Annotated in this window: 117 protein-coding genes and 1 riboswitch (1 of these 118 running past the window's edge); of the genes, 115 read left to right on the forward strand and 2 right to left on the reverse strand. The window is 48.3% G+C overall.

The window, feature by feature from the left end; all coding sequences use genetic code 11:
- Nucleotides 1-14 precede the first annotated feature (14 nt).
- The 22 genes from ileS (at nt 15) to MHB72_RS09355 (ending at nt 23,027) form a co-directional block, all read left to right on the forward strand.
- On the forward strand, nt 15-2,783 hold the full coding sequence (gene ileS, locus MHB72_RS09250) for an isoleucine--tRNA ligase (RefSeq protein WP_216920542.1): 2,769 nt from the start codon (nt 15-17) through the stop codon (nt 2,781-2,783).
- Between the two features lie 208 nt (nt 2,784-2,991).
- Nucleotides 2,992-3,357, forward strand: coding sequence for a TraR/DksA family transcriptional regulator (locus MHB72_RS09255; protein ID WP_023857244.1), 366 nt, complete (start codon nt 2,992-2,994; stop codon nt 3,355-3,357).
- A gap of 44 nt (nt 3,358-3,401) precedes the next feature.
- Nucleotides 3,402-3,941 carry a signal peptidase II gene (gene lspA / locus MHB72_RS09260; RefSeq protein ID WP_223254792.1) on the forward strand — a complete coding sequence of 180 codons (540 nt, stop codon included), beginning with the start codon at nt 3,402-3,404 and terminating at the stop codon, nt 3,939-3,941.
- A gap of 1 nt (nt 3,942) precedes the next feature.
- The gene (locus MHB72_RS09265; protein WP_023857242.1) at nt 3,943-4,857 is read left to right on the forward strand and encodes an RluA family pseudouridine synthase; all 915 of its coding nucleotides are present in this window, start codon (nt 3,943-3,945) and stop codon (nt 4,855-4,857) included.
- A 176-nt stretch (nt 4,858-5,033) separates the two neighbouring features.
- Entirely contained in the window at nt 5,034-5,582 is a 549-nt protein-coding gene (gene pyrR, locus MHB72_RS09270) for a bifunctional pyr operon transcriptional regulator/uracil phosphoribosyltransferase PyrR (protein ID WP_020451324.1), read from the forward strand.
- Between the two features lie 193 nt (nt 5,583-5,775).
- Complete coding sequence (gene pyrP / locus MHB72_RS09275; protein WP_216920544.1) at nt 5,776-7,080, forward strand: uracil permease PyrP; 1,305 nt, start codon at nt 5,776-5,778, stop codon at nt 7,078-7,080.
- Between the two features lie 144 nt (nt 7,081-7,224).
- The gene (locus tag MHB72_RS09280; RefSeq protein ID WP_023857239.1) at nt 7,225-8,145 is read left to right on the forward strand and encodes an aspartate carbamoyltransferase catalytic subunit; all 921 of its coding nucleotides are present in this window, start codon (nt 7,225-7,227) and stop codon (nt 8,143-8,145) included.
- Nucleotides 8,129-9,415, forward strand: coding sequence for a dihydroorotase (locus tag MHB72_RS09285; protein ID WP_020451327.1), 1,287 nt, complete (start codon nt 8,129-8,131; stop codon nt 9,413-9,415). The genes MHB72_RS09280 and MHB72_RS09285 overlap by 17 nt, the downstream gene beginning before the upstream one ends.
- Nucleotides 9,412-10,506 (forward strand): carbamoyl phosphate synthase small subunit, encoded by a 1,095-nt coding sequence (locus MHB72_RS09290; protein ID WP_023857237.1) that lies wholly within the window; start codon nt 9,412-9,414, stop codon nt 10,504-10,506. Before MHB72_RS09285 ends, MHB72_RS09290 begins: the two co-directional genes overlap by 4 nt.
- Nucleotides 10,491-13,703, forward strand: coding sequence for a carbamoyl-phosphate synthase (glutamine-hydrolyzing) large subunit (gene carB / locus MHB72_RS09295; protein ID WP_216920547.1), 3,213 nt, complete (start codon nt 10,491-10,493; stop codon nt 13,701-13,703). Before MHB72_RS09290 ends, carB begins: the two co-directional genes overlap by 16 nt.
- Nucleotides 13,700-14,470, forward strand: coding sequence for a dihydroorotate dehydrogenase electron transfer subunit (locus tag MHB72_RS09300; protein WP_023857236.1), 771 nt, complete (start codon nt 13,700-13,702; stop codon nt 14,468-14,470). The genes carB and MHB72_RS09300 overlap by 4 nt, the downstream gene beginning before the upstream one ends.
- Nucleotides 14,470-15,405, forward strand: a complete 936-nt coding sequence (locus tag MHB72_RS09305) for a dihydroorotate dehydrogenase (RefSeq protein ID WP_195536437.1) — start codon at nt 14,470-14,472, stop codon at nt 15,403-15,405. The genes MHB72_RS09300 and MHB72_RS09305 overlap by 1 nt, the downstream gene beginning before the upstream one ends.
- Nucleotides 15,374-16,093, forward strand: a complete 720-nt coding sequence (pyrF, locus tag MHB72_RS09310) for an orotidine-5'-phosphate decarboxylase (protein WP_216920549.1) — start codon at nt 15,374-15,376, stop codon at nt 16,091-16,093. Before MHB72_RS09305 ends, pyrF begins: the two co-directional genes overlap by 32 nt.
- On the forward strand, nt 16,090-16,719 hold the full coding sequence (gene pyrE / locus MHB72_RS09315) for an orotate phosphoribosyltransferase (protein ID WP_020451333.1): 630 nt from the start codon (nt 16,090-16,092) through the stop codon (nt 16,717-16,719). Before pyrF ends, pyrE begins: the two co-directional genes overlap by 4 nt.
- Before the next feature lie 163 nt (nt 16,720-16,882).
- Nucleotides 16,883-16,989: riboswitch (SAM riboswitch) on the forward strand.
- 102 nt (nt 16,990-17,091) lie between these two features.
- A complete protein-coding gene (locus MHB72_RS09320) occupies nt 17,092-17,208 on the forward strand; it encodes a YezD family protein (protein ID WP_369878884.1) in 117 nt (38 codons plus the stop codon).
- A gap of 85 nt (nt 17,209-17,293) precedes the next feature.
- The gene (locus MHB72_RS09325) at nt 17,294-17,995 is read left to right on the forward strand and encodes a phosphoadenylyl-sulfate reductase (RefSeq protein WP_023857233.1); all 702 of its coding nucleotides are present in this window, start codon (nt 17,294-17,296) and stop codon (nt 17,993-17,995) included.
- An 11-nt stretch (nt 17,996-18,006) separates the two neighbouring features.
- Nucleotides 18,007-19,071 (forward strand): inorganic phosphate transporter, encoded by a 1,065-nt coding sequence (locus tag MHB72_RS09330; protein WP_020451335.1) that lies wholly within the window; start codon nt 18,007-18,009, stop codon nt 19,069-19,071.
- Nucleotides 19,072-19,096: 25 nt separating this feature from the next.
- Nucleotides 19,097-20,233 carry a sulfate adenylyltransferase gene (gene sat, locus MHB72_RS09335; protein ID WP_020451336.1) on the forward strand — a complete coding sequence of 379 codons (1,137 nt, stop codon included), beginning with the start codon at nt 19,097-19,099 and terminating at the stop codon, nt 20,231-20,233.
- Nucleotides 20,234-20,246: 13 nt separating this feature from the next.
- Nucleotides 20,247-20,840, forward strand: a complete 594-nt coding sequence (cysC, locus tag MHB72_RS09340; RefSeq protein ID WP_020451337.1) for an adenylyl-sulfate kinase — start codon at nt 20,247-20,249, stop codon at nt 20,838-20,840.
- A gap of 151 nt (nt 20,841-20,991) precedes the next feature.
- On the forward strand, nt 20,992-21,765 hold the full coding sequence (gene cobA, locus MHB72_RS09345) for a uroporphyrinogen-III C-methyltransferase (RefSeq protein ID WP_020451338.1): 774 nt from the start codon (nt 20,992-20,994) through the stop codon (nt 21,763-21,765).
- A 1-nt stretch (nt 21,766) separates the two neighbouring features.
- A complete protein-coding gene (locus MHB72_RS09350; RefSeq protein ID WP_216920552.1) occupies nt 21,767-22,552 on the forward strand; it encodes a sirohydrochlorin chelatase in 786 nt (261 codons plus the stop codon).
- Nucleotides 22,533-23,027 (forward strand): precorrin-2 dehydrogenase/sirohydrochlorin ferrochelatase family protein, encoded by a 495-nt coding sequence (locus tag MHB72_RS09355; RefSeq protein ID WP_020451340.1) that lies wholly within the window; start codon nt 22,533-22,535, stop codon nt 23,025-23,027. The genes MHB72_RS09350 and MHB72_RS09355 overlap by 20 nt, the downstream gene beginning before the upstream one ends.
- Nucleotides 23,028-23,045: 18 nt before the next feature.
- Here the strand turns inward: MHB72_RS09355 and MHB72_RS09360 are convergent, their stop codons facing one another.
- Nucleotides 23,046-24,758: an Rqc2 family fibronectin-binding protein gene (locus MHB72_RS09360; protein WP_020451341.1), complete on the reverse strand. Its 1,713-nt coding sequence runs from the start codon at nt 24,756-24,758 to the stop codon at nt 23,046-23,048.
- 146 nt (nt 24,759-24,904) lie between these two features.
- Here MHB72_RS09360 and MHB72_RS09365 point away from each other — a divergent pair, with 146 nt between their 5' ends.
- From MHB72_RS09365 to spoVM, 17 genes are all read left to right on the forward strand, one after another.
- Nucleotides 24,905-27,577, forward strand: a complete 2,673-nt coding sequence (locus MHB72_RS09365) for a calcium-translocating P-type ATPase, SERCA-type (RefSeq protein ID WP_020451342.1) — start codon at nt 24,905-24,907, stop codon at nt 27,575-27,577.
- A gap of 109 nt (nt 27,578-27,686) precedes the next feature.
- Complete coding sequence (locus MHB72_RS09370) at nt 27,687-28,562, forward strand: YicC/YloC family endoribonuclease (RefSeq protein ID WP_216920554.1); 876 nt, start codon at nt 27,687-27,689, stop codon at nt 28,560-28,562.
- Between the two features lie 75 nt (nt 28,563-28,637).
- On the forward strand, nt 28,638-28,907 hold the full coding sequence (gene remA, locus MHB72_RS09375) for an extracellular matrix/biofilm regulator RemA (protein WP_003181657.1): 270 nt from the start codon (nt 28,638-28,640) through the stop codon (nt 28,905-28,907).
- A gap of 7 nt (nt 28,908-28,914) precedes the next feature.
- On the forward strand, nt 28,915-29,529 hold the full coding sequence (gene gmk / locus MHB72_RS09380; protein ID WP_216920556.1) for a guanylate kinase: 615 nt from the start codon (nt 28,915-28,917) through the stop codon (nt 29,527-29,529).
- Nucleotides 29,530-29,531: 2 nt separating this feature from the next.
- On the forward strand, nt 29,532-29,732 hold the full coding sequence (gene rpoZ, locus MHB72_RS09385; RefSeq protein WP_020451344.1) for a DNA-directed RNA polymerase subunit omega: 201 nt from the start codon (nt 29,532-29,534) through the stop codon (nt 29,730-29,732).
- A gap of 82 nt (nt 29,733-29,814) precedes the next feature.
- Entirely contained in the window at nt 29,815-31,032 is a 1,218-nt protein-coding gene (gene coaBC / locus MHB72_RS09390; protein WP_020451345.1) for a bifunctional phosphopantothenoylcysteine decarboxylase/phosphopantothenate--cysteine ligase CoaBC, read from the forward strand.
- Nucleotides 31,029-33,446, forward strand: coding sequence for a primosomal protein N' (priA, locus tag MHB72_RS09395; protein ID WP_103749015.1), 2,418 nt, complete (start codon nt 31,029-31,031; stop codon nt 33,444-33,446). The genes coaBC and priA overlap by 4 nt, the downstream gene beginning before the upstream one ends.
- Before the next feature lie 29 nt (nt 33,447-33,475).
- Nucleotides 33,476-33,958 carry a peptide deformylase gene (gene def / locus MHB72_RS09400; protein WP_020451347.1) on the forward strand — a complete coding sequence of 161 codons (483 nt, stop codon included), beginning with the start codon at nt 33,476-33,478 and terminating at the stop codon, nt 33,956-33,958.
- Between the two features lie 4 nt (nt 33,959-33,962).
- Nucleotides 33,963-34,913: a methionyl-tRNA formyltransferase gene (gene fmt / locus MHB72_RS09405; protein ID WP_020451348.1), complete on the forward strand. Its 951-nt coding sequence runs from the start codon at nt 33,963-33,965 to the stop codon at nt 34,911-34,913.
- Nucleotides 34,903-36,249, forward strand: a complete 1,347-nt coding sequence (rsmB, locus tag MHB72_RS09410; RefSeq protein ID WP_020451349.1) for a 16S rRNA (cytosine(967)-C(5))-methyltransferase RsmB — start codon at nt 34,903-34,905, stop codon at nt 36,247-36,249. Before fmt ends, rsmB begins: the two co-directional genes overlap by 11 nt.
- Nucleotides 36,249-37,334, forward strand: coding sequence for a 23S rRNA (adenine(2503)-C(2))-methyltransferase RlmN (gene rlmN, locus MHB72_RS09415; protein ID WP_020451350.1), 1,086 nt, complete (start codon nt 36,249-36,251; stop codon nt 37,332-37,334). Before rsmB ends, rlmN begins: the two co-directional genes overlap by 1 nt.
- A 7-nt stretch (nt 37,335-37,341) precedes the next feature.
- The gene (locus tag MHB72_RS09420) at nt 37,342-38,106 is read left to right on the forward strand and encodes a Stp1/IreP family PP2C-type Ser/Thr phosphatase (protein WP_026579742.1); all 765 of its coding nucleotides are present in this window, start codon (nt 37,342-37,344) and stop codon (nt 38,104-38,106) included.
- Nucleotides 38,100-40,073: a Stk1 family PASTA domain-containing Ser/Thr kinase gene (gene pknB / locus MHB72_RS09425; RefSeq protein WP_023857224.1), complete on the forward strand. Its 1,974-nt coding sequence runs from the start codon at nt 38,100-38,102 to the stop codon at nt 40,071-40,073. The genes MHB72_RS09420 and pknB overlap by 7 nt, the downstream gene beginning before the upstream one ends.
- Nucleotides 40,074-40,085: 12 nt before the next feature.
- A complete protein-coding gene (gene rsgA / locus MHB72_RS09430) occupies nt 40,086-40,970 on the forward strand; it encodes a ribosome small subunit-dependent GTPase A (protein ID WP_075213237.1) in 885 nt (294 codons plus the stop codon).
- A 3-nt stretch (nt 40,971-40,973) separates the two neighbouring features.
- Nucleotides 40,974-41,630, forward strand: coding sequence for a ribulose-phosphate 3-epimerase (rpe, locus tag MHB72_RS09435; RefSeq protein WP_039072720.1), 657 nt, complete (start codon nt 40,974-40,976; stop codon nt 41,628-41,630).
- 75 nt (nt 41,631-41,705) lie between these two features.
- The gene (locus MHB72_RS09440; protein ID WP_149169486.1) at nt 41,706-42,350 is read left to right on the forward strand and encodes a thiamine diphosphokinase; all 645 of its coding nucleotides are present in this window, start codon (nt 41,706-41,708) and stop codon (nt 42,348-42,350) included.
- Nucleotides 42,351-42,435: 85 nt separating this feature from the next.
- Nucleotides 42,436-42,516 carry a stage V sporulation protein SpoVM gene (spoVM, locus tag MHB72_RS09445; RefSeq protein WP_003221545.1) on the forward strand — a complete coding sequence of 27 codons (81 nt, stop codon included), beginning with the start codon at nt 42,436-42,438 and terminating at the stop codon, nt 42,514-42,516.
- Nucleotides 42,517-42,638: 122 nt separating this feature from the next.
- Here the strand turns inward: spoVM and rpmB are convergent, their stop codons facing one another.
- Nucleotides 42,639-42,827 (reverse strand): 50S ribosomal protein L28, encoded by a 189-nt coding sequence (rpmB, locus tag MHB72_RS09450; protein WP_003181685.1) that lies wholly within the window; start codon nt 42,825-42,827, stop codon nt 42,639-42,641.
- A 286-nt stretch (nt 42,828-43,113) separates the two neighbouring features.
- Between rpmB and MHB72_RS09455 the strand changes: the two genes are divergently transcribed.
- From MHB72_RS09455 to MHB72_RS09830, 76 genes are all read left to right on the forward strand, one after another.
- Entirely contained in the window at nt 43,114-43,476 is a 363-nt protein-coding gene (locus tag MHB72_RS09455) for an Asp23/Gls24 family envelope stress response protein (RefSeq protein WP_003181687.1), read from the forward strand.
- A gap of 17 nt (nt 43,477-43,493) precedes the next feature.
- Nucleotides 43,494-45,167, forward strand: a complete 1,674-nt coding sequence (locus MHB72_RS09460; protein WP_025811378.1) for a DAK2 domain-containing protein — start codon at nt 43,494-43,496, stop codon at nt 45,165-45,167.
- Nucleotides 45,168-45,346: 179 nt separating this feature from the next.
- Nucleotides 45,347-46,009 carry an L-serine ammonia-lyase, iron-sulfur-dependent subunit beta gene (gene sdaAB / locus MHB72_RS09465; RefSeq protein ID WP_020451357.1) on the forward strand — a complete coding sequence of 221 codons (663 nt, stop codon included), beginning with the start codon at nt 45,347-45,349 and terminating at the stop codon, nt 46,007-46,009.
- A 17-nt stretch (nt 46,010-46,026) separates the two neighbouring features.
- The gene (gene sdaAA, locus MHB72_RS09470) at nt 46,027-46,929 is read left to right on the forward strand and encodes an L-serine ammonia-lyase, iron-sulfur-dependent, subunit alpha (protein WP_020451358.1); all 903 of its coding nucleotides are present in this window, start codon (nt 46,027-46,029) and stop codon (nt 46,927-46,929) included.
- On the forward strand, nt 46,907-48,955 hold the full coding sequence (gene recG, locus MHB72_RS09475; protein WP_020451359.1) for an ATP-dependent DNA helicase RecG: 2,049 nt from the start codon (nt 46,907-46,909) through the stop codon (nt 48,953-48,955). Before sdaAA ends, recG begins: the two co-directional genes overlap by 23 nt.
- Nucleotides 48,956-49,072: 117 nt before the next feature.
- Nucleotides 49,073-49,639: a transcription factor FapR gene (fapR, locus tag MHB72_RS09480; RefSeq protein WP_020451360.1), complete on the forward strand. Its 567-nt coding sequence runs from the start codon at nt 49,073-49,075 to the stop codon at nt 49,637-49,639.
- Between the two features lie 17 nt (nt 49,640-49,656).
- On the forward strand, nt 49,657-50,649 hold the full coding sequence (gene plsX, locus MHB72_RS09485; protein WP_020451361.1) for a phosphate acyltransferase PlsX: 993 nt from the start codon (nt 49,657-49,659) through the stop codon (nt 50,647-50,649).
- Nucleotides 50,650-50,666: 17 nt separating this feature from the next.
- A complete protein-coding gene (fabD, locus tag MHB72_RS09490; protein ID WP_020451362.1) occupies nt 50,667-51,623 on the forward strand; it encodes an ACP S-malonyltransferase in 957 nt (318 codons plus the stop codon).
- Nucleotides 51,613-52,356, forward strand: a complete 744-nt coding sequence (gene fabG / locus MHB72_RS09495; protein ID WP_103749013.1) for a 3-oxoacyl-[acyl-carrier-protein] reductase — start codon at nt 51,613-51,615, stop codon at nt 52,354-52,356. The genes fabD and fabG overlap by 11 nt, the downstream gene beginning before the upstream one ends.
- A 76-nt stretch (nt 52,357-52,432) precedes the next feature.
- Nucleotides 52,433-52,666 (forward strand): acyl carrier protein, encoded by a 234-nt coding sequence (gene acpP, locus MHB72_RS09500; protein ID WP_003181706.1) that lies wholly within the window; start codon nt 52,433-52,435, stop codon nt 52,664-52,666.
- 144 nt (nt 52,667-52,810) lie between these two features.
- The gene (gene rnc, locus MHB72_RS09505) at nt 52,811-53,560 is read left to right on the forward strand and encodes a ribonuclease III (RefSeq protein WP_023857216.1); all 750 of its coding nucleotides are present in this window, start codon (nt 52,811-52,813) and stop codon (nt 53,558-53,560) included.
- 99 nt (nt 53,561-53,659) lie between these two features.
- Entirely contained in the window at nt 53,660-57,220 is a 3,561-nt protein-coding gene (gene smc, locus MHB72_RS09510; protein WP_023857215.1) for a chromosome segregation protein SMC, read from the forward strand.
- 16 nt (nt 57,221-57,236) lie between these two features.
- Nucleotides 57,237-58,223 (forward strand): signal recognition particle-docking protein FtsY, encoded by a 987-nt coding sequence (gene ftsY / locus MHB72_RS09515; protein ID WP_020451366.1) that lies wholly within the window; start codon nt 57,237-57,239, stop codon nt 58,221-58,223.
- 121 nt (nt 58,224-58,344) lie between these two features.
- Nucleotides 58,345-58,668 (forward strand): putative DNA-binding protein, encoded by a 324-nt coding sequence (locus MHB72_RS09520; RefSeq protein WP_020451367.1) that lies wholly within the window; start codon nt 58,345-58,347, stop codon nt 58,666-58,668.
- A gap of 15 nt (nt 58,669-58,683) precedes the next feature.
- Complete coding sequence (gene ffh, locus MHB72_RS09525) at nt 58,684-60,024, forward strand: signal recognition particle protein (protein ID WP_020451368.1); 1,341 nt, start codon at nt 58,684-58,686, stop codon at nt 60,022-60,024.
- A 107-nt stretch (nt 60,025-60,131) separates the two neighbouring features.
- Nucleotides 60,132-60,404 carry a 30S ribosomal protein S16 gene (gene rpsP, locus MHB72_RS09530; RefSeq protein ID WP_006638197.1) on the forward strand — a complete coding sequence of 91 codons (273 nt, stop codon included), beginning with the start codon at nt 60,132-60,134 and terminating at the stop codon, nt 60,402-60,404.
- A complete protein-coding gene (locus MHB72_RS09535) occupies nt 60,404-60,649 on the forward strand; it encodes a KH domain-containing protein (protein WP_023857213.1) in 246 nt (81 codons plus the stop codon). Before rpsP ends, MHB72_RS09535 begins: the two co-directional genes overlap by 1 nt.
- 137 nt (nt 60,650-60,786) lie before the next feature.
- Nucleotides 60,787-61,173, forward strand: coding sequence for a YlqD family protein (locus MHB72_RS09540; protein ID WP_020451370.1), 387 nt, complete (start codon nt 60,787-60,789; stop codon nt 61,171-61,173).
- Nucleotides 61,174-61,177: 4 nt separating this feature from the next.
- Nucleotides 61,178-61,702 carry a ribosome maturation factor RimM gene (gene rimM / locus MHB72_RS09545; RefSeq protein ID WP_020451371.1) on the forward strand — a complete coding sequence of 175 codons (525 nt, stop codon included), beginning with the start codon at nt 61,178-61,180 and terminating at the stop codon, nt 61,700-61,702.
- Nucleotides 61,699-62,430: a tRNA (guanosine(37)-N1)-methyltransferase TrmD gene (trmD, locus tag MHB72_RS09550; RefSeq protein ID WP_020451372.1), complete on the forward strand. Its 732-nt coding sequence runs from the start codon at nt 61,699-61,701 to the stop codon at nt 62,428-62,430. The genes rimM and trmD overlap by 4 nt, the downstream gene beginning before the upstream one ends.
- A gap of 138 nt (nt 62,431-62,568) precedes the next feature.
- Nucleotides 62,569-62,916 (forward strand): 50S ribosomal protein L19, encoded by a 348-nt coding sequence (gene rplS, locus MHB72_RS09555; protein WP_020451373.1) that lies wholly within the window; start codon nt 62,569-62,571, stop codon nt 62,914-62,916.
- Nucleotides 62,917-63,030: 114 nt separating this feature from the next.
- The gene (ylqF, locus tag MHB72_RS09560) at nt 63,031-63,882 is read left to right on the forward strand and encodes a ribosome biogenesis GTPase YlqF (protein ID WP_020451374.1); all 852 of its coding nucleotides are present in this window, start codon (nt 63,031-63,033) and stop codon (nt 63,880-63,882) included.
- A 77-nt stretch (nt 63,883-63,959) separates the two neighbouring features.
- Entirely contained in the window at nt 63,960-64,727 is a 768-nt protein-coding gene (locus MHB72_RS09565) for a ribonuclease HII (RefSeq protein ID WP_035338776.1), read from the forward strand.
- Between the two features lie 24 nt (nt 64,728-64,751).
- Nucleotides 64,752-66,449 (forward strand): hypothetical protein, encoded by a 1,698-nt coding sequence (locus tag MHB72_RS09570; protein ID WP_035338774.1) that lies wholly within the window; start codon nt 64,752-64,754, stop codon nt 66,447-66,449.
- A complete protein-coding gene (locus tag MHB72_RS09575; RefSeq protein WP_025811381.1) occupies nt 66,446-66,730 on the forward strand; it encodes a FlhB-like flagellar biosynthesis protein in 285 nt (94 codons plus the stop codon). Before MHB72_RS09570 ends, MHB72_RS09575 begins: the two co-directional genes overlap by 4 nt.
- Nucleotides 66,731-66,905: 175 nt before the next feature.
- Complete coding sequence (sucC, locus tag MHB72_RS09580) at nt 66,906-68,066, forward strand: ADP-forming succinate--CoA ligase subunit beta (RefSeq protein WP_020451378.1); 1,161 nt, start codon at nt 66,906-66,908, stop codon at nt 68,064-68,066.
- A gap of 18 nt (nt 68,067-68,084) precedes the next feature.
- Nucleotides 68,085-68,987, forward strand: a complete 903-nt coding sequence (gene sucD, locus MHB72_RS09585) for a succinate--CoA ligase subunit alpha (RefSeq protein WP_020451379.1) — start codon at nt 68,085-68,087, stop codon at nt 68,985-68,987.
- Nucleotides 68,988-69,099: 112 nt separating this feature from the next.
- Nucleotides 69,100-70,002 carry a DNA-processing protein DprA gene (dprA, locus tag MHB72_RS09590; RefSeq protein WP_057957852.1) on the forward strand — a complete coding sequence of 301 codons (903 nt, stop codon included), beginning with the start codon at nt 69,100-69,102 and terminating at the stop codon, nt 70,000-70,002.
- Nucleotides 70,003-70,206: 204 nt separating this feature from the next.
- On the forward strand, nt 70,207-72,282 hold the full coding sequence (gene topA / locus MHB72_RS09595) for a type I DNA topoisomerase (RefSeq protein WP_020451381.1): 2,076 nt from the start codon (nt 70,207-70,209) through the stop codon (nt 72,280-72,282).
- Nucleotides 72,283-72,357: 75 nt separating this feature from the next.
- Nucleotides 72,358-73,662, forward strand: a complete 1,305-nt coding sequence (gene trmFO / locus MHB72_RS09600; protein ID WP_048350336.1) for an FADH(2)-oxidizing methylenetetrahydrofolate--tRNA-(uracil(54)-C(5))-methyltransferase TrmFO — start codon at nt 72,358-72,360, stop codon at nt 73,660-73,662.
- Between the two features lie 66 nt (nt 73,663-73,728).
- Nucleotides 73,729-74,643 carry a tyrosine recombinase XerC gene (xerC, locus tag MHB72_RS09605; RefSeq protein WP_020451383.1) on the forward strand — a complete coding sequence of 305 codons (915 nt, stop codon included), beginning with the start codon at nt 73,729-73,731 and terminating at the stop codon, nt 74,641-74,643.
- 13 nt (nt 74,644-74,656) lie between these two features.
- Nucleotides 74,657-75,202 (forward strand): ATP-dependent protease subunit HslV, encoded by a 546-nt coding sequence (hslV, locus tag MHB72_RS09610; protein ID WP_020451384.1) that lies wholly within the window; start codon nt 74,657-74,659, stop codon nt 75,200-75,202.
- Nucleotides 75,203-75,218: 16 nt separating this feature from the next.
- Nucleotides 75,219-76,622, forward strand: a complete 1,404-nt coding sequence (hslU, locus tag MHB72_RS09615) for an HslU--HslV peptidase ATPase subunit (RefSeq protein ID WP_020451385.1) — start codon at nt 75,219-75,221, stop codon at nt 76,620-76,622.
- A 38-nt stretch (nt 76,623-76,660) separates the two neighbouring features.
- Nucleotides 76,661-77,440, forward strand: coding sequence for a GTP-sensing pleiotropic transcriptional regulator CodY (codY, locus tag MHB72_RS09620; protein ID WP_003181756.1), 780 nt, complete (start codon nt 76,661-76,663; stop codon nt 77,438-77,440).
- A gap of 351 nt (nt 77,441-77,791) precedes the next feature.
- Complete coding sequence (gene flgB, locus MHB72_RS09625) at nt 77,792-78,181, forward strand: flagellar basal body rod protein FlgB (protein ID WP_216920558.1); 390 nt, start codon at nt 77,792-77,794, stop codon at nt 78,179-78,181.
- On the forward strand, nt 78,181-78,633 hold the full coding sequence (gene flgC / locus MHB72_RS09630; protein WP_020451388.1) for a flagellar basal body rod protein FlgC: 453 nt from the start codon (nt 78,181-78,183) through the stop codon (nt 78,631-78,633). Before flgB ends, flgC begins: the two co-directional genes overlap by 1 nt.
- Before the next feature lie 13 nt (nt 78,634-78,646).
- Entirely contained in the window at nt 78,647-78,964 is a 318-nt protein-coding gene (gene fliE, locus MHB72_RS09635; RefSeq protein WP_020451389.1) for a flagellar hook-basal body complex protein FliE, read from the forward strand.
- A gap of 50 nt (nt 78,965-79,014) precedes the next feature.
- Nucleotides 79,015-80,616: a flagellar basal-body MS-ring/collar protein FliF gene (gene fliF, locus MHB72_RS09640; protein ID WP_020451390.1), complete on the forward strand. Its 1,602-nt coding sequence runs from the start codon at nt 79,015-79,017 to the stop codon at nt 80,614-80,616.
- A 13-nt stretch (nt 80,617-80,629) separates the two neighbouring features.
- Nucleotides 80,630-81,646: a flagellar motor switch protein FliG gene (fliG, locus tag MHB72_RS09645; protein WP_020451391.1), complete on the forward strand. Its 1,017-nt coding sequence runs from the start codon at nt 80,630-80,632 to the stop codon at nt 81,644-81,646.
- Entirely contained in the window at nt 81,630-82,397 is a 768-nt protein-coding gene (fliH, locus tag MHB72_RS09650) for a flagellar assembly protein FliH (RefSeq protein ID WP_216920560.1), read from the forward strand. The genes fliG and fliH overlap by 17 nt, the downstream gene beginning before the upstream one ends.
- Nucleotides 82,397-83,710 carry a flagellar protein export ATPase FliI gene (fliI, locus tag MHB72_RS09655; protein ID WP_065644130.1) on the forward strand — a complete coding sequence of 438 codons (1,314 nt, stop codon included), beginning with the start codon at nt 82,397-82,399 and terminating at the stop codon, nt 83,708-83,710. Before fliH ends, fliI begins: the two co-directional genes overlap by 1 nt.
- Nucleotides 83,711-83,712: 2 nt before the next feature.
- On the forward strand, nt 83,713-84,156 hold the full coding sequence (gene fliJ / locus MHB72_RS09660) for a flagellar export protein FliJ (protein ID WP_020451394.1): 444 nt from the start codon (nt 83,713-83,715) through the stop codon (nt 84,154-84,156).
- 13 nt (nt 84,157-84,169) lie between these two features.
- Entirely contained in the window at nt 84,170-84,784 is a 615-nt protein-coding gene (locus tag MHB72_RS09665; RefSeq protein WP_080131372.1) for a MotE family protein, read from the forward strand.
- 1 nt (nt 84,785) lies between these two features.
- Nucleotides 84,786-86,168 (forward strand): flagellar hook-length control protein FliK, encoded by a 1,383-nt coding sequence (locus MHB72_RS09670; protein ID WP_195536291.1) that lies wholly within the window; start codon nt 84,786-84,788, stop codon nt 86,166-86,168.
- Nucleotides 86,168-86,635: a flagellar hook assembly protein FlgD gene (flgD, locus tag MHB72_RS09675; RefSeq protein ID WP_144497632.1), complete on the forward strand. Its 468-nt coding sequence runs from the start codon at nt 86,168-86,170 to the stop codon at nt 86,633-86,635. The genes MHB72_RS09670 and flgD overlap by 1 nt, the downstream gene beginning before the upstream one ends.
- Before the next feature lie 27 nt (nt 86,636-86,662).
- Nucleotides 86,663-87,454 (forward strand): flagellar basal body rod protein FlgG, encoded by a 792-nt coding sequence (gene flgG / locus MHB72_RS09680; protein WP_340902501.1) that lies wholly within the window; start codon nt 86,663-86,665, stop codon nt 87,452-87,454.
- A gap of 42 nt (nt 87,455-87,496) precedes the next feature.
- On the forward strand, nt 87,497-87,712 hold the full coding sequence (locus tag MHB72_RS09685; protein ID WP_003181786.1) for a flagellar FlbD family protein: 216 nt from the start codon (nt 87,497-87,499) through the stop codon (nt 87,710-87,712).
- Complete coding sequence (fliL, locus tag MHB72_RS09690) at nt 87,709-88,140, forward strand: flagellar basal body-associated protein FliL (RefSeq protein ID WP_020451399.1); 432 nt, start codon at nt 87,709-87,711, stop codon at nt 88,138-88,140. Before MHB72_RS09685 ends, fliL begins: the two co-directional genes overlap by 4 nt.
- A 35-nt stretch (nt 88,141-88,175) precedes the next feature.
- On the forward strand, nt 88,176-89,174 hold the full coding sequence (fliM, locus tag MHB72_RS09695; RefSeq protein ID WP_020451400.1) for a flagellar motor switch protein FliM: 999 nt from the start codon (nt 88,176-88,178) through the stop codon (nt 89,172-89,174).
- Entirely contained in the window at nt 89,164-90,300 is a 1,137-nt protein-coding gene (fliY, locus tag MHB72_RS09700; RefSeq protein WP_020451401.1) for a flagellar motor switch phosphatase FliY, read from the forward strand. The genes fliM and fliY overlap by 11 nt, the downstream gene beginning before the upstream one ends.
- A gap of 26 nt (nt 90,301-90,326) precedes the next feature.
- On the forward strand, nt 90,327-90,689 hold the full coding sequence (locus MHB72_RS09705) for a response regulator (RefSeq protein WP_003181796.1): 363 nt from the start codon (nt 90,327-90,329) through the stop codon (nt 90,687-90,689).
- Nucleotides 90,690-90,701: 12 nt separating this feature from the next.
- Nucleotides 90,702-91,376, forward strand: a complete 675-nt coding sequence (fliZ, locus tag MHB72_RS09710) for a flagella biosynthesis regulatory protein FliZ (protein ID WP_216920562.1) — start codon at nt 90,702-90,704, stop codon at nt 91,374-91,376.
- Nucleotides 91,369-92,034, forward strand: coding sequence for a flagellar type III secretion system pore protein FliP (fliP, locus tag MHB72_RS09715; RefSeq protein WP_020451403.1), 666 nt, complete (start codon nt 91,369-91,371; stop codon nt 92,032-92,034). The genes fliZ and fliP overlap by 8 nt, the downstream gene beginning before the upstream one ends.
- Before the next feature lie 15 nt (nt 92,035-92,049).
- On the forward strand, nt 92,050-92,319 hold the full coding sequence (gene fliQ / locus MHB72_RS09720) for a flagellar biosynthesis protein FliQ (protein ID WP_020451404.1): 270 nt from the start codon (nt 92,050-92,052) through the stop codon (nt 92,317-92,319).
- Nucleotides 92,320-92,326: 7 nt separating this feature from the next.
- Nucleotides 92,327-93,103, forward strand: a complete 777-nt coding sequence (fliR, locus tag MHB72_RS09725; RefSeq protein ID WP_020451405.1) for a flagellar biosynthetic protein FliR — start codon at nt 92,327-92,329, stop codon at nt 93,101-93,103.
- The gene (gene flhB / locus MHB72_RS09730; RefSeq protein ID WP_023857204.1) at nt 93,103-94,182 is read left to right on the forward strand and encodes a flagellar biosynthesis protein FlhB; all 1,080 of its coding nucleotides are present in this window, start codon (nt 93,103-93,105) and stop codon (nt 94,180-94,182) included. The genes fliR and flhB overlap by 1 nt, the downstream gene beginning before the upstream one ends.
- A gap of 33 nt (nt 94,183-94,215) precedes the next feature.
- Nucleotides 94,216-96,252, forward strand: a complete 2,037-nt coding sequence (gene flhA, locus MHB72_RS09735; protein ID WP_020451407.1) for a flagellar biosynthesis protein FlhA — start codon at nt 94,216-94,218, stop codon at nt 96,250-96,252.
- Entirely contained in the window at nt 96,249-97,361 is a 1,113-nt protein-coding gene (flhF, locus tag MHB72_RS09740; protein ID WP_145929872.1) for a flagellar biosynthesis protein FlhF, read from the forward strand. Before flhA ends, flhF begins: the two co-directional genes overlap by 4 nt.
- A 2-nt stretch (nt 97,362-97,363) precedes the next feature.
- Nucleotides 97,364-98,251, forward strand: a complete 888-nt coding sequence (locus tag MHB72_RS09745) for a MinD/ParA family protein (RefSeq protein WP_020451409.1) — start codon at nt 97,364-97,366, stop codon at nt 98,249-98,251.
- On the forward strand, nt 98,248-99,321 hold the full coding sequence (locus tag MHB72_RS09750; protein ID WP_020451410.1) for a protein-glutamate methylesterase/protein-glutamine glutaminase: 1,074 nt from the start codon (nt 98,248-98,250) through the stop codon (nt 99,319-99,321). Before MHB72_RS09745 ends, MHB72_RS09750 begins: the two co-directional genes overlap by 4 nt.
- A gap of 5 nt (nt 99,322-99,326) precedes the next feature.
- Complete coding sequence (locus MHB72_RS09755; protein WP_216920565.1) at nt 99,327-101,348, forward strand: chemotaxis protein CheA; 2,022 nt, start codon at nt 99,327-99,329, stop codon at nt 101,346-101,348.
- A 23-nt stretch (nt 101,349-101,371) separates the two neighbouring features.
- The gene (locus tag MHB72_RS09760) at nt 101,372-101,848 is read left to right on the forward strand and encodes a chemotaxis protein CheW (protein ID WP_003181816.1); all 477 of its coding nucleotides are present in this window, start codon (nt 101,372-101,374) and stop codon (nt 101,846-101,848) included.
- Between the two features lie 10 nt (nt 101,849-101,858).
- On the forward strand, nt 101,859-102,488 hold the full coding sequence (locus MHB72_RS09765; RefSeq protein WP_003181818.1) for a chemotaxis protein CheC: 630 nt from the start codon (nt 101,859-101,861) through the stop codon (nt 102,486-102,488).
- On the forward strand, nt 102,485-102,991 hold the full coding sequence (locus tag MHB72_RS09770; RefSeq protein WP_003181820.1) for a chemotaxis protein CheD: 507 nt from the start codon (nt 102,485-102,487) through the stop codon (nt 102,989-102,991). Before MHB72_RS09765 ends, MHB72_RS09770 begins: the two co-directional genes overlap by 4 nt.
- Nucleotides 102,992-103,013: 22 nt before the next feature.
- Complete coding sequence (locus MHB72_RS09775) at nt 103,014-103,778, forward strand: FliA/WhiG family RNA polymerase sigma factor (protein ID WP_003181822.1); 765 nt, start codon at nt 103,014-103,016, stop codon at nt 103,776-103,778.
- Between the two features lie 95 nt (nt 103,779-103,873).
- Nucleotides 103,874-104,383: a DUF6115 domain-containing protein gene (locus tag MHB72_RS09780; RefSeq protein ID WP_023857198.1), complete on the forward strand. Its 510-nt coding sequence runs from the start codon at nt 103,874-103,876 to the stop codon at nt 104,381-104,383.
- 153 nt (nt 104,384-104,536) lie between these two features.
- Nucleotides 104,537-105,277: a 30S ribosomal protein S2 gene (gene rpsB, locus MHB72_RS09785; protein ID WP_020451414.1), complete on the forward strand. Its 741-nt coding sequence runs from the start codon at nt 104,537-104,539 to the stop codon at nt 105,275-105,277.
- A 100-nt stretch (nt 105,278-105,377) separates the two neighbouring features.
- Nucleotides 105,378-106,259 carry a translation elongation factor Ts gene (gene tsf, locus MHB72_RS09790; RefSeq protein WP_020451415.1) on the forward strand — a complete coding sequence of 294 codons (882 nt, stop codon included), beginning with the start codon at nt 105,378-105,380 and terminating at the stop codon, nt 106,257-106,259.
- A 149-nt stretch (nt 106,260-106,408) separates the two neighbouring features.
- On the forward strand, nt 106,409-107,131 hold the full coding sequence (gene pyrH, locus MHB72_RS09795; protein ID WP_020451416.1) for a UMP kinase: 723 nt from the start codon (nt 106,409-106,411) through the stop codon (nt 107,129-107,131).
- A gap of 16 nt (nt 107,132-107,147) precedes the next feature.
- A complete protein-coding gene (frr, locus tag MHB72_RS09800) occupies nt 107,148-107,690 on the forward strand; it encodes a ribosome recycling factor (RefSeq protein ID WP_154495759.1) in 543 nt (180 codons plus the stop codon).
- Between the two features lie 129 nt (nt 107,691-107,819).
- The gene (locus MHB72_RS09805) at nt 107,820-108,602 is read left to right on the forward strand and encodes an isoprenyl transferase (RefSeq protein WP_020451418.1); all 783 of its coding nucleotides are present in this window, start codon (nt 107,820-107,822) and stop codon (nt 108,600-108,602) included.
- A 12-nt stretch (nt 108,603-108,614) separates the two neighbouring features.
- On the forward strand, nt 108,615-109,418 hold the full coding sequence (locus tag MHB72_RS09810; RefSeq protein WP_020451419.1) for a phosphatidate cytidylyltransferase: 804 nt from the start codon (nt 108,615-108,617) through the stop codon (nt 109,416-109,418).
- Between the two features lie 46 nt (nt 109,419-109,464).
- A complete protein-coding gene (gene dxr / locus MHB72_RS09815; RefSeq protein ID WP_026579731.1) occupies nt 109,465-110,616 on the forward strand; it encodes a 1-deoxy-D-xylulose-5-phosphate reductoisomerase in 1,152 nt (383 codons plus the stop codon).
- Nucleotides 110,617-110,622: 6 nt separating this feature from the next.
- Nucleotides 110,623-111,888 carry an RIP metalloprotease RseP gene (rseP, locus tag MHB72_RS09820; RefSeq protein WP_095323561.1) on the forward strand — a complete coding sequence of 422 codons (1,266 nt, stop codon included), beginning with the start codon at nt 110,623-110,625 and terminating at the stop codon, nt 111,886-111,888.
- 108 nt (nt 111,889-111,996) lie between these two features.
- On the forward strand, nt 111,997-113,715 hold the full coding sequence (locus MHB72_RS09825; RefSeq protein ID WP_216920566.1) for a proline--tRNA ligase: 1,719 nt from the start codon (nt 111,997-111,999) through the stop codon (nt 113,713-113,715).
- A gap of 87 nt (nt 113,716-113,802) precedes the next feature.
- A protein-coding gene (locus tag MHB72_RS09830) for a PolC-type DNA polymerase III (RefSeq protein ID WP_020451423.1) crosses the window boundary here: on the forward strand, nt 113,803-115,343 show its beginning. 2,776 nt of this gene lie beyond the right edge of the window; the window shows 1,541 of its 4,317 coding nt (coding positions 1-1,541); the start codon lies at nt 113,803-113,805; its stop codon lies beyond the right edge, outside the window.

Genomic DNA, 115,343 nt, shown 5'->3' on the forward strand with positions numbered 1-115,343 from the left:
TTGGAGGAATGGTAATGGATTATAAAGATACGCTCTTAATGCCGAAAACAGATTTTCCGATGAGAGGAAACCTGCCGAACCGTGAACCTGAAATCCAGGGAAAATGGGAAGATATGGACATTTACAGCCTCGTTCAGAAACGAACCGAAGGCCGGCCGATGTTCGTGCTTCATGACGGACCTCCGTATGCGAACGGCGATATTCATATGGGCCATGCGCTCAACAAAGTACTGAAGGACTTCATCGTCCGTTCGAGATCGATGAGCGGCTATCATGCACCGTATGTTCCGGGCTGGGATACACACGGCCTGCCGATTGAAACAGCGCTCACGAAAAACAAAAAAGTGAAGCGCAAAGAAATGACGGTAGCCGAATTCCGCAAGCTTTGCGAAGAATACGCATGGCAGCAAATCGAAGGACAAAAAACGCAATTTAAGCGCCTCGGTGTCAGAGGAGATTGGGAAAACCCATACGTGACCCTTAAGCCGGAGTTTGAAGCGCAGCAAATTAAAGTATTCGGCGAAATGGCGAAAAAAGGCTATATTTACAAAGGGAAGAAGCCGGTTTACTGGTCCCCTTCAAGCGAATCCGCTCTGGCTGAAGCTGAAATCGAATACCATGATAAACGCTCGCCGTCTATCTATGTTGCATTTGATGTAAAAGATGGAAAAGGTGTATTATCAAACGGCGAAAAAATCGTCATTTGGACGACAACGCCGTGGACGATCCCGGCCAATCTCGGCATCGCCGTACACCCTGAATTGGAGTACAGCGTCGTTGCTGCCGGAGGCGCGCGCTATGTGATGGCAAGCGCATTGATTGAAAGCGTGGCAAAAGCGATCGGCTTTGAAGATCATGAAGTCGTTCAAACTGTTAAAGGAAAAGACCTGGAACATATCGTCGCGGTTCATCCTTTATACAGCAGAGATTCTCTTGTTATGCTCGGTGAACACGTAACTACAGATGCCGGTACAGGCTGTGTTCATACTGCTCCGGGACACGGTGAAGACGACTTTATCATCGGTCAGAAATACGGACTTGACGTGCTTTGCCCGGTTGATGAAAAAGGACATATGACGAGCGAAGCCCCTGGTTTTGAAGGACTGTTTTACGATCAGGCCAACAAACCGATTACAGAACAGCTCGAAGAAAAAGGCGCTTTGCTGAAGCTCGATTTCATCACCCACTCCTATCCGCACGACTGGAGAACGAAAAAACCGACCATTTTCCGCGCGACCTCCCAATGGTTCGCTTCTATCAAAGACTTTAGAGACGAGCTTCTTGACGCGGTGAAAGAAACAAAATGGGTGCCTGAATGGGGCGAAACGCGCCTCTACAATATGATCCGCGACCGCGGTGACTGGTGTATCTCAAGACAGCGCGCATGGGGCGTGCCGATTCCGGTATTTTATGCCGAAAATGGGGAGCCGATCATCACGGATGAAACGATCGACCACGTTTCTGAACTATTCAGGGAGCACGGTTCGAACATTTGGTTTGAAAAAGAAGCGAATGAACTGCTTCCGGAAGGCTTTACGCATCCGGGAAGTCCGAACGGCAAGTTCACAAAGGAACAGGACATCATGGATGTCTGGTTTGATTCAGGTTCGTCACATCAGGCCGTACTGGAAGAGCGCGATGATCTTGTAAGACCTGCGGACTTGTATCTGGAAGGATCTGACCAATACCGCGGCTGGTTTAACTCATCGATTTCGACAGCCGTTGCCGTAACGGGTAAAGCACCATATAAAGGCGTGCTGTCACACGGTTTTGCCCTTGATGGAGAAGGCCGCAAGATGAGCAAATCACTCGGCAATGTCGTTGTTCCGGCAAAAATCATGAATCAGTTCGGGGCCGATATTTTAAGACTGTGGGTCGCATCTGTCGACTATCAAGCAGATGTCCGCGTATCTGACGCGATCTTAAAGCAAGTCGCAGAAGTGTACCGGAAGATCCGCAACACGTTCCGTTTTCTTCACGGAAACATTGCTGATTTTGACCCGGCGAAAGATGCAATCGCTGTGGAAGAACTTCGCGAAGTCGATCAGTACATTTTGATCAAGCTGAACAGCCTTATTGAAAAAGTCAAAAAAGCATATGAAGAATATGATTTTGCGGTCATTTACCATGCTGTCCACAACTTCTGCGCGATCGAGCTCAGCTCATTCTATATGGATTTTGCCAAAGACGTCGTTTATATTGAACACGCCGATCATAAAGACCGCCGCAGCATGCAGACCGTTTTTTACGAAACGTTGCTCGGGCTTGTCAAGCTGATCGCACCGATCCTGCCGCATACTGCTGACGAAATGTGGAGCCACTTCACATTCGTATCGGAAAAAAGCGTGCAGCTTACCGATATGCCGGAAACAAGAGACATTCCAAATGCAAAAGAGACGGAAGAGAAGTTCGACAGCTTCATGAAGCTTCGCGGCGATGTTCTTAAAGCGCTTGAAACAGCGCGTAATGAAAAGATCATCGGAAAATCTTCGGTTGCGAGCTTGACGCTGTATCCAAATGAAGAAGCAAAAGCGCTGCTTTCTTCGATCAAGGAAGACGTCAAACAGCTGTTCATCGTGTCAGAGCTTCTCATCGGCGGAACGGAAGCCGAAGCGCCTGAAGGTGCGCAGACGTTTGACACAGGAAAAATCGTCGTTGCTCAGGCAGAAGGCGAAACTTGTGAGCGGTGTCGCATGGTGTCCAAAGAAATCGGCCAGGATGCCGATCATCCGGAGCTTTGCCCTCGCTGTGCCGGAATTGTGAAGACGTATTATCAAAATTAACCACGAAGCGGTTCGGAGTTTTTCCGAACCGCTTTTAATATGCCGCCAAACCTTATCAGGCCTGCCCAGGCGTCCTGTCTGAAAGTCCGGAGAAAGGATGCCATTGCTGACATCGTTTTGTACGTCAGGAAAAATCTTTTGGGCTTGGATACCGGCTTTGTCGGTAACACTAAGGTCACAAACGATAAGAGCAGGAGTTGATGTAGGCGTGAACGATCAGCTGGCGGCAATTCATACCGAACTTCTTCAAATGAAGGAAGAACTGGAAGCAAGGCTTTTTGAATACTCCTTTTTTCAGCAGGATTCTCAAGGCATCAATTCGTATCAGCAGGTAACACTTATGTATCATGTCAAAGAAGAGCTGCAGGACGTGCTTTTGGCCCTTTCAAAAATCGAAAACGGAACATACGGCATTTGCGAAGAAACGAATCAGGCAATTCCGCTGGAAAAAATGGCTATTCTGCCGACGGCGCGCACCGCGAACGATTTTTTATATCATGCCCAGTTTGAAAAAAAGACGCTTCCTATTTGGGCTGAGACGGATGAGACGTTCAACCGGGCGCTCTACTCATAACATTCTGCAAGAGGGGAGGGCTTTTGCCCTCTTGCAGGATGTCAATGAATATTCCTTTACTCCTTTTCTTTTTCTTGTTAAAATGCTTAAATGAAGAGAAACAGAAACTGGAGGAACGGTTTGTGCCTTATTACATAATTGCAGTGCTCATTATCGGTATCGATCAATTTACAAAATGGCTGGTCGTCAGCAAAATGGAGTACGGTGAAAGCATTCCCGTCATCGACGGTTTCTTTCAAATTACGTCGCACAGAAATACAGGCGCAGCATGGGGCATTTTGGCCGGACAGATGTGGTTTTTTTACATCATTACCACGGCGGTTATCATCGGCATTGTTTACTACATTCAAAAACATGCCAAAGGACAAATCCTGCTCGGAACCGCTCTCGGATTGATGCTTGGCGGTGCTGTCGGCAATTTTATCGACCGCGTGTTCAGGCAAGAAGTTGTCGATTTTATACACGTGACGATCGTCAATTATCATTATCCGATTTTCAACATTGCCGATTCATCTTTATGCGTCGGTGTCCTGCTCTTATTTATACAAATGCTGTTAGACGGAAAGAAGAAGAAGGAGCTGTAACATGGAGCATTATGATATGACCGTTCATGAAGAACATAAAGGTGAACGGATTGACAAGTACTTGACCGCAGTTGAAGCGGATTGGTCGCGGACTCAGGTGCAGCAGTGGATTAAAGAAGACCGCGTGCTGGTTAACGGAAATGCGGTCAAAGCCAATTATAAAGTTCAGGATGGGGATGCGGTGTCAGTCCATGTTCCAGAACCGGAACCGCTTGATGTCACGGCTGAACCGATGGATCTTGATATTTATTATGAGGATCAGGACGTTCTTGTCGTCAACAAGCCGCGCGGAATGGTGGTTCATCCGGCTCCCGGCCATCTGACGGGGACGCTTGTCAACGGTTTGATGGCGCATTGTGACGATCTGTCAGGCATCAACGGCGTGATGAGGCCGGGCATCGTCCACCGGATTGATAAGGACACTTCAGGTCTGTTGATGGTTGCCAAAAACGACATGGCGCATGAATCGCTCGTGAATCAGCTTGTCAACAAAACGGTGACGAGAAAATACACCGCGCTTGTCCACGGCGTCATCCCGCATGACCACGGGACGATCGACGCGCCGATCGGCAGGGATAAAAAAGACAGGCAGAGTATGACGGTCACAAGGGAAAATGGAAAGCATGCCGTCACTCATTTTGAAGTGATCGAACGGTTCGACGATTTCACTGTTGTTGAATGCCAGCTTGAAACGGGGCGAACCCATCAAATTCGCGTGCATATGAAATATATCGGTTTTCCTCTGGCGGGAGATCCGAAATACGGCCCGAAAAAGACGGTCGATTTCAATGGCCAGGTGCTGCATGCGGGCGTATTGGGATTTGACCATCCGCGTACCGGAGAATATGTTGAATTTGAGGCGCCTCTGCCTGATGACATGAAAAATCTCCTCGACAAAATTCGAAATAAACGTTGACAGACGTTTTCTTTTTTGAAATAATAAATGCAGTTAAATCAGATTCTTTAACACAGTCCAGAGAGGCTGAGAAGGATACCGGACAAGCGAATCAATGAATTCGTTTCAAGACCCCTCTCTGCCTTTATGCAGAAGGGGTTTTTGTTTTATCCTTTAAAAGATGCGGGGTGCTGGCCATGCAGGAACAAGAAAAGGCTGTTGTGCTTGACGAACAGGCGATCAGAAGGGCGCTGACAAGAATCGCCCACGAAATGATTGAACGAAACAAAGGAATGAACAACTGTATCCTTGTCGGAATCAAAACGAGAGGCATCTATCTGGCCAAACGGCTTGCCGAACGGATTGAGCAAATCGAAGGAAACAAAGTCACCGTAGGAGAGCTCGACATCACCCTTTACAGGGATGATCTCTCCAAAAAAACGTCTAATGAAGAGCCGCTTGTCAAAGGAGCGGACATTCCGGCGGACATCACCGATCAAAAGGTGATCGTCGTCGATGATGTGCTTTACACGGGACGGACAGTCAGAGCGGCCATGGATGCGCTCGTCGATGTCGGGCGGCCTTCATCCATCCAGCTCGCGGTGCTTGTCGACCGCGGCCACAGAGAGCTGCCGATCAGAGCCGACTATATCGGGAAAAACATCCCGACATCGAAAACCGAAAAGGTCATGGTTCAATTGGAAGAAGTTGACGGACGCGACCTTGCGGCGATTTATAAAAAGTGAATGACAATCCTTTTTTAAATGCATTCCAGTGAGTTTGCAAAGAGGGATAGAACGAAAGATGCCGCCTCACCATGCGGCGGATCTTTGTCTGCCTCTTTGCGCAATTTAAGCAAAGAGGCTTTTTTAATGGGCACAATCTTTTCAGGATATAAAGACATCAAAGACAGTGAGTCAACCATCAGGAGGAAAAAATATGAGTCAGAAAAAAGTGAACCTTGGTGTCAGAGAAGTACCAAAACCTTTGAATTGGCTAACTTTCAGCCTGCAGCATCTGTTTGCCATGTTCGGAGCGACGATCCTCGTGCCAAAGCTTGTAGGCTTAAGCCCAGGCGTGGCCCTTATAACGAGCGGGCTAGGAACGCTTGCATATCTCTTGATTACAAAAGGACAGATCCCGGCTTACTTAGGTTCATCCTTTGCATTTATTGCCCCGATTATCGCGGCAAAAGCCGCCGGAGGCCCTGGGGCGGCCATGATCGGCGCATTTATGGCAGGCATCGCCTACGGGCTGATCGCCCTGCTCATCCAGCAGCTGGGAACGGACTGGCTGATGAGGCTCCTGCCGCCTGTTGTCGTCGGTCCGGTCATTATCGTCATCGGACTCGGGCTGGCAAGCACGGCTGTCAATATGGCCATGTATGAAGATTCGGGAGCAAAAGTGCTCGTCTACAGCGCCAAACATTTTGGCGTCGCAGGATTCACACTCGCGCTCACCATAATCTGCGCGATTTTCTTAAGAGGATTTTTCAGCCTGATTCCTGTCTTGATCGGAATTATCGGCGGATACTTGTTCGCCCTGACCCAAGGCATCGTCGACTTCCAGATGGTCCTTGACGCCAAATGGTTTGCTGTTCCAGATTTCGTCATTCCGTTTGTCGACTATACGCCGAGCGCGGCGGCTGTCGGAATCGGAATCGCCATGGTGCCCGTTGCTTTCGTGACAATGTCAGAACATATCGGCCACCAAATGGTATTAAGCAAAGTCGTCGGTCAGGATTTCATTAAGAAGCCCGGGCTTCACCGCTCGATTTTCGGCGACAGTGTCGCAACGATGCTGGCATCATGCATCGGCGGACCGCCGACAACGACCTACGGAGAAAACATCGGCGTACTCGCCATCACAAGAGTATTCAGCGTATTTGTCATCGGCGGAGCGGCTGTTATTGCACTGTGCTTCGGGTTTATCGGCAAAATTTCGGCCCTGATCAGCTCTGTCCCTTCTGCAGTCATGGGAGGCGTTTCCTTCCTGCTGTTCGGTATCATCGCATCAAGCGGACTGCGCATGCTGATTGATAACAAAATTGACTTGGAAAATAAGCGAAACCTGATCATCTCATCCGTCATTCTCGTCATCGGAGTGGGCGGCGCATTTATCAAAATCTCAGGGTTCGAGCTGTCAAGCATGGCGCTTGCAGCGATCGTCGGAGTGATTTTAAACCTTGTCCTGCCTGAATCAAAGGGAGATCAGGACGGGATTGAAATAGAAGAGCATATTTAAAAACCTTTTAAATGAAGTCCAGAGAGGCTTGAAAGGGTTACGGAGAGAGAAGTGCAAAAAAGCGCATTCTCTGGTTCACTGTACCCCAAGCCGTTGTGGCTTGGGGTTTTTTCACAGGAAATTAAAGCCTGAGGGGGAGAAAAAATGAAACACTTGACCGCAATGAATGAGCTTAGTCTTGAGGATATTCACGAGCTGATTGAAGAGGCGAGAGAGCTGAAAAAAAGGAAATTCGATTCCGTCCTCTCCGGAAAGTTTGCTGCCAATCTGTTTTTTGAACCGAGCACAAGAACGCGCTTCAGCTTCGAAGTGGCTGAAAAGAAACTCGGCATGAATGTGCTGAACCTGGACGGTGTTTCAACAAGCGTACAAAAAGGAGAATCGTTGTACGATACCGTCAAGACACTCGAATCCATCGGCGCTGATGTATGTGTGATCAGACACTCTCAGGATCATTATTACGATGAACTTATCGGACATGTCGGCATTCCGGTGATCAATGCCGGAGACGGCTGCGGTCAGCATCCCACTCAATCTTTGCTCGATTTGCTGACGATTTACGAGGAATGGGGCGGATTTGCCGGGCTGACGGTATCCATACACGGAGATATCAAACACAGCAGAGTGGCAAGATCGAATGCCGAAGTGCTGACAAGGCTCGGAGCAAAGGTTCTTTTCTCAGGTCCGGAAGAATGGCGGGATGACAACAATCCTTACGGGACATATGTGTCGCCTGATGAAGCGGTCGCAAATTCGGATGTCGTGATGCTTCTCCGAATTCAGCACGAACGTCATGAGAAAAAGGCGGCAGAACGCGATTATCTTGAAACTTTCGGACTGTCGCTGAAGCGGGCGGAGCTCCTGAAAAAAGACGCGGTCATCATGCATCCTGCGCCTGTTAACAGAGGCGTCGAGATTGACAGTGCGCTGGTCGAATCCACTCAGTCGAGAATTTTCAAACAAATGGAAAACGGTGTATATATCAGAATGGCGGTTTTAAAAAGAGCGCTTCTAAACGGCGAAAACAAAAAAAGGGGAGATCAGGCTTATGTCTTATTTAATTAAAAACGGCTTCATACTCGACGAAAAAGGTGAAAAAGTACAGTGCGACATCAGGGTTGAAGGCGATGCAATCAGCGAAATCGGAAGCCTTGAGGCCGCTTTGGGAGAAACGGTCATCAATGCGGATGGGCTTTTCGTCTCGCCGGGGCTTGTTGACCTTCACGTTCACTTCAGAGAGCCGGGCGGCGAGAAGAAAGAAACGATCGAAACAGGTGCAAAAGCCGCAGCGAGAGGCGGGTTTACAACTGTCGCCGCAATGCCGAATACGCGGCCTGTCCCCGATACGAAAGAGCAGATGGAGTGGCTCGTCAACCGCATTGACGAAACGGCATCTGTCAGAGTGCTGCCGTACGCTTCCATCACCATCAGACAAACAGGTCAGGAAATGACCGACTTCGAAGGGCTAAAAGACGCAGGTGCGTTTGCGTTTACTGATGACGGCGTCGGCGTTCAAACGGCGGGGATGATGTATGAAGCGATGAAAAAAGCGGCTTCGATCGATAAAGCAATTGTCGCCCACTGTGAAGACAATTCACTGATCTACGGCGGCAGTGTCCACGATGGGAAATTTGCCAAAGCCAACGGTTTAAACGGGATTCCTTCGATATGCGAAGCCGTTCACATCGCAAGGGACGTTCTTCTGGCCGAAGCGGCAGGCTGCCATTACCATGTCTGTCATATCAGCACGAAGGAATCGGTCAGGGTCGTCCGCGACGCCAAAAAAGCGGGAATCCGTGTGACAGCGGAAGTGACGCCTCACCATCTGCTCCTTTCAGACAGCGACATTCCCGGTCTTGATACAAATTATAAAATGAATCCGCCGCTCAGAAGTCCGGAAGACAGAGAAGCGCTCCTTGAGGGGCTTACAGACGGAACAATCGATTTTATCGCTACGGATCATGCCCCTCATACAGAAGATGAAAAACAACAGACAATGAGCCTGGCGCCATTTGGGATTGTCGGCTTGGAGACGGCTTTTCCGCTTCTTTACACGCACTTTGTCAAAACGGGAAACTGGACGCTGAAACAGCTCCTCGATTATATGACGGTCAAACCTTGCGAGGCGTTCGGACTTCCTTACGGTAAGCTTGAAGCCGGACGGTCCGCGGATATTACACTGATAGATCTTGAACGCGAAGAAAAAATTGATAAAAACACCTTTCTTTCTAAAGGGAAAAACACGCCGTTTGACGGCATCAGCTGCTTCGGCTGGCCGGTTATGACAATGGCAAAGGGAAAACTCGTTTACCAAGAGGGGAGACTTGTAAAATGAAAAGACGTCTTGTACTAGAAAACGGAACAATTTTTGAAGGGGAAGCTTTCGGCAGCCTGGAAAACACCATGGGAGAAGTCGTCTTCAACACGGGGATGACAGGCTATCAAGAAATCCTCTCAGACCCGTCATACTGCGGACAAATTGTCACACTGACCTACCCGCTGATCGGGAACTACGGGATCAACAGAGACGACTTTGAATCTATCACCCCTTATGTGAAAGGGTTTATCGTAAAAGAGTTATGTCAACTTCCGTCAAACTGGCGCTCTGCTTATACCCTTGATGAATATTTAAAAATGAAGAACATCCCGGGACTCTCGGGGATTGACACGAGAAAGCTGACAAGAATGATCAGAACGGCAGGTACGCTGAAAGGGGTTTTTGCCGGCCCGGAAGAAGATGCTGAGGCTTTGGTTCAAAAGCTGAAAGAAACGAACCTTCCGACCGACCAGGTCAGCCAAGTTTCAACAAAAACGGCATATCCGAGCCCTGGGAGGGGGAAGCGAATCGTGCTTGTCGATTTCGGAATGAAGCACGGCATCTTAAGAGAGCTGAACAAGCGCAAATGCGATGTGATCGTCGTTCCTCACAATGTAACAGCAGAAGAAGTGATGCAGCTGAAGCCTGACGGCGTAATGCTGTCAAACGGACCCGGAGATCCAACGGACGTACCCGAAGCAATTGCCATGATTCAAAACATTCTCGGCAAGGTTCCATTGTTCGGCATCTGTCTCGGCCATCAGCTGTTTGCCCTCGCCTGCGGAGCAAAGACGGCGAAAATGAAATTCGGACACCGCGGTTCCAACCATCCGGTTAAAGAGCTTGCAACCGGGAGAGTATCAATTACGGCTCAAAACCACGGCTATACCGTATCGACCGTTGAAAACACGCCGCTTGAAGTGACGCATGTGGCGATTAATGACGACACAATCGAAGGGCTTAAACATAAACACGAACCGGCTTTCACGGTTCAATACCATCCGGAAGCTTCACCGGGACCGGAAGACGCCAACCATTTATTTGATCAATTTTTACACATGATTGAAACCACAGAGAAAGAAGGGGAAGCGGTATGCCTAAACGCGTAGATATCAAAAAGATTTTGGTGATCGGATCAGGGCCGATTATTATCGGGCAGGCGGCGGAATTTGATTATGCGGGTACACAGGCCTGCCTCGCTTTAAAAGAAGAAGGCTATGAAGTCATTCTCGTCAACTCGAATCCGGCGACGATCATGACGGATACGGAAATGGCCGACCGCGTATATATCGAACCGCTGACGCTTGAATTCTTAACACGTATCATCCGCAAAGAGCGGCCGGACGCCATTTTGCCGACATTGGGCGGGCAGACGGGCCTCAACTTGGCGGTCGAACTGTCCGAGCACGGCATCCTGGCTGAGTGCGGTGTTGAAGTGCTCGGCACGAAATTGGCTGCGATCCAACAAGCGGAGGACCGCGACTTGTTCAGAAGCCTGATGAATGAGTTGAATGAACCGGTTCCGGAAAGCGAGATCATCCACTCGCTCGAGGAAGCGCGCGAGTTCGTCGAGCGCATCGGCTTCCCCGTCATCGTCCGGCCGGCATACACGCTCGGCGGAACAGGCGGAGGCATCTGCTCAAACGAAGACGAGCTGAAGGAAATTGTTGAAAACGGCTTAAAAATGAGCCCGGTTCACCAATGTCTGCTTGAAAAGAGCATAGCCGGCTACAAAGAAATTGAGTATGAAGTCATGAGAGACTCGAGCGATCACGCGATCGTCGTCTGCAATATGGAAAACATCGATCCGGTCGGGATTCATACCGGGGACAGCATCGTTGTAGCGCCGAGCCAGACGCTGAGCGACCGCGAATACCAAATGCTTCGCAATGTATCGCTGAAAATCATCCGCGCGCTTGAAATCGAAGGCGGCTGTAATGTTCAGCTGGCGCTTGACCCGGACAGCTTTCAGTACTACATCATCGAGGTAAACCCGCGGGTCAGCCGTTCATCAGCGCTTGCCTCAAAAGCGACGGGCTATCCGATCGCAAAGCTTGCCGCTAAAATTGCCGTCGGTTTGTCTCTTGACGAAATGATGAATCCTGTGACAGGAAAAACGTACGCGTCTTTCGAACCTGCACTCGACTATGTCGTTTCAAAAATACCGCGCTGGCCGTTTGATAAATTCGAATCGGCAAACCGCAAGCTCGGCACGCAGATGAAAGCGACAGGCGAAGTGATGGCGATCGGAAGAACGTGGGAGGAATCTCTCCTGAAAGCGGTCCGTTCTCTTGAAGCGGATGTCTATCACCTGGAGCTGAAAGATGCCGGTAAGATCTCGAATGAAGTGCTTGAAAAACGGATTAAAAAAGCGGGAGACGAACGTCTCTTTTACTTGGCCGAAGCGTTTAGAAGAGGATACACGGTCAGCGATCTCCACGAATTTTCGGCAATTGACCTGTTCTTCCTGCACAAGCTTGAGGGAATCATTCGCTTTGAAGAAAAGCTGAAAGCCGGGCGCGGCGACCTGGGTCTTTTGAAAGAAGCGAAAGAGCTCGGTTTTTCAGACCGCTTCATCAGCCTTCTCTGGGAGATGCCTGAAAGAAAGCTTTATGATCTTAGAAAAGAAACAGGCATCACGCCTGTTTATAAAATGGTTGATACATGTGCGGCCGAATTTGAATCGGAGACACCTTATTTCTACAGCACATATGAAGAGGAAAACGAATCGGTCAGAACAGACAAAAACAGCGTTATCGTTCTTGGCTCCGGCCCGATCCGGATCGGCCAGGGGGTCGAATTCGATTATGCGACTGTGCATTCGGTTTGGGCGATCAAAGAAGCCGGCTATGAAGCAATCATTATTAACAACAATCCTGAGACGGTTTCAACGGATTTCAGCATCTCCGACAAGCTCTACTTTGAGCCGCTTACTGTTGAAGATGTCATGCATATCATCGATTTGGAGCAGCCGAAAGGCGTCGTCGTTCAGTTTGGCGGACAGACTGCGATCAACCTTGCCGACGAGCTCGCGGAGCGGGGCGTCGCCATTCTTGGAACATCCCTTGAGGATTTGGACCGCGCCGAGGACCGCGACAAGTTCGAACAGACGCTTGAAACGCTGCATGTGCCTCAGCCGCTCGGAAAAACGGCGACATCTGTGGAAGGCGCTGTTGAAATCGCAGCCAACATCGGCTATCCGGTGCTTGTCCGCCCATCGTATGTACTTGGGGGGCGTGCGATGGAGATCGTCTACCATGAAACAGAGCTTCTCCATTATATGAAGAATGCAGTGAAAATCAATCCGCAGCACCCTGTCTTGATCGATAAATATTTGACCGGAAAGGAAATTGAAGTGGATGCGATTTCTGACGGTGAAACGGTCGTCATTCCGGGGATTATGGAGCACATTGAACGGGCCGGCGTCCACTCAGGGGATTCGATTGCCGTTTACCCGCCGCAATCCCTTTCAGAGGACATCAAGAAAAAGATTGAAGCACACACGATTAAGCTTGCAAAAGGCTTAAACATCGTCGGCCTGCTCAACATTCAGTTTGTCCTTTCAAAAGATGAGGTTTACGTCCTTGAAGTCAACCCGAGATCGAGCCGCACGGTGCCGTTTCTCAGCAAAATCACCGGCATTCCGATGGCCAATCTCGCAACAAAAGTGATTCTCAGCGGGAAGCTTGCCGATATGGGCTATGCTGAAGGCCTTCAAAAAGAGCAGGAAGGCGTATATGTGAAAGTGCCGGTCTTCTCGTTTGCAAAGCTGAGGAGAGTGGATATCACGCTCGGACCGGAAATGAAATCGACCGGGGAAGTCATGGGCAAAGACAGCACTTTGGAAAAAGCGCTGTACAAAGGACTGATCGCTTCAGGCATCCAAATTCCGAATTATGGCTCTGTTCTCCTGACAGTTGCTGATAAAGATAAAGAGGAAGGTCTATTGATCGCCAAGCGGTTCCATGCGATCGGCTATAAAATATTGGCTACGGAAGGAACGGCCGGCTATTTAAGAGACGCATCCGTACCTGTTAAAACCGTCGGGAAAATCGGCGAAGAAGGCACAAATCTCCTTGATGTCATTCGAAACGGGGAAGCGCAGTTCGTCGTCAATACGCTGACAAAAGGGAAGCAGCCGGCAAGGGACGGCTTCAGAATCAGACGCGAATCCGTTGAAAACGGCGTTGCCTGCCTGACATCCCTTGATACGGCGGAAGCGATTTTGCGGGTGCTTGAAAGCATGAGCTTCCGCGCCGATCATATGCCGGCGATTAAAATTGAGCAAAAGGCGGCCGTCAGATGAGAAAAGGGTATATGACAGTCCGTTCAAACAAGTGTATCGCGGATCATATTTATCAAATGGTACTGGAAGGGGAGATTGCCGAAGTTTGCGGCGCTCCCGGCCAGTTTCTTCACATCAAGGTCTCAGATTCCCTCACGCCGCTTTTGAGGCGGCCGATCAGCATCGCCGATATCAACAGAGCCGCCCGGCAGGTGACCATCATCTTTCGCAAGGATGGGGAAGGCACGAGTCTCCTGTCTTTAAAACAGGAAGGAGATCAGATCGATGTCCTTGGTCCGCTCGGCAACGGTTTTCCGGCTGAATCGCTTGAACCGGGGAAAACGGCTCTTCTTGTCGGAGGAGGGATCGGTGTTCCGCCGCTTTACGAGCTGAGCAAACAGCTGACAAATAGAGGGGTGCACGCGATCCATGTGTTAGGATTTGCTTCTGCAAAAGACGTCTTTTACGAACAGGAATTCAGCCGTTTCGGGCGTGTGTATGTGGCAACCGCAGACGGCACCCGCGGTTCAAAGGGATTTGTTACAGATGTCATTGAAAACGAGGGGCTTCAGTTTGACTGCATAATGGCCTGCGGACCGACACCGATGCTGAAAGCTTTAAAACAGCGCTATCCGGATAAAGAGGTTTATCTGTCAATGGAAGAGCGCATGGGATGCGGGATCGGCGCTTGCTTTGCCTGTGTCTGCCATACGGAAGAAAGCGAAACATCTTATGTGAAGGTATGCCTTGATGGTCCTGTTTTCAAAGCCCAGGAGGTGCTGTTATGATGCTAGAAGTCAATTTGCCGGGCCTTCAATTGAAAAATCCGATTATGCCGGCTTCAGGCTGCTTCGGATTTGGGAGAGAATTTGCGAACTTTTACGATCTTTCACGTCTCGGTGCGATCATGATTAAAGCGACGACGAGCGAACCGCGCTTCGGGAATCCGACGCCGCGCGTCGCCGAGACGCAAGCCGGCATGCTTAATGCCATCGGTCTGCAAAATCCGGGTTTAGAGGCTGTCATGGAACGCGAATTGCCGTGGCTTGAACAGTTCGATACACCGATTATCGCCAATGTCGCCGGCTCGCAGATCGACGATTATGTTGAAGTGGCTGAAGAAATCAGCAAAGCACCGAATGTTCATGCGCTCGAGCTGAATATTTCCTGTCCTAACGTGAAAACGGGAGGGATCGCCTTCGGTACGCAGCCGGAAATGGCCAGTGAGCTGACGAAAGCGGTGAAAGAGGTTGCGAGCGTTCCCGTCTATGTGAAGCTGTCGCCGAATGTCGCGAATATTACCGACATCGCTCTTGCCATAGAAGAAGCGGGAGCGGACGGTTTGACGATGATCAACACCCTGATCGGGATGCGGCTCGACTTAAAAACGGGAAAGCCGATCTTGGCGAACAAAACCGGCGGATTATCAGGCCCTGCTGTTAAACCGGTGGCCATCAGAATGGTGCATGAAGTCAGCCAAAAAGTCAGCATTCCGATCATCGGCATGGGCGGTGTCCAGTCAGCGGAAGATGTGCTTGAGTTTTTGCTGGCGGGTGCGAGCGCAGTCGCCGTCGGCACCGCAAACTTTGTTAATCCGTTTGTTTGTCCCGAAATCATCGCCGATTTGCCGCGCGTTTTAGAAAAATACGGATACCGTTCGTTGAACGAGTGTATCGGAAGGAGCTGGAAGGATGAAACATACGCCGCCCATCATCGCGCTTGATTTTGCATCAGCACAGGAAACATATGCGTTTTTGGACCGGTTTCATGGAGAAGAGCTTTTCGTGAAGGTGGGCATGGAGCTTTTTTATCAGGAAGGGCCGGCCATCCTTGAAAAGTTACAGGAGCGCGGCTGCCGCATTTTCCTTGATCTAAAATGCCACGACATTCCAACGACCGTATACAAGGCGATGAAAAGGCTGGCGGGGTTTGGCGTCAGCCTTGTCAATGTGCACGCAGCAGGCGGAAAGCAAATGATGGAGTCGGCGCTTGAAGGCCTTGAAGCGGGGACTCCGGCAGGCCGAAAACGCCCTTCATTAATTGCTGTGACCCAGCTGACAAGCACGTCTTCAGAAATGCTTCAGCAAGAGCTGCTGATTGAAACGCCGCTTCTCGATACAGTTGTTCACTACAGCAAGTTGGCTAAAGAAAGCGGACTTGACGGTGTCGTCTGCTCCGTCCATGAAGCCGAACACATTTACCGGGCCGCGTCTTTAGATTTTCTGACCGTGACACCCGGAATTCGCATGGCGGATGACAAAAACAACGACCAGGTCCGGGTGGCGACGCCTGGCTACGCAAGGGAAAAAGGCGTGTCGGCGATCGTTGTCGGCCGTTCGATTACACAGGCGGAAGATCCTGTGTCAGCCTACAGAAAAATAGGACATGAGTGGGAGGGAACCAAGGCATGAAAACAGACATTGCAAACCATTTATTAAGAATCAAAGCGGTTTTCCTGCGCCCGAACGAGCCGTTTACATGGGCGAGCGGCATCTTGTCGCCCATCTACTGCGACAATCGTTTGACGCTTTCATATCCGGAAGTAAGGGATGATATAGCTTCAGGGCTTGCCGGACTGATTCAAGACAAGTTTCCCGGAGCCGAAATGATCGCCGGTACGGCAACTGCGGGAATCCCCCATGCCGCGCTTGCCGCCGACAGGCTGAGCCTGCCGATGTGCTACGTCAGAAGCAAACCGAAGGCGCACGGCAAAGGAAACCAAATTGAAGGCGCTGTTGTAAAAGGACAAAAAGTCGTTGTAATTGAAGATTTAATTTCAACGGGAGGAAGCGTCCTTGAAGCGGCAGCCGCTCTCACAGAGGCGGGATGTGAAGTGCTCGGCGTCGCCGCCATTTTCACTTACGGGCTTCCTAAAGCTGCCGCCGCCTTCAGCGAAGCGGGCGTTGAATACCGTACGCTGACTGATTACGATACATTGACAGAGGCTGCGCTTGCCGGCGGATATATCAGCGAACAGGATGCCGCCAAACTGAAAGAATGGAAGGCGGATCCTGAAAGCAAGTCTTGGATGGATTAATGATAAAAGCCGTATTCTCCTAATGGGAGAACGGCTTTTTTTGCGTCTTTTTACAGATTTAAAAATAGTAAAATCGGATTATTTTTATTTTTTATTAATCCTATAAAAAAAGTCGGGTTGACTTTTGTTCGAATTGTGCTAAAATTTTAAAATAACAAAAGCAAACTTATCAAGAGCGGTGGAGGGACTGGTCCGATGAAACCCGGCAACCTGCGTGTGAAGCGTAAGGTGCTACTTCCAGCAAAATGCCCTCATTTTGAGAGATAAGGAATAGCGGAGTTCCTCGTCTTTCTTTCAAATTTGGAAGAAAGATTTTAATTTTTAGGGGCAGAGGAGGAGCTAGAAGTGAAGACAGATGAACAGCTTGAAAAGGTGATCATCAAAATGAAAGACATGCTGAAAGACATGAATTACGGATCGATCACATTCGTTGTTCAGGACGGCAAAGTCATTCAAATCGAAAAAAATGAAAAAATAAGATTGAAATAGCTGACTAGACAAACTAGAGGCGGTTTTCACAGTTTTTTTCTGCTGGAAGCCGTTTTTTTGTTGGCGAAAAAAGGGGGAACCGAAAATTTTTACTTACAGCACATGGGAAGAACCAAATATCTCTTTTCAGGAAGATGACTCTTATAAAGGAGCGCTGTCCGTCTTGAAATGGGCGTACGGACATTACGGAAATCAGCTTGTATATGCGTGCAGCTTCGGAATTGAGGGAATCGTCCTGATCGATTTGATTTATAAGGTGAAAAAAGATGCGGTCATCGTTTTCCTTGATACGGGATTTCATTTTAAAGAAACGTATGAAACGATCGACGCTGTCAAAGAACGATATCCAGGCCTTCAGATTATCATGAAAACACCGGAGCTTACCGTCGAAGAGCAGGCGAAAGAATATGGGGACGAACTATGGAAGACCGCTCCGAATTCCTGCTGTGAAATGAGGAAGGTCATTCCTCTCCGCGAGACGCTTTCAGGCTACCCGGCGTGGCTGTCGGGCCTGCGCCGCGAGCAATCGCCCGGGCGGAGCAAAACGAATTTTTTGAACAAAGATGAAAAATTCAAGTCTATCAAAGTTTGTCCGCTCATTCATTGGACGTGGAAGGATATTTGGAGATATGTGACAAAGCACGATCTCCCGTATAATCCGCTTCATGATCAAGGCTACCCGAGCATCGGCTGCGCTCCGTGCACCTCTCCGGCCTTTACAATGGATGATCTTCGATCAGGCCGCTGGAACGGATCGGCTAAAACAGAATGCGGATTACACGAGTAAGGAGATGAGTCATGGAACTTGCCGCCATTTTATTTAGCATGTTTTTTGCGATGAATATCGGAGCGAGCGGTGCAGCTGCTTCAATGGGAATCGCCTATGGATCTGAAGCCGTCAAAAAGAAGTTTCACGCACTAATAATCTGTGCAGCAGGCGTTCTCTCGGGCGCCGTCATCGGCGGAGGAAACGTCGTGAAAACGATCAGCTCAGGCATCATTCCCGAACGGGTGATTTCGCTTGAAATCGTCTGCATTATTATCGGCTCGGCGGCACTGTCGCTCTTTATCGCAAATGTACTCGGTATCCCGCTTTCGACAAGTGAAGTGACGGTCGGATCTGTTGTCGGAGTAGGTGTCGCTTACCAGGTTTTATATGTGAAATCTTTGCTTGTCATCGTCTCATTTTGGGTCGTTGTACCAATCGTCGCTTTTACCTTTACATTTGCGATGGCAAACATCATGAAAAAAACGATCAAACGTCCAGCCTCGGGAAAGAAAGCAAAGGTTTTGGCGGTCATTCTGTTGATCACCGGGTTTTTTGAAGCCTTCTCAGCAGGCATGAACAATGTCGCAAATGCTGTCGGACCTCTGGTGGCGGCGCATGTTTTGACAGTCGGGGAAGGAACGCTCTACGGCGGACTGTTTGTCGCGCTGGGCGCCCTTTTACTGGGCAGGCGCGTTCTTGAAACAAACGGCAAAAAAATAACGAAATTTTCAAAAGGAGAGGGGATCATCCTTTCCGGAACAGGAGCCGGGCTTGTCATCATCAGTTCGATTTTCGGTTTGCCGGTTCCGCTTGCGCAAGTCACATCATCTTCTATTATAGGGATGGGAATGGCAAAAAACGGCGGCAATGTCTTTCATAAACAAGTGGTCAAAACGATGCTGAAAGTATGGGTCGTCTCGCCGTTCCTTTCATTAAGCCTGTCTTATATGCTGGTCAGCCTTTTACTAAAAGGAGACTATTATGCTCTCATCGTCGTCACAAGCGTCCTTCTGGCATCTGTCGGGACGATCAGCCTGATGAGAGCAGTCAAAAAAGAGCACAGCTCCGTCCATGAACAAGGCGGAGGAATTTAAACACAAAGTAGGGGGAAACAAGTTTATGAGTTTAGCACCACACGGCGGTGTATTGGTTAACCGCGTCAATGAAGCATACGATTTTCAACATATCGCACAGGAAATAGAACTGGATTTAATGGCTTTTTCAGATTTGGAGCTGATCGGAATCGGTGCGTACAGCCCGATCCAAGGCTTTATGACAGAGAAAGACTATCTGTCCGTTGTCGAAAATATGAGACTGTCAAGCGGCGAAGTATGGACGCTTCCGATCGCTCTGCCTGTTGACGAGCAAAAAGCTTCAAGCTTAAAAGCGGGGGACACCGTCCGCCTCACCTATAATGGGGAAACATACGGCGTCATCGAGATCGAAGACATCTATACGCCGGACAAGAAAACGGAAGCCGTCAATATCTATAAAACCGACGAACTCGAGCATCCGGGCGTCAAAAAATTGTTTGACCGCGGCAGTGTTTATGTGGGCGGGCCGATCACTCTCATTAAACGGAGCGTAAAGCAATTCCCGGCCCACACATTCGAACCTCTGGAAACAAGAAAAAAATTCGCAGAACTCGGCTGGAAAACGATCGTCGGATTCCAGACGAGAAATCCGGTTCACAGAGCGCACGAATACATTCAAAAAACGGCGCTCGAGACGGTAGACGGTCTTTTCCTCAATCCGCTCGTCGGGGAAACAAAATCAGACGATATTCCGGCTGATGTCCGCATGGAAAGCTATCAGGTGCTGCTTGACGGCTACTATCCGAAAGACCGCGTCTTTCTCGGCGTTTTTCCGGCGGCGATGCGCTATGCGGGGCCGAAGGAAGCAATCTTCCATGCGCTTGTCAGAAAGAACTACGGATGTACGCATTTTATCGTCGGAAGAGACCATGCCGGAGTCGGCGATTACTACGGCACATATGAAGCGCAGGAACTGTTCGATCAGTTCGCGCCGGAAGAGATCGGCATTACGCCGCTGAAATTCGAACACAGCTTCTACTGCAATGTCTGCGGTTCAATGGCTACGGCGAAAACGTGCCCTCACAGCAAAGAACATCATGTCATTTTGTCCGGTACAAAGGTGAGGGGCATGCTGAGAAACGGCGAGTTCCCGCCGAGCACATTCAGCCGTCCAGAAGTCATTCAAACATTAATCAAAGGCTTAACGGCCGGGGTTTCTTAAGGGGGAGCATCTCTTGGTAAATAAAGATATTGTTTGGCATGAAGCGTCCATTACAAAACGGGAATATCATGAGAAAAATAAACATAAAAGCTCGATCGTTTGGCTGACGGGCTTGAGCGGTTCAGGAAAATCAACAATTGCCAATGCCGCAGCGCGTGAGTTGTTTGAACAAGGCTACCAGGTCACGGTGCTCGACGGCGACAACGTCAGGCACGGACTGAACAAGGACCTCGGGTTTTCCGATGAAGACCGGAAGGAAAACATCCGCCGGATCGGCGAGGTCGCGAAGCTCTTTGTCGAACAGGGGACGATCGTCATTACGGCGTTCATTTCCCCTTTTAAAGAAGACCGCGGGCTTGTCAGACAGCTCGTCGAGGAAGATGAGTTTCATGAAGTCTATGTGAAATGCGATTTGGCGACGTGCGAGGAGCGCGACCCGAAAGGCTTGTATAAAAAAGCGAGAAACGGAGAAATTCCATTTTTCACGGGGATCGATTCGCCTTATGAAGAGCCTGAAACGCCTGAGCTAGTCCTTGATACAGGCGCACATAATCGGGAAGAGTGCAAAAATCAGCTCGTCCAATACGTGAAAGATCAAACGAAATAAAATGCGGGTGAAATAGGAAAGTGCTGCACATGCACTTTCCTATTTCATAAAGAAAACGTTTGGTTTTTGTGATATTTTCAGGCACCAAACGCTTTCTTTATGATTTATAATGATTGAAGAAGACGTTGATCAGATCGGGGGGAGATCTAAGATGGGGAAAGTATATATCGTTGGGGCAGGTCCTGGAGACCCCGATTTACTGACGATCAAAGCTTTAAAAGCCATCCAGACAGCCGATGTCATTTTGTATGACAGGCTTGTGAATAAACAGATTTTACAGCACGCCAAGGAGGGAGCGGATCTCATCTACTGCGGAAAGCTTCCGGACTACCACATGATGAAGCAGGAAACGATCAATCATTTTCTCGTCAAGTATGCGAAAAAAGGGAAAATCGTTGTCAGGCTGAAAGGCGGCGATCCTTTCGTATTCGGCAGAGGCGGCGAGGAAGCGCAAACCCTCGCTGAACACGGAGTTGCTTATGAAATCGTGCCGGGAATCACCTCGGGGATTGCCGCCGCTGCTTATGCGGGCATTCCAGTGACACACCGGGAAGCGAGTTCAAACGTCGCTTTCGTGACAGGACATTATCAAAAAGATGAACATTTTGAAGAGAAGTGGAAAGCGCTAGCCACAGGGATCGATACGCTTGTCATTTATATGGGGATTAAAAACGTGAAGCAAATTGAAAGGCTTCTGATCGAAAACGGCAGAGATCCGTCTACCCCTGCCGCTTTCATTCATTGGGGAACGACGGACAAACAAAAAACGGTGCTTTGCACGGTTGAAACGCTTGCAGGTACAGTCGAAAGCGAAAAAATTGAAAACCCGAGCCTGATTGTCATCGGGGATGTCGTTCAATTCAGCTCACAGTTAAGCTGGTTTGAACCCGAGCTGAAAGATCCGGCATTAAGCGAGGCGCTTTAATATGAAACAAGCGATTTTATATATCGGCCACGGGAGCCGTCTGAAAAGAGCTCAAACAGAGGCAGCCGCTTTTTTGGAGAGCTGCAAAGAAACCATGTCCGCCCCCATTCAGGAAATTTCTTTTTTGGAACTGGTGGCACCGGATATCGAAACCGGTTTTAAAGCGTGTGTGGAAAAGGGCGCGACGCATATCGCGGCTGTGCCGCTTCTCCTCTTGACAGCCGCGCATGCCAAAAGGGACATCCCTGAGGAGCTTGCCCGCGTTTCTTCGCAGTATCCTTCCGTCAGCGTCGCTTACGGAAAGCCGATCGGCGTCGATCAGGAAGTCGTCAAAGCGGTTTTTACAAGGATCGAAGAAACGGGGACGCCATATGAACATGCAAGAGTCGTGGTGATCGGAAGGGGGAGCTCTGATCCGGATGTCAAACGGGATGTCAATGACATTTGCGAGCGGCTGAGAGACCTCGCGCCCGTTGACGAGGTCATTCCCTGCTTTATGACAGCCTGTGAACCGCACTATCAGGATGTGTTTAAACAGCTTAAAGAACGGGACGGAAAAACGACATTTATCGTACCGTATTTGCTGTTTACCGGTATGCTGATGAACGAGATTGAAAGGGAAACCGCCAAGCTGAAAGAAACCAATCCGGACGTCGTGCTGACGGATTACCTCGGCTTCCACCCTCATGTGAAAAATGCCTTTTTGCACCGCGTTGAGGAAGCGGTTATCAACAAAGCCGGCCGCTTTGATTTTACAGGAGCATCAGATGCTGCCGCTTCACATTAACATCAAAGGCAAATCCGCAGTCATTGCAGGCGGAGGGGAGATCGCGGCGCGGCGTCTGAAAACGGTGCTGGCAGAAGGTGCGTCTGCAACCGTCATCAGCCCCGAAGTATCAGAAGAGATGCTCGGATTGATCGAAGAGCACGGCATCGAATGGAAGAAGAAAAAAGCGGAACCCGGCGATTTCAAGGATGCATTTCTGATCATTCTCGCGACCGATGATCACGAGGTGAACAAGCGGATCGCCGCATCAGCTGCTCCTGATCAGCTTGTCAATGTTGCGAGTGAAGCGGAGCTTGGAAATGTATATGTTCCGAAAATAATCAACAGAGGAAACATCACCATATCCGTCTCGACAAACGGAGCCAGCCCGCGTCACACGATCAAACTGGCCGGACAGATTGATGATTTGATCGATGATGAGCTTGTCCAAGAGATCGACGAGCTTCTCCGTAAAAGAAGAGGCCTGAACCAGTGAGGTTCAGGCCTTTTAGCATTATTTTTTCAGCTTGATGATCAAGTCTTCGTCAGGTGTTACAAAAACGGTTTGCTGGCTGTCGTAGGTGACAAAACCGGGCTTTGCGCCATTCGGCTTTTTGACATGGCGTATTTTTGTATAGTCGACAGGAACCGAAGCCGAGTTTTTCGCTTTGCTGTAATAGGCAGCGATCTGCGCTGCTTCAAGGATGGTTTGCTCGTCCGGATCGCTCGATTGGATGACGACGTGCGACCCCGGAATATCTTTCGTGTGAAGCCAGATGTGGTCGCGGGCGGCAAGTTTCATCGTCAAATATTCGTTCTGCTTGTTGTTTTTGCCGACGAGAATCGTTTCTCCTGCGCTGGATTCGTATGTTTCGAGCGTCGGCGCCTGTTTCTTCTGTTTTTTCTGGCCTCCTTGCTGTTTGGCCCGCAAATACTTTCCTTCGGCGAGCTCTTCGCGGATTTCGGTTATATCTTTCGGAGAGGCAGACGAAAGCTGCTGAATCAGCTGGTCGAAATAAGCGATTTCCTCTTCTGCTAATCTGATCTGCTCCTTCACGACTTCCACCGAATTTTTCGCTTTTTGATATTTTGTAAAATAGCTTTGCGCGTTTTCGGAAGGCGTTTTATTCGGATTGAGCGGTATCGTGATTTCTCCGCCGTTTTCATCATAGTAGTTGATGACTCTCGCCGCTTTGTCTCCTTTTTTCAGCTGGTACAGGTTCGCTGTCAACAGCTCTCCGTACAGCTGAAAATCCTTCGCGTGTTCGGACTGCTCAAGCGTTTTTTTCAGCTTTTTGATTTTGTTTTCGTTCTTTTTCTTTTCGTTTGCCGCGAAACGCTCTAAATCATGAGCCTGCTGTTTGACGCGGTCTCGCTCCGCTTTTCCGAAATAGTAGCGGTCAAGAAGTTCGCTCAGCGTATGAAAGGGTTTGTTATCGCCTTTTATATGGGTCAGCTCAAGAAGGTAAAAATATTCTTTTCCATCTTCTGTCGTGATAAGCTGGGGCTGAAAACGCCGGTTTTTGATTTCGCTGAACATCTCTGTCAAGACGTTTGGCAGTGTCGCCCTGTTGGCAAGGCCCGCGCGAAAGACGGCTTCTTTCGCAAACAGAGGCGAGACGCCGGAAAAGGTATCGACGATCTGCCTGTCCAGTTTGCCTTCCTGGAAATTCAAATGGCGGAGAATATCTTCAGTTTCCGCTTCCAGCGGTGACAATTTGTTCTGGGCGGGAGGGAGAATGTAATCGTATCCCGGAAGCACGGTGCGGTAGCTGTTCACCGAAGGTGACAGGTGCTTCAAACTGTCGATGATGACATCTTTTTCTCCGTCGGTTAACACGATGTTGCTGTGCCTTCCCATGATTTCAACCATCAGCTTTCTTGTCAGCGTGTCGCCGATTTCGTTCCGGCTCCTGATATGAAAGACCATCATTCTGTCCATGCCGACTTGCTCGACTCGGTCGATAAAGCCGCCTTCCAGATGCTTCCGGAGGAGCATGCAGAACATCGGAGGGGTGCTCGGGTTGTCATAGGTTTCGTTTGTCAGGTGAACCCGCGCATAACTCGGGTGGGCGGAGAGCAGCAATTTGCGGTTCTGCCCGTTCGCTCTGATATGAAACACCAGCTCGTGCTTAAACGGCTGGTGGATTTTTGCGATTCGTCCGCCTCGAATCGTTTCATTTAATTCTTCGATCATTCCGTATGTAAAAATGCCGTCAAAAGACATATGAAAAACTCCCTTTTCTCGTTAATCCTCTTCGTAAAGCGTCTATTCAATAATTATAGCATGATTTGGGACGAGTCTGAATAAATTGACTTATAGAGATGGATATACCAAGAGCAACCTTTAGGGCAGGAGGAGTGGACGATTCAATGAAATGGCACGAGATGGGACAAACCGAATTGTTAAACATAACAAAAACGTCCATCGGCAAAGGTTTAACAGAAAAAGAGGCCGAAAAGCGGCTGGAAAGACACGGAACAAACGAACTTCAGGAAGGGGAAAAAACATCGGCGATCGCACTGTTTTTTTCTCAATTCAAGGACTTCATGGTTCTTGTTTTGCTTGCGGCCACGTTGATCTCTGGTTTCCTCGGGGAGTATATTGACGCCATCGCGATCATTGCGATCATCTTTGTAAACGGCATTCTCGGCTTCTTTCAGGAGAGACGAGCGGAAAGATCGCTCGAGGCTTTGAAGGAACTGTCGGCTCCTCAAGTGGCTGTGCTCCGGGAGGGGGAATGGGTAAAGATCCCTTCCAAAGAGCTCGTTCCGGGAGATGTTGTCCGTTTTGCAAGCGGAGACAGAATCGGCGCCGATCTCAGGCTTGTCGAGACAAAGAGCCTTGAAATAGAAGAATCGGCTCTTACGGGTGAATCGCTTCCCGTGTCTAAACAGGCAGAAGCTTTTCAGGCGTCCGACGTATCGCTGGGCGATCTGAAGAATATGGCTTTCATGGGAACGTTGGTCACAAGGGGGAGCGGCACCGGCGTCGTTATCGGCACGGGAATGAACTCTGCGATGGGAAAAATCGCCGATATGCTCGAATCTGCCGGGAATACGGCGACCCCGCTGCAAAGAAGGCTTGAAGAGCTCGGCAAAATTTTGATTGTCGCCGCTTTGTTCCTGACGCTGCTTGTCGTTGCTGCCGGAGTCATCCAGGGGCATGACCTATACAGCATGTTTTTAGCGGGCGTTTCCCTTGCCGTCGCTGCCATACCTGAAGGGTTGCCGGCCATTGTCACGGTCGCTCTGTCTCTCGGCGTACAGCGGATGATCAGGCAAAAGTCGATCGTCAGAAAGCTCCCCGCGGTTGAGACGCTCGGCTGCGCGTCCATAATTTGCTCCGATAAAACCGGGACGATGACGCAGAACAAAATGACGGTCACCCATGTCTGGTCAGGCGGGAAAACGTGGAACGTGTCAGGGATCGGCTACGAACCCGAAGGCTCCTTCACCATGAACGGGCGCGACGTGCAAGCCAGGCATCATAAACCGCTCCAACAGGTCCTTCTGTTCGGCGCATTATGCAATTCATCTTCGATTATCGAAAAAGACGGGGAGTTTCGTCTTGACGGCGATCCCACCGAAGGCGCTTTGCTGACGGCAGCACGAAAAGCGGGTTTTACGGACAGATATGTTGACGAACATTTTAAAATCATCGAGGAGTTTCCGTTTGATTCGACGCGGAAAATGATGTCTGTCATTGCGGAAGATAAGAGCGGCAAGCGCTTTGTCATCACAAAGGGCGCGCCTGATGTATTGATGAAGCGTTCGTCGCATACGCTGACGGACGAAAAGCGCGAAATCTTCACAAAGGCAAGACTCGCCGAAACAAGCGCGGCGCTGGAAACGCTTGCGTCCCAAGCGCTGAGGACGATTGCTGTCGCGTATAAACCGATCAAAGAAACAGAAAATCTCTCGCTCGAAAAAGCGGAGTCAGGCTTAACTTTCATCGGGCTGTTAGGGATGATCGATCCGCCGCGGCCCGAAGTGAAAACAGCGATTAAAGAGTGCCGGGAAGCGGGGATCAAAACAGTGATGATCACCGGCGATCATGTGATAACGGCAACAGCCATCGCAAAAGATCTCGGGTTATTGCCGCCGCGCGGAAAGGTCGTGGACGGCCAGATGCTGAACGAGCTCTCGCAGGAAGAATTGGCGGAAATTGTTGACGATGTTTACGTGTTTGCAAGGGTGTCGCCTGAACATAAGCTGAAGATCGTGACCGCCTACCAGGAAAACGGCCACATCGTCGCCATGACTGGAGACGGAGTCAATGATGCCCCTGCGATTAAACAGGCGGATATCGGCATTTCGATGGGGATTACGGGAACGGATGTTGCCAAGGAGGCATCATCGCTCATTCTTGTCGATGATAATTTTGCGACGATTAAATCGGCCATCAAGGAAGGACGCAATATCTATGAAAATATTAGAAAGTTCATCAGATATTTGCTCGCATCCAATGTCGGCGAAATTTTGGTCATGCTGTTTGCGATGCTGCTCGCTCTGCCGCTGCCGCTTGTTCCGATACAGATTCTATGGGTCAACCTTGTGACGGACGGCCTGCCTGCCATGGCGCTCGGCATGGATCAGCCTGAAGACGATGTGATGCAGAGGAAGCCGCGAAGTCCGAAAGAAGGCGTGTTTGCAAGGGGGCTCGGCTGGAAGGTCGTATCGCGCGGCTTTTTAATCGGAATTGCCACACTCGGGGCGTTTATGTTCATTTACAATCGCAACCCGGAAGCGCTTGAGTATGCTCAGACGGTCGCTTTTGCAACGCTCGTCCTTGCACAGCTGATCCATGTGTTCGACTGCCGGAGCGAGCGGTCTATCTTTGACCGCAATCCGTTTGAAAACATTTATTTGCTCGGCGCAGTATTGTCTTCGATTCTTTTAATGCTTGTCGTTATTTATTATCCGCCGCTGCAGCCGATTTTCCATACGGTTCCGATTTTAATGGCAGACTGGCTCCTGATTGTCGGAATGTCGGCGATTCCAACTTTTTTATTGGCCGGGTCACTTTTGACAAGAAAAAAATAGGCTTGTATGATATAATCTTAAAGGTAATAGAGGTTTCTATTGCCTTTTCATCTTGCGTAAATTTAAATCAAAGAAGTCTTTTTCACTTATACGGAATTGGGTGTGTTTTATGATACGGAGTATGACCGGTTTCGGCAGCGCGAGCAAAACGAAGGATGGGCTGACAGCAGCTGTTGAGCTGAAATCTGTCAACTATCGGTTTAAAGAAGTAAACGCACGCATGCCAAGACCTTTGCTCTATTTAGAAGACAAAATAAAGCAAACGATTTTTAAACATATACAAAGGGGGCGGCTGGAGCTGTTCGTGTCCGTTGACGACGAGGCTCTGGTCACCCGGAAAATCCAGGTTGACTGGCCGCTGCTTGAGGAGTACCAGAAAGCCGCGCGCGAAATGAAAGAGCGCTGCCGGCTTTCAGGAGAGATCACGCTTCAAGACGCCTTTCAGTTTGACCATGTCATCCAAGTTGAAGAAGAGACGATCCAAAACGACAAGCTTGAAGAAGTCCTTCTTGAAGCGGTCGAGGCTGCCGTTCTTGAATTATGCAGCATGCGCGAAGCAGAAGGGCTGAGGCTGAAGGATGACTGCCTTCAGCATATTGAAAGGCTTGAAAAGCTGACAGACGACATTGCAAAGCTTGCTCCCAAGGTCGTCGGCCACTATCGGGAACGCCTTGAGGCGCGCCTTGAAGAATGGTCAACAGACGGTCTCGATGAAAGCCGTCTGCTGACGGAAGTCGCACTGTTTGCAGACCGATCGGATATCACGGAAGAAGTGACGAGGCTGAAAAGCCATTTCCGCCAGTTCCGCGATATTTGCGAAGCGGGTGGGGCCGCGGGGAGAAAGCTCGACTTCCTCGTCCAGGAGCTGAACCGTGAAGCGAACACTATCGGTTCAAAAGCGAATGATCACCAGATCACAAAACATGTGGTCGAAATGAAAAGCTCTATTGAAAAAATAAAAGAACAAGTGCAAAATATAGAATAGCGATTGTGCGTATTGTTTACGGATGTTCTCTGCAGGTTAAACTAGAGACGTCCAAGTACAGGGGGAACGTATAGGATGACGATTAAACTGATCAATATCGGCTTTGGTAATATCATATCCGCGAATCGGCTGATCTCGATTGTGAGTCCGGAGTCCGCGCCTATTAAGCGGATGATCCAGGATGCCAGAGACCGCGGCATGCTTATAGATGCTACATATGGAAGAAGAACCCGTGCGGTTGTCATTATGGACAGTGACCATATCATCTTATCTGCCGTCCAGCCTGAGACAGTAGCACAAAGGCTTTCCGTTAAAGAAGAAATTATGGATGAAGGGCAGGGATAAGAGCTTTATGAAAGAAAGAGGTTTATTAATCGTTCTCTCCGGCCCTTCCGGCGTCGGAAAAGGAACAGTCAGGCAGGCGCTGTTTGCTCAGGAGGACACAAAATTTGAATATTCGATTTCGGTGACGACAAGAAAACCGCGGCAAGGCGAAAGAGACGGTGTCGACTACTTTTTTAAGACGCGCGAAGAGTTCGAAGAGATGATCGAGAACAACAAGCTGCTCGAATGGGCCGAATATGTCGGCAACTATTACGGAACACCCGTTGACTACGTCGAACAGACCCTTGAAAGTGGCAGGGACGTTTTTCTCGAAATTGAAGTCCAAGGTGCGCTGCAAGTCAGAAAGGCATTTCCTGAAGGCCTGTTTATCTTTTTGGCGCCTCCGAGTCTCGCCGAATTGAAAAACCGGATTGTCACAAGAGGGACAGAAACAGAAGCCCTGATCGAAAACCGGATGAAAGCGGCGAAGGAAGAAATCGAACTGATGGACGCCTACGATTATGTTGTCGAAAATGACAGCATTGAGCTTGCGTGCGCAAGAATCAAAGCAATCGTTCTCGCCGAACATTTACGGCGCGACCGCGTTGCTCCAAGATATAAGAAAATGCTGGAGGTTGAATAATTATGCTAGATCCGTCAATTGACTCTTTAATGAATAAACTGGATTCAAAATACACGCTCGTTACCGTATCGGCCCGACGCGCCCGCGAAATGCAGATCAACAAAGACGCGCAGATCGAAAATCCGAAGTCGCATAAATTTGTAGGCAAAGCGCTGGAAGAAATTGATGCCGGACTGCTTACATTCGAAAAGGAAAATCGCTAATAGCCTTAAAAATAGCAACCTATACACTAGGTTGTTATTTTTTTCAGGGCCGGCGAACAGAACATAAGGGGGAGAAAAAACGATGCTGAAAAATCGCAACATCCTGCTGGGAGTAAGCGGAGGAATCGCAGTATACAAAGCGGCCGCCTTGACGAGCAAGCTCGTACAGGCAGGAGCCAATGTGAAAGTCATCATGACAAAATCCGCCTGTGAATTTGTGTCTCCGCTCACCTTTCAAGCGCTTTCGCGCAATGAAGTATATACCAACACGTTCGAAGAACCGAATCCCCGTGTCATCGCCCATATCGATGCCGCGGATTGGGCGGATCTTGTGATCGTTGCTCCGGCAACGGCCAATGTGATCGGAAAACTCGCTTCAGGCATTGCCGATGACATGCTGACGACGACGCTTTTAGCGACGACTGCGCCGGTTTGGATCGCTCCGGCCATGAACGTCCATATGTACGACCACCCGGCTGTTCAGCGGAACATCAGCGTTCTTTACAAAGACGGCTGCCGGTTTATCGAGCCGAGTGAAGGCTACCTTGCGTGCGGCTATATCGGCAAAGGCAGACTTGAAGAGCCCGAACGGATCGTCCAGTTGGCCGAGTCGTATTTTTTAAACGAAAACAGCGGTTTGCTTGAAGGAAAGCGTGTCTTAATTACAGCGGGCCCGACAAGAGAACAAATCGATCCCGTCCGCTTTTTCTCCAACCGTTCGACAGGGAAAATGGGCTATGCTTTCGCTGAGGAAGCGGCGAAAATGGGAGCGTGCGTAACGCTGATTGCCGGCCCGACATCGCTTGATGATCCCGCAGGAGTTGACGTTATTCATGTTCAGTCTGCAGAAGATATGTATCAAGCGGCTTTATCTGTTTTCGATGAGAGCGACATCGTCATCAAAACGGCAGCTGTCGCTGATTACAGGCCAAAGCATATTCACGATCAAAAAATGAAGAAAAAGGACGGCGGTCTCGTCATTGAGCTTGAGCGGACGAAGGATATTTTAAAAGCGCTGGGAGAACGGAAAACAAAGCAAGTCTTGGTCGGCTTTGCAGCTGAAACGCAGCACGTCGAAGACTATGCCAAACAAAAGCTGGAGAAAAAAAATCTCGATCTGATTGTCGCCAACAATATCACGGCCGAAGGCGCCGGTTTTGGAACGGAAACCAACATCGTGACGGTGTTTCACCGAGACGGTAAAAAGACGGCGCACCCTCTGATGTCAAAACGGGAGGTTGCCGCCGAAGTCTTGAAGGAAGCCGCTGAGCTTGCCGGCCGGAGCGGAACGTCCTCATGAATTTCGCTGAAGTGATCGTCGATGTTACAACCAAAAATATCGACAGACCGTTTGACTACCGCATTCCCGACAAATTCAAAGGGATGATTAAAAAAGGGATGCGCGTGATTGTTCCGTTCGGCGCCCGCAAAATCCAGGGATTTGTCACCGGCGTGAAAGAATCGTCTGAGCTCGCCGGCCGTTCGGTTAAGGATATCCAGGATATCCTTGATCTGACGCCCGTTTTGACGGAGGAGCTGCTTGAGCTGTCAGATTGGCTGACAGAAAAAACACTTTCTTTTAAAATTACGGCTCTTCAGGCGATGCTCCCCGCGGCTATGAAAGCAAAATACGGCAAAGAAATCAAGGTGATCGGTGATAAGCCGCTTCCCGAACCGCTTAAAACCCTGTTCTTGCAAAAAGAAACACTTTCTTATTCCGATATAGATGACCATGGGACATTAAAGCTGATTCAGCGCCAGGTTCAAGAGGGCAACCTTGAAGTGGCCTATAAAGTAAAGCAGAAAACAAACAAAAAAACGCGGAGAATGATCGCTCCCCTTTGTGCGAAAGAACATTTAAAAGAAGCGCTTGACAGCCTCTCCCCGCAAGCTGTCAAACAAAAAGCGGTCCTTCAGTTTTTCATCGACCGCAAAGAATCCGGTGCTGTTCCGGCAAAAGAGCTGATCGGCAAAACGGGAGGCTCTTCCGCGTCCGTAAAAGCGCTGATCGACAAGGGGCTGTTAAAGGAAAGCGAAGAGGAGGTTTACAGGGATCCTTATCAGGACAGAATGTTCAAAAAAACCGAACCGCTTCCGCTGACTGAAGAGCAGGCGCAGGCCTATGAGGCGATAGCAGAGGCGATCGAAGACAAGCGGCACGATGTGTTTCTTCTTCACGGAGTGACCGGAAGCGGAAAAACGGAAGTCTATCTGCAATCGATCGAAAAGGTGCTGGAAGCCGGCAAAGAAGCGATCGTTCTCGTTCCGGAAATTTCGCTGACGCCGCAGATGGTCAACCGCTTTAAAGGCCGCTTTGGCTCACAGGTAGCCGTCCTGCACAGCGGGCTTTCAACAGGAGAAAAATATGATGAATGGCGGAAAATCCACCGCAAAGAAGTCCGGCTTGTCGTCGGGGCGCGCTCGGCGATTTTCGCGCCGTTTGAAAATCTCGGCATGATTATTATCGATGAAGAGCACGAAACATCGTACAAGCAGGAAGAGATGCCGAGATACCATGCGAAAGAAGCGGCGATTCAAAGGGCCGAATACCACCGCTGTCCTGTCGTCCTCGGCAGTGCGACGCCGACGCTCGAATCGTTCGCAAGGGCGAAAAAAGGCGTGTACAAGCTTCTTTCCCTCAAGCACCGCGTCAATCACCAAGTCATGCCTGACGTGTCTCTCGTCGATATGAGGGAGGAACTGCGCAGCGGAAACCGCTCGATGTTTTCCAAAGACTTAATGGCCGGACTTGAGGAAACCCTTGAAAAAGGAGAGCAGGCCGTTCTGTTTTTAAACAAAAGGGGATATTCCTCATTTGTCATGTGCAGGGACTGCGGATATGTCATCCAGTGCCCTCATTGCGAAATCTCGTTGACGTACCACAGGTATGGACAGCGTCTGAAGTGCCATTACTGCGGCTATGAAACCGGCATGCCGTCAAGCTGCCCCGAATGCGGAAGCGAGCATATCCGCTACTTTGGCACAGGCACACAGCGGGTCGAAGAAGAATTGACGAAGGTACTGCCGGCTGCAAGGGTGATCCGCATGGACGTCGATACAACCTCGAGAAAAGGAGCGCATGAAAAGCTGCTCACATCCTTTGGCAAAGGTGAAGCCGATATTCTGCTCGGAACACAGATGATCGCCAAAGGGCTCGATTTTGAAAACGTCACGCTCGTCGGTGTTTTGAGCGCGGATACGATGCTGCACATCCCCGATTTCAGAGCCGCTGAAAAAACGTTCCAGCTGATGACACAGGTGAGCGGAAGAGCGGGGCGCCACGAAAAGCCGGGCAAGGTGATCATTCAGACGTACACCCCGTCCCATTACAGCATTCAGCTCACGAAAACGCACGATTATGAAACGTTCTTCCGGCAGGAGATGCTGCACAGAAGGGAACAGGCCTATCCTCCCTATTATTATTTGGCGCTCGTCAGCGTATCGCACGAAGAAGTGACGAAGGCGGCGCTCGTGACTGAAAAAATCGCCAACTATTTAAAAAAGAACATTTCAAGCGAGGCGAAGATTCTCGGCCCAGTCGCATCGCCGATCGCCAGGATCAAAGATAGATATCGCTATCAATGCGTGATAAAATACAAACAGGAAAACCAGCTTACATCGTTGCTTAAAAACATTATGGATCATTACAAACGAGATATTGAACAAAAGCAATTGATGATTTCGATCGACATGAATCCATATATGATGATGTAAAAATAACAGTGTGATGGAGGGCTTCTAGATTGGCAGTAAAACCGATCGTAACGTATCCGGCGGAGGTTCTTGAAACCCCTGCCGAACCCGTTGCGTCTTTTGATAAATCATTAAAGAAACTGCTCGACAATATGTATGATACGATGCTTGAGCTGGACGGAGTCGGGCTTGCCGCCCCGCAAATCGGCGTTTTAAAAAGAGCGGCAGTCGTCGATATCGGCGATGACACGGGCAGAATTGAACTGGTCAACCCGGAGGTCATCGAAGAGAGCGGCGAACAGACGGGCCCTGAAGGCTGTTTGAGCTTTCCCGATCTATACGGTGAAGTGAAGCGTTCGGATTATGTAAAGGTCAAGGCGTTCGACCGCCGCGGAAAACCGTTCACGATTGAAGCTGAAGGCTTTTTGGCGCGGGCGCTGCTGCATGAAATCGACCATTTGGACGGTATTTTATTCACATCAAAAGTTACGCGCTATTATGATGCGGAAGAACTTGAGGAAATGGAAGGATGATTGGATGACAAGGATCGTTTTTATGGGAACGCCGGATTTTTCCGTCCCGGTGCTCAGCACATTGATTGATGACGGCTATGAGGTGGTGGGTGTCGTCACCCAGCCTGACCGCCCGAAAGGCAGAAAAAAAGTGATGACCCCTCCGCCTGTCAAGGAGGAAGCGCTGCGCCGCGGCATTCCCGTGCTCCAGCCTGAAAAAGTGAGGGAAGATGCGGAGACGGACAGGATTTTGGCGCTTGAACCCGATCTAATTGTAACCGCGGCATTCGGGCAGATCCTGCCGAAAAAGCTCCTCGATTATCCGAAATACGGCTGTATCAATGTCCATGCCTCTCTTCTGCCCGAGCTGCGCGGAGGAGCTCCGATCCATTACGCCATTCTGGAAGGCAAAGAGAAAACGGGCGTGACGATCATGTACATGGTCGAAAAATTGGATGCAGGCGATATGCTTGCCAAAGTCGAAGTTGACATCGAAGAAACCGATAATGTCGGCACGCTCCACGACAAGCTGAGCAAGGCCGGGGCTGAGCTTCTTTCCGAAACGGTTCCGAAGGTCATTGACGGTTCGGCAACCCCTGAAAAACAGGATGAACGGGAAGCGACATATGCGCCGAACATTAAACGCGAACAGGAACTGATCGACTGGTCAAAGCCCGGCGAAGTCCTGTACAACCAAGTCAGGGGCTTGAATCCTTGGCCTGTCGCATACACGGTTTTAAGCGGCCAGACGCTGAAAGTATGGGCTGCGAAAAAATGCGAAGCCTTAAAACAGGCAGAGCCGGGAGAAATCGTCTCCGTTGAAAAAGACGGCATTGTCGTCGCTACCGGAAATGGCACCGCGTTAAAATTAACGGAAGTGCAGCCTGCGGGCAAAAAAAGAATGAAGGCCGAAGATTTTGTCAGGGGAGCGGGTCTTCAAGCCGGAATGAAATTGGGTCATAGCGATGAAAAATAATGTGAGGGAAGTCGCGCTTGATGCACTGATTAAGCTTGACCAGAATCAGGCATACAGCAATCTTTTGCTTCAGTCTGTCATGAAAGCGAACGATTTAAGCGACAAAGACAGAGGCCTTTTGACAGAACTCGTTTACGGCACCCTTCAAAACAAGCTGGCGCTCGATTATATGCTGAAGCCGTTTATTAAAAAACCGGAAAAAGTGAAAGACTGGGTCATCCATCTGTTGAGAATGTCGCTGTACCAGATGGAATACCTGGAGAAAATCCCTGACCGGGCCGCCCTTTTTGAAGCTGTTGAAATCGCTAAAAAACGCGGGCATAAAGGAATTTCTTCATTTGTTAACGGCGTTCTGCGCTCTGTTCAGAGAGAAGGCGTGCCTTCTTTTGCTGATATTGCCGACCCGGTTGAACGCCTTGCGGTTGAGACAAGCCATCCGGAATGGCTTGTCAGGGAATGGACCGATGCCTACGGGTTCGAAGCGGCAGAACAAATCTGCCGGATTCACATGATCCCGCCGAAGCAGACGATCCGCGTCAACAGGCTGAAACACGACCGGGATACGCTTCTTTCCCGCCTGAATGAAGCGGGGATTGAGGCGGAAGAAGGCGACTTGTCCGAAGACGCTGTCAAACTGCAAAAAGGAACGATTGCGTCCACTCCTTTTTTCAAAGAAGGCGAAGTCACCATACAAGATGAAAGCTCAATGCTGGTAGCGCGAGCCCTCGGTCCTGAGCGGGGAGAAACGGTGCTGGACGCCTGCGCAGCGCCGGGAGGAAAATCCACTCATATCGGCGAACTGCTCGAAGATACGGGAAAGATCATTTCCCTTGACCTTCATCAGCATAAAGTAAAGCTGATCAAAGAAGCGGCAGGCCGGATCGGGCTTTCCAACATTGAAGCAAGGGCGCTGGATGCCAGAAAAGCCGGCGAAGCCTTCGAACCGGAGCAGTTTGACCGGATTCTCGTCGACGCTCCGTGTTCGGGCTTCGGTGTCATCCGCAGAAAACCGGATCTCAAATACAGCAAAACGCCCGAAGACAGCGCGCGTCTCGCTGGGATTCAGCTGGCGATTTTAAACGAAATCGCACCTTTATTGAAAACAGACGGGACATTGGTCTACAGCACATGCACAATGGACCCGACCGAAAATGAACAAGTCATGCATGCTTTTTTGAAAGAACACGATGAATTTGAAGCAGACCCCACCCTCGCCGAGCGGCTGCCCGAAAAAGCGGCGCCGTATGTCAAGGATGGAAGCATTCAAATCCTTCCCCACTACTTCGGAACGGACGGCTTCTTTATTTGCAGCATGAGAAAGAAGGGATCACAATAATGGAATCGAAACAAAAAGTAAGAAAAGAATTGCGGACAGAAAGACCGTCCATCTATTCTTTTGAAATAGAAGAACTGAAAAGCTGGCTTTCGGAAAACGGCGAAAAGCCTTTCCGCGCCGCGCAAATATTCGAATGGCTTTACGAAAAGAGAGTCACGTCATTTGAAAAGATGACAAACCTTTCAAAAGAGCTGCGGACAAAGCTGAACGAGCATTTCGTATTAACGACACTGAAAACGGCCGTCAAGCAGACTTCACAAGATGGAACAATGAAGTTTTTATTTGAGCTTCATGACGGCTACACGATCGAAACCGTATTAATGCGGCACGAATATGGCAATTCTGTTTGTGTAACGACACAGGTGGGCTGCCGAATCGGCTGTACGTTTTGCGCGTCGACCCTCGGCGGCTTAAAGCGGAACCTGGAAGCCGGAGAGATCGTCGCCCAGGTTGTCAAAGTGCAGCAGGCGCTTGATGAAACAGATGAACGCGTCAGTTCCATCGTCATTATGGGAATCGGCGAGCCGTTCGATAATTTTCAGGAAATGCTTGCATTCCTGAAAATCGTCAACCATGATAAAGGGCTGAATATCGGGGCGCGCCATATCACCGTATCAACGAGCGGGATCATTCCGAAAATCTATGAGTTTGCAGACGAGAAGCTGCAGATCAACTTTGCGATTTCTCTGCACGCCCCGAACACTGAGATCAGAAGCCGGCTGATGCCGATCAACAGAGCCTACAAGCTGCCGGAGCTGATGAAAGCGGTCGATTACTACATTAAGAAAACCGGCAGAAGGGTTACGTTTGAATACGGGCTTTTCGGCGGTGTTAACGATCAGGTTGAACACGCGGAAGAGCTGGCTGAATTGCTAAAAGGAATCAAATGCCACGTCAACTTGATTCCGGTCAACTATGTACCTGAACGAGACTATGTCAGAACACCGAAAGAACAGATTTTCGCCTTTGAAAAAACATTAAAGTCTCATGGAGTAAATGTCACGATCAGAAGAGAGCAAGGCCATGATATTGACGCTGCCTGCGGACAGCTTCGTGCAAAGGAGCGCCAGGAAGAGACGAGGTGAATCAAGGTTGAAAACAGCCTTAAAAACGGACAGGGGAAAAATACGCCAGCACAATGAAGACGATGCCGGCATTTTCACAGAAAAAAACGGACTGGTTTTAGCTGTTGTCTGCGATGGAATGGGAGGTCATCTGGCCGGCGACGTTGCCAGCAGGATGGCCGTCTCAGCCCTTCGGGATATCTGGGAGGAAACCGAAGAAGTCCCGGCTTCGCCGGCTGAATGCGAAGCTTGGCTGAAAGAGCAGATTTCAGCCGTCAACCAAAAACTTTTCGACCATGCGAGGGCGCATGAAGAGTGCCAGGGAATGGGAACAACGGTCGTCTGCGCTTTATACACGGGAAAAACGCTGACAGTCGCCCATATCGGAGACAGCCGCTGCTATCTCCTGCAAGGCGGCCATTTCATACAGCTGACGGAAGATCACTCGCTTGTCAATGAACTCGTGCGGACAGGGGGGATTTCGAAGGAAGATGCCGAACACCATCCGCGGAAGAACGTGCTGACAAAAGCGCTTGGCACTGATCCGGAAGTGAAGGTTGAAGCCCATACTTTTGAAATCGAACCGGGCGATCAAGTTCTATTATGCTCTGACGGGCTGACGAATAAAGTAGACGATGAGTCACTGAAGGATATGCTTACAGCTCTTTCTTCTGCGGAGGAGAAAGCGGAACAGCTCGTTCAGCTGGCCAATGACAACGGCGGCGAGGACAATATCACCGTCGCGCTATTGGAACTTCCTTCTCAAATAGAAGAAGGTGAAGACAAGTGTTAATCGGCAGACGGATCAGCGGACGTTACGAAATCCTGCGCGCCATCGGCGGCGGGGGGATGGCGAACGTTTATTTAGCGCTGGACATCATCCTCGACCGTGAAGTCGCGATAAAAGTGCTGCGGTTTGACTTCGTTCACGATGCCGATTTTATCAGGCGGTTCAGAAGGGAAGCGCAGTCCGCTGCAAGCCTCGACCACCCGAATATCGTCAGCATTTATGATGTCGGAGAAGAAGATGACATCTATTATATCGTGATGGAGTATGTCGAGGGGATGACCCTGAAAGAATACATAAACCGAACAGGCCCGCTTCATCCAAAAGAAGCGGTCCAAATCATGGAGCAGATCGTATCCGCCATCGCACACGCTCATGATAACCAGATTGTTCACCGGGATATTAAGCCCCACAACATTTTGATCGACCATATGGGCCACATTAAAGTGACCGATTTCGGCATCGCCATGGCGCTCAGTTCGACGACCATCACGCACACCAACTCGGTTTTGGGCTCTGTCCATTATTTGTCGCCCGAACAGGCGAGAGGCGGATTGTCTACGAAAAAATCCGATATCTACTCGCTCGGCATCGTGCTTTTCGAGCTGCTGACGGCGCGTATGCCGTTTGAAGGAGAATCGGCGGTCAGCATCGCGCTGAAGCATCTGCAATCAGAAACGCCGTCGGTGAAAAGGTGGAACCCGGCTGTGCCGCAAAGCATAGAAAACATCGTCCTGAAAGCGATGGCAAAAGATCCATTCCACCGCTATGAAGCGGCCGAAGAGATGGAATCCGATTTAAAAACGGCTTTCGACCCGGACAGGCTCAACGAAAAGCGATTCACGATTCCAGCTGATGATGAGATGACGAAAGCTGTTCCGATCATCAAAAACCTGCCGGAAGACGAGAGCGGTGACAAGTCCGGCGACGGAGAAGCGGAAGCGGCTCCGTTATCAAAGAAAGAAAAGAAGAAGCAGGCAAAAGCAAACAAGAAGAAAAAAAGAAAGAAATGGCCGCTTATATTGCTGACGGTGTTTTTCGTTCTCGTTGTGTCAGCCGTCTTGGCTTTGACGGTGTTTCCGTCGCTCTTTATTCCAAAAGATGTAGCCGTTCCCGATGTAGCAGGCCTTGAGTATGAAGAAGCCGTCATCAAGCTTGAAGACGAAGGGTTTGAAGTGGATCCGAATGCTGAAGACATTGCCGACGATAAAATTGAAGAAGGGCTGATCGTGAAAACGGACCCTGCAGCCGGCGATATCGTAAAGGAAGGCTCAACTGTCAAGCTTTATAAAAGCTCAGGTAAAGAGAAAACAGAAGTGGAAGATGTGGTCGGCCAGAAAGTCGACGCCGCCAAAAAGCTTCTCGAGCAAAAGGGCTTTAAAAACATCAAGACAGAAGAAGTGCACCATGAAGAAGAAGCAGGCACCATCATCGAACAGGACCCCGCAGCCGGCACCGAAATCGTTGCCGCCGACGACGAGATCAAATTAACGGTCAGCCTCGGTCCGGAAGCCATTACTTTAAGGGATTTAAAAACATACAGCAAACAGGCGGCTTCGGGCTATTTGGACGACCATCAGCTTGTCCTTGTCGAAAAGGAGGCGCATTCTGAAGATGTGCCGGAAGGTCAGGTCATCAAACAAAAGCCGGGGGCGGGGGCATCCGTCAAGCCGGGAGACAAAGTCGAGGTTACGTTTTCGCTCGGACCTGAGAAAAAACCCGTCAAAACGGTGACCGAGAAAATTGATATTCCTTATGAACCGGGAGCGGAGGGCGAAGAACAAAACGTCCAAATTTCGATCGATGATGAAGAACACAGCATTTCCGACGTCTATGAAAATTTTAAAATCACGGCGCCGGCAGAGCGGACGATCAAATTCAGGATTGCGCCCGGGCAAAAAGGGTATTATCAAGTAACGATCAACGATAAAGTAGTCAGGTCAAAAACGATTGAATATCCTGAGGATGAATAAGGGAGGTGCGATATGCCTGAGGGCAAAATCATTAAAGCATTAAGCGGATTTTACTATGTTTTGGATGGTGATCAGATCATTCAGTGCAGGGGAAGAGGGGTTTTCAGAAAAAATAAAATCACTCCTCTCGTCGGCGACGATGTCGTCTACCAGGCCGATAACGATAAAGAAGGCTACATTCTCGAGATTAAAGACAGATTCAATGAATTGGTCAGACCTCCGATCAGCAACGTGGATCAGGCGGTTCTCGTGTTTTCGGCAAAAGAGCCGACATTCAGCACGTCGCTATTGGATCGTTTTTTAGTGCTGGTTGAGGCAGGTGGCATCAGGCCGATCATATGCATTACGAAAATGGACCTCGTGGATGATGACGCGCTCAAAGAGCGGATTCACCAATATGCCGAAGACTACCGGAACATTGGGTACAGCGTCTATACGACATCGATGAAAAACGGAAGCGGCATCGAAGACATCGTCTCCCATTTTCAAGACAAAATCACCGTATTCGCCGGCCAGTCCGGCGTGGGCAAGTCTTCGCTTTTAAATGCGATCAGCCCCGACCTTGAACTGAAAACCGCCGGGATTTCCGCCCACTTGGGAAGGGGAAAGCATACGACCCGCCATGTGGAGCTGATCGATATAAACGGCGGGCTCGTCGCCGACACCCCGGGCTTCAGCTCGCTTGAGTTTGCCGGTATTGAAGCTGAAGATTTAGGGTCTGCGTTTTTGGAAATCAGCGAAAAAAGCGCCGAATGCAAGTTCCGCGGGTGCCTGCATATGAAAGAGCCGAACTGCGCCGTCAAACGCGCCGTGGAAAATGGTGAAATCGCCCAGTATCGCTACGACCATTATGTTGAATTTTTAACAGAGATCAAAGACAGAAAGCCGAGGTATTAAGATATGGTATATGTTGCTCCTTCGATTCTTTCAGCCGATTTTGCCCGTCTAGGGGAAGAGATTCGGGATGTTGAACAAGGCGGCGCCGATTTCATCCACATCGATGTGATGGACGGCCATTTCGTTCCCAACCTGACCATCGGGCCGCTTGTAGTGGAAGCCGTCCGCCCGATCACTGAACTTCCGCTCGACGTTCATTTAATGATTGAAGCGCCTGACCGCTATATACCTGCTTTTGCAAAAGCGGGCGCCGATATTTTGTCCGTCCATGTTGAAGCGTGCCCGCACCTTCACAGGACGATCCAGCTCATCAAAGAGCAAGGGGTCAAAGCGGGTGTTGTCTTGAATCCGCATACCCCTGTGCAGCAGATCGAGCATGTGCTTGAAGACCTTGATCTCGTACTATTGATGACAGTGAATCCGGGCTTCGGCGGACAGTCGTTTATTTCCTCAGTTCTGCCGAAAATCAGGCAGGTCAAGGAGATGGCCGAGCAAAAAGGGCTCGCCGACCTGCTGATTGAAGTGGACGGCGGCGTCAACAAAATGACGGCAAGACAGTGTATCGAAGCAGGGGCAAATCTGCTTGTTGCGGGCTCTGCCGTTTATAACGAAAAAGACCGCAAAAAAGCCATTTCCGATATAAAAGGTGCGCTTGGGTAAGGTTTCCCGATGAAAAAGAGCCGGCTTTCTCAAGCTGAGCTCTTTTTTTACGGCGTTTACAGAAAGGACAATGCGATGAAAACGATCAATATTGTAGCGGGAGGTCCCGATCATCTCATTCCCGACTTGCTGCAGTATCAGGACGGCGATGCGCTTTGGGTCGGGGTTGACAGAGGCGCTGTAACCCTTTTGGCAGCGGGGATCGTGCCTGATGAAGCGTTCGGGGATTTTGATAGCATCACAGACGAGCAAAAAAAGGCTATTGAAAAGGCGGCTCCCCGCCTCCATATTTATCAGGCGGAAAAAGATCAGACGGATTTGGACCTTGCGTTGAGCTGGGCGGTCGGACAGCGGCCTTCATTCATTAGAATGTTCGGCATTTCGGGAGGCAGAGCAGACCATTTTCTCGGGAATCTGCATCTCCTTTACACCGCGATGAAGCAAAATGTCAAGACCGTCATGATCGACCGCCAAAATACGATCAGCATGCACCCCCAAGGCTCTTACACCGTCATGCGTGATCAAACAAAACCGTACATTTCATTCCTGCCGTTTACGGAGACGGTAAAAAACCTTTCCCTCGAAGGATTTAAGTATTCTTTAAATAAGTGTCATATTGCTCTAGGTTCGACACTATGTATTAGTAACGAACTCATCCATTCACAAGGTGCTTTTTCGTTTTCTGAAGGCATATTAATAATGATAAGAAGCACTGATTAAATATCCTGGCGCTTCCGCTCGCTTTGTGTTTGGGATCCGATGTTGAAGGTGGATGCGGTTGCGGACTCTTTGAGGAGGGAAGGGAATGAAATTTTACACCATTAAATTACCGAAGTTTTTAGGGGGAATCGTCCGGGCGATGCTTGGCTCGTTTCGCAAAGACTAAGAAGCGCCGGGTGCGCTTTTTTTGCGGAGCGGGTCAAAGGGCTCTCCCCGGATGGCAAGCAAAAGAACGAAAAAACGCCTGCCTAAAGCGTACAGTCGCTCTTGGCAGGCGTTTATTTTTTCTTATACACGCTCAACTTTTCCAGATTTCAAAGCTCGAGCAGATACATATACTTTTTTAGGCTTGCCGTTCACAAGGATGCGCACTTTTTGAACGTTAGCGCCCCATGTGCGTTTAGAAGCGTTCATCGCGTGAGAACGAGAGTTGCCAGAACGTGATTTTCTGCCTGTAATAACGCATTTACGTGCCATTTGTTTCCCTCCTAACTATCAAAAAAAACATCATCATTCATTATCAGTTGATCACCTGTGATGCTTCAGATACTTTAATAATTTACCACAGCTGAAAACCGTTTGCAACTATTGATTGCTCTGCTTTCAAGAAAAATCCCTTGACATCTTGAAAAAATGAACGCGCTGTAGTATAAGTAGGGTTAGGTTTGGAGAGAAGCCTGCCTGTTCTTTTAAAAAGAAGGTCCTTATAGTAGAATGATGTTAACCAGAGGTCAGAAGCGAGACTCGAAAAGGAGGAACCAACGTGTCCATTGAATTCCGAACAAAATACGGACAGATTGATATATCAAACGAAGTGGTCGCCATGGTTGCGGGAGGCGCAGCGATCGACTGCTACGGGATCGTAGGTATGGCATCCAAGAACCAAATTAAAGACGGACTGACTGAAATCCTCAGAAAAGAAAACTTTGCAAGAGGCGTTATCGTCCGCCAGGAAGAAGATCGTATTCATATTGACATGTACATCATTGTCAGCTACGGAACAAAAATTTCAGAAGTGGCACATAATGTTCAAACAAAAGTCAAATATACGCTCGACCATACAGTGGGTCTTGCAGTGGATTCCGTAAATATTTACGTTCAAGGAGTACGAGTGACGAACCCGTAGTTAGGAGGAAAACAAGAGTGTCTATACGAAATCTGGATGGAAAAGCTTTTGCAGAAATGGTTCTGTACGGCGCACGCCATCTGTCTCAAAACGCAAATGTAGTTGATGCGTTAAATGTATTTCCGGTTCCGGACGGAGATACAGGAACGAACATGAATCTGTCGATGACATCCGGTGCAAAAGAAGTGGAGCAGATCGATGCCGCCAATATCGGCAAAGTGGCACAAAGCCTGTCAAGAGGGCTTCTGATGGGAGCGCGGGGAAACTCGGGCGTCATTTTATCCCAGCTGTTCAGAGGCTTTGGCAAATCGATTGAACAGAAATCGGAAATTAACGCGAAAGAATTTGCCGCCGCGTTCCAGGCCGGAGTGGACACTGCCTACAAGGCCGTCATGAAGCCTGTCGAAGGCACGATCTTGACGGTTGCCAAAGATGCGGCAAAAAAAGCAGTGCTCACCGCTCAAACTGAAACCGATATCATCAAGGTGATGGAAGCCGTCGTGAATGAAGCGGAGGCTTCATTGGAGCGGACGCCTGAGCTGCTTCCGGTTTTAAAGGAAGTCGGTGTCGTCGACAGCGGCGGAAAAGGGCTTCTTTACGTGTATGAAGGGTTTCTCGCTTCTTTAAAGGGAGAAAAGCTTTCTGAAAAAGCGGCCGCTCTTCCGTCATTGGATGATCTTGTCAGCGCGGAGCACCATAAAAACGCTCAAAGCCACATGAATACAGAAGACATCGAATTCGGCTATTGCACGGAATTTATGGTAAAGCTCGACAGCGGTAAAAGAAACTTTAATGAAGATGCGTTCCGCCAGGATTTAAGCGGCTTCGGTGATTCACTGCTCGTCGTCTCAGACGAAAATATCGCCAAGGTGCACATCCACGCCGAATATCCGGGGGAAGTCATGACTTATGCGCAAAAATACGGCAGCTTAATCAACATGAAAATCGAAAACATGAGAGAGCAGCACAGCGCGATTCTCAATCAGAACAAACAGGAGGCAGCTGCCCCGGCAGAAAAAGCGCCGGCTGAAAAGCAGCCGTACGGCGTCGTCACAGTGGCCATGGGAGAAGGAATCGCCGAACTTTTCGAAAGCATCGGCGCCACAAAGGTCATCGAAGGCGGTCAGACGATGAATCCGAGCACGGAAGACATCGTTCAGGCGATAAAAGACGCCAACGCGGACACGGTCGTGATTCTGCCGAATAATTCAAACATTGTCATGGCGGCGAACCAGGCCGCGGATGTTGCCGGACAACATGTGATTGTCATCCCGACGAAGACCGTTCCTCAAGGAATGGCCGCGCTCCTCGCATTCAACCCGGCCCTTGGAGCGGACGAGAATCAAGCCGCTATGCTCGGTGCGATCGGCGAGGTGAAAAGCGGACAAATCACCTATGCGGTCAGAGACACTAACATTGACGGCATCGATATTAAAAAAGGCGATTTTATGGGCATCTTAAACGGTAAAATCGTTGAGACGGCATCTGACCAGTTAGCAGCAGCGAAAAAGCTGCTCGCAGGCATGATCGATGAAGACAGTGAAATCGTCACTGTGATCAAAGGGGAAGACGCGCCGGAAGAAGAGGCCGAAGAACTCGCAGCCTTTATCAGCGAGACGTACGAAGACGTTGAAGTGGAAGTGCACGACGGAAAACAGCCGCTGTATTCCTACATTCTGGCTGTTGAATAATCGATCAAAGGCAGAAGGGCATGATGATAAAAGCCCTTCTCTTCTTTTGGCTTTTTTTAAAGCATCAGCCCGCTCGGACGTTGTCTGCTTGCCAATCGGGGAATGATCGATTAGTCTAAAAAAAACGGCTTTTTTTCCTCCGTACAGCGGGGGAATCTGTGTGTAAAAGGGGGATAAGGATGAAGTACAGAAGTGTGTTTGATATTATCGGGCCCGTCATGATCGGTCCGTCAAGTTCTCATACGGCCGGCGCGGCCAGAATCGGCAGAGTCGCCAGAAGCGTGTTTGGGAGGGAGCCGAAACAAATCGTTGTGTCATTGTACGGTTCTTTTGCCGAGACGTATAAAGGACATGGAACAGATGTTGCGATCATCGGCGGCCTTTTGGATTTTGATACATTTGATGAAAGAATCAAAGATTCGATCCGCCTAGCTGAAGAAAAGGGAATCGCCATCGAGTTCCGGGAAGAAGAAGCGGTTCCAACGCATCCCAATACAGCCCGCATCCTCATCTCTGATGATGAAGGCTCCCTTGAACTCGCAGGCATCTCAATCGGCGGGGGGAAAATCGAAATCATTGAGCTGAACGGCTTTGAGCTCAGATTGTCGGGAAATCACCCTGCTATTTTAGTCGTCCATAACGACCGCTACGGAACGATTGCAGGCGTAGCCAATGTGCTTGCAAAGTTCGCAATCAACATCGGCCATATGGAAGTGGCCCGCAAAGACGTCGGCCAGGAAGCGCTCATGACGATTGAGGTCGATCAAACGATCGATCCGGCTGTTTTTGAAGAATTGAGAGCGCTGCCGAACATCATTGAGGTGACCCAGATCGCTGACTAAAAGGAGGGTGAGACGATATGTTTCGAAATGTAAAAGAATTAATTCAGCTGACAAAAGAAAAGAACGTGTCCATCTCTGAAATCATGATCGCGCAGGAGATCGAGGTGTCAGGCCGGACGCGGGAAGAAATATTCGAGCAGATGGAAGCCAACTTGACCGTGATGGAAGATGCTGTGCAAAAAGGTGTTGAAGGCGTCGTGTCGCACTCCGGATTGACGGGGGGAGACGCCGTTAAGCTTCAAGCTTACCTCAAATCGGGCAAAGGGCTGTCAGGGGATGTCATCCTTGACGCTGTCAGCAAAGCGGTTGCGACAAATGAAGTCAACGCTGCGATGGGAACGATTTGCGCAACGCCGACGGCCGGTTCGGCCGGCGTTGTCCCGGGGACGCTTTTTGCGGTAAAAGAGAAACTTCAGCCGACGAAAGAGCAGATGGTCCGCTTTTTATTTACATCGGGAGCGTTCGGATTCGTCGTTGCCAACAATGCGAGCATTTCGGGAGCCGCGGGAGGCTGTCAGGCTGAAGTCGGCTCGGCCTCGGGCATGGCGGCTGCCGCCATCGTCGAAATGGCGGGCGGAACCCCTGAACAGTGCGCCGAAGCGATGGCCATCGCTTTAAAAAACGTACTCGGTCTAGTCTGCGATCCTGTCGCAGGGCTTGTTGAGGTGCCGTGTGTGAAGCGGAACGCAATGGGCGCAGCCAACGCGATGGTCGCGGCTGATATGGCGCTTGCCGGCATTACAAGCCGCATTCCATGCGATGAAGTGATCGATGCGATGTATAAAATCGGGCAGACGATGCCGACGGCACTGAGGGAAACAGGCCGGGGCGGTCTTGCTGCAACACCGACGGGCAAAGAATTGGAGAAAAAAATATTCGGAGGAGCGTCAGCTGCACGTGGAACACAATCTGCAACTTAGTATATCTGTTATAAAAGGCGTCGGGACGGAAACGGAAAAAACGTTAAATGAGCTCGGAATCTATACGGTTCTTGATCTTTTAAACTACTTCCCGTACCGATATGACGATTATGAATTGCGCGATTTGGAAGAAGTGGCACACGACGAACGAGTGACGGTAGAAGGGAAGGTTCACAGCGAGCCTTCTCTTGCCTATTACGGGAAAAAGCGGAGCCGCCTCACGTTCCGGCTATTGGTCGGAAACTATTTGATCACAGCAGTTTGTTTTAACAGGCCTTATTTGAAAAAAAAGCTTGCGATCGGTTCGATCGTTACCGTAACCGGAAAATGGGACAAGCACAGACAATCCGTGATGGTACAGGAGCTGAAAAACGGGCCGCACCAAGGTGACCAGTCGATTGAGCCCGTTTACTCCGTCAAAGAAAATATCACCGTAAAGACAATGAGGAAATTGATTCAGGAAGCCGTCCGCAGCCATTTGCCGTCTGCCGAAGACCCCCTTCCGGAAAAGCTTAGGACCGCCTATAAACTTCTGTCTTACCAGGAGGCGGTGAAGGCGATGCACAAGCCCGAGTCGAGGGAAGCTTTAAAACATGCGCGGCGCCGCTTTGTATATGAAGAATTTTTACTGTTTCAGCTGAAAATGCAGGCTTTACGGAAGTTCGAGCGGGAAGCGTCCGACGGAATCAGCCACACCTTTAAAACGGAAGACGTCAATTCGTTTGTCAAAAGCCTCCCGTTTCCTTTGACAAACGCGCAGGCGAAAGCGCTCGACGACATATTAAGGGACATGGCTTCAGGGTATAAAATGAATCGGCTTTTACAAGGAGACGTCGGATCAGGCAAAACGGCCGTCGCCGCGATTGCGTTATACGCCTCGCTGCTTTCGGGATTCCAGGGAGCGATGATGGTGCCGACCGAAATACTGGCGGAACAGCACGCCGATTCATTGGTATCCCTCTTTGAGCAGTACGATGTCAATGTTGCGCTTTTAACAAGCTCTGTGAAAGGGAAAAGGAGAAGAGAGCTTTTAGAAAGATTAAAAGAAGGAGAAATTGATATTTTGGTGGGGACGCACGCCCTTATTCAGGACGATGTCCATTTTAAACAGCTCGGTCTCGTGATCACCGATGAACAGCACCGCTTCGGTGTCGAGCAAAGAAAAAAACTGAGAAGCAAAGGGAAAGATCCCGATGTCTTGTTTATGACGGCGACGCCGATTCCAAGGACACTGGCGATTACGGTTTTCGGGGAAATGGATGTGTCCGTCATCGATGAAATGCCGGCTGGGCGAAAGCGGATCGAGACTTATTGGGTGAAGCACGACATGCTCGAACGAATTCTCGCGTTTATCGAAAAAGAACTGAAAAAAGGCAGACAGGCATATGTGATTTGTCCCTTGATCGAAGAATCGGACAAGCTCGACGTTCAAAACGCCATCGATGTGCACAGCATGCTGACCCATGCTTTCAGAGGAAGGTGGCAGATCGGTCTCATGCACGGAAAGCTCTCAAATGACGAGAAAGAACAGGTGATGAGGCAGTTCAGCAAAAACGAATGCCAGATTCTCGTTTCCACAACCGTCGTTGAAGTCGGCGTAAACGTTCCGAATGCGACGGTCATGCTGATCTATGATGCCGACCGGTTCGGTCTTTCCCAGCTGCACCAGCTTCGCGGCCGGGTCGGGCGGGGCGACCACCAGTCGTATTGCATCCTGATGGCAGACCCGAAATCTGAAACGGGCAAAGAGCGCATGAGCATCATGTCTGAGACGACCGACGGCTTTGAGCTTTCTGAAAAGGACCTTGAACTCAGAGGACCCGGGGACTTCTTCGGCAAAAAACAGAGCGGGATGCCGGAGTTTAAAGTCGCTGACATGGTTCACGACTACCGCGCGCTGGAAACGGCAAGAAGAGACGCTGCAGAACTTGTCTCTTCAAAGGCGTTCTGGACGGATGCCGAATATGAAAGCCTGCGGGAACACTTGCAAAACAGCGGGGTGATGGAAGGAGAAAAGCTGAGCTGACCTGGAAGTCCTGTGAAAATTTATTGTCGGCGGGTAAAGAAAGATTGCATTCCAATCTATGAAATTATATACTACTATTAGTACCTAGTCATAATTGCGCGGATGGTGTTTAAAAACATGAGAAAAAGTAAGAGAGAACGCCAAGAATTGCTGCAGCAGACGATTCGTACGACCCCGTTTATTACGGACGAGGAGTTAGCGGAGAAATTTAACGTCAGCATTCAGACGATTCGCTTGGACCGTTTGGAACTTTCCATACCTGAACTGAGAGAAAGAATCAAAAGTGTTGCCGAGAAATCTCTTGAAGATGAAGTCAAGTCTCTCCCGCTCGACGAGGTCATCGGCGAGATCATTGATTTGGAGCTGGATGAGCACGCGATTTCCATTCTGGAGATCAGAACGGAGCACGTTTTCAGCCGAAATCAAATCGCCAGGGGACACCATTTGTTTGCCCAGGCCAACTCGCTCGCCGTCGCCCTCATCGACGATGAGCTCGCATTGACGGCCAAAGCGGACATCCGCTTTACCAGGCAGGTCAAGCAAGGCGAACGGGTCGTTGCAAAAGCGAAAGTCGTAAAGCTTGATAAAGATAAAGGCAGAACGGTTGTTGAAGTGAACAGCTATGTTGCCGAAGAGCCTGTGTTTTCAGGCGAATTTGTCATGTATCGTTCAAAACAATCATAGAAGGTGGCGCGTAAGTCATGAAAATTGCTGTAGATGCCATGGGAGGAGACAATGCTCCCAAAGCGGTTATTGAAGGCGTGATGAAAGCGGTCGAAGATTTTGAAGACCTCGAGATTACGCTGATCGGCGACCGGGAAAAAATTGCCGCCCATTTAACGGAGCACGGGCGGATCACTGTCAAGCACGCGGAAGAAGTCATCGAGGCGACAGACGAACCTGTCAGAGCCGTCAGAAGAAAGAAGAATTCATCGATGGTTCTGATGGCCGGAGAAGTCGCCGAAGGCAGGGCGGATGCCTGCATTTCCGCCGGAAACACCGGAGCGCTTATGACGGCCGGGCTCTTTATCGTCGGCCGGATTGAAGGGATTGAAAGGCCTGCGTTGGCGCCGACATTGCCGACTGTCTCCGGAGACGGCTTTCTCCTTCTTGATGTCGGAGCGAATGTGGACGCCAAGCCCGAACATCTCGTTCAATATGCCATTATGGGATCTGTTTACGGAGAACAGGTGCTGGGCGTCAAAAATCCGCGCATCGGACTTTTAAACGTCGGAACCGAAGACAAAAAAGGAAATGAGCTTGCCAAGCAGACCTTTCAAAAATTAAAGGAAACCGATTTGAATTTCATCGGCAATGTGGAAGCGCGCGACATGCTGGACGGAGTCGCTGATGTCATCGTGACAGACGGCTTTACCGGTAACGTTGCCTTGAAAACGGTCGAGGGCGCGGCGCTGTCCATTTTTAAAATGCTGAGAACGACGCTGACTTCGAGCTTCACGGCGAAGCTCGCCGCCTCTGCGCTGAAGCCGAAGCTGAAAGAAATGAAAACGAAGATGGATTACTCTGAATACGGCGGAGCCGGATTGTTCGGCTTAAAGGCGCCCGTCATCAAAGCGCACGGATCATCTGACGGACGGGCCGTTTATCACGCGATCCGCCAGGCCAGAGAGATGGTCAGCCAAAATGTCGCTGAATTTATCGAAGAAAAAATTCAACAAAAAGCAGATGAATAGTCTGGAGGTTTTAACATATGGGCAAGATTGCTTTTCTATTCCCGGGCCAAGGTTCGCAGCATATCGGCATGGGACACGAATTGTATGAAAAAGAACCGAATGCAAAGAAGATTTTTGAAGAAGCGGATCAAACGCTTGAAACAAAACTGAGCACCCTCATGTTTGAAGGGGATGCAAAAGAACTGACACTTACATACAACGCGCAGCCAAGCCTTTTAACAGCGAGTACCGCAGCGCTTCAAAAACTGAAGGAATACGGCATTAAAGCCGACTATGCGGCAGGGCACAGCCTCGGCGAGTACAGCGCATTGGTAGCTGCCGGCGCCTTGTCGTTTAAAGACGCGGTTTATGCCGTCAGAAAGCGCGGCGAATTCATGAATGAAGCCGTGCCCGCAGGTGAAGGCGCGATGGCGGCCATTCTCGGCATGGATAGCCAGGCGCTGAAAGAAGTGACGGACAAAGTTTCCGAAGAAGGAAACCTTGTTCAGCTCGCCAATTTGAACTGCCCCGGGCAGATCGTCATCTCGGGAACAGCTAAAGGCGTCGAGCTCGCTTCAGAGCTTGCCAAAGAAAAGGGCGCAAAACGCGCGATTCCTCTCGAAGTCAGCGGGCCGTTCCATTCCGACCTGATGAAGCCGGCAGCTGATAAGCTTCGTGAAGTTCTTGATGCGTGCAAGATCAGCGATGCAGCCATTCCGGTCGTCTCCAACGTAACAGCCGACTTTGTAACAGATAAAGACGACATTAAGAATAAACTGATTGAACAGCTGTATTCTCCTGTGCGATTTGAAGAAACAATCAGCCGCCTGATTGACGAAGGCGTGACGACGTTCATCGAAATCGGCCCCGGAAAGGTTTTGTCAGGGCTTGTGAAGAAAGTGAACCGCAGAGTCAAAACGATTGCTGTGTCAGACCCGAACACAATTGAACTTGCCGTTCAAACGTTGAAGGAGGAAAACGAAAATGCTGGATAATAAAACAGCCGTTGTTACAGGAGCCTCAAGAGGGATCGGCCGCGCGATCGCCCTGGACCTGGCGAAAAACGGAGCAAATGTCGTCGTCAACTACGCGGGCAATGAAGCGAAAGCGAACGAAGTTGTAGACGAAATCAAAGCGCTCGGCCGCGATGCGTTTGCTTTTAAAGCGGACGTTTCAAATGCGGATGAGGTTCAGGCGATGATGAAGGAAGCGGTCGGCCGCTTCGGCACGCTTGACATCCTTGTCAACAATGCGGGCATTACAAAAGACAATCTGTTCATGAGAATGAAAGAAGATGAATGGGACGACGTCATTAACATAAACTTAAAAGGTGTGTTCAATTGTTCAAAAGCCGTAACAAGACAGATGATGAAACAAAGAAGCGGCCGGATCATCAACATCACCTCGGTTGTAGGCGTCGTCGGTAACGCCGGACAGGCCAACTATGTCGCGGCTAAATCAGGCGTGATCGGCTTGACGAAAACGCTGGCGAAAGAGCTTGCGTCAAGAAATATCACCGTTAATGCAATCGCTCCGGGGTTTATTTCGACGGAAATGACGGACAAGCTGACAAAAGATATTCAAGACGAAATGCTGAAGCAGATTCCGCTTGCACGGTTCGGCGATCCGTCTGACATCAGCAGCGCCGTTGTTTTCCTCGCATCTGACCATGCGAGCTACATGACCGGCCAGACGCTGAACATCAACGGCGGAATGGCTATGGTTTAAACGAAATCAAAAATTGAATTATCTCTGGTTTTTTAAAAACGAATCAACTATAATACTTGAGGGGAGGTGAATAGCTATGGCAGACGCATTAGAGCGTGTAACAAAAATCATCGTAGACCGCCTCGGCGTGGATGAAGCCGACGTCACTCTTGAAGCTTCTTTTAAAGAGGATTTAGGCGCTGATTCCCTTGATGTAGTTGAGCTTGTCATGGAACTTGAAGACGAGTTTGATATGGAGATTTCTGACGAAGATGCTGAAAAGATTGCAACAGTCGGTGACGCTGTGAACTACATAAATAGTAAGCAGTAAGCTCATTTAAAGTCCCGTTTAAAGACGGGGCTTTATCCCTTTATAAATGCGGCTTTAATTTTAATGTTTTGCTGCCCAATGATACACGAACCTGCCTTTTCATAGGAGGTGAGGTGAACTTGATGTGCCCATATGGAGGTTGCTATGTCAAAACATTCACATTTCAGAGACAAAAAAATGTTTCAAAAGAAAGCGGAGCAGTTTAAAAAGTTTCAGGAACGGATTTCGGTTCAATTTCAAAACGAGAAGCTTTTATATCAAGCATTTACACATTCATCTTATGTGAATGAGCATCGAAAGAAGCCATATGAAGATAATGAGAGGCTTGAATTTTTAGGAGACGCCGTTTTGGAACTGACGATTTCTCAATTTTTATACGCCAAATACCCGGCGATGAGCGAGGGTGATTTGACGAAATTGAGAGCGGCGATCGTATGTGAGCCTTCTTTGGTTTCCCTGGCCCATGAGCTTTCTTTCGGAGAGCTTGTTCTATTGGGAAAAGGAGAGGAAATGACTGGAGGAAGAAAGCGTCCGGCGCTTTTAGCCGATGTGTTTGAAGCTTTTATCGGTGCGCTCTATCTGGATCAGGGGCTCGAAGCTGTCGTGGCCTTTCTGAAAGCGTACGTTTTCCCTAAAATCGACGATGGTGCTTTTTCTCATGTGATGGATTTTAAAAGCCAGCTGCAGGAATTTGTACAGCGCGACGGACGAGGTATTCTGGAGTATAAAATCCTTCAGGAAAAAGGACCGGCGCACAACCGCGAATTTGAAGCAAACGTATCGCTAAAAGGAGAAGTACTTGGGGTGGGAAGCGGCCGTTCCAAAAAAGAAGCAGAACAGCATGCCGCTCAAGAAGCGCTCGCGAGGCTGCAAAAACACCATATGAAACAATAAATCCCCCTTGCAAAACTCAGGGGGATTTCAATGTATTTTAAGCCTTTTCGATGGGGTTATGATAGAATTGTAATACTTTAATACATAAGGAGGATCACCATGTTCCTCAAACGTTTAGACGTGATAGGATTTAAATCGTTTGCAGAACGAATTTCTGTAGATTTTGTAAAAGGCGTGACAGCTGTCGTCGGTCCGAACGGCAGCGGAAAAAGCAACATTACCGACGCGATCCGCTGGGTGCTCGGTGAACAGTCCGCCAAATCGCTCAGAGGCGGTAAAATGGAAGACATCATTTTTGCAGGCAGCGATTCGCGGAAAAAGCTGAATCTTGCCGAAGTGACGCTGACGCTTGACAATGACGACCGCTTTTTGCCGATCGATTTTCACGAAGTCAGTGTGACGAGAAGAGTCTACAGATCTGGGGAAAGCGAATTTCTCATCAACAACCAGCCGTGCCGTCTGAAAGATATCATTGATCTTTTTATGGATTCGGGGCTTGGAAAAGAAGCGTTTTCCATCATCAGCCAAGGCAAAGTCGAAGAGATTTTAAGCAGCAAGGCTGAAGAGCGGAGAAGCATCTTTGAAGAAGCGGCCGGCGTATTAAAATACAAAACGAGAAAGAAAAAAGCCGAAAACAAGCTGTTTGAGACACAGGACAATTTGAACCGTGTCGAAGACATCCTCCACGAGCTCGAGGGGCAGGTGGAGCCGCTGAAAGTGCAGGCTTCGATCGCCAAAGACTACCTTGAAAAAAAGGATGAGCTTGAAAAAATCGAAATCGCGTTAACGGCGTATGATATCGAAGAGCTTCACGGAAAATGGGAAGCCCTTCAGCAGAAAGTCGAAAAGGCGAAAGACGAAGAGATGTCTTCGTCTGCGGCCATCCAGGCAAAGGAAGCCAAAATCGAAGAGGCAAGAGACAAAATTCAAGCGCTCGACGAATCGGTCGATGAGCTTCAGCAAGTGCTGCTTTTGACAAGCGAGGAACTGGAGAAGCTTGAAGGCCGGAAAGAAGTGCTGAAGGAACGCAAAAAAAACGCGACGCAAAACAGAGCTCAGCTTGAAGAAGCGCTCGTCCAGCGCAGTGAAAAAGAGCGAAGCCTGAAAGAAAAAATCGCCGCGCAGAAGCTTGTGTTTGAAAAGCTCGAGGCCGAAGCAAAAGAGCTTGCCCGAAAGGTGAAAGAAAAGAATCAGGCTCTATCCGGATACAGCGAAAATGTAGAAGAAGAAATCGAACAGCTGAAAAGCGATTATTTCGAGCTCTTGAACGAACAGGCATCCGTCCGAAACGAGCTTCAATTTCTTGAAGACCAAATGTCCCAATCCGCGGCGCAGCAAAAACGACTCGCGCAAAACAATGAAAAATATTTAAGCGAGCGGAAGGAAATCGCCGACCGAAAGATGAAAACCGAACACGAATTCAGCCTCGTCGACGAGCGCCTTCACAGCCAGATTCAAGCATTCAGGGACGCGCAAAAAAGCTATGAACAGAAAAAAAGCCAGTACGAGAAAAAGGAATCCGCCCTTTACCAAGCTTATCAATACGTTCAGCAGGCGCGCTCCAAAAAGGAAATGCTTGAAGCGATGCAGGAGGACTTCTCAGGGTTTTATCAAGGCGTCAAAGAAGTATTAAAGGCCAAGAGCGAGCTTCCGGGCATTCGCGGTGCGATTGCCGAGCTGTTAAAGACGGACGAGCGGTATGAAACAGCGATTGAAATCGCGCTCGGCGCAACGGCCCAACATGTTGTCACTGACGATGAAGACGCCGCCAGACGGGCGATTCAATATTTGAAAAAGCATTCGTTCGGAAGGGCGACCTTTCTCCCGCTTTCCGTCATCAAAGAGCGCCGCATTCAGTCGCGAGATATCGAAGCGGCGAAAGAAAATCCGTCGTTCATCGGCATCGCCAGCGAGCTTGTTTCGTTTGATCCGGCCTACCGGACCGTCGTGCAAAACCTGCTTGGCACCGTGCTGATCACCGAGCATTTAAAAGGCGCCAACGATCTTGCCAAACGGCTCGGCCACAGATACCGGATCGTCACCCTTGAAGGGGATGTCGTCAATCCGGGCGGTTCAATGACGGGAGGAGCCGTTAAGAAAAAAAGCAGCTCGCTTCTGGGACGCAACAGGGAGCTGGAAGCCCAGACAAAACGTCTCGCCGAGATGGAAGAGAAAACCGAATTGCTCGAAAAAGAAGTGAAAGCCCTGAAGCAGACGATGCAAGAGCTTGATGCCAAACTTCAGTCACTCCGCGAGGACGGGGAAGGCTTAAGAACCGAACAGCAGGAAATCAAAGGGCGTCTGTACGAACTCGAAATCGCCGAGAAAAACGTCAACAGCCATTTGGAGCTCTACGATCAGGAAAAATCGGCTCTGCTCGAAGGGGACGAAGACAAGAAACGGCGTAAAAAAGAGCTTGAAGAAAAGCTCACATCGATCGCCGGCGGGCTGAAGCGCCTCGATTCCGAAATCGAAGCGATGACGGAGCGGAAACAGACACAGACCTCGACGAAAGAAGCGCTGCAAAGCGAGCTGACCGATTTGAAAGTGGTGCTGGCGAAAACCGAACAGTCGTGTGCGAATGAACGGGAAAAGCTCGCAAGGCTTGAAGAAGAGTATGCCGAGAATGCGGAAGCGCTCAAAATTGCCGAAGAGGATCTCTCTTTCTTGACGACAGAAATGTCCTCCAATACTTCAGGGGAGGAAAAACTTGAAGAAGCTGCGAAAAAGAAGCTGAACGACAAAAATAAAACCGCAGAGCTTATCGCATCAAGAAGAGAGCAGCGGATGAAACTGCAAAAAGGCCTTGAAACCGAAGAGCTGGAACTGAAAGAAATGAAGCGCCAGTATAAGCAGATGGCAGGCCTCTTAAAAGACGAAGAAGTCAAGCTCGGCCGCATGGAAGTCGAACTCGACAACCTGCTCTCTTTCCTGCGGGAAGAGTATGGACTTTCATTTGAAGGGGCGAGGGAAAAATATCCTTTGGAGCTTTCCCCTGAAGAGGCGAGGAAGCGCGTCAAGCTGATCAAGCTTGCAATCGAAGAGCTGGGAACGGTGAACCTCGGCAGCATTGAGGAATTCGAAAGGGTCAATGAACGCTACCTCTTCCTCTCGGAGCAGAAAGACGACCTGCTCGAAGCGAAAAATACGCTCTTTAAGGTTATCGAGGAAATGGATGAGGAAATGACGAAGCGTTTTGCGGAAACATTTGCACAGATCAGTTCTCATTTCGAAGACGTCTTCCGGGCGCTGTTCGGCGGCGGAAGAGCCGAACTCAAGCTGACAGATCCGAATGACCTGCTCCAATCGGGCGTCGATATTATCGCTCAGCCTCCGGGCAAAAAGCTGCAGAACCTGAGCCTGCTTTCCGGCGGGGAACGGGCCTTGACGGCGATCGCGCTCCTGTTTTCGATTCTCAAAGTCAGACCGGTTCCGTTCTGCGTGCTGGATGAAGTCGAGGCAGCGCTTGACGAAGCGAACGTGTTCCGCTTTGCCCAATACTTGAAAAAATACAGCCATGAAACCCAGTTTATCGTCATCACCCACCGGAAAGGAACGATGGAAGAAGCCGATGTTCTTTACGGCGTGACGATGCAGGAATCAGGCGTTTCCAAGCTGGTCTCAGTCAAGCTTGAAGAAACAAAAGAACTAGTTCAATAAAGCGAGGTTACAGGACATGAGCTTTTTTAAAAAACTGAAAGAAAAAATCACACAGCAGACCGATTCGGTTTCAGGCAAATTTAAAGAAGGCCTGGCGAAAACGAGAAATACGTTTCAGGAGCGGGTCAATGAGCTTGTCTCCCGCTACCGGAAAGTGGACGAGGATTTTTTTGAAGAGCTTGAAGAGGTTCTGATCAGCGCTGATGTCGGCGTTTCAACGGTGATGGAGCTGATTGACGAACTGAAAAGCGAGGTCAAACGAAGAAATATTCAGGACCCGAAAGAGGTTCAGTCCGTCATTTCTGAAAAGCTCGTCGAAATCTATGAAGGCGGGGAGCAGGAAGCAGCAGAGCTCCGCGTCGAAGACGGCCGCTTAAACATCATTTTATTCGTCGGCGTAAACGGCGTCGGCAAAACGACGACGATCGGCAAGCTTGCCCATCAATTCATCAAAGAAGGCAAAAATGTCGTCCTTGCTGCCGGAGATACATTCAGAGCCGGCGCGATCGATCAGCTTGAAGTGTGGGGAGAGCGCGTCGGCGCGCATGTCGTCAAACAGGCGGAAGGCTCGGACCCTGCGGCCGTTATCTATGACGCCGTTCAAGCCGCGAAAGCGCGCGGCGCCGATGTTCTGCTTTGCGACACGGCAGGACGTCTCCAAAATAAAGTGAACTTAATGAAAGAACTCGAAAAGGTAAAGCGCGTGATTCAGCGCGAAGTGCCTGATGCACCTCATGAAGTGCTGCTCGTACTCGATGCGACGACAGGACAGAACGCGATGACACAGGCGCGCGAATTTTCCAAAGCGACTGATGTCTCCGGCATCGTGCTGACGAAGCTCGACGGAACGGCAAAAGGCGGCATCGTCCTCGCCATCCGCCACGAGCTCCAGATTCCGGTCAAGTTTGTCGGACTGGGAGAAAAAATGGATGACCTGCAGCCGTTTGAAGCAGAGTCATATGTATACGGCCTGTTTTCCGATCTGATCGAGAAAGAAGAGTAGGCGCGGAAAACCTTTTCTTTTTCGCCGTCATGTATGACAAGATAAAAACTTGACAGATCAAATATTTCAGCGTAAACTAATGTATCGTAAAGGGATTTGACTTAACAAAGGGGAGAGTCTCATGACGCTTGAAAAAACAACGAGAATGAATTACCTATTCGATTTCTATCAGTCGTTGTTGACATCAAAACAAAAAAGCTACATGTCGCTTTACTACTTAGACGATTTCTCCCTTGGCGAAATAGCTGAAGAATATCATGTCTCAAGGCAAGCGGTCTATGACAATATCAAGCGGACCGAAGCCATGCTTGAGCAATATGAAGAAAAGCTACTTTTGTTTAAAAAATTTCAAGAGCGCAATAAGATTTTTGAAGAGCTGAGAAAGCTGACTGACGGTCAGCCCGAAGCGGAATCCCTGATCGACGCGCTTGAGAAATTAGATTAGGAGGCGGCACTTAATATGGCATTCGAAGGATTAGCCGACCGACTGCAGCAAACGATCTCAAAAATCCGCGGAAAAGGAAAAGTAACGGAGCAAGACGTCAAAGACATGATGCGTGAAGTCCGTTTAGCGCTCCTTGAAGCGGACGTCAATTTTAAAGTCGTGAAAGATTTTGTGAAAAAGGTAAGCGAACGAGCTGTCGGACAAGACGTCATGAAAAGCCTGACGCCCGGACAGCAGGTCATTAAAGTGGTAAAAGAAGAACTGACGGAGCTGATGGGCGGCGAGGAAAGCAAGATTGCCGCTGCAAAGCGTCCGCCGACCGTCATCATGATGGTCGGTCTGCAAGGGGCCGGTAAAACGACGTCGACCGGAAAGCTCGCCAACCTGCTTCGCAAAAAACATAACCGCAATCCGCTGCTCGTGGCAGCAGACATCTACCGCCCGGCGGCGATCAAACAGCTGGAAACGCTCGGCAAACAGCTCGATATGCCGGTATTTTCACTGGGTGACAAGGTCAGTCCGGTTGAGATTGCCAAGCAGGCCATCGAAAAGGCGAAAGAAGATCATCATGACTACGTTCTCATCGATACGGCGGGACGCCTTCACATTGATGAAGACCTGATGGATGAGCTTGAGCAGGTAAAAGAAACAGCTCAGCCGGAAGAGATTTTCCTTGTCGTTGATTCCATGACGGGTCAAGATGCGGTAAATGTTGCCAAAAGCTTCAACGAACAGCTCGGTGTGACGGGTGTCATTCTGACGAAGCTTGACGGTGATACAAGAGGCGGGGCGGCCTTGTCGATCCGCGCCGTGACCAACACGCCGATCAAATTTGCCGGAATGGGCGAAAAGCTTGATGCGCTGGAGCCGTTTCATCCCGAACGGATGGCCTCGCGAATTCTCGGAATGGGCGATGTGCTCACCCTTATCGAGAAAGCCCAGGCCAACGTAGACGAAGAAAAGGCGAAAGAACTCGAGCAAAAAATGAAAAATATGAGCTTTACGCTCGACGACTTTTTGGAACAGCTCGGACAGGTCCGCAATATGGGGCCGCTTGAAGATCTGATTCAAATGATGCCCGGCGCAGGCAAAATGAAAGGCTTAAAAAACGTTAAAGTTGATGAAAAACAGCTCAGCCATATCGAAGCCATCATCAAGTCGATGACCGGGAAGGAAAAAGAGCAGCCTGAGATCATCAATGCAAGCAGGCGCAAACGGATTGCGAAAGGAAGCGGGACATCCGTACAGGAAGTCAACCGTCTTTTAAAGCAATTTGAAGAAATGAAAAAAATGATGAAACAGATGACAAACATGACAAAAGGCAAGAAAAAAGGGTTTAAACTGCCCTTCATGTAAACCTGTTTTCAGATGATAAAAACGTTGTTAAGAAAAAACACTTTACAAACACTTTTATCATTGTTAATATACTATCTTGTTGAAATATTTTCGGAGGTGCTAGTAAAATGGCAGTAAAAATTCGTTTAAAACGTATGGGAGCAAAAAAATCTCCTTTCTATCGTATTGTTGTAGCAGATTCTCGTTCACCGCGTGACGGCCGTTTCATCGAAACAGTCGGAACTTACAACCCGGTTGCAAAACCAGCGGAAGTCAAAATCGACGAAGAGCTTGCGCTTAAATGGCTTCAAACAGGAGCTAAACCGTCTGACACGGTTCGCAACCTGTTCTCTAAAGAAGGCATTATGGAAAAATTCCACAACGCTAAACAAAGCAAATAATGAGTGATCTGCACTTGGAAGAGCTGATTGTATCACTGGTCAAACCGCTTGTGGATCATCCGGATGACGTTCAGGTTTTCAGAGAGGAAAATCCAGAGCGGACGATGTTCCGCTTGTCTGTCAACAGAGAGGATACCGGCAAGATCATCGGCAAAAAAGGGCGCACTGCAAGGGCGATACGCTCTGTCGTATTTGCGGCAGGCGCACAGTCTTCTAAGAAAGTTCAACTTGAGATCGCAGACTAAGGGGAGAGGGTGAAAACCTCCCCCTTTTTTAACATGTAAGAAAAATAGAAACAGATGAACGATTCCGATTGTCAGCTTATGCCAGGCTGCCGGATTTCAGGGAAAGGAAAAATCACGGGACAGTAGGTGATGATGCCATGCAAATTATCCAACGTGTTACCGTTATGCAGGTTTTGACTGAAAACAGCAAAAAAAAGCTGCTGGCTTCTTTTGAAGAACGAAAGGAAATCCTTGAGCGCGAATGCAACCAGCTCTATTTTCAGCTCAGGAAGCACGAAAAGGAACACCACAATCCGGCAGCGACTGAATCATTTAAAAAAGAAATTGAAAAACGTCAGGACAAGATTAAAATGATCGTTTTTCAAATCAATCAAATCCATACACTGCCGCTTGGCAGCGAAGTAAAGGAAAAAGAAATCGACGCTTTAATGGACATTGAAGTCGGGGATAATTGGCATGATATGACGACGGGAAAAACAATCGTGATTAAAGACGGGATCGTCATTGAAATTCGTCCGAGGTGAAGAAATGCTGAAACAATGGTTTAATGTAGGGAAAATTGTTAATACTCATGGGGTAAAAGGCGAAGTCCGCGTCATTTCAAGAACCGATTTTCCTGAGGAACGGTACAAGCCCGGAAACGCGCTCTACTTGTTCCGTGAAGGAACAGACGAGCCTGTCAAGGTGACCGTCAGCGCCCACAGGCTTCATAAACAGTTCCACCTTTTGCAGTTTAAAGAGGTTGAAACGCTCACCGAAGCCGAAAAATTAAAGAATGCCTTGATTAAAGTTCCCGAAGACCAATTAAGCCAGTTGGCGGAAGACGAGTACTACTTTCACGAAATCATCGGCTGCGATGTTTTTTCGGAAGACGGGGATTTAATCGGCAAGGTCAAAGAAATTTTAACGCCGGGCGCCAACGATGTCTGGGTCGTGGCCAGACCGGGAAAGAAAGACGCGCTTATCCCTTATATCGACGCCGTTGTCAAAGAGATTAATGTGGCGGATCAAACGATCAAGATTCATATCATGGAAGGGTTACTTGACGAATGAAAATCGATTTTTTAACGCTTTTTCCGGAAATGTTTGAAGGTGTGCTCGGCTCGTCGATCCTGCAAAAAGCTCAGGATAAGGACGCTGTCCACTTTCGCGTGGTGAACTTTCGGGCCTTTTCCGACAACAAGCATCAAACCGTTGATGATTATCCATACGGCGGGGGAGCAGGAATGGTGCTGAAACCGCAGCCTGTCTTTGATGCGGTCGAAAAGCTGACAGCTGAAGCCGAAGGGTCTCCGAGAATCATCCTCGTCTGCCCCCAAGGGGAACGCTATACCCAACAGAAGGCTGAAGAACTGGCGCAGGAAGAGCATTTAATGTTCATTTGCGGGCATTATGAAGGGTATGATGAGCGGATCAGAGAGCACCTGTCTACAGACGAAATTTCGATCGGAGATTTCGTTTTGACAGGGGGAGAGCTGCCAGCGATGATGATCGCAGACAGTGTTGTGCGGCTTTTGCCGGGCGTGCTCGGCAAGGAAGAATCGCACCTTGAAGACTCTTTCAGCACGGGGCTTCTTGAACACCCTCATTATACGCGGCCGGCAGATTATAAAGGCCTGAAGGTGCCGGACGTTCTGACATCCGGGAACCATGCGAAAATCAAAGAATGGCGGCGGAAGGAGTCTCTCAGGCGCACTTTTTTAAGGCGGCCCGACCTTCTGGAAAACTATCCTTTATCTGAAGAAGAGCGAAAATGGATTTCTGAATGGAAAAACCGGTAGATTCTATTGCACCCGGAAAAAAGGTGTGGTATGATACTACTTGTGACTTGAACGGGAACGCTCGTTTAAGTTTGAAAACGATGTTCCGCTGTGCCGGTTAACTCGCGCAAGAGCATCTGTTGGAAGGAGTTGAAGACGATGCAAAAATTGATTGAAGATATCACAAAAGAACAATTGCGCACTGATTTGCCTGCGTTCCGTCCTGGTGATACTTTACGTGTACACGTTAAAGTTGTCGAGGGTAACCGTGAGCGTATCCAGGTTTTTGAAGGTGTCGTGATTAAGCGTCGTGGTGGCGGAATCAGCGAAACTTTCACAGTTCGTAAGATTTCTTACGGTGTCGGAGTTGAGCGTACATTCCCATTGCACACACCGAAAATCGCGAAAATCGAAGTTGTCCGTCATGGTAAAGTACGCCGTGCGAAACTTTATTACCTGCGCGAACTTCGTGGAAAAGCGGCTCGTATTAAAGAAATCAGACGATAAAGATAACGAACGAAAAGAGCTTGTTAACCATAACAAGCTCTTTTTTTGTCAAACAAGTATAAATGCACCGCACCATTAAAAGAATAGCAATAACAGAAAGTAGGTGTCAGACAAATGGTGATCCAATGGTTCCCAGGGCATATGGCCAAAGCGAGGCGGGAAGTAACGGAGAAACTCAAGCTGATCGACATTGTATACGAACTGGTCGACGCCAGAATTCCGATGTCTTCAAGAAACCCGATGATTGAAGAGATTTTAAAAAACAAACCGAGGATCATGCTGCTCAACAAGGCGGATAAAGCGGACTCCTCCGTGACGAAGGCTTGGAAGCAGCACTTTGAAAAAGACGGAATTCCTTCTCTCGCCATCAACTCGGTCAACGGACAGGGGCTCAATCAAATTCTTCCCGCTTCAAAAGAGCTGCTGAAAGAAAAGTTTGATAAAATGAAAGCAAAAGGTGTAAAGCCGCGCGCGATCAGAGCGTTGATCGTCGGCATTCCGAACGTCGGCAAATCGACTTTAATCAACCGGCTGGCGAAAAAAAACATCGCCAAAACGGGCGACAGACCCGGGATCACAACGGCGCAGCAGTGGGTGAAGGTCGGAAAAGAGCTCGAGCTTCTCGATACCCCGGGGATTTTATGGCCGAAGTTTGAGGACGAGCTTGTCGGGCTGAGGCTTGCGGCAACAGGTGCAATTAAAGATTCGATTATCAACTTGCAGGATGTCGCCGTCTACGGTTTGCGCTTTTTGGAAGAGAATTACCCTGAGCGCTTAAAAAAGCGCTATGATCTGGAAGAGATTCCAGAAGAGATTGCAGCGCTTTTTGATGAGATCGGAAAAAAACGCGGCTGTCTCATGGCCGGAGGCGAGATCAATTACGACAAGACGACAGAAGTCATCATCCGCGATATCCGCACCGAAAAGTTCGGTCCGCTTTCTTTTGAAAAGCCGGAGGATATGTAAAAAGGCGCGCTTTTAAAAGAGCGGGCCTTTATTTTTGCAGGAGATGCGCCGATAAGAACATTAGGGGAGAAGAGAAAGTGAAAACATTAACCGTCAAAGAAATTAAAGAACATCTTCAATCGGTGAGTGATGAAAAAGACCCTTTTATAGAGCAGTGCAAAAATGATGGGCGGAAAAGCGTCCAAGCGCTTGTCGACGCCTGGCTGAAGAAAAATAAAAGGCTTTCGGCCATGCGGGAAGAGTGGCAGGTGATGACGTCTTTCGAACGGTCGCTGAGAGCGCGGGGCTATCAATATATCGCCGGAATCGACGAGGCGGGCAGAGGGCCTCTCGCAGGGCCTGTTGTTGCCGCCGCTGTCATCCTCAAAGAAGACTGTGAAATATTAGGGCTGACAGATTCGAAAAAACTGTCAAAGCAAAAAAGAGAAGACTATTATTCATACATTATGGAAGAAGCCGCAGCAGTCGGCGTCGGGATCGCTGACGCTGATGAGATCGATGAGCTGAATATTTATGAAGCCTCGAAAGCGGCGATGCTGAAAGCGGTCCAAGCGCTGGACGTCGCTCCGGATTATCTTCTAATCGACGCCATGTCGCTTGCAGTCGAAACAGAGCAGTCATCGATCATTAAAGGGGATGCAAAAAGCGCATCGATAGCGGCAGGCGCATGCATCGCAAAAGTGACGAGAGACAGGCTGATGGATGAATACGCTGCAAAGTATCCTCTCTACGGCTTTGAAAAGCATAAAGGCTACGGAACAAAAGAGCATCTGCATGCCCTTGCCAAATACGGCCCGTCGCCGATACACCGAAGATCGTTCGCCCCTGTTAAAGCACATGAATAACGTTCCGGAGGAAGAATGACTTTGATGATGCTGAACGATGTACATAACAGCTTAAGAAAACAATTTGAACAAGCTGATCCTCTCCAGCGGATCAGCGGAACGGAGACGGATCAGAAAAGGCTGATGCTCGGCAAAGTGCTCCGCTTTATCAGCGAGCAGTTCGCCGAAATACAAATCGGCAATACGAAATGGCAGGGGAAGCTTGAGGCACCCCTGAAAGCGGGCGCTCATTACTGGTTTTCGTATGAAAAGAAGCCTGATGAAGCGACAGGCCGCCTTCAGGTCGTTGAAGCGTTTGACAAAAACCCGAAGACAGTGCAGGATGCCGCTTTTAAGCTGTTGAACGGGCTTTCTCTGAAGCGGACGAAGGAAGCTGTCTTTCTGGTCGGAGCGTTGCTGAAGGAGCAGCAGCCGATCAGGGAAAACGATTTAAGAGCCGCCATCAAGTGGCTTGAAAATCTGCCGAAGTCTGACGCCCAAAAAGGCGCCGATGCCGTCATGTTCGCTCTTAAACGCGAACTTCCCGTCCATCCCGGCGTGCTCGATTCGATTTTGGCCGTCAAAAACCCAGTACCGCTGAACGAGCAGATTGCCAAAACATTTGATATGATCACGAACGCCACTCAGCAATCCGCAGGCATGGAAAAGCTGAAGCAGGCGCTTTTGCCTGTTTTACAAGCGGAGACCGAGGTGCATGCCGAAAAGCTGATTCAAAAGCTTGCAGAACACGTCAGGTCGCTCGAAAAAGGAGAACTGCAGGGCGTTCAGCCATTAAAGCCGCAGGTTCATTCAGAAGTCGGGAATCCTTTGCAAAAAGCTGACGCCGGCGGCACCCAAGGACAAGAAGCAAAAGCTGTTCAGCAGCAGCCGCAAAAAGCAGAAATCGCGGCAGCTAAAGACCTGCTCGCTAAATTGGCGGCACAAGCCGAAACGAACGGGACGCATATTGTAAAAGAAGCGGCAGGCGTCATCAGAGCGCTTGAATCGAGCGGATCTTTAGGACAAGCTCCGGCCGTTCCGGGCGGATTTACGCCAAAAGAGACGGAATTATTGCAGCATATCATGAAAGAAACAGCACCTGCATTAACGAATAAAGCCGATGTATTTTCCGTTCTCCTCAAGATCAAAGACCTTTTAGGCGTCAGAGATGAACTCTCATTGTTGAGAGCGATGGAAAACGGCGCTGTTCTCAAAGATCAGGGCCTTCAATCTTTAAAGCTCGTGCTGAATGAAATGAGGCATGCTTCCGATCTTCCCGCTCCTGTAAAACAGGAAGCTGACCAAATCTTTCACCGTTTAAACGGACAGCTGTTTTTGCAAAATGATCAGCCTGCCCAGAGCCAGCTTTTTCTGTCGTACCCTTTGTTTTCAAAGAACGGCGTTCAGGATTTGACCGTTTTCTTAAAAGGGCAGAAAAAGGACGACGGAAAGATCGACCCTTCCCAGTGCCGCCTTATGTTTTACCTTCAGTTGGAGGCCTTGGAAGAGACGGTGATCGATTGTTTAATCCAGCAAAACGTCATGACGGTTACAATTGAAACAGGATTCGACTTGGAGCCTTTGCTTGAACCGCTGGTGCCCGCTTTAAAGGAAAATCTGAAAGAACTGGGCTACAGCTTGTCAGGCGTCACAGCAAAAAAACGGGAAAACATGAAGCTTGCTCCTTTTCTGGACGCCCGCTTTGAACAAATTACAGAGAGCGCAGTGGATGTGAAAATATGAAGGAAGAATCTGTTCCATTAAGAAGAGCTGTTGCGCTTCACTACGATGAAATGAAGGATAAGGCGCCGAAGGTGGTTGCCAAAGGATCGGGATACACGGCGGAGAAGATCATTGAAGAGGCGCAGAAAGCCGGCGTTCCGATTCAGGAAGATGCGACGCTTGTCGAATTAATGCGCCACTTGGAGCTTGACGATCACATTCCTGAAGCACTTTACGAAATCGTCGCCGAGATCTTTTCATTCGTCTATACGCTTGATGAAAAAATGAAAAAGAGGGAATGACTTTTGAAAAAAAGCCGTTTCCTCTATTAATTTTATATTTTTAATAAAATAAAAGTGTGAATGTTTAGAAGGATTTTACGATTTCTCATCGAAACCTAGACAATCGATCTATGATTATATAAAATGAAAGCGCAGTCTATTTTTATTTTTGCTACATAAGTTAGGAGGATGGGAAATGAATATCCATGAGTACCAAGGGAAAGAAGTACTCAGACAATACGGAGTGGCTGTTCCGGAAGGTAAAGTGGCATTTACAGCAGATGAAGCGGTCAAAGCAGCGGAAGCGCTGTCCAGCTCGGTTTATGTCGTGAAAGCTCAAATTCACGCCGGCGGACGCGGTAAAGCTGGCGGGGTTAAAATTGCAAAATCAAAAGAAGAAGTCAAAGCCTATGCGGAAGAATTGTTGGGGAAGACGCTTGTCACTCACCAGACGGGTCCTGACGGCCAGCAAATAAAACGCTTACTTATTGAAGAAGGCTGCGATATCAAAAAAGAATACTATGTCGGTCTGGTTCTTGACAGGGCGACTTCACGCATCGTGCTGATGGCATCCGAAGAAGGCGGCACGGAAATTGAAGAAGTCGCTGAAAAAACGCCGGAAAAAATCGTCAAAGAAGTGATCGATCCGGCTGTCGGACTGCAGGGTTACCAGGCGAGAAAAATCGCCTTCGCCATCAATATCCCGAAAGAGCTTGTCGGCCAGGCTGTTAAATTTATGATGGGATTGTACAAGGCGTTTACTGAAAAAGACTGTTCCATTGCTGAAATCAATCCGCTCGTCGTCACAGGTGACGGAAAAGTCATGGCCCTTGACGCCAAGCTGAACTTTGACAGCAATGCGCTATACAGACAAAAAGACATCTTGGAGTACAGAGATCTCGATGAAGAAGATCCGAAGGAAATCGAAGCATCCAAGTATGATTTAAGCTATATTTCGCTCGATGGAAACATCGGCTGCATGGTCAACGGAGCGGGGCTTGCGATGTCGACCATGGACATTATCAAGCACTACGGAGGGGAACCGGCCAACTTCCTTGACGTTGGAGGCGGCGCGACAGCTGAAAAGGTAACGGAAGCGTTCAAGATCATTTTGTCTGATCAAAACGTCAAAGGGATCTTTGTCAATATTTTCGGCGGTATCATGAAATGCGACGTCATTGCAGAAGGTGTTGTTGAAGCGACGAAACAAGTCGGTCTGACATTGCCGCTTGTCGTTCGCCTTGAAGGCACCAATGTCGATCTCGGCAAGAAGATCCTCGATGATTCAGGACTCAATATTACGTCTGCGGAATCAATGGCTGACGGCGCGCAGAAAATCGTATCCTTAGTGAAGTAAGAAAGGCAGGGGACCAAAATGAGTGTATTTATTAATAAAGACACAAAAGTCATTGTTCAGGGGATAACGGGTTCAACCGCTTTGTTTCACACAAAGCAGATGCTTGAATACGGAACGAAAATTGTCGGCGGAGTCACACCGGGCAAAGGCGGAACAGAGGTTGAAGGGGTGCCTGTGTTCAACACGGTCGAAGAGGCTGTAAAGCAGACCGGGGCAAATGCGTCTGTCATTTACGTTCCTGCGGCTTTTGCAGCCGATGCGATTATGGAAGCGACAGATGCTGAGCTTGATCTTGTCATCTGTATTACTGAGCACATTCCGGTGCTGGATATGGTAAAAGTTAAAAGGTATATGGAAGACAAGAAAACAAGGCTCATCGGTCCGAACTGTCCAGGAGTCATTACGCCTGAGGAGTGTAAAATCGGGATCATGCCCGGATATATCCATAAAAAAGGCCATGTCGGCGTTGTGTCGCGTTCAGGAACCCTTACATATGAAGCGGTTCATCAGCTTTCAGAAGCAGGAGTCGGCCAGTCAACGGCAGTGGGCATCGGCGGAGACCCTGTCAACGGGACGAACTTCATCGATGTGCTGAAGGCGTTTAATGAAGATCCTGATACACATGCGGTAATCATGATCGGCGAAATCGGCGGAACAGCTGAAGAGGAAGCGGCCGAATGGGTGAAAGCCAACATGACCAAACCTGTCGTCGGTTTCATCGGAGGAAAAACAGCGCCTCCTGGCAAGCGTATGGGGCATGCCGGCGCCATCATTTCCGGAGGAAAAGGAACGGCGGACGAAAAGGTCAAAACGATGAACGCCTGCGGAATCGAAGTGGCTGAAACGCCTTCTGTTATGGGAGAAACATTGATTAAAGTGCTGAAGGAAAAAGGCCTTTACGAAACGTGTAAAACACATTGATCTTAACATGAGCGGGAATAGTCCGATTGGTCTATTCCTGCTTTTTCATAACTGGTTAAATCGTTTAGTACTTTCAGATTGTTTTGTTTTAAAAATGTTTGGAGGTTTTTGAATGAACGACAGCAGCGAGCTTTTGATATTGCTCCGCCTTCGCGGCACACTCTCCCCTTCTCTGCTGACCAAGTGGTGGAAGCAGGATCCTTCCTTGTCTCTTACGGGCGAAAAAAACCATCTTTTAACGAAGCTTTCATTAAAAAGATCAGACTTGTGCTCCATACGAAAACTGGCGGAACAAGAACTGTCTAATGTTAAACGGCTCATCCGTTCTTACGAAGCGGCTGGAGTCCGCATGGCCGCCATATGTTCCCCCGATTATCCAGCCAGCCTGAAAACCATTCATGACCCGCCTCCCGTCCTTTTTTTAAAAGGAGATGTTAAACTTCTCAATGAACAAAGACTGATCGGAATCGTCGGAACCCGCAGCCCGTCATTATACGGAAAAAGAGCAGCGGTTCACCTTGTCAGGGAGCTTTGCAAAAAAAGCTGGACGATCGTCAGCGGCCTTGCAAAAGGAATTGACGGTCTTGCACATCAGGAGAGCATCTGTTCAAAGGGAAGGACAATCGGCGTCATCGCGGGCGGATTCAATAGCATATATCCCCGTGAACACCGCCAGCTCGCCGGTCAAATGGCCGAAAACCACCTGCTGGTATCAGAGCACCCTCCCCACGTTAAACCTCAAAAATGGCACTTTCCGATGCGAAATCGGCTGATCAGCGGATTAACGGAAGGAATCGTTGTCGTCCAGGGAAAGGAAAAGAGCGGGTCGCTCATCACAGCATATCAAGCCCTTGAGCAGGGGCGGGAGGTGTTCGCCGTGCCTGGTCCGATCTTTGACGCCAACTCTTTCGGTCCTTCAAGGCTGATCCAGGAAGGGGCGAAACTCGTATTGAATATTGAAGATATTTTGAGCGAACTGCCGCCTTCACGCACTCAATATCCGGAACCTGTTTAGAATTATCGTTTGACAAACTGTATTGTAATATTTAATAATAGTGAGGATTTCAAGTTTAAACGCTTTAATCGGCGTTCAACATATAGAAGGATTAAATCAGACACTTTTCGTAAAAATAATGATTATATAAACGACGATTATGCTGAATACAATAAAAAGGCTAAATTGAAAAGAGAGAGAACACCTCTTGAGGGGGATAATGTTATGTCCGAATACTTAGTCATCGTGGAATCGCCTGCAAAGGCAAAAACGATTGAGCGATACTTAGGAAAAAAATATAAAGTGAAAGCTTCGATGGGACACGTCAGAGACTTGCCGAAAAGCCAGATGGGCGTTGACATCGAGCAGAACTTTGAACCAAAATACATCACGATCCGCGGGAAAGGCCCCGTGTTAAAAGAATTAAAAACGGCCGCCAAAAAGGCAAAAAAAGTCTATCTCGCAGCCGACCCCGACAGGGAAGGGGAAGCGATCGCGTGGCATTTGGCACACAGCCTTGATCTGGATCTGAATTCCGACTGCCGCGTCGTATTTAATGAGATTACAAAAGATGCGATCAAAGATTCATTTAAGCATCCGCGCATGATCAATATGGATCTTGTCGACGCCCAGCAGGCGAGAAGAATTCTGGACCGCCTTGTAGGGTACAAAATCAGCCCGATTTTATGGAAAAAAGTAAAAAAAGGCTTGAGTGCGGGACGTGTCCAATCTGTTGCACTCCGCCTTATCATTGACAGAGAAAAAGAAATCAACGATTTTAAACCTGAAGAATATTGGACCATTGAAGGGTCTTTTCTCAAAGGCAAAGAAACATTTGAAGCGAGTTTCTTCGGAATAAACGGCGAAAAGCACCAGCTGAAAAGCGAAGAAGATGTAAAACAAATCCTCTCCCAGATCAAAGGGAACAAATTTGAGGTTAAAAAGGTTACGAAAAAAGAACGGAAGCGGAACCCTGCGCTCCCGTTTACAACATCGACGCTTCAGCAGGAAGCGGCGCGTAAATTAAATTTCCGGGCAAAGAAAACGATGATGATCGCCCAGCAGCTTTATGAAGGAATCGATCTTGGCAAAGAAGGAACTGTCGGGTTAATCACTTATATGAGAACGGATTCAACCCGCATCTCGAATACAGCTCAAGAAGAAGCGGCATCATTCATCGGCGAACAGTACGGAAAAGAATTTTTGGGGAGCAAGCGAAAACCTGCCAAAAAGAATGAAAACGCCCAGGATGCCCACGAAGCGATCAGGCCGACCTCGGTGCTCAGAAAGCCTTCCGATCTGAAGGCGGTATTGGGAAGAGACCAGCTTCGACTATACAAGCTGATCTGGGAGCGCTTTGTCGCAAGCCAGATGGCTCCGGCGACACTCGATACGATGAGCGTCGATCTTGAAAACAACGGGTTGACATTTCGGGCGAACGGCAGTAAAGTCAAGTTTTCAGGTTTCATGAAGGTGTACGTTGAAGGAAAAGACGATCAGATGGAAGAGAAGAATAAGATGCTTCCGGATCTCGCTGAAGGCGACACCGTTCTTTCAAAAGATATCGAACCCGAACAGCACTTCACACAGCCGCCTCCGCGCTATACGGAAGCAAGGCTGGTCAAAACGCTTGAAGAGCTGGGAATCGGCCGTCCGTCGACTTACGCGCCGACGCTTGACACAATTCAAAAGCGCGGGTATGTTGCCCTTGATAACAAACGCTTTATCCCGACTGAACTCGGTCAAATCGTGCTTGACTTGATCATGGAGTTTTTCCCTGAGATCATTAATGTTGAGTTCACCGCCAAAATGGAAAAAGAGCTTGATGACGTTGAAGACGGAAACATTCAATGGGTGCAGATCATCGATTCCTTTTACAAGGACTTTGAAAAACGCGTTGAAAAGGCGGAAGCCGAGATGCAGGAAGTGGAAATCGAACCGGAGTATGCGGGTGTGGACTGTGAAGAGTGCGGCCACCCGATGGTCTATAAAATGGGCCGCTACGGCAAATTTATGGCCTGCTCCAATTTTCCGGACTGCCGCAACACCAAGCCGATTGTAAAAGAGATCGGGGTCAAATGCCCTTCATGCAAAACCGGCAACATCGTCGAGCGCAAATCGAAAAAACGCCGTATTTTTTACGGCTGTGACCGCTATCCTGAATGCGAATTCGTATCATGGGATAAACCGCTTGAACGGAAATGTCCGAAATGTGAGGACATGCTTGTCGAGAAAAAGCTCAAAAAAGGCGTTCAAGTGCAGTGCGTGAATTGCGATTATAAGGAAGAACAACAAAAGTAGCGGTGAGCAGGGCTTTGCTCACCTTCTTTGTTGTGTTAAAAGATGAAGTCAACTCATAAATTAGGAGATGTGAATATGAATCAAACAGTAAATGTCATCGGTGCAGGACTTGCCGGAAGCGAAGCTGCATGGCAGCTTGCCAAGCGAGGTATCAATGTCCGTTTATACGAAATGAGGCCTGTTAAACAAACGCCGGCACACCATACAGATAAATTCGCAGAACTTGTCTGCAGCAACTCGCTTCGGGCGAATTCATTAACGAACGCTGTCGGTGTATTAAAGGAAGAAATGCGGGTTCTTGACTCGGCCATCATCGCTGCTGCTGACGAATGTTCTGTTCCTGCCGGCGGTGCGCTTGCCGTAGACAGGCATGAATTTGCCGCAAACGTTACCGAAAAAGTAAAGAATCATCCGAATGTGACTGTGCTCAATGAAGAAGTCACGGAAATACCGGAAGGACCGACTATTATTGCAACAGGACCGCTGACGTCAGAATCGCTTTCCGCGAAGCTCCGGGAGCTGACAGGAGAGGACTATCTGTACTTTTATGACGCCGCTGCGCCGATAGTTGAGAAAGACAGCCTTGACATGGATAAAGTCTATTTGAAATCCCGCTATGACAAAGGGGAGGCAGCGTATTTGAACTGTCCGATGACTGAAGAAGAGTTTGACAGATTTTATGACGCCCTTGTGTCTGCAGAAACTGTTCCATTGAAAGAATTTGAAAAGGAAATCTTCTTTGAAGGCTGCATGCCGATTGAAGTCATGGCGAAGCGCGGCAAAAAAACGATGCTGTTCGGCCCGATGAAGCCTGTCGGTCTTGAAGATCCCAAAACAGGAAAGCGTCCATACGCCGTTGTGCAGCTGCGCCAAGATGATGCAGCCGGCACGCTTTACAATATCGTCGGTTTTCAGACCCATCTCAAATGGGGCGACCAAAAGGAAGTGCTCCGCCTCATTCCGGGACTGGAACAAGCTGAAATCGTCCGCTACGGCGTAATGCACAGAAATACGTTCATCAACTCGCCGAGTCTTTTAAAAGCGACCTACCAGTTTAAAAAACGGGACGATCTGTTTTTCGCCGGCCAAATGACAGGTGTTGAAGGGTATGTTGAATCAGCGGCTTCAGGTCTTGTTGCCGGAATAAATGCGGCTCGGCTCATTCAGGGAAAAGAACCGGTCACTTTTTCAAATGAAACAGCGATCGGCAGCATGGCCCATTACATCACGGAAACAAACAAGAAAAACTTCCAGCCGATGAATGCGAACTTCGGTCTGTTCAAGGAATTGGGGGTTAAAATTAAAAACAAGCAGGAACGAAATGAACAGTTTGCTTCGCGCGCATTGGAGACAATTCAAAATATTTCGAAAACGCTATAGTTATTCATTGCCAGATGAACTTGTTATGTGATAACATTTAAAAGCCCTTTTCGAAGAGGTGTAATGATGGCAAATGTTAAGAATTTTTTAACTTTATTCATTGAATATTTACAAATAGAAAAGAATTATTCAAAATATACAATTGTGGGTTACATTTCTTCTATTGAAGACTTTGAACGCTTTTTACAAGTTCAGGGCATAAAAGGTTTTGAAGACGTGACTTATCCGGATGTGAGAATTTTCTTGACGGAAGCGCATGAAAAAGGGCTTACTCGCAGGACGATCAGCAAGAAAATTTCGGCTCTGCGAAGCTTCTATAAATTTTTATTAAGGGAAAAGATGGTAAAAGAAAACCCGTTTCTGCTTGTCAGTCTTCCGAAACAGGATAAACGGATTCCAAAATTTTTATATGAAAAAGAACTTGAAGAACTGTTTGAGGTTTCGGACTTGAGTACACCGCTCGGTCAAAGGAATCAGGCGCTCTTGGAACTTCTTTACGCAACAGGCATGCGGGTAAGCGAACTTTGCAGCCTGAAGGAATCCGATTTGGATCTGTTTTTAGATACGGTTTTGGTTCACGGGAAAGGCAGGAAGCAAAGGTATATTCCATTTGGTTCATTCGCCCGGGAGGCTTTGGATCTGTATTTGCAAAATGGAAGACGCATCCTTCTGTTAAAAGCGAAAGAGCCCTGTCCTTTTATTTTTTTGAATCAAAGGGGCGGGCCCTTAACCCCGAGGGGGGTTCGTTACATTTTGGGAGAACTGGTCAAGAAGACTTCGGGTACATTACATATACATCCGCATATGCTCCGCCATACTTTTGCCACCCATTTGTTAAATGAGGGTGCGGATCTCAGGAGCGTTCAGGAACTGCTTGGGCATTCAAACCTTTCTTCAACCCAGGTGTATACGCATGTATCTAAAGATATGCTCAGAAAGACATATATGTCTCATCACCCTCGGGCGCATAAAGGGAAATAAAGGAGGTTCTTTTATGTCATCTTTTCACGCAACGACGATATTCGCCGTCCAGCACAACGGAAAAAGCGCGATGGCGGGAGACGGCCAGGTTACGTTCGGTCAGGCTGTCGTCATGAAGCATACCGCTAGAAAGGTAAGAAAGCTCTTCAACGGGAAAGTCATTGCCGGCTTTGCCGGTTCTGTTGCGGACGCTTTCACGCTCTTTGAAATGTTTGAAGCGAAGCTTGAAGAGTACAACGGCAATTTACAGCGTGCGGCAGTCGAGCTTGCAAAAGAGTGGCGAAGCGATAAAGTCCTCAGAAAGCTTGAGGCGATGCTGATCGTCATGAACGCTGACAGCATGCTGCTCGTTTCCGGAACAGGCGAGGTGATTGAACCTGACGACGGCATTTTGGCGATCGGCTCAGGCGGAAACTATGCCCTGGCAGCCGGAAGGGCGTTGAAACGTCATGCAGGCGGCCAGCTTGACGCAAGAGCGATTGCGAGGGCCTCACTTGAAACCGCGGGCGAAATCTGTGTGTATACGAACGATCAGATCATTGTAGAAGAACTTGAATAGAAAGGATATGAGGCATATGGAAAAAAAGCCGCTGACTCCTAGGCAGATCGTCGAAAGGCTTGATCAATACATCGTCGGCCAGCTCGATGCGAAAAAAGCGGTCGCCGTGGCATTGAGGAACCGCTACAGAAGAAGTCTTCTTGATGAAAAACTGCGCGAAGAAATCGTTCCGAAAAACATATTGATGATGGGTCCGACAGGTGTGGGAAAAACCGAGATTGCAAGACGAATCGCGAAGCTCGTCGGCGCTCCGTTCGTCAAAATCGAAGCGACGAAGTTCACGGAAGTCGGTTATGTGGGCAGAGATGTTGAATCGATGGTCAGGGATCTTGTGGAAACGTCAATCCGCCTCGTCAAAGAGGAAAAAATGAACGAAGTGAAAGGCATCGCCGAAGAAAACGCAAATAAACGCCTCGTCCGCCTGCTTGTACCGGGAAGGAAAAAACAGTCAGGTGCGAAAAATCCTTTTGAAATGCTGTTTGGCGGAAATCAGGATCAAGAGACGAATGAAGCGGAAAAGCATGAAGACACGGATATCGAAAACAACCGGAAGCGGATTGCACATCAGCTTGCTCTCGGCGAGCTTGAAGACCATTATGTCACCGTGGAGGTGGAGGAGCAGCAGCCATCCATGTTTGATATGCTCCAAGGCTCGGGTATGGAACAGATGGGCATGAACATGCAGGATGCGCTCAGCAGCCTGATGCCGAAAAAGAAAAAGCGCCGCAAGCTGACGGTTAGGGAAGCACGAAAAGTGCTGACGAATGAAGAAGCGGCAAAGCTCATCGATATGGACGAAGCTGCCCAGGAGGCCGTCCTGAGAGCCGAACAGTCGGGAATCATCTTTATCGATGAGATCGATAAAATCGCCAAAAAGAGCGGTGCTTCTTCATCGGCCGACGTCTCAAGAGAGGGCGTGCAGCGCGATATTCTTCCAATTGTAGAAGGCTCTACCGTCATGACAAAGTACGGTGCGGTCAAAACGGATCACGTGCTGTTCATCGCTGCAGGTGCATTCCATATGGCGAAGCCTTCAGATCTAATTCCAGAGCTGCAGGGACGCTTTCCGATCCGCGTTGAGCTTCAAAAGCTGAGCATCGATGATTTTGTGAAAATCTTAACTGAGCCTGACAACGCTCTTCTAAAGCAGTATAAGGCTTTATTGAAGACGGAAGGTATATCTCTTGAATTTTCTGACGATGCTATTCGTAAGATTGCAGAAGTGGCTTATCATGTGAACCAGGACACAGACAATATCGGGGCGAGAAGGCTTCACACCATTTTGGAACGGCTTTTGGAAGAACTGTCATTCGAGGCTCCGGATGTGACGATGGAGGAAGTTGTCATCACGCCTCAATATGTTGAAGAAAAGCTCGGTTCGATCGCTAAGAATAAGGATTTAAGCCAGTTTATTTTATAAACAATTAAATAAGAGTAATTTAGGAGGATCAATTTATTATGGCTTTATTACAAAAAACAAGAAAGATTAATGCAATGCTGCAAAATGCGGCAGGGAAGCCGGTTAATTTTAAAGAAATGGCCGAAACGCTTCGCGATGTGATTGATTCGAACATTTTCGTCGTCAGCCGCAGAGGAAAGCTTCTCGGTTTCTCGATCAACCAGCAGATCGAAAATGACCGGATGAAAAAAATGCTTGAAGAGCGTCAGTTTCCTGAAGACTATACAAAAAGTCTGTTCAACATTCCGGAAACTTCATCCAACCTTGACATTAACAGCGAATATACGGCTTTCCCTGTGGAAAACCGCGATTTGTTCCAAGCGGGTCTGACCACAGTCGTTCCGATCATCGGAGGAGGCGAAAGACTCGGCACCTTGATTCTGTCCCGCCTTCAGGAGAAATTCGAGGATGACGATCTGATCCTTGCCGAATATGGCGCAACGGTCGTAGGAATGGAAATTCTCAGAGAGAAAGCTGAAGAGATCGAAGAGGAAGCACGCAGCAAAGCGGTCGTTCAAATGGCGATCAGTTCATTATCTTACAGCGAGCTTGAAGCAATTGAACATATTTTTGAAGAGCTTGACGGAAATGAAGGTCTGCTTGTCGCAAGTAAAATTGCAGACCGCGTCGGCATCACCCGCTCGGTCATTGTCAATGCGCTGCGCAAACTTGAAAGCGCCGGTGTCATTGAATCAAGGTCATTAGGGATGAAAGGCACATACATTAAAGTCCTGAACAACAAATTTTTAATGGAATTAGAAAAACTAAAGTCTCATTAAAAGACGAAAGCCGCAGAACATGCCGTTCTGCGGCTTTTTTTATTTCACATTTTAAACTATATTATCGTAATTTTTTCATATCAAAAACAACTAAAATGCGGTGCTGAATCAATGCGTTGCTTGAATAAAAAATATACTAACATAATGTTTTGAAACTTTAACAAACGTAACAGTACATAGTTCTTACAATCTAGGTCAAAATACCTATTCATAAAATAGATATTTATTACGATTTTTTTTTGCGTCCAGATCATAGACTTTAAGCCTATTATTCCTTACAATAGGCTTATGGTTTTTACAATTCTCGACAAGATTTTGAGACAGATGGAAAAAGATTGGAGGTATTTGGCGATGGATATATTTTCAGGAACAATACATAGACTAGAGGGAGCCTTGAATCAAGCGAACATTAAGCAAAAAGTCATAACGAACAATCTGGCCAATGTAGACACACCGAACTACAAGGCGAAAAAAGTATCCTTCAAAAATGTGCTGAATGAGGAGTCCTCCCGAATTAACGCTATAAAAACAGACTATAGACACATTGACTTCAAAAGGAATGAGTCAAATTATTCAGTTGTGTCGAGAAAGAATACAAGTTATCAGGAAAACGGGAACAACGTGGACGTTGATCAGGAAATGAGTGAAATGGCGAAAAATCAAATCCAGTATCAAGCGCTGGTTGAAAGAATAAGCGGCAAATTCAACTCACTGCGGACCGCGATTACAGGAGGTAAATAATGGGGGTATTCAATAGCATCAACATCTCAGCTTCGGCGTTGACTGCACAGAGAGTCAGAATGGATACCGTTTCTTCCAACCTGGCAAACATGGACACAACAAGAGCGAAGCTGGTCGACGGACAGTGGCAGCCGTATAGAAGAAAGCTTGTATCGACGGCTCCGAAAGGCGAATCTTTTTCATCCGTGCTCCAATCATCGATGAATGCATCGGCGAGAGTCGGTGAAGGGGTAAAGGTGACCAAGATCAGCGAAGACAAAACACCGTTTAAACTCGTTTATGATCCGACGCATCCCGACGCAAACGAAGACGGATACGTGCAGATGCCGAATGTCGATCCGCTAAAAGAGATGGTTGATTTAATGGGCAGCACAAGGTCATATGAAGCGAATGTCACAGCGATGAATGCGACTAAAGGAATGCTGATGAAAGCACTAGAAATCGGAAAGTAGGGTGATGACACGAATGGTTAATGGAATCTCTCCATTTGGAATTCAACCCGTGCAGGCGGGAACGAATGCAACAAATCAGATCACGAACAAGCAGGACGGTTCAGAGAACCAAGTCAGCTTTTCCAACGTGCTGAAAGATTCTATCAATGCTTTGAATCAATCTCAAAATGAATCTGATAAACTGACAAACGCGCTTGCTCTCGGTCAGGATGTCAACCTTGATGAAGTGATGGTTGCAGCCCAGAAGGCAAATATTACATTGACGGCTGCGACGGAATTCCGCAACAAAGCGGTTGAAGCTTATCAGGAAATCATGAGAATGCAAATGTAAGAAAGGAGTCTGAAAGCGAAGAGAATTAGTGTAACTACCGGGGGAGTAAGATGAATCGTACTTTATTGCAAATCAAAACGAAAATAACAGATTTTTGGAAAAACAGATCAAAGCTGCAGAAGTTTTTGATGATCGGCATCGTCGCTCTGGCAGTGATCCTGTCAATCATCATTGGAATTGTTGCTTCGTCGAATAAAATGGTGCCGCTCTATAAAGACTTGTCAGCTGAAGAAACCGGCCAAATCAAAAAAGTGCTCGATGAAAAAGGTGTTCCATCTGAGGTTGCAGCTGACGGTTCAGTCATTAAAGTTCCGGAAGAAAAAGTCGACGGGCTGAAAGTCGATCTTGCGGCAGAGGGTCTTCCGAAAAGCGGAAGCATCGATTATTCGTTCTTTGGTCAAAATGCCGGTTTCGGTATGACGGACAACGAATTTGACGTATTGAAAGTGAAAGCAACGCAAACCGAGCTTTCCAACCTCATCAAAGGAATAGACGGGATTAAAGATTCAAAGGTCATGATTAACCTGCCGAAGGAATCCGTCTTTGTCGGAGAGGAAAAGCCGGAAGCATCCGCTTCGATTGTTCTTCAGGTGAAGCCCGGCCACACGCTTGATCAAAATGAAATCAACGGCCTTTATCATCTCGTATCGAAAAGCGTGCCGAACCTTGATCCGGAAAACATCGTGATCATGGATCAAAACTCCACGTATTACGATCAAACCGGCAAAGATTCAGGTTCATACGCTGACAGCTACTCTTCACAAAGGCAAGTCAAAGCTCAGATCGAAAAGGACCTGCAGAGACAAATTCAAACCATGCTCGGCACGATGATGGGACAGGATAAAGTAGTTGTATCCGTAACATCCGACATCGACTTCACAAAAGAAAACAGGACGGAAGATCTGGTTGAACCTGTCGACAAAGAAAATATGGAAGGGATCACGGTCAGCGCAGAGCGCGTCAGTGAAACGTATTCCGGACAGGGAGCGCAAGCTGGAGGCGTCAACGGAACAGGTGAAAACGATGTAACAAACTATGCGGAGACAGAAGGCGGAACAGGCAACGGAGACTACGAAAAAAGCGAAGAACGAATCAACAATGAAGTCAACAAAATCCATAAAGAAATCGCCGAAAGTCCGTACAAAATCAGAGATCTGGGCGTCCAGGTCATGGTTGAACCGCCTGATGCGAAGAACCCGCAGTCACTGCCTGCTGAAAGAGAAGATGATATTAAAAAAATCCTCTCAACCATTGTGAAAACATCGATCGACAAGAAGTATGAAGAAGAGCCGCTGACAGATGAGGATATTGAAAATAAAATCGTTGTTTCTGTCCAATCGTTCGACGGCAAGCAGACAATCGATGAAGGAACGGAAACAGGCGGCATACCGATGTGGATTTACATCGCAGGTGGAGCAGCGCTTGTTGCTGTAATCGGCCTCATCATCTGGCTTGTCAGAAGACGTAAAAATAGAGATGACGAATACGAGGAAGAATGGTATGAAACGCCTCAGGAACCGATTCGTGTTGCTGATGTGAACAATGAAAAAGAGACGGAAGAAACTGTCAGACGAAAACAGCTTGAAAAAATGGCGAAAGATAAGCCTGAAGAATTCGCCAAATTGTTGCGCAGCTGGCTGACCGAGGATTAGGAGGAGTATTGAAATGGCAAAAATGAAACAAGACAGGCTTACAGGCAAACAAAAAGCGGCCATTCTCATGATATCCTTAGGGCTTGATGTGTCAGCTTCCGTTTACAAGCATTTAACAGATGAAGAAATCGAAAGGCTGACGCTTGAAATATCAAATGTCAGAGCTGTATCACCAGAGAAAAAAGATGAAATTATTCAGGAATTTCATGAAACGGCTATTGCTCAAGAATATATATCACAAGGCGGCATTCACTACGCCAAGCAGGTGCTTGACAAAGCGCTCGGCGAAGACAAAGCCGCCAGCATTATCAACAGGTTGACATCGTCTCTTCAAGTCAGACCGTTCGATTTTGCCAGAAAAGCGGATCCCGAGCAGATTCTGAACTTTATCCAGCATGAACATCCGCAGACGATCGCATTGATTCTGTCTTATCTCGATCCCGTGCAATCCGGTCAGATATTATCAGAACTGAATCAGGATGTGCAGGCAGAGGTTGCAAGACGGATCGCTGTCATGGACAGGACGTCGCCGGAAATCATCAATGAAGTCGAACAGATTTTGGAGCAAAAGCTATCCTCCACATTCACTCAGGACTACACGCAGACCGGCGGTATTGAAGCCGTTGTCGAAGTGTTGAACGGAGTTGACAGAGGTACGGAGAAAACGATCCTTGACTCCCTTGAAATCCAGGATCCTGAGCTTGCCGACGAGATTAAAAAGCGGATGTTCGTCTTTGAAGATATCGTTACGCTTGATAACCGCGCCATTCAAAGGGTTATCCGCGATGTGGAAAACGACGATCTGCTTCTCTCCCTCAAAGTGGCCAGCGAAGAGGTCAAAGACATCGTCTTCAGCAATATGTCGCAGCGTATGGCTGAAACATTTAAAGAAGAAATGGAATTCATGGGCCCTGTGCGTCTGCGTGACGTAGAAGAAGCTCAATCCAGAATCGTAAGCGTCATCCGAAGACTTGAAGAAGCAGGTGAGATCGTAATCGCCAGAGGCGGAGGAGATGATATCATTGTCTAACATTATTAAACAGCGATTATCATCAATACCGCCAAAAGAAAGGCGGACGATTTCATTAAAGGAAGTCAAACTTCCTGAAACAGAAACCGAACTTGATACCGGACAGGATCCGGAATTCCTCCTCGATCATGCCAGACAGGAAGCCGGGAAAATATACGAAAAAGCGAACGCTGAACTCGAACAGGTCAGACGGCAAATCGAAGAGGAAAGGATAAGCTGGGAAACAGAACGCGAAGCGCTGATAGACCAGGCGAAACAAGAAGGCTTTCAAGCGGGGTTTGAACAGGGAAAGGCCGAGGCCCAAAGCACTTATCAATCCTATTTGGATGAAGCTAATGCCATCGTCGGAGCGGCGAGGCGTGACTATGAAGAAAAAATCGAACAATCTTCCGAAGAAATTGTCGAACTTGCCGTGTCGCTGGCTAAAAAAGTTTGGAATCAAAAAGCTGACGACAAAGAAGCTTTTTCAGCCCTCGTCAAACAGGTGCTGTCCGAAATGAAGGAGTTCGATGACATTGCCGTCTATGTGGATCCGGAGTATTACACAGAGGTTCAAAGCCACAAAAACGAACTTGAGCAGCTCCTCCAATATGGCGCCCATCTCGTGATATACGCCGATGAAAAAGCGCCGAAAGGAACGTGCTATGTTGAAACGGCTTTCGGAAGAATTGATGCAGGAATCGACACTCAATTACAGCAGCTGAAACAAAAACTGCTCAGCCTGCTTGAAACGGCAGGTGTTGTCCAGTGATGCTTGAGCAGCTGCTTGAATGTATAGAAACCGCAGACTCCTACAAACGTTACGGAAAAGTCAAACAAGCGGTCGGCCTGATGATTGAATCCAAAGGACCTGAATGCTCAATCGGCGATGTCTGCAAAATCTATACAAAAGGTGACGGGCCAAAGGCCATCAAAGCTGAGGTCGTCGGTTTCAAAGACCAAAATATTCTTCTGATGCCATATTTGGAAGCGGCCAATATTGCACCCGGCAGCATTGTCGAAGCGACGGGAGAATCGCTCAGAGTCAAAGTCGGCTCCGGCTTGATCGGGCAAGTTGTCGATGCATTCGGCAATCCGCTCGACGGCAGCGCGCTTCCGAAAGGTTTGGCTCAAGTTTCGACAGACCAGGCGCCGCCTAATCCGATGAAAAGGCCGCCAATCAGAGAAAAAATGGCGGTCGGCGTCAGATCAATCGACAGTCTGCTGACCGTCGGAAAAGGACAACGTGTCGGGATATTCGCCGGAAGCGGCGTCGGAAAAAGCACGCTCATGGGCATGATTGCAAGAGAGACGGCCGCAGACTTGAATGTCATCGCTCTTGTCGGAGAGCGGGGCCGCGAAGTCAGAGAGTTCATTGAGAAAGATCTCGGCGAAGAAGGGCTAAAACGCACGATCGTTGTAGTGGCTACTTCCGACCAGCCGGCATTGATGCGGCTGAAAGCGGCCTATACAGCAACAGCGATTGCCGAGTACTTCCGCGACAAAGGACAAAACGTGATGTTCATGATGGACTCGGTGACAAGGGTTGCCATGGCTCAGAGGGAAATCGGCCTGGCGACGGGCGAACCGCCGACGACGAAAGGTTATACACCCTCAGTGTTCGCTATTTTACCTAAGCTCTTAGAACGAACAGGAACGACGGAAAACGGGTCAATAACTGCTTTCTATACGGTTCTTGTCGACGGTGATGATATGAATGAACCGATCGCCGATACTGTCAGGGGAATCTTGGACGGTCATATCGTTCTTGACCGGAGCCTTGCGAATAAAGGCCAGTTTCCGGCAGTCAACATTTTAAAAAGCATCAGCAGGGTGATGTCAAACATCGCCGGGAAAGATCATATAAGAGCAGCGAACCGGTTCAGGGAAATGCTGTCAACCTATCAAAACTCAGAGGACCTGATCAACATAGGAGCCTATAAAAAAGGGTCTTCCAGAGAAATTGATGAGGCCATACAATTCCACCCTAAGCTGATCAGCTTCCTCAAGCAGGAAGTGGATGAAGCGGCGTCGCTGGAAGAGAGCATTTCTTTATTAAAGAGTCTTACAGGAAGAGAGGATTAAGAATGGCTTATTCATTTAAATTTCAAAAGCTCCTCGAGCTTAAAGAAAATGAAAAAGACCAATCATTCGCTGAATATCAGCACTCAGTTTCCGAATTCGAAAAGGTTGCGGAAAAGCTGTATGAAAGCATGAACCAAAAAGAAACGCTAGAAAAGAACAAGGAAATCAAGATGCAGACAGGAATGAGCGTTCAGGAAATGCGGCATTATCAGCAATTTGTCACAAATCTTGAAACGACTATCTACCATTATCAAAAGCTCGTCATGATGAAGAGAAATGAAATGAATGAAAAACAGCACGATCTGACGGAAAAAAATATCGAGCTGAAAAAATTTGAAAAAATGAAAGAAAAGCAGTTTGAAATGTATTCGCTGCAAAACAAAGCAAATGAGTTAAAGGAAATGGACGATATCTCCATTGCCCAGTACATAACTCAAGGAAGCTAGGGGTAGAAAAACGATGACCGAAGAAAAAAAAGCCGGTAAATTTCAGACATTTTTGTTTGTCATCGTCATTCCGCTGATCTTTTTAATCGTTGCAGCGTTTGTCGGCATGTGGCTTTTGGGCGTCAATTTCCAGGATGCAGCCTCCAAAATCCCCGTTGTTAAAGAGCTTGTGAAAAACGGCGAGGATCAGGACAAAGATCACGCAGCAAAGCAGCAGGAGAACAAAGCAGAAAAGCTCCAAAAGACGATCGATGAACAAAAAAGCGAAATCGAAACGCTGACGAGTGACTTGAAAACGAGTGATCAAGAGATTAAAAGGCTGAAACAAAAAATCAGCTCGTTCGAAAAAACGGAAAAAGATGAAAAAGAGCAGAAAGAAAAGAACGCCGAAGGTCAAGGAGACGGAAAAAAAGTCGTCAAAATTTATGAAAGCATGCAAAGCAATAAAGCTGCAAAAATTTTAAGCGAATTAAAAGAAGAAGAGGCAATCAACATTTTAGATTCTTTAAGCAAAAAGAAAGTGACTGAGATCCTCTCCAAAATGTCTCCTGATAAAGCGGCTGTATTCACAGAAAAGCTTGTGAAAAACGAAGCGAAAAATGAAAAGAAAAAAGAAGGGGGGGAATAGCTTGAGGCTTTTTGACGCAATCTCTTTTGATGCCAAGCCTGCGGCGGATACCGCAACTGCAAAAACGAGCAGGACGCCCCTGGGCGGACTCTTTCAAAATGTGCTCCAAAAGGAAAACAGCTCACTTTCCCCTTTTCAAAAGGGAGAAGAACCTTCTCAGGACACGTCATTGGAAGGGCTTTTGCATGAACTGAAGCAATGGCTTTTAAATAATGAAGGCGGCTCCTTCAATGAAGACTGGTTGAATTCCCTCCAGCATGTTGAAGAGCTGAATCCATCTCCGGATGAACTCGCATTGGCAGAACAGCTGTTACAGCAAATAAAAGAGCTGCTTGAAAATGCCGCTCTGCCTGGACAATCAGGCAAAACAGCTGATGCTATTGAAGCTGTGCCTGCTGACGAAAGCGGGACAGAAGAGCCGAAACTGACTGACCTGCAAATTCTTGGTCAGATTCAGCAGCTGCTCGCTGTGATCGTAAATGAAAATCAACCGGCACTCAAAACTTCACAAATCGCAGAAATATTGAAACAAGCGCCGGAATTTCTCGCCGCTCTTCAGACAAAGGCGGGAACAGAAGGGCTGATTGATGAACTTAAACGCCAATTTTTCACAAAAGATCCGGGTGAGTCGCAGCTTTTGTCCATGTCAAACGCCGAGCTGAAAAGCTTGAAAAGTGTAATGGAGCAGATGATGAACGCAAACGCTGAACCGGATCAAAAAGAGTGGAAAATGGCGGAAAGCGAACTAAAGGCAATGCTCATGAGCAAAAAAACCGATGTCTCTCTTTCTGAGAAGCCGTTGTCCTTTGTTTTGAACGGAAGGGAAATTCAAACTGAAGGAAAGCAAGGCCAAAAGGAACAGCCGATTCAACCCTCTGTACTGGCTAATCATCGGACAGGCGCAGTGCTGATCCAGGGTCTCCAAACTTCGGCGGCAGAGGAATCTTCCGCTCAGCCGAAAAGCTTTTCAGAACAAATTCTCAGCTCATGGAAACAGATGAAGTATACACCGTTCGGCAGATCGACAGGCAGTTTCACGATCCGCCTGAATCCTGAAAATCTTGGCTTTATCACGATCAAACTCGTCAAACAGCACGGGATGTTTTCGAGCAAAATCATCGCATCGACCCAGTCGGCTAAAGAGCTGCTCGAACACAATCTCGCGCATCTTAAACAGGCGCTGCCCAACATGTCTGTACAAATTGACCGCTTCGGTGTACCGCTTCAAAACGGTGATCAGACCTTCGGACAGCTGGCGGACGAACAGAAAAACCAGCAGCAGCCGAAGCAAGATCAGCAAAAAGAGCAGGAAAATGAGGGCTTTCAGGAGTTTTTGGATGATCTTATCGAGACTCGATCACAGGACAGCGAGGAGGAGATCTAATGCCTGACACTTCAATTGATACAAGAACTGCCATAGGGACAACAAACACAAAATCAACGACATCCAATTATTTGTCCGAGGCAAAAAAAGCCGAGAAAGCAGGGAGCGGCTCCAACCTTGGCAAGGATGAATTTTTGAAACTGCTCATGAAACAACTGCAGTACCAAGACCCCTTAAATCCGATGGAAGACCGTGAATTCATTGCGCAAATGGCGACCTTTTCAAGCCTTGAGCAACTAACGAATCTAAACTCAACGATGTCGACGTTTGTCGGACTTCAGGACCCGATGACGATGTATGTCAGCTGGATCGGAAAAGAAGTTACTTATGAAGGCGAAGACAGCGAAGAGAAAACGGCGCTCGTCAAATCAGTTAAAAGCTCAGACGGACAGTATCTGCTTGTCCTTGACGATGGAACCGAAGTCAATCCGTGGAATGTGACGGCGGTAAGCCATTCTGACAAATAAAAACAGATAATTCAGGGAGGAATAATTATGTTACGTTCACTATATTCAGGAATCAGCGGCATGAAAAACTTTCAGACAAAGCTTGATGTCGTGGCAAACAACATTTCGAATGTCAATGCGGCAGGCTATAAGAAAAGCCGGGTTACGTTTAAAGATATTGTCAGCCAACAGCTTTCCGGTGCGTCGTCGTCTACTGCAAATCGCGGTTCTGTCAACGGCCAGCAGGTCGGGCTCGGTGCAACGATCGGATCGATCGATATCATTCATACAAACGCAGCGCCTTCAACAACAGGCCGCCAGCTTGACATGACCATTACAGGAGACGGCTACTTCCGAGTTGGAACAGGAGAAGAAGAATACTACACAAGATCCGGAAACTTCTACCTTTCTGATGAAGGTGACCTCGTCACTGTTGATGGGCTGTTCGTCTTAACGGCCAACAACGGAAGAATCAATATCCCGCAAGACGCGCAAAGCTTCAGCATCGCACCTGACGGAACCGTGTCTTATGTCGATCAAAACAACGAGAACCAGACCGCCGGCCAAATCTCGCTTGCGACATTCAGCAACACATCCGGCTTGTCAAAAGCGGGAGACAACCTTTACCGCGAAACATTGAGTTCTGGAGCTCCGCAAGTCGTCGTGCCTGGAGAAGGCGGCTCAGGAAAGATTCAAACGAGTGCGCTTGAAATGTCGAACGTCGACCTTTCAGAAGAGTTTTCCGAAATGATTATCGCGCAGCGCGGTTTCCAGTCCAATGCGAAAATCATTACAACCTCTGATGAAATTCTTCAGGAACTCGTCAATCTGAAGCGATAGGAGGGAAGGAGGCGCCCTCGTAAAGGCGCCTCTTGATAACACATGATCAAAGTTACGCGATTAAACGGACAGCCTTTTATTCTGAACGCGCTATTCATTGAGCAAATTGAATGTTTTCCGGATACGACAATTACGCTGTCAAACGGAAAAAAGTTTGTTGTCAAAGAAGATGAAGATACAGTTGTGGATACAATCGTGTCATTCTATCAAAAAATCCAAATACTTTCTTGTGACCAAAGAATTGAGGAATCTGAATGAATAAAAAACTTCTAGGAATTATGCTGACGATTATTCTGGCAATTGCTGTGTTAGGAACCGCTGCGTTCTTTGTCATTAAGGGAAGCGCAAGTGAAAAAGATCAAACGAAAGAACCTTCGATCGATGAAGTGGTCGAATCATCAGTTGAAGTCGCCGAAATCACGACAAACTTGAAATCGGACAATGTGGTCCGTTTGTCAATCAAGCTTGAAACCGATTCGAAAGAGGCGAAAGAAGAGCTTGAAAAGCGGGATTTCCAAATTAAAGATTCAGTCATCTCCCTTTTGGCAAACACGAACGCAGATGATCTTGAAGGACAAAAAGGAAAAGAAAAATTTAAAGAGCAGCTGAAAGAAAAGCTGAACACGAACTACATGAAAGAGGGAAAAGTGAAAACTGTATACATTACCTCCTTTAATCTGCAGTAGGAACATAGATGACAGAACCATGGAGGTGAAAACAGATGGCAGGAGAAGTACTCTCCCAAAATGAAATCGATGCACTGCTTTCAGCGATATCGACAGGTGAAATGGACGCCGACGAGCTGAAAAAAGAAGAGTCCGTTAAAAAAGTAAAAGTCTATGACTTTAAACGGGCGCTCCGCTTTTCAAAGGATCAGATCCGCAGCTTGACAAGGATTCATGATAACTTTGCAAGGCTGCTAACGACTTATTTCTCGGCTCAGCTGAGAACCTATATCCAGATCTCGGTCAGCTCGGTTGATCAGGTTCCTTATGAGGAATTCATCAGATCCATTCCGAATATGACGATCCTCAATCTGTTTGAGGTTCGCCCTCTTGAAGGAAGAATCATGATGGAGATCAACCCGACCATCGCCTATACGATGATGGACCGGGTGATGGGCGGGATCGGTTCGAGCCACAACAAAATTGACAGCATGACGGAAATTGAGACGAAAATCATGTCCAATTTATTTGAAAGCTGCCTCTCGAATTATAAAGATGCGTGGGAATCCATCACGGAAATCGAGCCGGAAATGTCCGATTTTGAAGTGAATCCGCAGTTTGTGCAAATGGTATCGCCGAATGAGACGGTCGTTGTCATTTCGCTGAACACGCAAATAGGAGACATCAGCGGGGTTATCAACCTGTGCATCCCGCACGTCGTCCTGGAACCGATCATTCCTAAGCTTTCCGTTCACTACTGGATGCAATCAGACAGAATTGAACCAAAACCGGAGGAAACAAAGTCGATAGAAAAGCGGATTATGACGGCGCGAATTCCAATTGTCGCAGAACTCGGATCATCGGAATTAACCATTGAAGAGTTTTTAAATTTAGAAATTGGAGATTGTATCACTTTGGACAAATCAGTAGCAGAACCTCTTACTGTTTTGGTCGGAGATAAACCGAAATTTCTAGCACAAGCCGGCCGAATGAATCGAAAGACTGCGATTCAAATTCTAGATCACGACATAAGAGGTGAAGAATATGGAGAATAACAATAGGTTATCACAGGATGAAATTGATGCGCTGCTTAAAGGCGGCGATGATACGGCTCAAGAGCAGCCGGAATCAGGGTTGTCCCTGATGGAACAGGATACGATCGGGGAAATCGGAAACATTTCCTTTGGGAGCTCTGCAACAGCTTTGTCCACTTTATTGAATCAAAAAGTCGAAATTACAACACCGACTGTTTCGGTGATTGAAAAAAGCCATTTAAATGATGAGTTCCCGCACCCGTATGTTTCAATCGGTGTGAGCTATACGGAAGGTTTTTCAGGAAATAATCTTCTCGTCATCAAGCAGGAAGATGCCGCGATCATCGCTGATTTGATGATGGGTGGAGACGGGACGAACGCAGATCCGTCGCTTGGCGAAATTCATCTAAGCGCCGTTCAGGAAGCGATGAACCAAATGATGGGTTCCGCAGCGACGTCGATGTCCACCGTCTTCAGCAAGAAGATTGATATTTCTCCGCCGGAAGTTGACCTCCTTGATGTGAATGAAGGGGAAGGAACAGAGCAAATTCCGAAAGAGGACCCGCTCGTCAAAGTATCTTTCAGACTGAAAGTCGGAGAACTGATCGATTCGCATATTATGCAGCTTTATCCGCTGACCTTTGCAAAAGACCTGATCGATGAATTAACGAATCAGGACGGCGGAGAAGAGCCTGTGCAGACTGAAGAGGTAAAGCAGCCGCCCGTACAGGAAAACCCGGCGCCTAGTCCGAGTCCGGCACCTGCTCAGACACAAAGACAGGAGCCTGCGCCTAAACGGCAAGGGACGGCAAAAGTTTCAGAGCCTGTGCAGGTGGCACCGGCAGAGTTTCAATCCTTTGCCCCTCAGACTGACGCGCAGCCGCACCTTCAAAACCTTGACATGCTCATGGATATTCCTTTGTCCGTCACAGTCGAGCTGGGGAGGACAAACCGCAGCGTCAAAGAGGTGCTTGAACTGTCAACCGGCAGTATCATTGAGCTTGACAAACTCGCAGGCGAGCCTGTCGACATCCTGGTCAACCAGCGCGTCGTTGCCAAAGGCGAAGTCGTCGTCATCGATGAAAACTTTGGCGTCAGGGTGACAGACATTTTAAGTCAGGCGGAACGAATCAGCAAATTACGATAATAACAGATTGATTGGAGAGATTAATAATGGCTTACAAGATTTTAGTAGTTGATGATGCAGCATTTATGAGAATGATGATTAAAGACATTTTAGTGAAAAACGGCTTTGAAGTCGTCGCAGAAGCGCAAGACGGAGCGCAGGCTGTTGAAAAATATAAAGAGCATTCACCTGATCTTGTCACAATGGATATCACGATGCCGGAAAAAGACGGAATCACGGCTCTTAAAGAAATCAAGGAAATCGATCCGCAGGCAAAAATCATCATGTGTTCGGCAATGGGCCAGCAATCGATGGTTATCGACGCTATTCAGGCGGGAGCGAAAGACTTTATCGTCAAACCGTTCCAGGCTGACCGCGTCATGGAAGCGATCAATAAAACGCTAAGCTAAAGGGTGTACAACTTGTTTAAGAAACCTCTTATTTTCATAGCCGGCCTTTGTCTATTTGCCTTTCTCGTGCTGCCGTACGCTCCGGCTCTCGCAGAGGAATCGGGGGATCAGACCGTTGACCATCTGTTTGAGCAAAAAGGTGTGGGCAAAGAGAAAGAAAAAGCAAAAGACAAAGACAAAACCGAGGAAAAAAGTTCTCTTAAGGAAGAGGCGGAGGCCGAACCCCCGTCTCCTTCCGTTTCCATATTTGATTTTGTGAAAATGATCGGCGCGTTACTGTTCGTCATTTTTCTGATCTACGCTTTGGTCAAATTCATGAATAAACGCAACCGCCTGTTAAAACCCTTCCAGTATGTCGAAAACATCGGCGGAACTTCGCTCGGGCAAAACAAGTCCGTACAGCTGATTAAAGTAGGGAACAGGGTGCTGGTCGTCGGTGTCGGCGATAATATCCAGCTGCTGAAAGAGATCGATGATGAAAAGGAATATAAAGAAATTCTCACGCAGCATGAAGCTGCGATGAACAGCAAGATTGAGTGGCAGAAATGGATGGATCAAGTCAAAGTTCCAGGCGTGCAAAAGCAAAGCGGCACAGCATCTTTTTCCGAGTCGTTAAAAGCACAGCTCGCGGAACTGAAACAAAATCGCGCAGAAGGCAGAAAGAAAGGCCAAAATCAACATGAATGAGTTTATGGATTTATTTAATTCAAGCGATGCGGCAAACGTCAGCGCCAGCGTCCGGCTCTTGCTGCTTTTGACAGTATTTTCGATCGCTCCGGGGATCTTGATCCTGATGACGTGTTTCACAAGGGTTGTCATCGTATTGTCCTTTGTCCGGACATCGTTGGCAACACAGTCAATGCCCCCAAACCAGGTGCTGATCGGACTTGCACTGTTTCTGACATTTTTCATTATGGGGCCGACTTTTTCCGAGATTAATAAAGAAGCGCTGACGCCGTTAATGAACAATAAAATCACCTTGGATGAAGCTTACACAAAAGCGGAAACCCCGATCAAAACCTTTATGAGCAAGCATACAAGACAGAAAGATCTGGCTTTATTTATGAATTACGCAAAGATGGAGACGCCTGAATCCATTAAAGATATTCCGCTTTCAACGATGGTTCCCGCGTTTGTCATCTCGGAATTGAAAACCGCGTTTCAAATGGGATTTATGATATTTATACCGTTTCTGATTATCGATATGGTTGTGGCAAGTGTTTTGATGTCGATGGGGATGATGATGCTTCCGCCGGTCATGATTTCACTGCCGTTTAAGATTTTGCTGTTTGTGCTTGTAGATGGCTGGTATTTAATCGTTAAATCTTTGCTGCAAAGCTTTTAGAGTAGGTGCTAATACATGAATTCAGAATTTGTTATATCGATGGCTGAAAGGGCTGTATACGTTACATTGCTTATCAGCGGGCCGCTTTTGGCGCTCGCTCTTCTCGTCGGGCTGATCGTCAGCGTTTTTCAGGCAACCACCCAAATACAGGAACAGACTCTTGCATTCATTCCGAAAATCGTCGCCGTTTTGGTCGGGCTCGTCATTTTCGGCCCGTGGATGCTGTCGACGATTTTATCATTCGCGACTGAGCTGTTCTCTAATTTAAACCGTTTTGCAGGGTAGTTTTAACATGTCAATAATTGAATCATTTCCAGCCTTTTTACTTGTATTTGTCAGAATCACAGCATTCTATGTAACGGTGCCTCTATTTTCTTATCGGTCAATTCCTGCCGTTCATAAAATAGGTTTTGCATTTTTTCTTGCGCTCGTCAGTTTTCAGGCGATTGAAAAGCCTCCTCAGCTTGATGTTGACGGAGTTTACATGATGTTGGCCATGAAGGAAGCGCTGATCGGGCTTCTGCTTGGGCTGATCGCCTACATGATGATCTCGGCCGTTCAAATCGCCGGATCATTCATCGATTTTCAAATGGGATTTGCGGTGGCGAATGTGATCGATCCCCAGACAGGAGCGCAAAGCCCGCTTGTCGGCCAGTTTTTATATACGTTGGCGCTGCTCCTCATGCTGAGCCTGAATGCGCATCATCTCCTGCTTGACGGGATTTATTACAGCTATCAATACATCCCGGTCGATAAGATGGCGCTGTCGTTTGGAAGCGAAGGATTTGCCGAGTTTATTGCAAAGAGCTTCAACACGATGTTTATAACAGCATTTCAATTGTCTGCGCCTGTTGTGGCTTGTTTGTTTTTAGTCGATCTGGCATTGGGGATTGTGGCGAGAACGGTGCCGCAGCTCAACGTGTTTGTCGTCGGGCTTCCTTTGAAAATCGCAATCACCTTTATCATGCTCATCATCTGCATGGCCGTTATGTTCAGCATGATGCAGCACGTCTTCGAATTTGCCATTCGGACAATGAGAGATCTATTAACTTTGCTTGGGGTGGCATGATGAAGCTGACGTTGGATTTGCAATTTTTCGCAGGTGAAAAAACGGAAAAAGCGACGCCGAAAAAACGGCGGGAAAGCAGAAAAAAAGGACAGGTTGCCAAAAGCGCAGATGTCAATACAGCGGTTACGCTTCTTATCGTGTTTTTAGCGTTTTTATTCGTCGGACCTTTTATGAGAGACCGCCTGCTCGCACTGATCGAAAAGTATTACAAAGAGTTGATCACGATGAAGGTGTCAGTCGCCAATATTCCCGGCCTGTTTCAAAGTCTTGTGCTTGAATCTGGCTTCATTATGGCACCGCTTTTGCTGACAGCCGTCGTCTCCGGGGTCTTGAGCAACTATATGCAAGTCGGGTTTTTATTTGCCCCTGAAGCGATCAAGCCTGATTTGAAAAAGCTTGACCCGCTTAAAGGATTCAAGCGGATTTACAGCATCAGAGCGATCGTTGAACTGCTTAAATCGATTTTAAAAATCGTGATTGTCGGCGGCGTGACATTCGCCGTTCTATGGCTGAACTTTGACAAAATTCTCAGAATCCCGGCGCTGTCCGCGGGCGAGGCTTTGTCATATGTCGGCTGGCTCACCTTTTTAATGGGGGTTTCCGCTGCAGTCGCCCTGATTTTTCTCGCGGTGCTCGATTACCTCTATCAAAAATTTGATTATGAAAAAAATATTCGCATGTCAAAACAGGACATTAAAGACGAATACAAAAAAACCGAAGGCGATCCTCTGATTAAGTCGAAGATCAAGCAGAAGCAAAAGGAAATGGCGATGCGCCGCATGATGCAGGATGTGCCAAAAGCGGATGTCATCATCACAAACCCGACCCATTACGCCGTCGCGCTGAAATATGACGAAAACAAAATGGATGCGCCGTTTATCATCGCAAAAGGGGTCGATCTGATGGCTCTGAAAATCAGGCAGATCGCCAAAGAACACGATGTCATGACAGTCGAGAACCGACCTTTGGCGAGGGCGCTTTATGACCAGGTTGAGATCGACCAGGCCGTTCCGGAAGAATTCTTTAAGGCCGTAGCCGAAATCCTGGCGTATGTTTACAAAACAAAGCAAAAAATCTAGTGAATTTTTCAGTTTTAAAAGGAGAGAAACAGCATGTCAGCAAGAGATTTATCAGTTTTATCAGGCGTTGTCCTCATTGTGGCAATGCTTATCATACCCTTTCCACCATGGTTGTTGAGCGTTTTAATTATCGTGAATATTTCTCTTGCGTTAATCGTGCTTCTCACCACAATGAACATGCAAGAACCGCTGCAATTTTCGATATTTCCTTCTTTGCTGCTCCTCTTGACGCTGTTCCGCCTCGGGCTGAATGTATCGACGACACGTTCGATTCTGTCCAACGGAGATGCGGGAAAAGTAGTCGAGACGTTCGGGTCTTTCGTTGTCGGCGGAAACGTTTTGGTCGGTCTCGTTGTCTTTATCATTTTGATCATTATCCAATTTATCGTCATAACGAAAGGGGCGGAACGGGTTTCTGAAGTTGCTGCCAGATTCACGCTCGACGCCATGCCGGGGAAACAGATGAGCATTGATGCCGATTTGAACGCCGGAATGGTGACCGAACAGGAAGCGAAAGTGCGCCGTGAGAAAGTGGCCCGTGAAGCCGACTTCTACGGCGCGATGGACGGTGCGAGCAAATTCGTGAAAGGGGATGCGATCGCAGGGATCATCATCGTCCTCATTAACGTCCTTTTCGGAATTGTCATCGGCATGCTGCAAAAACAAATGAGCATTCAGGAAGCCGCTTCACACTTTACGCTCTTGTCTGTAGGCGACGGGATCGTATCTCAGCTGCCTGCGCTCTTGATCTCAACGGCGACGGGTATCGTCGTCACAAGAGCAGCGTCGGACGGGAACCTCGGACACGATATTACAGGCCAGCTGTTTGCTTATCCAAAGCTTTTGTATGTGACGGCGGGAACGATTTTGCTGCTCGGGATTTTCACACCGATCGGCATTCTCCTGACAGGTCCTCTGGCTCTTCTTCTCGCCATCGGCGGCTATACGCTCTCCAAAGCCGGTGAAGAGAAGGAAAAAGTGGAGGATATCCTTGAGGAAGAAGCTGAAGTGGACGAATTAAAAAGTCCCGAAAGCGTCGTTCATCTGCTCGATATTGATCCGATCGAATTTGAATTCGGCTACGGATTGATTCCGCTTGCAGATGCAAATCAAGGCGGCGACCTTTTAGACAGAATCGTCATGATCAGGCGTCAGCTTGCGCTTGAACTCGGTCTCGTCATTCCGGTCGTCAGAATCAGGGATAACATCGCTCTTCAGCCGAACGAGTACAGGCTCAAAATTAAAGGAAACGAAGTCGCAAAAGGCGAGCTTCTCCTCGATCACTTTTTGGCGATGTCTCCGACAGGCGAAGACGATCAGATCGAAGGAATTGACACGATCGAACCGTCCTTCGGCCTCCCGGCAAAATGGATACCGGAATCTCAGAAAGATCAGGCCGAAATGCTCGGATATACGGTTGTCGATCCGGCTTCAGTCGTGTCGACCCACATTACAGAGCAGGTGAAAAAGCACGCCCATGAGCTGATCGGAAGACAGGAAACAAAACAGCTGATCGACCACTTGAAAGAATCTTATCCTGTACTGGTCGAAGAGGTCTCGCCGAATCCGCTGTCTGTCGGTGATATTCAGAAAGTGCTGGCCAAACTTCTGAAAGAAAAAGTATCGATCAGGAACTTGGTGACAATCTTTGAAACACTGGCCGACTACGGAAAGCTGACGACGGATTCAGATATGCTGACCGAGTATGTAAGACAGGCGCTTGCCAAGCAGATCACCGCCCAATATGCGAAGGAAAATGAGACGCTGAAAGTGGTGACGTGTTCGGGCCGCGTCGAAAAGGCCGTGGCGGAAGGAATTCAGCAGACGGAACACGGCAACTTTTTATCTCTTGAACCTGCATTATCCGAAAATATCATTCAATCTGTAGCAAGAGAAATCGAACAGCTCTCATTAAGGCAGGAAGTGCCGATCCTTCTATGTTCACCGCCTGTCAGAATGTATGTCAAACAGCTGTTAGAGCGCTATTTCCCTGATCTGCCGGTTCTTTCTTATAACGAACTGGAAGCCAATGTAGAAGTTCAAAGCATCGGAGTGGTGGATATTCAATGAAAATTAAAAAATTTGTAGCTGGTTCTATGCAGGAAGCCACAAAGCAAATTATACAAGAGCTCGGGAATGACGCCGTAATCTTGAATTCTAAAAAAATTCATACGAGAAAATTTCTCGGCTTTGTGAAAAAAGCCGGGGTTGAAGTGATTGCGGTTGTCGACCAGGACTTTTCCGACGCGAGGAAACCGGAGCGGCAAAAGCCAGTTTTACGTGAACAAAGCCCTTCGCCTGTCCCGCAGCCGGACCACCTCGATTTGGCAAGCCAAGTGAAAGAGCTGAAAGAACTGCTGGAAATGCGGCATCATGAGCAGCCTGTTGATGTGCTGCCTGAGCCGCTGAAAAAGGCGGACCAGCTTCTGGCAAAGCAAGGGGTATCGCCGGCCATCCGTACGAAAGCGCTCGGCCGGTTGATCAGCACTTCTTTAAAAAACGGCGAAGAATGGACGGATAAAAAGGCGCTGGCCCACTTAACAGATGCTTTGGCCGATCTTCTTCCCGATAATCGGGAACAGGACGTGGCGATTCATTCCCAATATGTCGTGCTCTTCGGATCGACCGGAGTCGGCAAAACGACGACATTGGCAAAGCTTGCCGCTTCTTCCGTGCTGGAAAAGCAGAAAAAAATCGCTTTTATCACGACGGATACGTACCGGATTGCAGCGGTTGAACAGCTCAGGACATATGCCGAGCTTCTGAATGCGCCGCTCGAGGTGTGCTACACGAAAGAAGAATTTAAAGCGGCCCAGCAAAAGTTCGCCGATTTTGACCACGTCTTTATCGATACGGCGGGCCGGAATTTCAAAGACGGGCAATATGTCAGGGAGCTGAAGGAAATCATTCCGTTTGAGCGTAAGATACAGGCGTTTCTCGTCATGTCCGCGACGAGCAAGTACGAGGATATGAAGGAGCTCATTAAGCAGTTCTCAAGCATTCCGATCGATCAGTTGATATTCACAAAAGTGGATGAAACCGATTCATTGGGAAGCGTCATGAATCTGCTCGCCGAATCGAGAATCGGCCTCGGCTATATGACAAACGGACAAAATGTTCCGGAAGATATCCGCTACTTGTCAAATGCATCATTTGTCAGACTGCTTACGGGGTGTTGAACATGGATCAGGCAGAAAGCTTACGAAGGCGGATGGGGCAGCGCTTCGCCGAACCGCCCGCCCCTGTCGCTCATCCAAAAGCGAAAACGCTCGCTGTTATGAGTGGAAAAGGAGGCGTCGGGAAGTCGAATATATCGCTGAATACGGCTCTCGCCTTCTTAGAAAAAGGAAAGAGCGTGCTGTTGATCGATCTAGATGTCGGAATGGGGAACATCGATATTTTGATCGGCCGGCAATCGCTCTGCACCGTGATGGATCTCCTTCAGCAAAAAATACCGTTTGAGCGCGCCTTGTCAGCCGGTCCGCGTGGCCTTCAATACATTTCGGGCGGAACGGGACTGGATGCGATGTTCGAATTGAACGGGGAAAACTGGGCGTTCTTTCTGAAAGAATTAACGCGGGCTTTGATAAGCTTCGATTATGTCATATTTGATATGGGAGCAGGGCTGTCGAAAGATCAGCTGCCATTCGTCCTGTCAGCGGATGAAATTCTGGTCGTCACCACGCCGGAGCCGACATCGATCATGGACGCTTACAGCGCGATCAAGCATTTGGCATTAACGGGACGCGATCTTCAGCTGAAAGTCGCTGTCAATCGCTGTACAACCCAAAAAGACGGTATTTCCGCCTTTCTCCGCCTTTCCAACACGGTAAACGCTTTTTTACAGCAAAAGCTTGCATATGCAGGGCCGATTCCTGAGGATCCCCTGGTACCAAGAGCCGTTGTGGAGCAGCAGCCGTTTCTGATGAAGAACCCGCGTTCCAAGCCGAGCAGGGCGGTTTACCTGCTGGCAGAATCGCTGCTTGATAACGGCAGAACGGAAATAGGCGAAAACCGGTCCTTTATCGATAAATTATCTTCATTCCTGAGGAGGGGCAATACATTATGATTCGTGTTCTTGTCGTTGACGACTCTGCTTTTATGAGAAACATGATCACCAAGTTTTTAACATCCAATCACGAGATTGCTGTAGCAGGAACGGCAAGAAACGGCGAGGAAGCGCTCCAAAAAATCAAGGAGCTCCGCCCGGATGTGATCACATTGGATATTGAAATGCCTGTGATGAACGGAAAAGAAACATTGAAAAGGATCATGGCGAGCGATCCGCTTCCGGTTGTTATGGTATCGAGTCTGACGCAGCAGGGGGCTGATATCACGATCGAATGTCTTGAGCTGGGGGCGATCGATTTCGTCGCAAAGCCGTCGGGTTCAATTTCAATTGATTTATATAAAGTAAGAGACATGCTGATTGAGAAAGTGTTGACAGCAGGGCGGGTGAAACTGAAAGGCCGGCCTGTTCCGATTTCAAAACCCGCCATCGAGACGGCAAAGCGGCCGCCGGTGAGCGGCAGCGATTCAGTCCGTGTTCGGGCTGGAAAACAGCTCATCTGCATCGGTACATCGACAGGGGGACCGAGAGCGCTGCAAAGAGTGCTTCCCAAGCTTCCCAAAACGTTGAAGGCGCCTGTTTTTGTCGTTCAGCACATGCCAAAGGGGTTTACAGCCTCATTAGCGAACAGGCTGAACCACCTCTCAGAAGTAACCGTGAAGGAGGCTGAAAACGGTGAGAGAGCGAAAGACGGCTGGGTTTACATTGCCCCCGGAGGGAAAAACATGGCAGTCGGCCTTGAAAAGGGCGAATTGGTGATCACGCTCGATGACCGCGACACAGAGAGCCGTCACAAGCCTTCTGTTGACTATTTGTTCCATTCCCTGGCCTCACTTCGGGAGTTTGAAAAAATCGCCGTCATTATGACGGGGATGGGAAGCGACGGAACAGAAGGCGTAAAAGGCCTTTTGAAACATGGAAGCGGAACGGTGATCGCCGAAGCAGCCGAGTCGTCCGTCGTTTTCGGAATGCCGAAATCGGTCATTAACAACGGGCTTGCAAACGACATCAAGCATGTTGATGAGATTGCCGCAGCCATTATGACGTATATGAAAAAAGAGAGGGCGTGACTCATATGGATATGAATCAATATTTAGACGTCTTTATTGAAGAAAGCAGAGAACATTTGCAAACCTGTAACGAAAAATTGCTCGAACTCGAAAAAAATCCGACAGACCTGCAGCTTGTCCATGATATTTTCAGAGCGGCTCATACCTTGAAAGGGATGAGCGCTACGATGGGCTATGAAGATATGGCTCATTTAACGCACAGTCTGGAAAACGTGCTGGACGCGATCCGAAATGAAGAAATGACCATTACGTCAGAGTGGATGGACATCATGTTTGAAGCGCTCGATGACCTTGAAGCGATTGTCCTTTCGATCATTGAAGGGGGCGACGGCAAAAGAGACGTTTCAGAAGTCTGCGCCAAGCTTGATGTGACAGGCGCAAACAAGGAGGCGGCTGCATCGGCAGAAGCGCCTGAAGCGGCGTCGTCTGAAACGAAATGGGCCTATGACGAATTTCAGCGGACGGTCATCGCCGAAGCTGAGGAACAAGGCTTTAAATGTTACGAAATCAATGTTGCGTTGAAAGAGGACTGCCTGTTGAAGGGCGTTCGGGTGTACATGGTATTTGAACAGCTGAACGAAATCGGCGAAGTCGTCAAAACGATTCCGGAAACGGAAGTTCTCGAGTCGGAAGATTTTGATTCCGAATTCGTCGTGTGCTTTTTAAGCAAACACGGGGAAGAAGAGATTTTCAACAAAATCAACGGCGTATCTGAAATCGAAAAAATTGAAGTAACCGAGCTGAAAAACGATTTTTCGGCACAGGAAGAAGCCGCGCCTGCAGCGCCTGAAAAAGAAACGGCACCGAAAGACGCGGAGAAAACCCCGGCTAAGCAGCCGGACGGCAAAAAAGAAGCGGTGAAACCTGCAGCAGGCGGCGGAACGAAGACGATCCGCGTCAACATCGACCGCCTCGATTCATTAATGAACCTGTTTGAGGAGCTGGTCATTGACAGAGGGCGCTTAGAGCAGATCGCCAAAGAGCTTGAACACGGCGAATTAACAGATACCGTCGAACGGATGACAAGAATTTCAGGCGACCTGCAATCGATCATCCTCAACATGAGAATGGTTCCGGTAGAAACGGTGTTCAACCGCTTCCCGCGCATGGTCCGCCAGCTGACAAAAGAATTAAATAAAAAGATCGAGCTGTCGATTTTCGGGGCGGAAACCGAGCTTGACAGAACGGTAATAGATGAGATCGGCGACCCGCTTGTCCACCTCTTGAGAAACAGCCTTGATCACGGGATCGAGGCGCCTGAAGTCAGGGTGAAAAATGGTAAGCCTGAAACGGGTCAAGTCCGTCTGAAAGCATATCACAGCGGGAACCACGTCTTTATCGAGGTCGAGGATGACGGAGCCGGCATCAACCGCAAAAAGGTGCTTGAAAAAGCGCTTGAACGCAACGTCATTACCGAACGTGACGCCGAAACGATCGAAGATCATGAAATCGACGCACTCATTTTTGCACCGGGATTCTCAACCGCAGATCAAATCTCGGATATTTCAGGACGCGGGGTCGGCTTGGACGTTGTCAAAAGCAAGCTGGAATCTTTGGGCGGTTCTGTCAGCATCAAATCGAGCGAAGGCGAAGGTTCGCTTTTCTCCATTCAGCTTCCGCTTACACTGTCGATCATATCCGTGCTGCTAGTCAAACTTGAAAACGAAACGTTTGCGATACCGATTTCTTCTATTATAGAAACGGCTGTCATCGATAAGAAAGATATTCTTCAGACGCACGACCGCGAAGTGATCGATTTCAGGGGCCATATCGTACCGGTGGTTTACCTGAAAGAACAGTTTAATGTTGAGGATTCTTCGGATGATCTTGATCAGCTTCACGCTATCATCGTGAAAAAAGGAGACAAGCTGACGGCATTTGTTGTCGACTCCTTTATCGGCCAGCAGGAAGTCGTACTAAAATCACTCGGCGATTATTTAACAAACGTCTTTGCCATTTCCGGCGCGACGATTTTGGGAGACGGACAAGTAGCCCTGATCATCGACTGCAACGCCCTTATCAAATAGAAAGCGAAAGGAGAGCGATCCTCTTGACCACACAGACTACCACCGGTGAAAAAATGATTGTGTTCAAAGTAAATCATAAAGAGTATGCCATCTCTGTATCCGAAGTGATGTCCATTGAAAAATGGCAGCAGCCAACAAGGGTGCCGGGAGTGGAACCGTATATTTGCGGCGTCATTAATTTGAGAGGTGTTGTCACACCTGTCATCGATTTAAGAAAGCGGATTGAAGCGCCTGGAGATACGATTACAGATGAAACGAGAATCATCATCATCACCCATCAGGACATTGAAGTCGGCTGGGTGGTGGACGAGGCGAACGATGTCATCACCGTCGAGGAAGAGGAAATTGAATCGGCTCCCGAAACGGTAGGAAAAGACGGCAGGCAATGGATTAAAGGCATCGTCAAGCAAGGGTCCAGACTTCTCAATCTGATTGACTCTGAAGCTGTTTTAAACCGGAAGTCGAGCCTTGCCGCCGCTTCTGAAAATGTGAAGAAATAAGGAGCCTATGATGAGCGTATTTAACGGAATTAGAGAAGAGCATCTTGATATATTGCGGGAAGTCGGGAATATCGGAGCGGGTCATTCCGCTTCTGCCCTGGCTCTATTGCTGAACAGGAAAATCGAAATGGAAGTGCCGTTTGTCAAGCTGATGTCGTTTGATGAGCTTGTCAACCTATTCGGCGGTGCAGACCTTCCTGTCGCAAGCATCTTTTTGCGCATGGAAGGGGATTTTCCCGGTTCTATGTTCGTGATCATGCCTTTTTCAGAGGCCGAGCAGCTGATCAGGGAGCTTGTCGGCAATCCGGAATTCGAGATTGACAGCATGACGCCGAACGATATCGGTGCCTCCGCCCTGCACGAACTCGGGAATATTATGGCGGGATCTTATTTGACCGCTCTCGCTGATTTGACAAACCGGCAAATGTACCCGAGCGTCCCTGAACTGACGCTTGATATGTTCGGAGCCGTCATCAGCGAAGGGCTGATCGAGCTCAGCCAAGTCGGAGACCAGGTTATCGTGATCGACAACTCCATTTTTGACGAGGAGCACAACCGGAAAGTAAAGGCGCATTTGTTCCTTCTGCCGGACTATGATTCTTTTGAAAAGCTCTTTCATGCATTGGGTGCAGCGCTATGAAAATCTTAGAAAAAGAAACATCGATTATCAGAGTGGGAATTGCCGATGTGAAAATAGTCCGCACTCCCGACAAGATCAGGACATCGGGTCTCGGTTCGTGCGTCGGACTCGTGCTCTATGATTTGGAAGCGAAGACGGCCGGTCTCGTCCACGTCATGCTTCCCGACTCTTCCTTATCCAAGACACCGGACATCAATGTGGCAAAGTACGCGGACACAGCTGTCGAAGCGACGGTCAAGATGCTGCTTGAAGCCGGGTGCCGAAAATACGCTTTGAAAGCGAAAATGGCCGGAGGAGCCGAAATGTTTAAATTTAAGATGACAAATGATTTGATGAAAGTCGGGCCAAGAAATGTGCTTGCGATTAAAAAACATCTATCTCTCTTAAACATTCCGATTGTAAGCGAGGATACAGGCGGAAACAGCGGAAGAACGATCGAGTTCGATCCGCAGTCAGCTGAACTTGTCATCCGGACAGTTAAACAAGGTGTAACGACGATTTAATATGCAATATAGGGGGATAAAGATGCAATCCTTGAACTATGAAGATCAGATGCTTTGGTCGCGGTGGAAAGAATGGAAAGATCCTCAGGCAGGCGATGATTTAATCCGCCGCTATATGCCGCTTGTGACATATCATGTCGGCCGGATAGCCGTCGGCTTGCCCAAGTCCGTTCATAAAGACGATTTGGTCAGCCTTGGCATGCTGGGTTTGTATGACGCCCTTGAAAAATTTGATCCGGGAAGGGATTTGAAGTTTGATACATACGCTTCCTTCAGAATCAGAGGTGCTATTATCGATGGCCTTCGCAAAGAAGACTGGCTTCCGAGAACATCCCGTGAAAAAACGAAGAAAGTGGAAGCTGCGATCGAAAAGCTCGAACAGCGCTACTTAAGAAATGTTTCGCCGAGCGAAATCGCCGCTGAGCTGGGAATGAGCGAGCAAGACGTCGTGACCACAATCAATGAAGGTTTCTTTGCGAATCTCCTTTCAATTGATGAGAAGCTTCACGACCATGAAGACGGGGAGAACGTCCAGGTGATGATCAGGGACGACAAAACGAGCACGCCGGAAGAAAAAATGCTCAAAGACGAACTGATCTCCCAGCTTGCGGAAAAAATAAACGAGCTTTCAGAAAAAGAACAGCTCGTGATCAGCTTATTCTATAAAGAAGAGCTGACCCTGACGGAAATCGGACAGGTTTTGAATTTGTCGACTTCCCGCATTTCACAGATTCACTCCAAGGCGCTTTTGAAACTGAAGCATCTGCTGGATAAAGTGGTACAATAACATGTAAGCTGCCGGCATGGAACCGGCAGCATTTTTTAAGCGTCCGACAGGGAAGTCTTTTTTTGATTAAATTTCATGGTTAGCGAGTGAAAAATATGTCAACAATATTATGGCTTGTGAGCTTTACGCTCCACGGTATATTGATTTATTTCGTCATCATTCTGAATGCGAGGCTCAGCGCTTTTAAGGCGGCGGAGAAAGAGCAAAAACAGCTTTTGGAAGAAACCGAGAATACATTGACCGCTTTTTTGATGGAGCTAAAAGACGAAAATGAAAAACTCGTTCGCGAGATTCGGGCGAATGCCGAAGAAGAGCCGCAAAGAGTGCAAACACAGCCTGACATTCCTGCTCAAACCCCCGCCCTTCCGGAAGCGGACGAATCGCGCGATCTGCCGCTTCACATCGAAGCGATGATCAATGAGGTGGAGCAGGAAGAGGATGAGCTCAATCAAAAAGAGCAGGAATCCGTATCCTATGAAGAAGAAGCTCTCGCATTATATGAAAAGGGGCTCTCTCCGGAGGAAATCGCAAGACAGCTGAAAAGCGGGAAAACAGAAATCGAGCTTTTCTTAAAATTTCGCGGAAAGCTGAAAAACGATTCTTGATTGTCGAGAAAGCTTATGTTATATTATTTCTTGGTGTTAATTACACACGCTTAACGATTTATGCAAGCGGTGCTGTGCGGTTCTCGCGTGCAGTCCTGCATAAAAATGACCTAAGCGGAGGAAAAAAACCATTATATTAGGAGGAAATAACACATGTCAGTCATTTCTATGAAGCAATTGCTTGAAGCTGGTGTTCACTTCGGCCACCAAACGCGCCGCTGGAACCCAAAAATGAAGCGTTACATCTTCACGGAGCGTAACGGAATCTACATCATCGATCTTCAAAAAACAGTCAAAAAAGTTGAAGAAGCATACAACTTCACGAAAAACCTTGCAGCTGACGGAGGAAAAATCCTTTTCGTCGGTACGAAAAAGCAAGCTCAAGACTCTGTTAAAGAAGAAGCGGAACGTTCTGGAATGTACTATGTCAACCAACGTTGGCTTGGCGGTACGTTAACAAACTTTGAAACGATCCAAAAGCGTATCAAACGCCTTAAAGATATCGAAAAAATGCAGGAAAACGGCACATTTGACGTACTTCCTAAAAAAGAAGTCGTTCAATTGAAAAAAGAATTAGAGCGTCTTGAAAAATTCCTCGGCGGAATCAAAGAAATGAAAGAGCTTCCTGACGCACTGTTCATCATCGATCCTCGCAAAGAGCGCATCGCGGTTGCAGAAGCGCGCAAGCTGAACATTCCGATCATCGGAATCGTTGACACAAACTGTGATCCTGATGAAATCGATGTTGTCATCCCTGCGAACGATGACGCCATCCGCGCTGTTAAATTGCTGACTTCTAAAATGGCAGATGCCATCCTTGAAGCAAAACAAGGTGAAGAAGTAGCTGAAACAGAAGCGAAAGAAGCAGAAACAACTGAAACAACAACTGCTTAACCTGGTCAAAAGGTGATAAGGGGGTCTGCCTTTTATCACCTTTTTTTTCACCAGATCAACACTTACATATTTTGTTTGATATATAAGGAGGAAATCAAAAATGGCAATTACTGCACAAATGGTAAAAGAGCTTCGTGAAAAAACTGGCGCAGGCATGATGGACTGCAAGAAAGCGTTAACTGAAACTGACGGCAACATGGATAAAGCGATCGATCTTCTAAGAGAAAAAGGAATCGCAAAGGCTGCCAAAAAAGCTGACCGCATCGCGGCTGAAGGTTTGACTTTGATCAAAACCGACGGCAACACAGGCGTTATTCTTGAAGTGAACTCCGAAACGGACTTCGTTGCGAAAAACGAAGGCTTCAAAGAGCTTTTGAACGACCTTGCTGACCACATTCTTGCTGAAAAGCCTGAAAGCGTTGAAGCTGCTATGGCTCAAAAAATGGCTAACGGTTCAACTGTAGAAGAATACATCACAAGCGCGGTTGCTAAAATCGGAGAAAAAATCACGCTTCGCCGCTTCACTGTCCTGACAAAAGGCGATGACGCTGCATTCGGCGCATACCTGCACATGGGCGGAAAAATCGGCGTATTGACTGTCCTTAACGGCACAACTGACGAAGAAACAGCAAGAGACATCGCGATGCACGTTGCAGCTGTAAACCCTCGCTTCATTTCCCGTGACCAAGTGTCAGAAGAAGAAGCGAACCGCGAGCGCGAAATCTTGACTCAGCAGGCGCTTCAAGAAGGAAAGCCTGAAAACATCGTCGCAAAAATGGTTGAAGGCCGCCTGAACAAATACTTCGAAGAAATCTGCCTGCTTGATCAAGCATTCGTTAAAAACCCGGATGAAAAAGTGAAACAGGTCGTTGCTGCGAAAAATGCAACAGTTGAAACATTCGTCCGCTACGAAGTTGGAGAAGGTATCGAAAAACGCCAAGAAAACTTTGCTGAAGAAGTTATGAACCAAGTGAAAAAATAAGATTGAAAAGCCGCTTGCCTTAAAACACACGGCAGGATCTTTTCAAAGAAAATAGGGGACACAATTTGTGTCCCTATTTTTAAAACAGTTTACAAACCTTTTTTTCTCTTGCATAATAAATAACGGCAAGCATGCACTTGGAGGTTATTATGGAAAAACCAAAGTATAATCGTATCGTATTAAAGCTTAGCGGAGAAGCCCTTGCGGGTGAACAGGGAAACGGCATCAACCCTACCGTGATCCAGTCCATCGCCAAACAGGTGAAAGAAATCGCCGAGCTTGATGTTGAAGTGGCGGTCGTCGTCGGCGGCGGCAACCTGTGGCGCGGAAAAACGGGCAGCGATCTCGGAATGGACCGCGCAACAGCGGACTACATGGGAATGCTTGCAACGGTCATGAATTCCCTTGCGCTGCAAGACAGCCTTGAAACGCTCGGCATTCAATCAAGAGTTCAGACATCCATCGAAATGCGGCAGGTCGCTGAGCCATACATAAGAAGAAAAGCGATTCGCCATCTTGAAAAGAAGCGCGTCGTCATCTTCGCTGCCGGTACAGGCAATCCATACTTCTCAACGGATACGACCGCAGCGCTCAGAGCGGCTGAAATCGAAGCCGACGTCATCTTAATGGCTAAAAATAATGTCGACGGTGTATACAATGCCGATCCTCGAACTGACGAAACAGCCGTAAAATATGAAAAATTGTCTTATCTCGATGTGTTAAAAGACGGTTTGGCCGTCATGGATTCAACCGCCTCTTCACTTTGCATGGATAACGACATCCCGCTGATCGTCTTTTCTATTATGGAAGAAGGAAATATTAAAAAAGCCGTTTTAGGCGAACAAATCGGTACAATCGTAAGGGGGAAATAACGTGTCAACTCAAGTGATGAATGAAACAAAAGAACGGATGGAAAAAGCGATAGGCGCTTATCAGCGCGAATTGGCGACTGTACGTGCAGGACGTGCAAATCCGTCTTTGCTGGACAAAGTGACAGTTGAATACTACGGAGCGCAGACGCCTTTAAACCAGATCGCGTCCATTACGGTTCCGGAAGCGCGCATGCTTCTCATCACACCATATGACAAAACAGCGCTCGGCGATATTGAAAAAGCGATTCAAAAAGCCGACCTCGGCATAACTCCGTCAAACGACGGCAACATCATCCGGATCACGATCCCTCCTCTAACTGAGGAGCGCAGAAAAGAGCTTGCCAAGCTCGTGAAAAAATATTCGGAAGATGCTAAAGTCGCGGTCCGCAACATCCGCCGCGATGCCAATGACGATCTGAAAAAACTAGAGAAAAATGGTGAAATGACTGAGGATGAATTGCGCTCTTCAACGGAAGACGTACAAAAGCTGACAGATGAATATGTGTCAAAAATTGATGAGATCACAAAAGATAAAGAGAAAGAAATCATGGAAGTTTAATGAAAAACTCTGTACAATAGATAATAGTGAAAAGACCCTCTCATGTTTACAGGGGGTTTTTTTGTTAATACTGTTGTTATCAAGAACGATATAACAGGAAAGCAACCTTTTGGGTGATGGAGGACTCTCATGCTCAATATACTCAAAAATTGGAAGAATCAGCATTCAGCTGCTTCCAACATGGAATGTTACACAAAAGAAAATATTTTAAAAGGAGAAATTCCTGAACATATCGCCATTATTATGGACGGAAACGGCCGTTGGGCAAAGAAACGGGCGATGCCCCGCATCGCGGGTCATCACGAAGGCATGAAGGTAGTCAGACAGACGACAAAGCTTGCCAATGAGCTCGGTGTCAAAGCGTTGACGCTGTATGCCTTTTCGACGGAAAATTGGAAGCGTCCTAAGTTTGAGGTTGACTTTCTGATGAAGCTGCCTGAAGAGTTCCTGGGAACGTATCTCCCGGAGCTGGTCGAAGAAAATGTCCGGGTCCGCTTGACAGGCGATAGGGAAGGACTGCCGCCCCACACGATCCGCGCGGTTGAAAAAGCCATCCGTGATACGGAGAACAATGACGGACTTATTCTTAATTTTGCATTGAATTACGGGGGACGTGCAGAAATCGTCAGAGCCGCAAAGAGAATTGCCGAAGAAGCGAAAAAAGGCACATTGAATACCGAGGAAATCGACGAAAAGCTATTTTCCGATTATTTAATGACAGAAGCTTTGCAGGACCCTGATTTGCTGATTCGCACAAGCGGCGAGATCAGGCTGAGCAACTTCATGCTTTGGCAGCTTGCCTACAGCGAATTTTTATTTACCGATGTATTGTGGCCTGATTTTAAAGACGTTCACTTGCTTCAGGCTATCGGAGAATATCAGCGTCGCGGGAGAAGGTTTGGCGGAATTTAGAGGATGGTGCAGATGAAACAGAGAATATTGACGGGTGTGATCGCGGCAGCGGTTTTTCTGCCGCTCGTGATTTTCGGCAAGCTGCCGTTCACCCTGCTAGTTTATGCAATAGGTATACTCGCTCTATTTGAACTTTTAAGAATGAAAGGCCTGAAGCTTATCAGCGCTCCGGGTATCATCAGCCTGCTGCTTTTGGCGGTTTTGCTGTATCCAAGCCAATATGCGGAAGACGCGGGGCTGGGCATAACCAAAGGGGAGGTCGTCTTTTTGGCCGTCCTTTTGCTTTTGGCATACACGGTGCTCAGCAAAAACTCGTTTACTTTTGACGAAGCGGCATTCGTGGCGCTGGCAGCAGTTTATATCGGATTCGGGTTTTATTACTTTATTGAAATCAGAAACATCGGACTCAGCTATGTCTTTTTTGCAATCGGCGTCGTCTGGTCAACGGATTCCGGCGCTTATTTTATCGGAAAGGCGTTTGGAAAGCGGAAGCTCTGGCCTGAAATCAGCCCTAACAAAACGGTTGAAGGCTTTTGGGGCGGGATTTTGACAGCGGTCGTTTTTTCCGCGATTTATCAGGCTGCCACAGGTTTTCCGCACGCTTATCTGTTTGTGCTGATCATTACCGTGCTTTTATCAATCGTCGGTCAGATCGGCGATTTGGCCGAGTCTGCGTTCAAAAGGCACTACAAAGTGAAAGACTCGGGCCGGATCCTTCCGGGACACGGCGGAATGCTGGACCGCTTTGACAGCTTTTTATTTGTCATGCCGGTTCTATACTTCCTGCTTGTTCTTTTTCAGCCGTTCGGGCTATGATAGAAAAGGGTACTGATAGCTAGAAAGAAACAGAGGTGCGGCAATTTTGAAGAACATATGTCTATTGGGGGCGACAGGCTCCATAGGAGAACAGACGCTTGATGTGATCAAAGCGCATGACGATAAGTTTCAGCTGACCGCCATGTCTTTCGGAAAAAACGCCGAAAAAGCGGCAGAAATCATTGAAACATTTAAACCGAAGTATGTATCTGTAGGGGATGAGCATACATATGAAGCATTAAAACAGCATTCTTTTTCTTACACCTTTAAAACAGGGATCGGGGAGGAATCTTTAATCGAAGCGGCCGTTAGTCCGGAAGCGGATGTCGTCGTCAATGCTCTCGTCGGCAGCGTCGGTCTTCTGCCGACTTTAAAGGCGATGGAGCATAAAAAAACAGTCGCGCTTGCAAATAAGGAAACTCTCGTGACAGCCGGTCATATAGTGAAAGAACACGCCCAAACATACGATGTCCCGCTCTTGCCAGTCGACAGCGAGCATTCTGCGATTTTCCAGGCGCTCCAGGGGGAAAATCCGAAGCATATTAAACGGCTGATCGTCACGGCTTCAGGCGGCAGCTTCAGGGACAGAACAAGGCAGGAACTTGAAGGGGTCACAGTGGAAGAAGCCCTCAATCATCCAAATTGGTCGATGGGTGCAAAAATCACGATCGATTCGGCTACAATGATGAATAAAGGGCTAGAGGTCATTGAAGCGCACTGGCTGTTTGATCTGCCTTATGACCGGATCGATGTCCTCCTTCACAAAGAAAGCATCATTCATTCAATGGTGGAATTCCACGACCGAAGCGTCATCGCCCAGCTTGGCACACCTGATATGAGAGTGCCGATTCAATACGCGCTCAGCTATCCGGAACGCCTGCCGTTTGATGAAGCCAAATCACTCGAACTCTGGGAAGTCGGACAGCTGAATTTTGCCCAAGCTGATTTTGAAAGGTTCCGCTGCTTACAATTCGCTTATGAATCAGGTAAAATAGGCGGTACAATGCCGACTGTTTTAAACGCGGCCAACGAGGAAGCCGTTGCGGCATTTCTTTCAGGCAGGATTTCCTTTCTCGGGATTGAAGACATCATTGAAAAAGCTTTGGAACGCCATCAGGTGATCGCAAAGCCGAGCCTTCAAGAGATCCGTGAAGTGGACAAAGACGCCAGAAAGTTTGTCCAAACATTACTCACATAAGGTGGTATGTTCGTGAATACTGTGATCGCGTTTATTCTTATTTTTGGAACGCTCGTATTTTTCCATGAGCTTGGTCATCTCATCCTTGCTCAAAGAGCCGGAATACTGTGCCGGGAGTTTGCTATCGGCTTCGGTCCGAAAATCTTTTCGTTTAAGAAAAATGAGACCGTTTATACGATCAGGCTTCTTCCGATCGGCGGCTTTGTCAGAATGGCCGGTGAAGATCCTGAGATGATTGAAGTGAAGCCCGGTTATACGGTCGGGCTGTTGTTCGACAGCGAAAACAAAGTCGAAAAGATCATTATCAACCAGAAAGAAAAGTATCCTGACGCATTGGTCATCGAAGTGGAGCAGGCTGACCTGGAGCATCAGATGAGGATTACGGGCTATGAGCACGGCAATGAAGATCATCTCTCATCCTTTTCTGTCAGTGAAACGTCCTTTTTCATCGTAGACGGGGAAGAAGTCCAGATCGCTCCTTACAACCGCCAATTCCATTCAAAAACGGTTTGGCAGCGTATAAAGGCGATTGCGGCCGGCCCGATCATGAACTTTATTTTGGCTTATGTCATTCTCGTAATGCTCGGCCTGATGCAGGGAGTGCCGTCTGACGAGCCGGTGCTCGGCAAGTTGATAGACAACGGACGGGCGGCGGAAGCGGGACTCCAGGAAGGAGACCGCATTCAAACGATCAACGGGGAGAACATGAGATCGTGGACGGATATTGTCAACACGGTCAGGGAACACCCTGAAAAAGAACTGAAAATCGTTGTGATGCGCGACAACGTCAAGGTGACGAAATACGTAACACCTGAAGCAGTCAAGGCAGGGGACGAAACCGTCGGCAGATTCGGCGCTTACAACCCGGTGAAAACAGGAATCCTGACATCAATTTCCTACGGTGCGACCGAAACGGCGACAGTAGCGCAGAGCATCGTGACCAATCTCGGAAAGCTCGTCACGGGACAATTCTCAATCGACATGCTGGCCGGTCCTGTCGGCATTTATGACATGACAGACCAAGTGGCCAAGACAGGCGTTATCAATCTGCTGAAGCTGGCCGCATTTTTAAGTATTAACCTCGGGATCGTCAACCTTCTGCCAATCCCTGCGCTGGACGGCGGCAGACTGTTGTTCCTGTTTATTGAAGCGATCCGCGGAAAGCCGATCAACCGAGAAAAAGAAGCGTTTGTCGTCTTTGTCGGCGTCGCATTTTTGATGCTCTTAATGCTTGTCGTCACATGGAACGATATCCAGCGCTTATTTCTGTAAAACCAATTGCCTTTTTTAAGTGCAGCCAAGCCTTTTAAAAGGCTCTTTTTTAGGGACGCCGTTCCCGACTCAAAAAGTAACCAACTGAAACAAATGAGGTGCGAACGAATGAGACAGAGCAGGACTTTAATTCCTACGCTCCGCGAAGTGCCGGCTGATGCTGAAGCAAAAAGCCATCAGCTTCTTCTCAGAGCGGGGTTTATCAGACAAAACACAAGCGGTGTATACAGCTATATGCCTCTTGCCAATAAAGTCATTCATAAAATCCAGAGCATTGTCCGCCAAGAAATGGAGAAAATCAATGCCGTCGAAATGTTGATGCCGGCGCTCCAGCAGGCGGAAACTTGGCAGGAATCGGGAAGATGGTACACGTACGGTCCTGAGCTCATGAGGCTGAAAGACCGCCACGGCCGCGAATTTGCCCTTGGCGCGACACACGAAGAGGTCATCACAAGCATCGTCAGAGATGAAGTGAAATCGTACAAGCGCCTTCCGCTGACCCTTTACCAGATCCAATCGAAATTCCGCGATGAAAAGCGCCCGCGCTTCGGTCTGTTGAGAGGCCGGGAATTCATCATGAAGGATGCGTATTCCTTCCATTCTTCCGCCGAAAGCCTTGATGAAACGTACAATGATATGTACCAGGCGTATACGAATGTGTTTACGCGCTGCGGCTTGAATTTCAGACCGGTCATTGCAGATTCAGGCGCGATGGGCGGAAAGGATACCCATGAATTTATGGCATTGTCCGATGTCGGTGAAGATACAATTGCGTATTCTGATCAGTCTTCATACGCTGCCAACATCGAAATGGCTGAAGTGAAGGAAGCTGGTGCTGGCGAGCAGGCTGAAATGAAAGAGCTCCAGGAAGTCCACACACCTTCGGTCAAAACGATCGAAGAAGTTGCCGCATTTCTTGGCATATCCCCGTCAGACTGCGTGAAATCAATGCTCATGAAAGCAGACGGACGTTTTGTCCTCGTGTTGACGAGAGGGGATCATGAAGTCAACGATATTAAGGTGAAGAATCTGCTCCAAGCAGAAACGATCGAATTCGCGAGCGCCGAAGAGGTTGCTGAGATAACAGGTACTGAGCCTGGCTTTGTCGGACCGGTGGGGCTCGACCGTGAAATCGAAATCTTTGCAGACTTTGCTGTGAAGGCGATGGCAAACGCAGCAGCAGGAGCGAATAAAACAGATTACCATTATCAAAACGTGAATATCAGCAGGGATGTGCACAATGTGACATTCGCCGATCTCCGCTTTATACAGGAAGGAGACCCTTCACCGGATGGAAACGGAACGATCCGTTTTGCAAAAGGAATCGAAGTCGGACAAGTTTTTAAACTCGGCACCCGCTATTCTGAAGCGATGGACGCAACATACCTTGACGAAAACGGACGCGCTCAGCCGATGCTGATGGGCTGCTATGGAATCGGGATTTCCCGGACACTTTCGGCCATCGTTGAGCAGCATCATGACGATAAAGGCTTGATCTGGCCGCTGGAAGTGACGCCGTATGACCTGCACATCCTCGCGCTTAACATGAAAAATGACGCGCAGGTTCAGCTTGCCGAAAAGCTGTATGAAGATTTTAAAGCGAACGGCTATGACGTATTGTTTGATGACCGTGCTGAACGGGCCGGAGTTAAATTTGCAGATTCCGATTTGATCGGTCTGCCGATCCGCATCACGGTCGGAAAAAGAGCTGATGAAGGCGTTGTCGAAGTGAAGATCCGCAAAACCGGAGAATCATTTGAAGTCGCCGCTGAAGAGCTTTTGGACTTTATCGAAAAACAAGTCAAGAGCTTATCTTCTCACTCTTAAAGATGTTAAACTAGAGTAAAGGAAGGTACCTCGGGAATCGTCCCAAGGTACCTTCAATTATGATTTTCTTTTAGGGAGGAATCTGTCTTGGAAGACCAGCTTTCTGTCAACAGAAGACAGTTTCAAATTCTTCTGCAGCAGCTGAATGTAACGGAAGATACGATGATCCGTCACCTTGAAGGCGGACAAATCATAAAGCTGACCGTTCATAAAAACAAGAAGACATGGCACTTTCACTTTAAATTGAAAAATGTCCTGCCTTATCAAATCTTCGAACGGTTTCACACCCAGCTGACCCGCACCTTTTCCCATATCGCTCAGGTCACCTGTTCCATCGAGGCGGAAAACCCTTCGATTGACGAGCAGCTTGTTCAGGATTACTGGACGCGCTGCATCCAGGAACTCGATGGTATTTCCCCGCCGATTTTGACGCTTTTGAACGACCAAAAGCCCAAGCTTACGGGGAACAAAATCCTGCTTAAAACGAAAACAGATACAGAAGCATCCGCTTTAAAAAAGAAATACAGCTCACTCATCCAGTCAAGCTACTGCACATTCGGTTTTCCTGAGCTCCAGCTCGACACAGAAATCTTTGTGTCAGATCAAGAGATTCAGAAATTCAGAGAGCAAAAAATGGCCGAAGATCAAGAGAGAGCCCTTCAGGCTTTAATCGAAATGGAAAAGCAGGATAAGGAAGCCCAAGACGATGAAGCGCCGTCAGGCCCTCTTCAGATCGGCTACCAGATTAAAGACTCTGAAGAGATCAGAACGCTTGACAGCATCATGGATGAAGAGCGGAGAATTACGGTGCAAGGCTATGTATTCGACGCTGAAACAAGAGAGCTGAAAAGCGGCAGAACGCTTTGTATCTTTAAGATAACCGACTATACAAACAGCATTCTCGTCAAAATGTTCGCACGTGAAAAAGAGGACGCTGTTTTGATGAAGTCCCTGAAAAAAGGGATGTGGGTAAAGGCGAGAGGAAGCATACAAAACGATACATTCGTCCGCGATTTGGTGATGATCGCCAACGATGTCAATGAAATCAAAGGGAAAACCCGTGAGGATACAGCACCGGAGGACGAAAAACGTGTCGAGCTCCACCTCCATTCACCGATGAGCCAGATGGATGCCGTATCAAGTATCGGCAAGCTTGTCGAACAGGCGAAAAAATGGGGGCATCCGGCTATCGCGCTCACTGATCACGCTGTTGTCCAATCGTTTCCTGATGCATTCGCGGCGAGCAAAAAGCATGGCGTGAAAATGATCTACGGACTTGAAGCCAACCTCGTCGACGACGGCGTGCCGATTGCCTACAATCCGGTGCACCGTCTGCTTGAAGAGGAGACATATGTCGTGTTCGACGTCGAGACGACGGGGCTGTCGGCCGTCTATGATACGATCATCGAGCTGGCCGCCGTAAAAGTAAAAGGCGGGGAGATCATCGAACGCTTTGAAAGGTTTGCAAACCCGCATCGCCCTTTATCGGCTACGATCATCGAGCTGACTGGGATTACCGATGATATGCTGAAAGATGCGCCTGAAGCCGAAGAGGTCATCCGAGATTTTAAAGAATGGGTCGGAGATCACACGCTTGTCGCTCACAATGCAAGCTTTGACATCGGCTT

The organism is Bacillus sp. FSL K6-1284, assembly GCF_038002625.1.
GTDB lineage: Bacteria > Bacillota > Bacilli > Bacillales > Bacillaceae > Bacillus > Bacillus paralicheniformis.

Excerpts from the sequence above, each read along its gene's own strand:
- ileS (WP_216920542.1), top strand. The coding sequence starts at position 15 with ATGGATTATAAAGATACGCTCTTAATGCCGAAAACAGATTTTCCGATG.
- lspA (WP_223254792.1), top strand. The coding sequence starts at position 3,402 with ATGAATATTCCTTTACTCCTTTTCTTTTTCTTGTTAAAATGCTTAAAT.
- MHB72_RS09265 (WP_023857242.1), top strand. The coding sequence starts at position 3,943 with ATGGAGCATTATGATATGACCGTTCATGAAGAACATAAAGGTGAACGG.
- pyrR (WP_020451324.1), top strand. The coding sequence starts at position 5,034 with ATGCAGGAACAAGAAAAGGCTGTTGTGCTTGACGAACAGGCGATCAGA.
- pyrP (WP_216920544.1), top strand. The coding sequence starts at position 5,776 with ATGAGTCAGAAAAAAGTGAACCTTGGTGTCAGAGAAGTACCAAAACCT.
- MHB72_RS09280 (WP_023857239.1), top strand. The coding sequence starts at position 7,225 with ATGAAACACTTGACCGCAATGAATGAGCTTAGTCTTGAGGATATTCAC.
- MHB72_RS09285 (WP_020451327.1), top strand. The coding sequence starts at position 8,129 with ATGTCTTATTTAATTAAAAACGGCTTCATACTCGACGAAAAAGGTGAA.
- MHB72_RS09290 (WP_023857237.1), top strand. The coding sequence starts at position 9,412 with ATGAAAAGACGTCTTGTACTAGAAAACGGAACAATTTTTGAAGGGGAA.
- carB (WP_216920547.1), top strand. The coding sequence starts at position 10,491 with ATGCCTAAACGCGTAGATATCAAAAAGATTTTGGTGATCGGATCAGGG.
- MHB72_RS09300 (WP_023857236.1), top strand. The coding sequence starts at position 13,700 with ATGAGAAAAGGGTATATGACAGTCCGTTCAAACAAGTGTATCGCGGAT.
- MHB72_RS09305 (WP_195536437.1), top strand. The coding sequence starts at position 14,470 with ATGCTAGAAGTCAATTTGCCGGGCCTTCAATTGAAAAATCCGATTATG.
- pyrF (WP_216920549.1), top strand. The coding sequence starts at position 15,374 with ATGAAACATACGCCGCCCATCATCGCGCTTGATTTTGCATCAGCACAG.
- pyrE (WP_020451333.1), top strand. The coding sequence starts at position 16,090 with ATGAAAACAGACATTGCAAACCATTTATTAAGAATCAAAGCGGTTTTC.
- MHB72_RS09330 (WP_020451335.1), top strand. The coding sequence starts at position 18,007 with ATGGAACTTGCCGCCATTTTATTTAGCATGTTTTTTGCGATGAATATC.
- sat (WP_020451336.1), top strand. The coding sequence starts at position 19,097 with ATGAGTTTAGCACCACACGGCGGTGTATTGGTTAACCGCGTCAATGAA.
- cobA (WP_020451338.1), top strand. The coding sequence starts at position 20,992 with ATGGGGAAAGTATATATCGTTGGGGCAGGTCCTGGAGACCCCGATTTA.
- MHB72_RS09350 (WP_216920552.1), top strand. The coding sequence starts at position 21,767 with ATGAAACAAGCGATTTTATATATCGGCCACGGGAGCCGTCTGAAAAGA.
- MHB72_RS09355 (WP_020451340.1), top strand. The coding sequence starts at position 22,533 with ATGCTGCCGCTTCACATTAACATCAAAGGCAAATCCGCAGTCATTGCA.
- MHB72_RS09360 (WP_020451341.1), bottom strand. The coding sequence starts at position 24,758 with ATGTCTTTTGACGGCATTTTTACATACGGAATGATCGAAGAATTAAAT.
- MHB72_RS09365 (WP_020451342.1), top strand. The coding sequence starts at position 24,905 with ATGAAATGGCACGAGATGGGACAAACCGAATTGTTAAACATAACAAAA.
- MHB72_RS09370 (WP_216920554.1), top strand. The coding sequence starts at position 27,687 with ATGATACGGAGTATGACCGGTTTCGGCAGCGCGAGCAAAACGAAGGAT.
- remA (WP_003181657.1), top strand. The coding sequence starts at position 28,638 with ATGACGATTAAACTGATCAATATCGGCTTTGGTAATATCATATCCGCG.
- gmk (WP_216920556.1), top strand. The coding sequence starts at position 28,915 with ATGAAAGAAAGAGGTTTATTAATCGTTCTCTCCGGCCCTTCCGGCGTC.
- rpoZ (WP_020451344.1), top strand. The coding sequence starts at position 29,532 with ATGCTAGATCCGTCAATTGACTCTTTAATGAATAAACTGGATTCAAAA.
- coaBC (WP_020451345.1), top strand. The coding sequence starts at position 29,815 with ATGCTGAAAAATCGCAACATCCTGCTGGGAGTAAGCGGAGGAATCGCA.
- priA (WP_103749015.1), top strand. The coding sequence starts at position 31,029 with ATGAATTTCGCTGAAGTGATCGTCGATGTTACAACCAAAAATATCGAC.
- fmt (WP_020451348.1), top strand. The coding sequence starts at position 33,963 with ATGACAAGGATCGTTTTTATGGGAACGCCGGATTTTTCCGTCCCGGTG.
- rsmB (WP_020451349.1), top strand. The coding sequence starts at position 34,903 with ATGAAAAATAATGTGAGGGAAGTCGCGCTTGATGCACTGATTAAGCTT.
- rlmN (WP_020451350.1), top strand. The coding sequence starts at position 36,249 with ATGGAATCGAAACAAAAAGTAAGAAAAGAATTGCGGACAGAAAGACCG.
- rsgA (WP_075213237.1), top strand. The coding sequence starts at position 40,086 with ATGCCTGAGGGCAAAATCATTAAAGCATTAAGCGGATTTTACTATGTT.
- rpe (WP_039072720.1), top strand. The coding sequence starts at position 40,974 with ATGGTATATGTTGCTCCTTCGATTCTTTCAGCCGATTTTGCCCGTCTA.
- MHB72_RS09440 (WP_149169486.1), top strand. The coding sequence starts at position 41,706 with ATGAAAACGATCAATATTGTAGCGGGAGGTCCCGATCATCTCATTCCC.
- spoVM (WP_003221545.1), top strand. The coding sequence starts at position 42,436 with ATGAAATTTTACACCATTAAATTACCGAAGTTTTTAGGGGGAATCGTC.
- rpmB (WP_003181685.1), bottom strand. The coding sequence starts at position 42,827 with ATGGCACGTAAATGCGTTATTACAGGCAGAAAATCACGTTCTGGCAAC.
- sdaAB (WP_020451357.1), top strand. The coding sequence starts at position 45,347 with ATGAAGTACAGAAGTGTGTTTGATATTATCGGGCCCGTCATGATCGGT.
- sdaAA (WP_020451358.1), top strand. The coding sequence starts at position 46,027 with ATGTTTCGAAATGTAAAAGAATTAATTCAGCTGACAAAAGAAAAGAAC.
- fapR (WP_020451360.1), top strand. The coding sequence starts at position 49,073 with ATGAGAAAAAGTAAGAGAGAACGCCAAGAATTGCTGCAGCAGACGATT.
- plsX (WP_020451361.1), top strand. The coding sequence starts at position 49,657 with ATGAAAATTGCTGTAGATGCCATGGGAGGAGACAATGCTCCCAAAGCG.
- fabD (WP_020451362.1), top strand. The coding sequence starts at position 50,667 with ATGGGCAAGATTGCTTTTCTATTCCCGGGCCAAGGTTCGCAGCATATC.
- fabG (WP_103749013.1), top strand. The coding sequence starts at position 51,613 with ATGCTGGATAATAAAACAGCCGTTGTTACAGGAGCCTCAAGAGGGATC.
- acpP (WP_003181706.1), top strand. The coding sequence starts at position 52,433 with ATGGCAGACGCATTAGAGCGTGTAACAAAAATCATCGTAGACCGCCTC.
- rnc (WP_023857216.1), top strand. The coding sequence starts at position 52,811 with ATGTCAAAACATTCACATTTCAGAGACAAAAAAATGTTTCAAAAGAAA.
- smc (WP_023857215.1), top strand. The coding sequence starts at position 53,660 with ATGTTCCTCAAACGTTTAGACGTGATAGGATTTAAATCGTTTGCAGAA.
- ftsY (WP_020451366.1), top strand. The coding sequence starts at position 57,237 with ATGAGCTTTTTTAAAAAACTGAAAGAAAAAATCACACAGCAGACCGAT.
- MHB72_RS09520 (WP_020451367.1), top strand. The coding sequence starts at position 58,345 with ATGACGCTTGAAAAAACAACGAGAATGAATTACCTATTCGATTTCTAT.
- ffh (WP_020451368.1), top strand. The coding sequence starts at position 58,684 with ATGGCATTCGAAGGATTAGCCGACCGACTGCAGCAAACGATCTCAAAA.
- rpsP (WP_006638197.1), top strand. The coding sequence starts at position 60,132 with ATGGCAGTAAAAATTCGTTTAAAACGTATGGGAGCAAAAAAATCTCCT.
- MHB72_RS09535 (WP_023857213.1), top strand. The coding sequence starts at position 60,404 with ATGAGTGATCTGCACTTGGAAGAGCTGATTGTATCACTGGTCAAACCG.
- MHB72_RS09540 (WP_020451370.1), top strand. The coding sequence starts at position 60,787 with ATGCAAATTATCCAACGTGTTACCGTTATGCAGGTTTTGACTGAAAAC.
- rimM (WP_020451371.1), top strand. The coding sequence starts at position 61,178 with ATGCTGAAACAATGGTTTAATGTAGGGAAAATTGTTAATACTCATGGG.
- trmD (WP_020451372.1), top strand. The coding sequence starts at position 61,699 with ATGAAAATCGATTTTTTAACGCTTTTTCCGGAAATGTTTGAAGGTGTG.
- rplS (WP_020451373.1), top strand. The coding sequence starts at position 62,569 with ATGCAAAAATTGATTGAAGATATCACAAAAGAACAATTGCGCACTGAT.
- ylqF (WP_020451374.1), top strand. The coding sequence starts at position 63,031 with ATGGTGATCCAATGGTTCCCAGGGCATATGGCCAAAGCGAGGCGGGAA.
- MHB72_RS09570 (WP_035338774.1), top strand. The coding sequence starts at position 64,752 with ATGATGCTGAACGATGTACATAACAGCTTAAGAAAACAATTTGAACAA.
- MHB72_RS09575 (WP_025811381.1), top strand. The coding sequence starts at position 66,446 with ATGAAGGAAGAATCTGTTCCATTAAGAAGAGCTGTTGCGCTTCACTAC.
- sucC (WP_020451378.1), top strand. The coding sequence starts at position 66,906 with ATGAATATCCATGAGTACCAAGGGAAAGAAGTACTCAGACAATACGGA.
- sucD (WP_020451379.1), top strand. The coding sequence starts at position 68,085 with ATGAGTGTATTTATTAATAAAGACACAAAAGTCATTGTTCAGGGGATA.
- dprA (WP_057957852.1), top strand. The coding sequence starts at position 69,100 with ATGAACGACAGCAGCGAGCTTTTGATATTGCTCCGCCTTCGCGGCACA.
- topA (WP_020451381.1), top strand. The coding sequence starts at position 70,207 with ATGTCCGAATACTTAGTCATCGTGGAATCGCCTGCAAAGGCAAAAACG.
- trmFO (WP_048350336.1), top strand. The coding sequence starts at position 72,358 with ATGAATCAAACAGTAAATGTCATCGGTGCAGGACTTGCCGGAAGCGAA.
- xerC (WP_020451383.1), top strand. The coding sequence starts at position 73,729 with ATGGCAAATGTTAAGAATTTTTTAACTTTATTCATTGAATATTTACAA.
- hslV (WP_020451384.1), top strand. The coding sequence starts at position 74,657 with ATGTCATCTTTTCACGCAACGACGATATTCGCCGTCCAGCACAACGGA.
- hslU (WP_020451385.1), top strand. The coding sequence starts at position 75,219 with ATGGAAAAAAAGCCGCTGACTCCTAGGCAGATCGTCGAAAGGCTTGAT.
- codY (WP_003181756.1), top strand. The coding sequence starts at position 76,661 with ATGGCTTTATTACAAAAAACAAGAAAGATTAATGCAATGCTGCAAAAT.
- flgB (WP_216920558.1), top strand. The coding sequence starts at position 77,792 with ATGGATATATTTTCAGGAACAATACATAGACTAGAGGGAGCCTTGAAT.
- flgC (WP_020451388.1), top strand. The coding sequence starts at position 78,181 with ATGGGGGTATTCAATAGCATCAACATCTCAGCTTCGGCGTTGACTGCA.
- fliE (WP_020451389.1), top strand. The coding sequence starts at position 78,647 with ATGGTTAATGGAATCTCTCCATTTGGAATTCAACCCGTGCAGGCGGGA.
- fliF (WP_020451390.1), top strand. The coding sequence starts at position 79,015 with ATGAATCGTACTTTATTGCAAATCAAAACGAAAATAACAGATTTTTGG.
- fliG (WP_020451391.1), top strand. The coding sequence starts at position 80,630 with ATGGCAAAAATGAAACAAGACAGGCTTACAGGCAAACAAAAAGCGGCC.
- fliH (WP_216920560.1), top strand. The coding sequence starts at position 81,630 with ATGATATCATTGTCTAACATTATTAAACAGCGATTATCATCAATACCG.
- fliI (WP_065644130.1), top strand. The coding sequence starts at position 82,397 with ATGCTTGAGCAGCTGCTTGAATGTATAGAAACCGCAGACTCCTACAAA.
- fliJ (WP_020451394.1), top strand. The coding sequence starts at position 83,713 with ATGGCTTATTCATTTAAATTTCAAAAGCTCCTCGAGCTTAAAGAAAAT.
- MHB72_RS09665 (WP_080131372.1), top strand. The coding sequence starts at position 84,170 with ATGACCGAAGAAAAAAAAGCCGGTAAATTTCAGACATTTTTGTTTGTC.
- flgD (WP_144497632.1), top strand. The coding sequence starts at position 86,168 with ATGCCTGACACTTCAATTGATACAAGAACTGCCATAGGGACAACAAAC.
- flgG (WP_340902501.1), top strand. The coding sequence starts at position 86,663 with ATGTTACGTTCACTATATTCAGGAATCAGCGGCATGAAAAACTTTCAG.
- MHB72_RS09685 (WP_003181786.1), top strand. The coding sequence starts at position 87,497 with ATGATCAAAGTTACGCGATTAAACGGACAGCCTTTTATTCTGAACGCG.
- fliL (WP_020451399.1), top strand. The coding sequence starts at position 87,709 with ATGAATAAAAAACTTCTAGGAATTATGCTGACGATTATTCTGGCAATT.
- fliM (WP_020451400.1), top strand. The coding sequence starts at position 88,176 with ATGGCAGGAGAAGTACTCTCCCAAAATGAAATCGATGCACTGCTTTCA.
- fliY (WP_020451401.1), top strand. The coding sequence starts at position 89,164 with ATGGAGAATAACAATAGGTTATCACAGGATGAAATTGATGCGCTGCTT.
- MHB72_RS09705 (WP_003181796.1), top strand. The coding sequence starts at position 90,327 with ATGGCTTACAAGATTTTAGTAGTTGATGATGCAGCATTTATGAGAATG.
- fliP (WP_020451403.1), top strand. The coding sequence starts at position 91,369 with ATGAATGAGTTTATGGATTTATTTAATTCAAGCGATGCGGCAAACGTC.
- fliQ (WP_020451404.1), top strand. The coding sequence starts at position 92,050 with ATGAATTCAGAATTTGTTATATCGATGGCTGAAAGGGCTGTATACGTT.
- fliR (WP_020451405.1), top strand. The coding sequence starts at position 92,327 with ATGTCAATAATTGAATCATTTCCAGCCTTTTTACTTGTATTTGTCAGA.
- flhB (WP_023857204.1), top strand. The coding sequence starts at position 93,103 with ATGAAGCTGACGTTGGATTTGCAATTTTTCGCAGGTGAAAAAACGGAA.
- flhA (WP_020451407.1), top strand. The coding sequence starts at position 94,216 with ATGTCAGCAAGAGATTTATCAGTTTTATCAGGCGTTGTCCTCATTGTG.
- flhF (WP_145929872.1), top strand. The coding sequence starts at position 96,249 with ATGAAAATTAAAAAATTTGTAGCTGGTTCTATGCAGGAAGCCACAAAG.
- MHB72_RS09745 (WP_020451409.1), top strand. The coding sequence starts at position 97,364 with ATGGATCAGGCAGAAAGCTTACGAAGGCGGATGGGGCAGCGCTTCGCC.
- MHB72_RS09750 (WP_020451410.1), top strand. The coding sequence starts at position 98,248 with ATGATTCGTGTTCTTGTCGTTGACGACTCTGCTTTTATGAGAAACATG.
- MHB72_RS09755 (WP_216920565.1), top strand. The coding sequence starts at position 99,327 with ATGGATATGAATCAATATTTAGACGTCTTTATTGAAGAAAGCAGAGAA.
- MHB72_RS09765 (WP_003181818.1), top strand. The coding sequence starts at position 101,859 with ATGAGCGTATTTAACGGAATTAGAGAAGAGCATCTTGATATATTGCGG.
- MHB72_RS09770 (WP_003181820.1), top strand. The coding sequence starts at position 102,485 with ATGAAAATCTTAGAAAAAGAAACATCGATTATCAGAGTGGGAATTGCC.
- MHB72_RS09775 (WP_003181822.1), top strand. The coding sequence starts at position 103,014 with ATGCAATCCTTGAACTATGAAGATCAGATGCTTTGGTCGCGGTGGAAA.
- MHB72_RS09780 (WP_023857198.1), top strand. The coding sequence starts at position 103,874 with ATGTCAACAATATTATGGCTTGTGAGCTTTACGCTCCACGGTATATTG.
- rpsB (WP_020451414.1), top strand. The coding sequence starts at position 104,537 with ATGTCAGTCATTTCTATGAAGCAATTGCTTGAAGCTGGTGTTCACTTC.
- tsf (WP_020451415.1), top strand. The coding sequence starts at position 105,378 with ATGGCAATTACTGCACAAATGGTAAAAGAGCTTCGTGAAAAAACTGGC.
- pyrH (WP_020451416.1), top strand. The coding sequence starts at position 106,409 with ATGGAAAAACCAAAGTATAATCGTATCGTATTAAAGCTTAGCGGAGAA.
- frr (WP_154495759.1), top strand. The coding sequence starts at position 107,148 with ATGAATGAAACAAAAGAACGGATGGAAAAAGCGATAGGCGCTTATCAG.
- MHB72_RS09805 (WP_020451418.1), top strand. The coding sequence starts at position 107,820 with ATGCTCAATATACTCAAAAATTGGAAGAATCAGCATTCAGCTGCTTCC.
- MHB72_RS09810 (WP_020451419.1), top strand. The coding sequence starts at position 108,615 with ATGAAACAGAGAATATTGACGGGTGTGATCGCGGCAGCGGTTTTTCTG.
- rseP (WP_095323561.1), top strand. The coding sequence starts at position 110,623 with ATGTTCGTGAATACTGTGATCGCGTTTATTCTTATTTTTGGAACGCTC.
- MHB72_RS09825 (WP_216920566.1), top strand. The coding sequence starts at position 111,997 with ATGAGACAGAGCAGGACTTTAATTCCTACGCTCCGCGAAGTGCCGGCT.